The organism is Kluyvera sp. 142486, from assembly GCF_046569695.1.
Taxonomy (GTDB): domain Bacteria; phylum Pseudomonadota; class Gammaproteobacteria; order Enterobacterales; family Enterobacteriaceae; genus Kluyvera.
The window spans coordinates 1-109,817 of the sequence record NZ_JBKHUI010000017.1 but is presented as its reverse complement, the minus strand read 5'-3'; the positions used below and the strand labels follow the sequence as shown (position 1 = coordinate 109,817).

Genomic DNA, 109,817 nt, shown 5'->3' with positions numbered 1-109,817 from the left:
ACTACGACCGGAAAACCCAGAGTGTGGTCCGGATAGACTGAAAAGTGTTACCTATGTTCCCGGTCTGATCTGTCACCTATGTATCCGGTCATACACTGCGCTTATCGGGCCTACGGGTGCGGTGCAATGGTAGGCCGGGTAAGCATCGCGCCACCCGGCAAAAAAGCGACACCCGAGCCCTACTATTTTTAGGGAAAGATCCTAAAATGTAGCGCCGAAATTATGCCATACATTTAATTAATGCTACATATCACTTTATAGAAATTAAAATAATCACCTGTTTTTATCCCACACACAATAGTCATTGTTTTATTTCAAATAATCACTTAGCCTATAAATATATCATATATTTTATATCTCTCGTTTATCACCAAATAAGGTGACGGGCGTTCTATTTTTAATAAAAAAGCCTTAAGGCAAATTGGCAGAATAATGTTATCTGCTCTATTTTTATATAAGGAATCAATGCTTCATACGTCATTGTTTTACTAGGGAAAAAGAATACCTATGTAGAGGTCAATACTATGAACACGTCTTTTAAGTTCATGTTTCTCGTTCCGATGTCCATATTTTTTATGCCATCGGCCTATGCCGTACTGGATACATCTATAACCAGTACCTTTCAGGTTCAGATAACGATAACCAAAACGTGCACCATGACCTCAGGTTCGCCGGTTTCCTTTGGCTCTGTCGTCGCGAACGTCGTCCCTGCAAAAGCCACCGCTAACCTGAGCGTAAACTGTTCTAAAGACACGCCCTTTACTATTGGTCTGCAGCCTTCTAATGGCAACAAGTCTGGTGCAGGCAGCATGTCCGGCACAGGAACCAACCCGGACAAAGTGGCTTACCAGCTCTACACCGACGCCAGCGGCTCAACGGTTTGGGGAAACAATACGACCACTGGCCCTAACCTTTTAGCGGGTTCCGGGCAGGGGGCTCCTCAGGCCGTGCCCGTGTACGCCGGTATTACCAATACGAACGTTACGCCAGATAACTATTCCGACACCGTGACGGTGACCTTTACCTATTAATTCAAGGAAGGCCTATGCTCCGACACTCGTCAGCGCTTGCCTGCCTGACCGCGCTCGCGCTTTTCAGCGGCGATATCGCCGCTAGCGGTCTGCAGGTCTCTCCTATCAGCTTAACGCTGCAGCAAAACCAACGCGCCGAGGGCCTTTGGTTGAGCAACTCAGGTGACAGCCCGGTTAACGCCCAGGTCCGCGTTTTCCACTGGAGCCAGAGTGGTTACAGCGACCAGCTTTCATCTTCGCAAGGCCTGGTCATCAGCCCACCCATGCTGAACATCCCACCCGGTGGCAAGCAGTTGATCCGCGTGATTCGCACCGGCCCACCGACGAAGGTAGAAGATGCCTATCGACTGTCGATTAACGAACTGCCGCCTTCTACAACGACTACAACGAAAAAAAACAGCCTGCAGTTTGTTATGCACTATTCCGTTCCGGTGTTTATCCAGCCGCCGGGGGCAACAGAAACGTTCGCCAGGCTGCAATGGCAGGTGGCGCAAAGCGACGGTCGAACCTGGCTACAGGTGAATAACCAGGGCGACGGCCATGCCCAGCTCGCAGAGGTCACATTGATTACGGCATCAGGCAGCCGAAAAAATATTACGCCTGGACTTTTGGGCTATGTACTGCCCGGTTCGACGATGCGCTGGCCTCTTCCTGCCAGCGCCGGTCAGGGAGAAAAGCTTGAAGTAACGGTCAATGGTCAAAAAACGGTACAAACGCTATAGCGGGCTAAGCCGTCTATTAATTATTTTATTATTCAACGTGTTATTCATAGCAAGGAGCACGTCTGCGGAAATGAAAAGCATGGATGGGGTCATTGCCGATAGCACACCGCTGGTCGGGACGGAGCTCTATCTCGACGTCACCCTGAATCAGAATCCCATTGGCCTGGCGCGATTTGGCTACGATCACGATAAGCTTTATGCCAGCGCCGATAGCCTGCGTAAAATCGGCCTGCGGATACCCGCAAACACGCCCGATCCGGTCTGTCTGAACGACCTCCCTCAGCTGCGCGTGCAGTACGACGCAAATCAGCAAACGCTGGCGCTGATGGCGCCGCTACAACAGCTGGATATGGCCACCACCCAGGTGAACCCGGACGACACGCCGAATCCCGATGCTGCCGCCTCGCGCGGGCTGCTACTCAACTACGATCTCTATGCCTCTCAGGGGCAAGCAGGGCAGAACAACGCCAGCGCCTTTAGTGAGCTTCGCGCCTTCAGCAGCGTGGGCGTGCTGAGCTCCACGCAGATATCACGTTACACCGGCAATAGCGATAACGTTAGCCAGAACAACGGTATGGTCCGTCTGGACACCAGCTGGCGCACCTCGTTTCCCAGACAGGCCATCGCGCTCAACCTGGGGGACATGCTCACCAGCGCCGTCAACTGGTCGCGCCCCACGCGCATCGCCGGGATACAGATAGGCACCGATTACAGCCTTCAGCCCTATACCCCCACCACGCCGCTGCCCTCGTTTTTCGGCTCCGCCACGCTACCTTCCAGCGTCGAGCTGTATATGAACGGCGTGAAGTACTACAACGGCGAAGTCCCGGCGGGTAATTTCGAACTGAATACGCTGCCCAATATCAACGGCGCAGGCGAGGCGCAGGTCACCATGACCGATGCGTTGGGTAAAACCACGGTGCAGAGCTTCTCGTTTTATAACGACCAGTCGCTACTGCGTCAGGGGTTGTCAGAATGGTCAGCGGAAGTCGGCGTGGTGCGTAATAACTACGGTTATGAATCCTTTGATTACGCCAGTACGCCCGCCTTTAGCGGCACCTGGCGACACGGCCTCAGCAACAGCCTCACCGCAGGCGGGCACGCCGAGGCCACCGAGAGTCTGATTAACGCCGGGTTCAGCAGCGACTGGATCCCCGGCAGCAACAGCGGAACCATTTCCACCGCGCTGGCAGCCAGCGCCGACGCAGGTAAAAACGGTTTCCTCTACAGCGTCGGCTATCGTTGGAACAACAGTCGCTTTAACTTCAGCACCACGACGATTGCCACGGCCGGGGACTACCATGACGTCGCCACCCGCTACGGAAGCCCACCGCCATCGCTTAATCAGAGTACCGTAGTCGGCTATAACACCGAGTCCTTCGGTAGCTTCAGCGTTGGCTATTTACAGTACCGCTCTCCCGGTCAGCCCACCCAGCGCTACACCAACGCCAACTGGTACCAGTCGGTGTCCAATCGCGTGTACCTCACCGCCGGGTTAAATCAGAACGTTGATCGCAGCCGCGACCGCAGCATATTTCTGGTCGTCAACGTCTCGTTTGATAACAACATCAATACCAGCACCACCGTACAGCGCAGCAATAATGATCAGATGAGCTACTCGTTCAACGCCAGCAAAACCCAGCCGTCTGATGGCGGCCTGGGCTGGAACATGGTGCTCAACCAGCAGGACAACCAGCAAGGCGGTCAGGGCGAGCTGGGCTATCTCGGCCGTTACGGCAAAGTGTACGGTGGTTACAGCAATATGTCGGGCAATCAGTCCGGTTACGCCGGAGCCAACGGCGCGCTCGTGCTGATGGGCGGCGGCCTGTTTGCATCGCAGACCATCAACAACGGCTTTGCGGTGGTCTCCACCGGCGGTATGCCTAACGTACCGGTGCTGCTGCAAAACAACCCGATTGGCACCAGCAACGACAGCGGCCTGCTGCTGGTCACGCCGCTCAACAGCTACCAGAAAAACGAGATCAGCATTAACCCGATGGACCTCCCGGCCAATATGCGGATCGATCCGGTGAACACCGTGGCGATCCCTGCCGATCGCTCCGGCACAATGGTCAACTTTACGGTAAAAACCGTACGTTCTGCGCTGATCGTGCTGAAAAATGCGCAGGGAGAGGTGATACCGGAAGGGTCATCCGCCACGCTGAACGGCGTGCAGAGTCAGAGCGCCGTGGTCGGCTTTGACGGCATGGTCTATTTCGACACCCTGGACGCGCATAACACCCTCAACGTGGTCACCAGCGCGGGTCGCTGTACGGCACAGTTCGATTACCCAGAAAAAACACGAGATATTCCACAAATTGGGCCATTAACGTGCCAATAAGGAGCAGCGATCATGTGGTTAAGAGTGATGATTTTACTGGTAGGGCTGTGCTTTTTCCCGCTAAAAAGCTTTGCTGTGAGCTGTACCGTTTCCCCCGTCCCCAATGTCGCCTTCACCAGCGCCGTATCCCCATTCAACAACACAAGTGATACGGTTATTAGTGTAAACGTTAACTACACCTGCACGGGGGCTGTACTCTCACTGCTGGGCGCCACCATCTGTTTCAACTTTGGCCCGTCGGCAAACGGATCCACTTTTCCCCGGCAGATGACCTCAGGCACGGCAAAAATTAACTATCAACTCTATCAGGACAGCGGGCATACCATCGTATTGGGCAATCAGGACAGCAACGCAAGCTTTAGCCCCAAGAGGGTTGCCTGGCGTATGCTGACTCTCAATGATTTAACCGGCTCCTTTACCGTCTATGCCGTCATACCTAAAGGGCAAAGTACGGCAGTCCCTGGAAACTATACGGACAACTTTCTCGCCATTAACGCCTCGATTACATCAATAATTAACCCGCTCAACCTGGGCGCAGCGTGTGGCAGCACGGTCGTCGGTAACTTTGCTTTTGGCGTCACCGCCACCGTCAGTAAACAGTGCCAGATAACCGCCACCAACACGCTTTCACTGGGTTCAGTTGCCTACACCCAAACCAATATTACCAGCAACAGCAACTTCACCATGGCATGCACAAACGGTACGGCCTACACCATCGGGCTCACCCCCTCAAACGGTAACACTACCGGGAGTGGCGTCATGAAAAGCACCGCGACGACCTCAACCAACCCGGACCTGGTTCCCTATCAGTTGAAATCAACGGCAGGAGTTTCCGGTCTCACATGGGGTAACGCATCTCCCAACCTGGTCGCAGATACCGGTACAGGATCCTCCGTCAACAAAACGGTCTACGCCCTGGTTCCCAACGCCAACTATCGCGCAGACAGCTACGCCGACACCGTCACCATCACCGTGACCTACTAAAGAAAATCTTTATCGTTCGCGTATACTGAGGCCATCATCCCCCAAGAGGAATCCGTATGCGCTCACTAAACCGCCTCAAATGGCTGCACGCCTTTGAAGCCACCGCTCGCCACGGCAGTTTTACCGGCGCGGCGCAGGAGCTGGGCGTGACGCCCGCCGCCGTGGGGCAACTGGTCAGGGCGCTGGAAGATTGGGTCGGGCACCCGCTGCTGCATCGCACGCGCTCGGGTAAAGAGCGGCTCACACTGGTGAGCGAAGCGCAGGAAGCGTTGCAGGACATCACCCAGGGGCTGGATAAACTCGAGTCCGGGCTGAACAAGCTGCGCGGCCGCCGGGCGCGTTCGGTGGTGGTGGTAACCGCCTCGCAGGTGCTGATGATGAACTGGCTGATGGAGCGGCTGAACCGCTTCTCTGAAGCGCATGATGCGATCGACCTGCGCCTGAACGTCACCGAAAAACTGATGGATGTCTCCCACGGCGAGGCCGACGTCGGCATCCGTTGCGGGCAGGGCGATTGGCCGGGGGTGGATAAAACCTGGCTGATGAATGAAGAAGCGGTGCTGGTCTGTAGCCCACGGTTGGTGCCGCCGGAGAAAACCGCCTGCGGCGTCTGGCTCTCGCAGCAAAAACTGATTCACGACGATACCCCGCACCCCGGCGCCAATTTTCCCGGCTGGGATGAGGTGCTCAGCACGCTAAACGCCCCAGCGGCAAAAGAGAGCGGGCTGCATATCAACTCCACTTCGGCGGTGATCCTCGCGGCGTTAAGCGGGCGCGGCGTGGCGATTGTGCGCCACGCGCTGGTGAAGGCGTTGATTAGCACCGGCCAACTGACGCAACTGCACCCCGACCATCGCTGGCCGCTCACCTGGTCCTATTATCTGGTCACGCCGCAGCATGCGGTTATGCGCCCGGAAGTGCGTATTTTCCACGACTGGCTGACAACGGACATCGCGGCGGAAAATGACGTCGCATAGAAAAACTATCCTGCACCGCAAGAAGATCTGATTTGTGGCAGTGGCCATGACTTCTGATAATTCAGGCAACCCAACTGCCACTATGAATACAGGAGAACATCATGGCCTGGTTGCAAATCACCCTCGATATCAGCCCCGAAAACCGTCCCGCCGCGGCGGGTGTTTATCAGCAGTACAAAGCGCCGTTCCTCAATACCATCGCCGGAGCAACGGCCAAAGAGCTGCTGATCCGCGAGGAAGACGTGCAGGTACTGCACGGCTTTAACACCCGCGAACAGGCGCAGGCTTACCTCAGCAGCGACCTGTTCACTCAGGACGTGGTCAAAGCACTGAAGCCGTATCTGAACAGTGCACCAGACGTGCGTATTTACGATGTAGCTTAAGGGAATTACCCCTCACCCCGGCCCTCTCCCCAAAGGGGCGAGGGAGAAAACCGTCGGTCCCCTCTCCCCTTTGGGGAGAGGGTTAGGGGGAAGCACCCATCACTCCGCCGTCGGATAATCCAGATACCCCGCCTTCCCACCGCCAAAGAACTGCTCCTTCACCGGTACGTTCAGCGGTAAATCATGCTCCAGACGGTACGGCAGATCCGGGTTAGCGATAAACGGACGGCCAAAACCAATCAGATCCGCCCAGCCTTTTGCCAGCGCCTCTTCGGCACGGGCTTTGGTGTATTTACCGGAGTAAATCAGCGTGCCGTGGAAGATAATCCGCAGCGCTTCTTTAAACGCGGCGGGCATCACCGGCGCATCATCCCAGTCGGCTTCGGCGATGTGAATATAGGCAATACCCATCTCGCTCAGCACGCTGGCCGCTGCCAGATAGGTCGCTTCCGGGGTATCGTCGCGTGAACCCATCAGCGTGGTCAGCGGCGCGAGACGAATACCCACGCGCTCTTTACCAATCGCCTCAGACACCGCAGCGACCACCTCTTTCATAAAGCGCAGACGGTTTTGCAGCGAGCCACCGTATTCGTCGTCGCGCAGGTTAGCCTGCGAATCAATAAACTGGTTAATCAGGTAGCCGTTCGCCCCATGCAGTTCAATACCGTCAAAACCGGCCGCAATGGCGTTACGCGCCGCCTGGGCATAGTCGTTGACGATAGCCGGGATCTCATCAGTACGCAGCGCGCGCGGCATATCGTGCTGCACCATCGCGCCGACGCCGCTTTCCGGGCCACGGCCTTCCACGTCGACAAACACCTTCACGCCTTCGGCCTGAATCGCCGAAGAGGAGACCGGCTGCGCGCCGTTCGGCTGCAGGACGTTGTGAGAAACGCGGCCCACGTGCCACAGCTGGGCGAAGATTTTACCACCCGCCTGATGCACGGCGCTGGTCACTTTTTTCCAGCCGGCAATCTGCGCGTCAGAGTACATACCCGGCGTCCAGGCATAGCCCTGGCCCTGCTGGCTGATTTGTGTGCCTTCGCTGATGATAAGCCCGGCGCTGGCACGCTGCGCGTAGTAGTCGGCCATCATGTCGGTCGCCACATCACCGGTTCCAGCGCGGGAACGGGTCATCGGCGGCATCACAATGCGGTTAGCCAGCGGCAGGTCGTTCAGAGAATAGTGATTGAATAACATGCTGTTTTCCCCCGCTTATTTGTACAGCTCAGCGCTCATGGTCACGGTGTTGCCCATGCGTGCGCTGGTGATTTTATAGTCGGAGGCGTTCATCTCTTTGGCTTTCTGCGCAATCGCCGCTTCAGCGGAGTCCAGCGTAGTGGCGGTCGCCGTGACGCTTTGCGCAGAGGCGCTAAAGGCAGCGGCAGAGAGAAGGGAAGCAGCAAAAATCGCGGTAAGGGTTTTCATGGTCGTATCCTGTTCGGTAAGGGACGTTACGCTCGGTAACGTGATGCGAAGAAGGATACGACCGCGGACTGATTACATAAATGGTATAAATCGCAATAGACTATTATCAATATCGCAATAGTATAAGGGTTACAGGCCCGCCCACCACAGGCGCATTTTCATGCCCCAGTAGCTCGTCCAGCCGGTCGTCACGCTAACCGGTTTGCCTTTGTCGATAACCACCAGCGTTGGCGTCACCTCGACCTGCCAGCGCTGGGCCAGCTCACCGCGCGCGTCGTTCACCACCGGCATGGTCAGCTGTTTTTTCTGCATCCACGTCGCCAGCCGCGCATCATCGCCAGAGCGCAGGGCGATGCTCACCACGTTGCCGCCCTGCTTCTTCAGCTTTTCAACCGACGGCGAGGTAAAGCGGCAGATGCTGCACCAGGTCGCCCAGACATAAACCAGCAGCGGGCGGGTCTCGCTCATCGCGGCGAAATCCAGCTGCTGGCCGTCTATTGTCTGCATGGTGGTGCCGGAGAAGGTGTCGGGCAGCGTCGGGCTGCGGAAGCGGTCAACGCCCCACATCAGCACCGCGGCTAACAGCAACAGCACGATAATTTCGCGCAGCCAGCGGTATACGCGGCGGCGCTGGAAAAATTCGCTCATCATGACCTCGTCAAAGTACGAGGCGTATCTTAGCGAGCCCGCTCAAACGGTGCTGTAAAGAAGTGTCTTGCGCCTGCGTCTATGCCTGAAGCAAGGCGCGAAAACAGTGATCAAGCGCGCGGAAAACGAAGCGGCAACCAGCGAAGATGGCTCCCCCGGTCTTTTTGCCAACGATGGCGATAACGTCATTTGCTGCCACAGCGCAGCTTTATTTCAGGAGATTCAATGACCACTTACGCGTTTCCGAACCACTTCTTCTGGGGCGCTGCTGCCTCTGGCCCACAAACCGAAGGCGCAGAGGGCAAGCCTCATCGCTCCATCTGGGACAGCTGGCACGCCGCACAGCCGGAACGCTTTTTCCAGGGAATAGGACCGGAGACGGTCTGTAACACGCTGCATCGCTACAAAGAAGATGTGGCGCTGATGAAGCACATCGGCTTCAACTCATTCCGCACCTCAATTCAGTGGTCACGGCTAATAGACGATCTCGAAACCGGCGAACCGAACGCCGACGCCGTCCGTTTCTATAACGACTATTTCGACGAAATGATCGCTAACGGCATCGAACCGATGGTCAACCTCTACCATTTTGATATGCCGGAAGCGTTGCAAAACCGCTACGGCGGCTTCGAGTCAAAGCACGTCACCGACCTGTTCGCCCGCTTTGCCGCCACCGCATTTCGCCTGTTTGGCCATAAAATCAAATACTGGATCACCTTCAACGAACCGATTGTGCCGGTAGAAGGTGGCTACCTGTACGACTTCCACTATCCGTGTAAAAAAGACGGCAAACTGGCCGCACAGGTGGCGTTTAATATCATGCTGGCGCACGCCAAAGCGGTCGAATGCTACCGCCAACAGCAGCTGCCGGGCGAGATTGGCGTGGTGTTAAACCTAACGCCGTCCTATACCCGCAACGACTCGCCGGAAGATAAAAAAGCGGCGTGGTATGCCGACCTGTTATTTAACCGCAGCTTCCTCGACCCGCTGGTGAAGCACCAGTTCCCGAAAGAGCTGTGCGAGCTACTGGCGCTGCATAACTGCTTGCCGGAAACCACCAAACAGGAAGTGTCGTTGATTACCGATTCAAGGATCGATTTCCTCGGCGTGAACTACTACGTGCCGCGTCGCGTCCAGGCGCGTGAGACCCCGTACACCCTCGACTATTTCTCACCGGAGTACTACTTCGAAAACTACGTCGACCCGAACGGCCGCTTTAATCCGTACCGCGATAACAATGAAATTCATCCGCAGGCTATCTACGATATTGCCGTCAATATTCGCGACAATTACGGCAATATTAAGTGGTATCTCGCCGAAATTGGCATCGCCATGGATTTGCAATCCGAAGGCCCGGTACAGGCAGATGGAGTGATTGAAGATGGCTTCCGCATCGGTCTGATGGAAGAACATCTGGTGCAGCTCCACCGCGCCATCGCCGACGGCGCGAATTGCTTCGGCGTGCACCAGTGGACGTTTATCGACAACTGGTCGTGGCTCAACTCGTTTAAGCGCCGCTACGGTTTTTACCGTCTCGATCTTGAAACGGGTGAGCGGCAGATTAAGCGCAACGGGCTGTGGTTTAAGGCGTTAGCGGAGAGTAACCAGTTTAGCCGGTAGGCCGGATAAGGCGTTCAACGCCGCCATCCGGCAATGTGCCGCATCGTGCCCGATGGCGCTACGCTTATCGGGCCGACATTGGGCCAATCCCCTGCTGGATCACCGCCAGTACGTTGTTGGTGATGACCTCCGGCGTCAGCATCGCCAGCCGCTCGTCGTTACGCATGCGGGAAAACGGCACCAGCACCAGGCTTAACAGCGTAGTGAACAGCAGCTCCGCGCTCAGGTGCGGGTTGATTTTTCCCTCATCCTGCCAGCGTTTCACCATCGCCAGCGTGGCGTGATATTTATCGTCGCCAAAGCGAGCGTGCAGATGCTGGCGCAGCACCGGCATTTCGCCAATCACCTCCTGCATCCACAGCGGGGCAAACCACTCGTGCTCGGCGGCAATCGCCGACAGGGTTTTCACCATCGCCGTCAGCGCTTTAACCGGCTCGTCGGGATAATCGCCAAACACGCCGCTTATTTTCGCGCGCAGCGGCAGAAAACGCTCTTCGATCATCACGTCGAGCAATTGCTCCCGTGAATTGAAATAGTAATGCAGCATGGCAGGCGTCACCCCGGCTTCGCGGGCAATGGCGTTCAGCGAGGTGCGTGCAATGCCCTGCCGGGAAAACAGCTGCAGGGCAATGTCTATCAGCTGTTCACGCTTTGCCGCATCCGGCTTGCTGCCGCGCGGGCGACCGGGTTTACGCGGCTCGAAATGGTCTTTTTGTGCTGGCATAGAAACGGGATCTCTTGACCTCTGGGTGATCTTCAATAAATATTAATTATACATTTAATTAATTTCAAGTGAGAACATGATGGCATCCGAAACGACGACGAACGCACAGCCGCCTCAACAGGCGGGTGTCACCTCAGTCCGTCTGCTGTTCAGCGCGCTCCTGCTGGTGATGCTGCTCTCCGCGCTCGACCAGACGATAGTCTCCACCGCGCTGCCGACCATTGTCGGCGAGCTGGGCGGCCTCGACAAGCTTTCCTGGGTGGTGACGGCCTATATCCTCACCTCCACCATCGTGGTGCCGCTGTACGGTAAGTTCGGCGATCTATTTGGCCGCAAGCGGGTGCTGCAAATTTCGATTCTGCTGTTCCTCGCCGGCTCAGCGCTATGCGGGCTGGCGCAGAACATGACGCAGCTGGTGCTGATGCGCGCCCTTCAGGGGCTTGGCGGCGGCGGGTTGATGGTGATCAGCATGGCGGCGGTAGCCGACGTGATCCCGCCTGCCGAACGCGGGCGCTATCAGGGGCTGTTCGGCGGCGTGTTTGGTCTGGCGACGGTTATCGGGCCGCTTATCGGTGGCTTTATCGTGCAACACGCCTCCTGGCGCTGGATTTTCTATATCAACCTGCCGCTGGGGCTGTTCGCGCTGTTTGTGATTGGCGCGGTATTCCACTCCAGCAACAAACGCAGCCAGCATCAGATTGACTGGCTGGGGGCGATTTACCTGACCATGGCGTTGGTGTGCATCATCCTGTTCACCACCGAAGGCGGCACGGTGCGCGAGTGGAGCGACCCGCAGCTGTGGTGCATTCTGGCCTTTGGCCTGATTGGTATCGCTGGGTTTATCTATGAAGAGCGGCTGGCGTTTGAGCCGATTATTCCGCTCTCGCTGTTCCGTAACCGCAGCTTCCTGCTGTGCAGCCTGATTGGCTTTATCATCGGTATGTCGCTGTTCGGCTCGGTGACCTTCCTGCCGCTCTATCTGCAGGTGGTGAAAAACGCCACGCCGACGGAAGCCGGGCTGCAGCTGATCCCGCTGATGGGCGGGCTGCTGCTGACTTCGATTATCAGCGGGCGGGCCATTAGCCGCACCGGGAAATACCGGATTTACCCCATCGTCGGGACGCTGATGGGCTTTATCGGGATGGTGCTGCTGACGCGCATTACCATTACCTCGCCGACCTGGCAGCTGTATCTGTTTACCGGCGTGCTGGGGATGGGCCTGGGGATGGTGATGCAGGTGCTGGTGCTGGCGGTGCAAAACACCGTGGCGGCGAACCTTTATGGCGTGGCAACCTCGGGGGTGACGCTGTTCCGCTCGATTGGTGGCTCTATCGGCGTGGCGCTGTTTGGCGCGGTGTTTACCTCAGTGCTGCAATCGCGGCTGACCAGCCTGTTACCTGAAGGCGCGGCGATTCCACCGGGGATGAACCCGGTGGCGATCCACCAGTTGCCCGACGCCATTCGCAGCGATTATCTCAGCGCCTTTGGCTCGGCGATTCACGCAGCGTTTATTATGGCGGCCTGCATTATGGTGGTGGCGTTCCTGCTATCGTGGTGGCTGAAAGAGGCACCGTTGAAAACCCGGCACGCGTAAAACAGCGCCGGATGGCGGCTACGCCTTATCCGGCCTACTCCAATCTGTAGGCCGGATAAGCGCAGCGCCATCCGCGGCAACCCTCACAATGCCTTGGTCAGATAGTGCCGCGCCATCCCCGCCAGCGGGAAATCTTCCAGCGTTTTCGCCAGTTCATACCCCTGCTTTTGATAAAACGGCAGCGCCTGGAAGCTGATGGTGTCCACCAGCGCATGGCGGCACCCTTTCTCCCGCGCCAGCGCCTCCGCGCGCTTGATAAGCTCGCTGCCGACCCCGTCGCCGCGCACCGTTTCGCACACCCACAGATAGTCGATACTGAGCCAGTCGCCTTTACGCTGACCAATCAGGCCGCCGCGCATCACGTCCTGTTCGTCGCGCAGGTAAACGCAGATATCGCACCAGTCCGTGGTGTCCACAAACTGGCGGTTATAGGCGCGAAGCCCAGTGAGTAATTCGTCTTTATCTTCCTGCGTAATAATTTCTTTAATAACAAAAGGCATATTTTCTCCATTATTTTTATTGGCCGTCCTTAGTAATTTCACAAAAAATTCTTTCTTTCTCCATTATTTTCTGAGCAAAGAAAAAAATAAAAAATCAGTATCAGAAAATGCTTTTCATCACGCTTTCGCTACGTATAATGAACACAAAATGAGAACGATCGTTCTCATCGTTTCAAAACGGTGGAGACCCGCAATGAGCAGCAAACTGGAGGCCCGGCAAAAAGCCCGGCAGGACGACATCATTACCGCCGCGCGGCGCTGTTTCCGCCAGAGCGGTTTTCATGCCGCCAGCATGTCGCAGATTGCCGCCGAGGCGAAGCTCAGCGTCGGGCAAATCTACCGTTATTTCAGCAACAAAGACGCTATTATCGAAGAGATGATCCGTCGGATTATCGACCATCGCATCGCCGAGATGGAGGGTAAAACCCAAACCCATCTGATGCCGCACATGCTGGCATGGCGCGAAACGCTGAGCGAAGATGACGATGCGCTGATGCTGGAGATGTCCGCCGAAGCCACCCGCAATCCACAGGTCGCCGCCTGGCTGAAAGCCGCAGATGAACGCATGTTCGCCAACGCCTGCGAGCATCTGCGTAAAACCTATCCCGAGTTAAGTGAAAGCCGAATCCGCTGCTGCGTAGAAGTGATGGCGGTGATGGTCGAAGGCACGATTTATCGTCGTCAGATCCCCCAACAGGTAGCGTCTGACGAGATGGAAAAAATCTATCAGGAAATTATTAATATGCTCGTATCCGCAAAATAATTAATTCCATTTAGATACCAGGGGATATTTTTATCCCCCTTTTGTCGTTTCCGGCCCTCCGGAGACGCAGGCTTTTTTACACCTGAAATCCTCACCCCTATTCGGCGAGGAGGGTGTCGTTCACCCTGAGAAAAATATGAAATACATAACAACCACCATCGCGGCATTATTTCTCCTGAGCGGATGCGATAATGCGCCAACCGCCTCTCCTGAGCGTCCCGCTCAGGAAGTGGGTATCGTCACATTACAAAGCCAACCCGTTTCCGTGGTCAGTGACCTGACCGGGCGCACCACCGCCGCACTGAGCGCTGAGGTGCGCCCGCAGGTCTCCGGCATCATCCAGAAACGGCTTTTTAATGAAGGCGATAACGTCAAAGCGGGCCAGCCGCTGTACCAGATTGACCCGTCCAGCTTCCGCGCCACCTATAACGAAGCCGCCGCCGCGCTGAAGCAGGCGCAGGCACTGGTCGTCGCCGACTGCCAGAAAGCGCAGCGTTACGCGCTGTTGGTGAAAGATAACGGCGTCTCGCGGCAGGATGCCGACGATGCGCAGTCCACCTGTGCGCAGGACAAAGCCAGCGTCGAGTCGAAAAAAGCGGCGCTTGAGAGCGCGCGCATTAACCTCGACTGGACCACCGTCACCGCGCCGATTACCGGGCGCATCGGCATCTCTTCCGTCACGCCAGGGGCGCTGGTCACCGCCGAACAGACCACTGCGCTAGCTACCATTCGCGGCCTCGACACCATCTACGTTGACCTCACCCGCTCCAGCGTCGACCTGCTGCGCCTGCGCAAGCAGTCGCTGGCGACCAACAGCGATACCCTGAGCGTGACGCTGACCCTGGAAGACGGCAGCACCTACAGCGAAAAAGGCCGCCTGGCGCTCACCGAAGTGGCGGTGGATGAGTCCACCGGTTCGGTTACGCTGCGCGCCGTGTTCCCGAACCCGCAGCACCAGTTGCTACCGGGCATGTTCGTGCGCGCCCGCATTGACGAAGGGGTGATGAGCGAGGCGATTCTTGCCCCGCAGCAGGGTATTACCCGCGACGTGAAGGGCAACGCCACCGCGTTAGTGGTGGATGCCAATAACAAGGTTGAGCAGCGCACGCTGGAAACCGACGGCACCTACGGCGACAAGTGGCTGGTACAAAGCGGCCTGAAAAACGGCGACCAGCTGATTGTGGAAGGCACCGATAAAGTGACGGTTGGGCAGACGGTGAAACCCGTTGCCGTGCAAAGCAACGGAGGCAAAGCCTGATGTTCTCTCGCTTCTTCGTGCGTCGCCCGGTCTTCGCCTGGGTTATCGCTATTCTGATCATGCTCGCCGGGATGCTGGCTATCCAGACGCTGCCGGTGGCGCAGTACCCGGACGTGGCCCCGCCAACCATCCAGATTTCCGCCTCCTACACCGGGGCCTCCGCCGACACGCTGGAAAACAGCGTCACCCAGGTGATTGAGCAGCAGCTTACCGGCCTCGATAACCTGCTCTACTTCTCCTCCACCAGCAGCTCGGACGGCACGGTCAGCATCAACGTCACCTTCGAGCAGGGTACTGACCCGGATACCGCGCAGGTTCAGGTGCAGAACAAGGTGCAGCAGGCGGAATCCCGTCTGCCGAGCGAAGTTCAGCAGGCGGGCGTAACGGTGGTGAAATCCCAGAGCAGCTTCCTGCTGATCATGGCGGTTTACGACACCACCGACAAAGCCACCAGCTCGGATATCGCCGACTGGCTGGTCAGCAACATGCAGGACCCGATGGCGCGTATTGAAGGCGTCGGCAGCCTGCAGGTGTTCGGCGCGGAATACGCTATGCGCATCTGGATGGACCCGGCAAAACTGGCCTCTTATTCGCTGATGCCGTCCGACGTCGAAACGGCAATTGAAGCACAGAACGTGCAGGTCTCTGCCGGTAAAATCGGCGCGCTGCCGTCACCAGCTACCCAACAGCTTACCGCCACCGTGCGCGTGCAGTCGCGCCTGCAAACGGTCGAGCAGTTCAAAGATATCATCGTGAAAAGCCAGTCCAACGGCTCGGTGGTGCGCATTGGCGACGTCGCCCGCGTTGAGATGGGCAGCGAAGACTACACCGCCACCGCCAAGCTGAACGGCCACCCGGCCGCCGGGGTGGCGGTGATGCTGGCGCCGGGCGCCAACGCGCTAGATACCGCCACCCGCGTGAAGGACAAAATCGCCGAGTTCCAGCGTAATATGCCGCAGGGCTACGAGGTCGCCTTCCCGAAAGACAGCACCAAATTCATCAAGATCTCCGTTGAAGACGTGGTGAAAACGCTGTTTGAGGCCATCGCTCTGGTGGTCTGCGTGATGTACCTGTTCCTGCAAAACATCCGCGCGACGCTGATCCCGGCGCTGGCGGTACCGGTGGTGCTGCTCGGCACCTTCGGCGTGCTGGCGCTGTTCGGCTACTCCATCAACACCCTGACGTTGTTTGCCATGGTGCTGGCGATAGGCCTGTTGGTGGATGATGCCATCGTGGTGGTGGAAAACGTCGAGCGTATTATGCGCGACGAAGGGCTGCCCGCCCGCGAAGCCACCGAAAAATCGATGGGCGAAATCTCCGGCGCGCTGATTGCCATCGCGCTGGTGCTGTCGGCGGTGTTCCTGCCGATGGCCTTCTTCGGTGGCTCCACCGGGGTGATATACCGTCAGTTCTCGGTCACTATTATCTCCGCCATGATGCTGTCGGTGGTGGTCGCCTTGACCCTGACGCCCGCACTGTGCGGCTCCATTCTTCACCACACGCCGCCGCATAAAAAGGGCTTCTTCGGCAAGTTTAATCGCTTCTACAGCGCCACCGAGCACGGCTACAAACACCGGGTGATGAACGTCCTGCGCCGCTCCGGCGTGGTGATGGTGGTGTATCTCGCCATCTGCGGCGGCATGGCGCTGGCGATGTGGAAACTGCCGGGCAGCTTCCTGCCGGTAGAAGATCAGGGCGATGTGATGGTGCAGTACACCCTGCCCGCAGGTGCCACGGCTTCCCGTACCGCCGAGGTGCGCCAGCAGGTGATCGACTGGTTCCTGACCAAAGAGAAAGCCAACACCAACGTCATTTTCACCGTCGATGGCTTCAGCTTTAGCGGCAGCGGGCAGAACGCCGGGATGGCCTTCGTAGCGCTGAAAAACTGGTCGCTGCGTCCGGGCGAAGAGAACAGCGCGCAGGCTATTGCGCTGCGCGCTACCAAAGAGCTCAGCAGTATTCGTGACGCCACGCTGTTCGCCATGACCCCACCCGCCGTTGATGGCCTGGGGCAGAGCAACGGTTTCACCTTCGAGCTGATGGCCAACGGCGCGACCGACCGCGATACGCTGCTGAAAATGCGCAACCAGCTGATTCAGGCCGCCAACCAGGACCCATCGCTGCACGCCGTACGCGCCAACGATTTGCCGCAGATGCCGCAGCTTCAGGTGGATATCGACAACAACAAGGCCGTCTCGCTGGGCCTGTCGCTGAGCGATGTCACCGCGACGCTCTCCAGCGCCTGGGGCGGCACCTACGTGAATGACTTTATCGACCGCGGGCGCGTGAAAAAGGTCTATATCCAGGGCGATAGCGACGCGCGCGCCGTGCCGTCGGATCTCGGGAAATGGTTCGTGCGCGGCAGCGATGACAGCATGACGCCATTCTCCGCCTTCGCCACCACCCGCTGGGAATACGGCCCGGAAAGCCTGGTGCGCTACAACGGCTCCGCCGCCTATGAAATTCAGGGCGAAAACGCCGACGGCTTTAGCTCCGGCGTGGCGATGGCGAAGATGGAAGCGCTGGCCAACAGCCTGCCTGCCGGCACCACCTGGGCATGGAGCGGCCTGTCGCTACAGGAAAAACTGGCGAGCGGTCAGGCGATGAGCCTGTACGCCATCTCGATTCTGGTGGTGTTCCTCTGTCTGGCAGCGCTGTATGAGAGCTGGTCGGTGCCGTTCTCGGTCATCATGGTTATCCCGCTCGGCCTGCTTGGTGCGGCGCTGGCGGCGTGGATGCGCGGGCTCAGCAACGACGTTTACTTCCAGGTAGCGCTGTTGACCACCATCGGGCTGTCGTCGAAAAACGCCATTCTGATCGTCGAGTTCGCCGAAGCCTCCGTGGCACAGGGCTACTCGCTGACCCGCGCGGCCATGCGAGCGGCACAAACCCGTCTGCGTCCGATCATCATGACCTCACTGGCGTTTATCGCCGGGGTAATGCCGCTGGCGATCGCCACCGGGGCGGGCGCGAATAGCCGCGTCGCCATCGGTACCGGGATTATCGGCGGTACGCTGACGGCTACCCTGCTGGCGATTTTCTTTGTTCCTCTGTTCTTTGTGCTGGTGAAACGTCTGTTCGCCGGTAAACGCGGTCGTCAGGAGTAAGTTATGTTTCGTTTGTCTTTGTTATTTATTGCGTTCCTGAGCGTTGGCTGCGTGTCGATGGACCCCAACTATCAGCGCCCGGACGCGCCTATCCCGGCGAGCCTGCCGGGCAGCCACGGCGAAGCCACCGCGGTTGTCGGTAACTGGCAGCAGGTGGTGAACGATATGCGCCTGCAAAAGCTGGTGAGCCAGGCGCTTAACAGCAACCGCGATGTGCAAAAAGCGATTGCTGACATTGACGCCGCCCGCGCGCAATACGGCGAAACCCGCGCGTCGCTGATGCCAACCGTCAACGCCGAGCTCAGCAACACCCGCAGCCGTACGTTGGCTAACGGGGTGAGCACCACTACGCAGGCCGACGGCGCGGTCTCCAGCTTCGAGCTGGATCTGTTTGGCCGTAATCAGAGCCTGTCCCGCGCGGCGCGAGAAACCTGGCTTGCCAGCAAATTCACCGCGCAGAACACTCGTCTGACGATGATTGCCGAGCTGACCAGCGCGTGGGTGACGCTGGCGGCGGATAACAGCAATCTGGCGCTGGCGCAGCAAACCATGGCCAGCGCCGCGGACTCGCTGAAAATCGTCCAGCGCCAGCAGCAGGTTGGCACCGCGGCGGCCACCGACGTCAGCGAGGCGATGAGCGTCTATCAGCAGGCCCGCGCCAGCGTCGCCAGCTATCAGACGCTGGTAATGCAGGATAAAAACGCCATTAACCTACTGGCAGGCGAAACGGTACCGGACTCCCTGCTGCCCGGCACGCTGGAGAGCCTGGCCGCCAACACCATCTCACTGGTCCCGGCGGGCGTCTCGTCCTCCGTACTGCTGACGCGCCCGGATATTCAGGAAGCGGAGCACAATCTGAAGAGCGCCAACGCCAATATCGGCGCGGCGCGCGCCAACTTCTTCCCAACCATTTCCCTCACCGCCAGCGCCGGAGTGGGCAGCGATGCGCTATCGTCACTGTTTAGCCACGGCATGAGCGTCTGGTCATTTGCGCCGTCCATTTCACTGCCGCTGTTTACCGGCGGCAGCAATCTGGCGCAGCTGCGCTACGCCGAGGCGGAGAAAAAGGGGCTGATTGCCACCTACGAGAAGACGATTCAGAGCGCGTTTAAAGACGTGGCGGATGCGCTGGCGCGTCGCCAGACGCTGAGCGAGCAGTTGGATGCCCAGCGCCAGTATGTGGCGGCGGAACAGCAGACGCTGGACGTGGCGATGAAGCGCTATCAGGCGGGCGTCGGGGATTACCTGACCGCGCTGACGGCGCAGCGTACGTTATGGTCGGCGCAGCAGACGCTGGTTGCGCTACAGGAGACGGATCTGGCGAACCGGATTACGCTGTGGCAGTCGCTGGGGGGCGGAGCGAGCTGATGTGTTGGTGCGGGGGTTTCCCCTCACCCTAACCCTCTCCCCGAAGGGGCGAGGGGACCGTTCAATATCGTAAGTTAATCACGGCGCGGGTTTTCTCCCCCCAAGGGGTGAAGGGACCGTTCGATGTCGTAAGTTAATCACGGCGCGGGTTTTCTCCCCCCCAATGGGCGAAGGGACCGTTCGGTGTCGTAAGTTACTTACGGCGCGGGTTTTCACCCCCCCAAGGGGCGAAGGGACCGTTCGGTGTCGTAAGTTACTTACGGCGCGGGTTTTCTCCCCCCCCCCAATGGGCGAAGGGACCGTTCGGTGTCGTAAGTTAATTACGGCGCGGGTTTTCTCCCTCTCCCTTCCAGGGAGAGGGCCGGGGTGAGGGTGCAACAAGCACCATCCCCCACATTGATGATGAAAAATAAAAAAGGAGCTTTCATGTCGCGTATTTCCCTTTCCTGGGTCGTGGTGCTGGGCCTGCTTTGCGCCATCGGCCCACTGTGCACCGACTTTTACCTACCGGCGCTGCCGGAAATCACCGATCAACTGAGCGCCACCGGCACCCAAACCCAACTGTCGCTCACCGCCGCGCTTATCGGCCTGGGTCTCGGCCAGCTATTTTTCGGCCCGCTCAGCGACCGCATTGGCCGCCGCAAGCCGCTGGCACTCTCTCTGCTGCTGTTTATCTTCTCCTCAGCGATGTGCGCCGTTACCCACGATATCCATATGCTGATCGCCTGGCGCTTCCTGCAGGGCTTCGCGGGTGCAGGCGGTTCCGTGCTGTCACGATCGATCGCCCGCGACCGTTATCAGGGCACACAGCTGACGCAGTTTTTCGCCCTGCTGATGACCGTCAACGGCATCGCCCCGGTGCTTTCACCGGTGCTGGGCGGCTATATCATCACCGCCTTCGACTGGCGCATTCTGTTCTGGACGATGGCGGGGATCGGCGCAGTGCTGCTGGCCTTAAGTCTCGTGGTGCTGCACGAAACGCTGCCGCCAAAAAGCGCGAATACCACGCAGCAGGCTAAAGGTACGCCGGTACTGAAAAACCGCCGCTTTATGCGCTACTGCCTGATTCAGGCCTTTATGATGGCCGGGCTGTTCTCCTACATCGGTTCGTCGTCGTTTGTCATTCAAAGTGAATACGGCATGAGCGCCATGCAGTTCAGCCTGCTGTTTGGCCTGAACGGCATCGGGCTGATTATTGCCGCGCTGATTTTCTCCCGCCTGGCCCACCACACTCCCGCAGAAACCTTGCTGCGACGCGGCCTGTTGCTGGCGGTATTCTGCGCGCTGGTGACGCTACTGCTCGCCTGGCAACAGCACGCCGTGCTGGCGCTGGTGGGGCTGTTCTTCACCGTGTCGTTTATGAGCGGCATCAGCACCGTCTCTGGAGCCGAAGCGATGAACGCGGTGGATAGCGCGCAGTCAGGCACCGCCTCCGCGCTGATGGGCACGCTGATGTTCGTCTGCGGCGGCATCGCCGCACCGCTTGCGGGCCTTGGCGGCGAAACGATGCTTAAGATGAGCCTCGCCATGGTCATTTCCTACGGTCTGGCGCTGTTCTTCGGTCTGCTGAAGCCTCGTGTAGCGCAATAATCCCTTTCGCGGTAATAAAATATTCCAATGTTATTACCGCGAATTTCCTGACATCATCGAAATTACCGCGTACCCCCAACGTGCTAATCGTGATACTCTTCACATGATTGGAATAATTAATTCCTTATACTGCCTGCCACTGAGAATGATGAGGTTTCCTGATGAGTATCGACCTGAGCAAACTGCTGACCGAACGCCGCAACGCCAACAGCGCTAACATTGACACCCTCTCCACTGAAGCGATGCTGACGGTGATTAACAACGAAGATCAGCTGGTTGCCCATGCGATCACCCCCTACATTCCGCAGATTGCCCAGCTCGTTGATGCCGTGGCAGAGGCATTTCGCCACGGCGGGCGCCTGATTTATATCGGCGCGGGCACCTCCGGGCGTTTAGGCATTCTCGATGCCAGCGAATGCCCGCCGACTTTTGGCACCCGCCCGGAACAGGTTGTTGGCCTGATTGCCGGTGGCCATACCGCCATTCTGAAAGCCGTAGAAAACGTGGAAGACAACGCGGCGCGCGGCCCAGAAGATTTACAGGCGCTGGGCTTTAACGAACGCGATGTGCTGGTCGGCATCGCCGCCAGTGGGCGCACCCCGTACGTGCTCGGCGCAATGGAATATGCCCACCAGCAAAACGCGCTGGTCGCCATTGTGAGCTGCAACCCGCACGGCGAAATGGCGCAGCGCGCAGATATCGCCATCACCCCGGTCGTCGGCCCGGAAGTGGTCACCGGCTCTACCCGCCTGAAGGCTGGCACCGCGCAGAAGCTGGTGCTGAACATGATTACCACCGGCGCGATGATCCGCAGCGGCAAGGTCTACAGCAACCTGATGGTGGATGTGGAAGCCACCAACGCCAAGCTGATTGAACGTCAGGTCTCCATCGTAATGGAAGCCACCGAATGCGACCGCGACACCGCGCAGGCGGCGCTTGACGCCTGCGGACGTCACTGCAAAACCGCCATCGTGATGGTGCTGGCAAACCTGAGCGCCGAAGAAGCCAAACAGCTGCTGGCGGATAACAACGGCTTTATTCGTAAAGCGTTAAATCACTGATTCGACTGACTGGGGATACCGTGGAATGGCCAAAATAAATAAAGCGATGATAGCTCGCCTCCTCGACCTGGTTGGCGGTGCGCCGAACGTAGTCCAGGCGGGTAACTGCATGACCCGTCTGCGTTTAACCTTACGCAGCGACGTCCACGCCGACGTGGCGGCCATCCGCCAGGTCGAAGGCGTGCTGGGCGTGGTCGTCAGCGAGGAGCAGTTTCAGATAATCCTCGGGCCGGGCAAAGCGCAAAGCGCCGCCGAGCTGATGAACGAACTGCTGGAAAACGAACCTGCCGCGCAGCAAACACCCGCCAGCGGCGAGTCACTCGCCGATATCGCCAGCGCCAAAAAACAGGAGCTAAAGGGCAAACAGACCGGCGGCGTGCAGAAGTTTCTGGCGAAGTTTGCCACCATCTTTACCCCGCTGATTCCAGGCTTTATCGCCGTCGGGCTGCTGTTGGGCTTTGCCACGCTCGCCGAGCAGCTTTTCGTGCTGGAGAACGCGCACCCCAACGCCACGCTGGTGGGTATCATCAGCTACATGAAAATCTTCAGCAAAGGGATGTTCACCTTCCTGAGCATTCTCATTGGCTATAACGCGCAGAAAGCCTTTGGCGGCTCCGGCGTCAACGGCGCCATCATCGCCGCGCTGTTTATCCTCGGCTATGACCCAAAAGCCACCGTCGGCTTCTACTCCGGTATCACCGATTTCTTCGGTCACGGTATTGATCCGCGCGGCAATATTATCGGCGTGCTGATCGCCTCGATTATCGGCGCGTGGGTAGAAAAACGGGTGCGCCGCATCATGCCGGCTAACCTGGATATGATCCTCACCTCGGCGGTGACGCTGCTGATCATGGGCGCAGTCACCTTCGTGGTGATTATGCCTATCGGCGGCTACCTGTTTACCGGAATGTCCTGGCTGTTCCTGCACCTCAACGGCAACCCGTTCGGCTCTGCGGTGCTGGCCGGTCTGTTCCTGCTGGCAGTGATGTTCGGCGTGCATCAGGGCTTTGTGCCGGTCTATTTTGCGCTGATGGAAGCGCAGGGCTTCAACTCGCTGTTCACCATTCTGGCAATGGCCGGTGCGGGCCAGGTGGGAGCAGCGCTGGCGCTCTACGTCCGCGCGAAGCAGGATTCCCTGCTGCGTACGCAGATTAAAGGCGCCATCATTCCCGGCCTGCTCGGCGTGGGCGAACCGTTGATTTACGGCGTCACGTTGCCGCGCATGAAGCCGTTTGTCACCGCCTGTCTCGGCGGCGCCTGCGGGGGCTTCTTTATCGGTCTGGTGGCCTGGCTCGGGCTGCCGGTTGGCCTCAACACCGTCTTTGGCCCGTCCGGCCTGGTGGCGCTGCCGCTGATGACCTCGCACAGCGGCATCTACGCCGGGATGGCGGTCTACGCGGCGGGCCTGCTGGTGGCCTACTTCTTTGGCTTCCTGCTGACCTGGCTTTTCGGCAGCAAAAACGTCGACCTCAGCTAACCCTTTTGCCCCCGGCGCACCGCTGGGGGCAAGCCTCTGCCCATGCTATGATGCCCGCCAGAATAAAATCATATGACAGGGTTGAGGAAAAATGGGTGCCACCAGAAAAGGGATGCTGAACGTCTTAGTTGCAGCGATATTGTGGGGAAGTTCAGGCGTTTGTGCGCAGTACATCATGGAACACAGCCAGATGCCGTCGCCGTTTCTGACGATGATTCGCCTGCTCTCCGGTGGCTTTATCCTGCTGACGTTCTCCTTCCTGCACGGCGACGGCATTTTCCGCATCCTGAAAGACCGCAAAGACATTCTCAGCCTGCTGCTGTTCTCCCTTGTCGGCGCGATGACCGTACAGCTCACCTTCCTGCTGGCGATTGAAAAATCCAACGCCGCCACTGCGACGATTTTGCAGTTCCTGTCGCCGACCATTATCGTTGCCTGGTTCGCCATCGTGCGCAAAGCCCGCCCAGGGCGCTTCGTCTTTGCCGCCATCGCCACCTCGCTTATCGGCACGTTCTTGCTGGTCACCCACGGCGACCCAACGTCGCTCTCAATCTCCGGCGCGGCGCTGTTCTGGGGGATCGCTTCGGCCTTCGCTGCGGCGTTCTACACCACCTACCCGTCCACGCTGATTGCCCGCTACGGCACGCTGCCGATCGTCGGCTGGAGCATGCTGCTCGGCGGCGCGATGCTGCTGCCGTTTTACGCGGGAGATGGCGCCAACGTGGTGATTACCGGCAACCTGCTGCTGGCGTTCTTCTACCTGGTGGTGATTGGCACCTCCCTCACCTTTAGCCTGTATCTTAAAGGCGCGCAGATGATCGGTGGACCTAAGGCCAGTATTCTCAGCTGCGCCGAACCGCTGAGCAGCGCACTACTCTCGCTGCTGCTGTTGGGCATCAGTTTTACCCTGCCGGACTGGCTGGGCACGCTGCTGATCCTCTCCTCGGTGGTGCTGATTTCTCTGGATTCACGCCGCAGAACCAGGACCGCATAGCACCGTACTGCCCGATAGCACCAGGCTATCGGGCCCGGTTTTAGTGCTGCAACGACGCCAGTTCATCAGCTGAAAGCCCGGTTATCAGCTGAACCAGGGCGCTATCTATGCCGTTTTCGAGCATGGTACGGGCAATACGCTGAGCCTCTTGCTGGATACCCTGTTGCAGCCCCTGCTGAACCCCCACCTGCAATCCCGCCAGATGCCCCTCTTCCCGCAGCCTCTCCGCAATCGTCATCATCTTCTCCTTCTGTTCAGGTAAACGTGCTACCGCCGCCTGGAGAAATTCGTGAAAGCGAACCGCATCTCCCGACCGCAGTAAATAATTAAACAGCGCTTCCATCTGGCTGTCATTAGCACATCCCGTAACCAGCAGCAGAGCCAGCCTATCTACCAGACCCAGAAGGTCGCGCTGGCGGATATGCTTTTGCACCAGTTCCAGCAGCGCCATGCGCCGGTGCTGCATAATCTCGTCGTCCGGCACCACCGTGATATCGACCAGCGGGAACGCATCGGCATAGAGCGCCCTCGCCGCCGCCGGATTAGCAAACTCATCCAGCCAGCACAGCGAGAAGGGATAGGGACTTTGCGTACCGTGATAAAAAAGCATGGGGATCACCAACGGTAGCGTCGGGTGGCCTGCATCCAGATGGCGCTGCATCGCCGACAGCGCATAGCGCAACAGCCGAAATGCCATATGCGGGTCGGGTGAGCTTTGGTGCTCAATCACCACGTAGATATAGCCTTCCCCTTCCGTCGTCTGTAGCGACCACAGCACATCGGAATAGCGGGCGCGGAGACCGGGCTCAATAAAACTGCTGGATTCCAGTTTTAGCGTTTGCAGATTGCACAGTGCTCGCAAGGTTTCCGGCAGGTGAATAGCCAAAAAGTCCCGCGCCGTTTCCGGGTGACATAAAAACTGTTTAAAGACCGCATCATGCGGCGTGGAAGTGGTCATGGCGTTCCGTCACCCAAAGAGCTAATGGTAGGACTCTACGCACAAGATGCCGAGAAAGCAGGCGTGATTTACCGTTTCTACGAGCCGCTACGGAAGGTTTTAGCGTACCAATGCAACACCTTCATTTTACGGGAAAGCGCCACGCAAAATGACGTACTGGGGAATGCGTCTATAGTTAACTAAGCGCATGAACATAAGGATATTCGCAATGAAGAAAGTCAGTATTGTTGTTTCACTCGCCGCCTCCCTGTTACTGCCCGCCGTGGCGTTAGCTTCACCGCTGGAAGGACTTAAGTTTGAGCAGCAAAAACAGCAGGTGGTGAAGGACGTGAAGCAGAACTGCCCGGCCAGCAGTGGGCTGAGCGATACGCAGTTTGCCAACCGTATTCTGGATTCAGCAGAGAACAAAACGGCGGTGCAGAGCGCCACGCGGGCGTTGGATAAGAACGATCGTCCTGCCTATGAGAAGGCGATTAACAGCATTCAGTGCCCGACTAAATAACGTTGTCATGGCTGATGGCGCTGGGGTTTCCCGGCGTCACTTCGTTCGGCCGGGCTACGAATAGTCATGCCAACCCGGGCGAGCGCAGCGGCCTCGGGTAGAACAGCGTTCCCCTCCCCAACTCGTTTCGTTTTCTCATAGACACTTCGTATGCAATGCATGCCCACTCCCCCCAAACGACAATTTTCTGTGAGCCAGGACGAAATAATTTGTCTCATAAGCATGAGAAATTGATGGATGTCACACTTCTTGATTTTATGAATAGAAACCGGTTTCAGTTTCATATCAAATCACAATCGCAATAACTTTTTACATTTAGAGGATGGGCATCAATGAACAAAAATATGCTCTGCCGCTGATTTATTCAGCGCGCGAAAAAGATGTTTAAATGAACTCTCGTTATCATTCGTGGTTTCGCGAACCATTATTCATGGACGCTAAACTCGGTGATCACGTGCGTTATTTATATGCTGACCTCTGCGGCCATGTATTGACTATTGCTGTACCCTGAAATTCGTTTATTAATGAAAAACAAAGTGCAGACGTTAAAATCAACTGCGCCATAACCTGGAACCGTTAGTTAAGTCAGATAAATTTAACAGTAAGCATTGATATATTATTTCCGACCTCTTTTTATCATAACTTTAAATAGTTAGAGGATATTATTATGGTTAGGTTAGAGGACGCGGTAATGGAAATAATCATTAACGCGGGCCAGTCCAGATCGCTGTGCTTTGAGGCGCTACACGCCGCACGCCAGGGTGAAATGGAGGAAGCCAGAAATCTCCTGCGGGAAGCCGATGGCTATGCCCGCCAGGCGCACCATATGCAAACCAGGCTTATTGAGCAGGATGCAGGTGACGCGCGTCAGCCCATGACCCTAATTATGGTACACGCGCAGGATCATTTGATGAATTCGTTACTTGCTCGTGAACTTTCGGAAGAAATTATTCATCTTTATCAACGTTAATATTAAATTTCATTTAACTTCGGAGACATTAATTACGCTAACGATTTAACGGTACCCTACGAGAAAATAAATAAAATCAGCTTGTTTAGGTGGCAATGATAGTTATCCACCCGGACGGGATGGTTATTGTCTGAAAATATAATTAATTAATTTGAGATAACCATGAAAACTGTAAAAAAACTTCCATTAGCTATGGCGGTTATTGCCGCCCTTTGCCCGCTTTCCTCTGCAATGGCACAAGAGTTTACTCAGGAACAAATTGACGCCATTGTGGCCAAGGCCGTCGATAAAGCCCTGGCAGACCGCCAGGCTAAGATGGACGCTGCCCAGGCCAAAAAGGTGGATCTGGAAACCAACCCGCAAAGCGCCGCACAAACGCCAGATATGGCAGTGCCGTTCGGCCTGAAGTTCAGCGGCTATGCGCGCTACGGCGCACACTTCCAGGCCGGTGACCAGAAATACGTTGGCGTGGACGGTTCCTATAACGGTGCCTCAGCGATTGGTCGTCTGGGTAACGAAGGGAACGGTGGTGAATTCCAGTTAACTAAAGCCTTTAAGAGCAGCAAAGGTGCTATCTGGGATATCAACGTCATGTTCGACCACTGGAGTGACGAAGTTAACCTGAAAAAAGCCTACGTTGGCGTCACCAACGTACTGGAATCTAACCCTAACGCCTATATCTGGGCGGGCCGCGACTTCCACCAGCGTCCACAACAGGGTATCAACGACTACTTCTGGATGAACCACGACGGCCAGGGCGCAGGGGTGAAAAACTTTGACGTGGGCGGCGTACAGTTTGACGTAGCCACCGTGTCGCAGGTGAAATCCTGTAGCCCGGAAGTGATGGCCGATGAGTCCAACCCATCGCGCATCACCTGTACCGGTAGCTCCGATACCGGTGACGACGGCCACTACGCGCTAACCACCAAAACCCACAACATCAAAGCGGGCCCGATTGACGTTGAGGTTTACGCTAACTACGGCTTCGACTCTAAAGCGGTGGATAACGACAAGCAGCTGGATGCCTGGCAGGGCGGCCTGCTGTTCAGCCACACCAACAGCGATGACAGCGGCGTGAACAAGGTTATCCTGCGCTACTCCGATAACTCGGATAACAGCGTATTCAACAAAACCGACGGGCTGACCGCTATCTACGCCAGCTTCGAAGGTAACTACAAGTTCACCCAGCAGGCGCAGGTGGAATACCTGTTGGCCTTCCACGACTACGACAACAGCAAAGACAACACCGACAACCGTAAAAACTACGGCGCGATCGTGCGTCCAATGTACTTCTGGAACGACGTGCACTCCACCTGGCTGGAAGCGGGTTACCAGCGCGTAGATTACGATCAGGGCGGTGATAACCACGGCTGGAAGCTGACTCTGTCGCAGAACATCGCGATTGGCATGGGCCCGGAATTCCGCCCAATGCTGCGCTTCTACGTGACCGGCGGCCAGGTTGATAACAAGCGTACCGCGAAGGTGAACGGAACGCAGGACGAGCAGCTGGATTCACTGAACTTCGGCGGGATGTTTGAAGCCTGGTTCTAAGTTAGCGTGAAAAACCCTCTCTCCCCTTTTACGGGGAGGGTGGGGGTGAGGGTTTGACTTTCGGGCCAACATACGCCCCTCACTCTCACCTTCTCCCTAAAGGGGGAGAGGGGGACCGTTTTTAGTTATGTGCCCTCTTTTCCCCTCACCCTAACCCTCTCCCCAAATGGGTGAGGGGACCGTTGAGTGCGGTGCTTTACTTCACAATACTTCAGCGGCACCGATATGCTCCCTCTCCCTTTTTAAGGGGGAGGTTTTTTATTTCTGCCCCAACCGCTTCGCCACGCGCTCCAGCTTCATCATCAACAGCAGCGTTATCGCCACCAGCACGATAGTCAGCGCCGCGCCATCGGCGATATTGCCGCGATCGGTCAGGCTAAAGATAGCCACCGGCAGCGTCGTCCAGCCCGGCGGGTAGATCATCATCGTCGCACCTAGCTCTCCCATCGATAGCGAAAGGCTCAGCGCCAACGCCGATACCATCCACGGCATCAGCAGCGGCAGCGTCACGTGGCGCAGGCGGTACCACGGCGAAGCACCGAGGCTTGAAGCGACATTTTCAATATCGGCAGACACCCGCGCCAGCCCGGTGGAAACGTTGCTGAAGGTGAACGCGGAGATCAGCACGAAGTGCGCCGCCAGCACAATCCACAGCGTGCCGTTCATCTGCAGCGGCCCCTGGCTGAAGGCCACCAGAATACCAAGCCCGACGGAAACCGAAGGGATCGCACTCGGCAAATAGAACAGCATACTCAGCCCCTTTTGCACCTTGCCGCTGTATTGGCGCAGCGCCAGTGCCGCCCAGACGCCGCACAGCAGCGCAAACAGGCTGGCGCAAAAGCCGATGATCAGGCTGGCGATCAGCGCATCCCACGCCGCGCCGCGAAAGGCATTCACAAAGTGGTTCAGCGTGAAGCCGCTCGGCAGAATGCCGTTCCACTGCTGGCTCAGGCTGGACATTAAAATCACCGCCAGCGGCAGGAAAAAGAAGACGCTGGCAAGCGCGGTGGCTACCGCGCCCGCTGCGACGCGCCCTTTGCGCGACCAAATCAACATGGTTAGCTCCTTACGCCCGTGCGCGTCGCCGCCAGGCGGTAGAGCGAGAACAGCCCCAGCGACAGCACAATGTTAATCAACGCAATCATGCAGGCGACGCTGTAGTCGGACTCCAGAATCGCTTTGCTGTAGACCATCATCGGCAGGGTATTGACGCCTTTCGCGCCAATAAACAACACGATGCCGAATTCGTTGGTGGTCAGCAGCAGACACAGGCTGCCGCCCGCCATCAGCGCGGGTAGCGCCGCCGGGAAGATCACCTGCGCAATCACCCGCAGCGGATGCGCGCCGAGAATACTGGCCGCCTCGAGCTGGCTTTTATCAATCTGGCGCAGCGCCGCCATCAGCGGGCGCATCACCAGCGGCGTGAAGACGGTGATCTCCGCCAGAATCACCCCCTGCATCGAATAGAGAAAATCCACTGGCGGTAACTCGAAGGCGAACAGTTGCATCAGCGTGCCGTTAAGCAGCCCCGCCGAGCCATAAATAAAGGTGAAGGCCAGGGTTATCAGGAAGGTGGGCAGCGCGATAAAGGTATCCACCACCCGGCCAATCAGTTCGCTGCCGGGAAACGGGATAAACACCAGAATTAACGACAGCACGCTGCCCAGCAGCAGGCAGCCTGCGGTGGCGGTCAGCGCAATTTGCAGGGTGTTCATCAGCGCGCTGACAAAGCGCCGGGATTCAACCACCTGCCAGAAGGTGTCCAGCCCGACGTTGCCGTTGGCGTCGCGTAGCGCCTGCTCAACAATCAGCGACAGCGGCCAGAAAAACAGTGTGGTCAGCACCAGCAGCGGCAACAGCAGCCACAGCAACGGGCGCAGATTGGGCAGCGGTTTGGTCTGAGTCAGAGAGAGCGACATCGTTATACCTCAATCAAAACCGCATCATCGGGCTCGAACCACAGCGTCAGCTTGTCGCCGGGCTTCGGTAGCGGGTCGACGTGCGTCAGCACAATACGCACTGCCTCACCGGCTACATCGCACAGCAGATGGGTGAGATCCCCCTGCCAGTGCACCGATTGCAGCGTGGCGTTAAAGCGGTTGCTGGCGGCAGAGCGCGGCGCCAGGCTCAGGTGCTGCGGGCGAATGCACAGCAGCTTGTTGTAACCGTGATGGCTACCCTGGCTAAAGGCGCGAACCACCGTGCCGCCGCAGCTCACGTCCACCAGCCCCGGCGCATTATTCATGCCCAGCGCGGTGGCGGAAAGAATATTGGCGCGCCCTAAAAACTCGGCGGCAAAGCGGTTCGGCGGATGACGGTACAGCGCACGGGTTTCGCCGTGGGCGATCATCGAGCCGTCTTTCATGATGCCGATTTTGTCCGCCAGAGTGAGCGCTTCGGTCTGGTCGTGGGTAACGTAGAGAATGGTCAGTTCCGGCAGTTCGCGGTGCAGGCGAGCTATCTCTTCCACCATGTTATGGCGAATCTGCGCATCCAGCGCCGAAAGCGGTTCATCCAGCAGCAGCACCCGTGGGCGCACGGCAATGGCGCGGGCAATGGCCACGCGCTGCTGCTGGCCGCCGGAGAGCTGGTGCGGATAACGGGTGGCATAGTCGCTCATGCCCACCGTTTTCAGCGCCTGAGTCACGCGCTCCTTAATCAGCGCCTTTGGCTGTTTTTGTGCCCGCAGGCCAAAGGCGACGTTATCTTCCACCTTCATATGTGGGAACAGCGCGTAGTTCTGCACCACCATCGCCAGCCCGCGTTTATAAGGCGGTAGCTGGGTCACATCCGTATCGCCGATGAGAATGCGACCGCCCGCAGGCTGGACAAAGCCCGCCACCGCGCGCAGCACCGTGGTTTTTCCGGAGCCGGAAGGGCCAATCAGCGCCAGCACTTCGCCGGGTTCAATCGTCAAAGAGAGCGGTTTAAGCACCACGTTGCCGTGATACGCCACCCGCAGCGAGTCGAGGACAATCCCCGAGGTCCCCTGCATTGCAGAGGCAGGAACGGCGGTCGTTTTCATCAGCATCAGGCTTACTCGCTATCGGTCACTTTATGCCAGCGGGAGATGTCGGCCGACAGCGAGACGGCCACGTCATCCCAGTTTGGCTGCCAGCTCTGCACACCCGCCATCGCCGCGGTTGCCGCTTTATAGTGTTCGTCACTCGGCGTCACGTCACTACGCACCGGCATCCCCCAGGAGAGCGCGCTGACGCTGGTTTGCGCCTCTTTGCTTAGCAGGAAGTTAATCAGCTTTTTGCCGTTTTCACTCTCCGGCGCGCCCTGGACTAAGCCAATCACGTACGGGATAGCCAGCGCGCTGCGCTCGCCTTTGTCGTTGGCCGGCCAGAAGATTTTCACGTTCGGGTTACGTTCCATCTGCGCGAGGTTCATCTGCAGGTCGCCGTTCGCCACATACAATTCGCCCTTATTGACCAGCGCGGTCAGCTTTCCGGTGGAGGCGGATGGCCCGACGTTGTTGGCCTGCAGCTTACCGAGGTAATCAAAACCGGCCTCTTTGCTGCCGAAACTGTGGAAGGCTTGCAGCATCACCGCCGTGCCATCAGCGGCCTGGCCTGGGGTGGAATACTGCAATTTGTTTTTGAACTGGCCGTCGAGCAGGCTCTGCCAGGTGGCCGGGGCGGTTTTCAGCACCTTACCGTTGTAGATAAAGCTCAGGTAGTTCTTCACCAGCGGCGAGTAGAAGTCGTTGGCATCCGGAATCGCGGTGGCGGCGTCGGTTTTAAAGCTCGCCAGCAGTTTTTCAGATGCGGCGCGCTGAATGAACGGCGGCGCGGTCACCAGCACGTCGGCCTGCGGGTTGGTGCGCTCTTTCGCCAGGCGCTCTACCACCACGCCGCCGCCGCCTTCAACGTAGCGTACGGTAATGCCGGTCGCTTTGGTGAACGCGTCGAACTGCGACTGATACCAGCTGTTGTCGCCGTCGTGCAGCCCGTCAATGGAGTAAACCGTGACCACCGATTCCGCCCATGACGGGGCGCTGGCGAGAGCAAAAACAGACAGCAGAGCAAGTCGGGAAAGTTTCATCGTTATAGCCTCATAGCGTGCGTTTTGTGTTTCTGGCCTATACCAGATTTGCTTTTTACGCTAAACGGCTTTTGTGACAATACGATGAAGGATTTGTTGAATGCCGGATGGCGCTGCGCTTATCCGGCCTACAGGACGGTGCAATTTGTAGGGGTGGTGCGGTTTGTAGGCCAGATAAGCACAGCGACGCCATCCGGCAAACGACGATTAGTGGGTATCCACCTCAATACGCAGGCTATCGTGACGCCAGTATTCGATATCCAGATCGAGCACGCGGCCGTGCTGATCGTAGTTAAGACGGCGCAGCAGCAGCGCCGGGCGCCCTTCCATCACTCCCAGCGCCTGCGCGGCCTGCGCCGGCATGGCGGTCGGGTAGAACGACAGATGCATGCTGGTATAGACAAGGTTGTAATGGGACTCGTACACCTCGGTCAGGCTGCCGTTGAGATCGTACTGCAACAGCTCCGGTACGCGGGCGGGCAGACAGTGGTTTTCGCTGTAGCACACCGCGCGACCGTCAGCGTAACGCAGACGGGTCAGCAGGTAGATCTGATCAAACGGCTGGAGCTGCAACGGCTCCATCGCCTCCACCGGCACGGTGGTCAGCACGCCGCTCAGCAGCGCGGTTTTCGGTTCGCGACCCTGCTCGCGGCACAGCTTGTGGAAGTTGGTGTTCTGGGTCGGGTCCAGCCACAGGCGTTCCGGCGTGACAAACCAGCCGCGACGGTCGGCGCGCCAGATAAGCCCGCTGGCCTCCAGCTGCGCCAGGCTTTCGCGAATGGTGATGCGCGTGGTGTTGAAGATCGCGCACAGTTCGCGTTCAGACGGCAGCTTATCGCCGCTTTTCAACGCACCGCTCTGGATGCGCGCCTGCAGCTGCGCCTTGATCAACAGGTACTGTGGGACATCGCCCGGAATCGCTTTCATAGTCACTCGCTGTCACGTTTCTCTGCCGCCATTATACAGACACAGATGAATTTTTTGTTGCAGAGCCATTTTCCCTTTGACCCTTTGCCGAAAAGATCGTCATGATAAATGCAAATCTGGTATAGACCAAAGGTAAATAACATGACTTCGCGTAACTATCTGCTGCTGACCCCCGGCCCACTGACCACCTCACGCACCGTGAAAGAAGCGATGCTGTTCGATAGCTGCACCTGGGACGATGATTACAATATCGGCGTGGTGGAATCTATCCGCCAGCAGCTGACCGCGCTGGCAACGGCTTCTGACGGCTACACCTCTGTGCTCCTGCAGGGCAGCGGCAGCTACGCCGTGGAAGCGGTGCTGGGCAGCGTGCTCAGCAAGCAGGATAAGGTGCTGATTGTCAGCAACGGTGCCTACGGCGCTCGCATGGTCGAAATGGCGGGAATGATGGATATCGCCCATCACGCCTACGACTGTGGCGAAGTGTCCCGCCCGAACGTGCAGGCGATCGAGCAGATCCTCAAGGACGACCCGGCGATCACCCATATCGCTATGGTGCATAGCGAAACCACCACCGGGATGCTCAACCCGATTGACGAGGTCGGCGTGCTGGCCCGTCAGTACGGTAAAAGCTACATTGTGGACGCGATGAGCAGCTTCGGCGGTATTCCGATGGATATTGCCGAGTTGAATATCGATTTCCTGATCAGCTCCGCCAACAAATGCATTCAGGGTGTGCCGGGCTTTGCCTTCGTGATTGCCCGCACAGATAAACTTGCCCCGTGCAAAGGCCGTTCCCGCTCGCTGTCGCTGGATCTCTACGCCCAGTGGCGCTGCATGGAAGATAACCACGGCAAATGGCGCTTCACCTCGCCAACCCATACCGTGCTGGCGTTTGCTCAGGCGCTGAAGGAGCTGGCGGAAGAAGGCGGCGTGGCGGCGCGTTATCAGCGCTATCAGCAAAACCAGCGCAGCCTGGTCGCCGGTATGCGCGAACTGGGCTTTACCACCCTGCTGGACGACGCGCTGCATTCGCCGATCATCACCGCGTTTTATTCTCCAGAAGACCCGCAGTACCGCTTTAAAGAATTTTATAGCCGCCTGAAAGATCAGGGGTTTGTTATCTATCCGGGCAAGGTGTCAAAGAGCGACTGCTTCCGAATCGGCAACATCGGCGAGGTGTACGACACCGATATCGCCGCCCTGCTGACCGCCGTTCGCCATGCCATGTACTGGACGAAATAAGGAGCCATCATGAACCGTATTAACGCCGTTATTCTCGATTGGGCGGGCACTACCGTCGATTTTGGCTCCTTCGCGCCGACGCAGATTTTTGTCGAGGCTTTTCGTCGCGCATTTGGCGTGGAGATAACCCTCGCCGAAGCACGCGTGCCGATGGGGCTTGGCAAGTGGCAGCATATTGAAGCGCTGGGCAAACTGCCGTCCGTGGATGCCCGCTGGAAGGCGAAGTTTGGCCGCGCCATGAACGCGGCGGATATCGATGAGATTTACGCCACCTTTATGCCGCTGCAAATTGCCAAAGTTGTCGATTTTTCCGCGCCGATCGCCGGGGTTATCGACACGATGACGGCCCTGCGTAACGCGGGAATTAAGATAGGCTCCTGCTCCGGCTACCCGCGTGCGGTGATGGAACGCCTGGTGCCTGCCGCCGCCGAACATGGCTACGCGCCGGATTGCTGGGTCGCCACCGACGATCTCGCCGCGGGCGGGCGTCCGGGGCCGTGGATGGCGCTGCAAAACGTGATTACGCTCGGTATCGATGCGGTCAGCCACTGCGTGAAGGTGGACGATGCCGCGCCGGGCATTACCGAAGGGCTGAATGCCGGGATGTGGACCGTGGGGCTGGCGGTGTCGGGCAATGAGTTCGGGGCGACGTGGGAGGAGTATCAGGCGATGAGCGTTACAGAGATTGCCACCCGCCGCGAGCACGCCGCCAGCAAACTGTTTGCCGCCGGGGCGCACTATGTGGTGGATTCGCTGGCGGATTTACCGGGGGTGATTGCCGAGCTTAATGCGCGTCTGGCGAAGGGCGAGCGTCCGTAACAGGTAACATCGGCGCCGTTCCCGGCGGCGCTTCGCTTGGCCGGGCTACACGGATATCCGACAACGGATTAATCCCGTATCCCGGACGAGACATTTATGCCGACCCCGGGGAGGCTCCCGTGCCATTCCCCAGTGGCGCTTCGCTTGGCCGGGCTACAAGATTATTCAACAGATTCGTAGGCCGGATAAGGCGTTTACGCCGCCATCCGGCAACAACGCTATCGAATCCGCACCTTCGCCGTCACCAGCAGCGCAGTCAGTAGCATCAACGCCCCGGAGAGCATCAGCGGCGACGTCAGCCCCAGACGGTCCAGCGCTAAACCGCCAATGGCCGCACCGCAGGTATTCGCCAACTGGATAACCGCCACCTGAATCGAACCGGCCTTCTCCGCCTGGTCGGCCAGCGAGCGGGTGATCCACGTTGACCAGCCCACCGGCACCAGCGCGAACGCCAGCCCCCAGATAATGGCAATACCTGCCGCTACGGTCTTTTCGCTTCCCCACAGCGCCAGCACCAGCGCGCTTATCGCCAGAATCAGCGGCGCACCGGCCAGCGCCAGTTTGACCGAACGCTTCAGAATCACCGCCGAGAATGAGGTGCCGACAAAGCTGGCAATGCCGAAGCTCAGCAGCACCAGCGTCAGGCCGTCGACGTCAAAGCCCGCCAGGTTCATATAGATTGGGCGAATATAAGTGAAGAAGGCGAACTGCCCGGCAAAGGACATAAAGATGGCAATCATCCCCGCCATCACCCCGGGACGCTTCAGCAGGCTAAACATATTCTGCTTGTGGTGCGCCGGTTCCCCCGGCAGTGACGGCAGCGCTTTCACCACCCAAAAGATGCACAGCACGCCCATTACCGCCGCCGCGTTAAACACGTTGCGCCAGCCAATAATACCGCCCAGGAAGCTGCCCAGCGGCGCAGCAATCACCAGCGCGATAGAGACCGCGCCAAAGATAACCGACAGCGCTTTCGGCACCGTCCGCGCCGGTACCAGGCGCATTGTCAGCGAGGCCGACATCGCCCAGAAGCCGCCCAGCGCCAGCCCCAGACAGGCGCGGCCCATCAGCAGCAGAGTAAACGAGTTGGCAAACGACACCAGCAGGCAGGAGAGCGTTAGCAAAATAGAGAACAAAATCACCACGTAGCGGCGATCGAGGCTACCGATAATCTGGGTAACAAACAGGCTGGAGAACATGGCGACAAACGCCGTTACGGTGACCGACTGACCGGCGACACCTTCTGAAATGCCCAGATCTTCCGCCATCGGGGTCAGCAGGCTGACCGGTAAAAATTCCACGGTAATCAGGCAAGCCACACAAAACGCCACGGCAAAAACCGCCGACCAGTTCGGCCGCAGAACGCCCTCTGTGCGGGGCTTCTCTTCACTATGCTCACTCATTTCTTGTTACCTGCGCGGTGTTTTTGCTGAAAGGGTGCGCAGTGTAACATTTTAAGTGTGATGGATTTAACGTTTTGGCAACGGTTAAAGATGAAACGCGATCTTCTTTCCCGTTGGCAGCGTGACATCAATGCTTATCTCACCGCCGAGTGCCGCGACGTAACGCCTTAGCGTCGACAAGCGTGGATCGTTCTCCGCCTGCTCCATCTTCGCAACGGTGGGTTGTTTTACGCCCATTGCGGCAGCCAACTCCGTCTGCGAAAGATTGAGCTCTTCGCGCAACATGCTTAACGTGACGGTCTGGCGTAACGCTTCGACTTTCTCAGCGATTCGCGCCTGACTTTCCGGGCTCTGTTTAGCCATTAACTCTTTAAGGGTCGCCATCATCATTCCTTACTTGTTCAGGTGCTTACGATACTCATCATCAGCAAGTTTGATCATCTCTTCATAAAACCGTCTTTCGTTTAATCCTGTTTTATCTCCTGCGCATAACACGATGGCGCGGCGAGAAGGATCAAACGCAAAAAAGGCGCGAATGGGATTTCCCTGATGCTGTACACGAAGCTCCTTCATATTAGAAAAAGCGGAGCCATTAACCGTATCCGCAAAGGGGCGCGACAGCTGCGGCCCGTACTCGGATAAAATCACCATCGCAGCAAGCACATCTTCCCTCAACGCTTCGGTCTGTTCCTCAAACCAACTGTCGAAAACATCCGTTGTTTCCACCGACCACATCTGCGATCCCTCATAGCTAATAAGCTATCAACAAATTATAGCTTATTGGCTATATAAGCAAGGAATTCCCTTCCCAGCAACAACATCGTTGCATAACATTTTGCGAAGCGACTTGAGCATTGAGAAATATCGCTTTGTTCCCGCGTACAAAAATATCGGCTCACACATAGCATTGCACCAAGTGCTATACTTTCAATGACAGGACGTCATACCGATGCGAATCTTCAAAACCAAATGGTTCAATAGGGAAGCAAAATCCCACGCGATAAAAGACGATGAGCGAAGCGATTAAAGCCGTGCTTCTGGGAAAAGCGGATAATCTCGGCGGCGGAGTTTATAAAAAACGTCTCAATCAGAATCGGGATCGTGCAATCGTTCTGGCGAAAGGCGGAGAACACTGGTTTTACACATTCCTGTACGCCAAGCAGGATATGGCAAATATCAGCTATCGAGAATTGGCGGGGTTTCGTGAGTTGGCAAAACACTACGCTTGCCTCACCGCCCCTCAAATAACCGCATTAATTCACAGCAAAGAACTGATCGAGGTACTCCATGACGGCAAAAACTAAATTCAAAAGCCCTGCCTTCGAAGCCATTCATAGCGCAGCCTCTGGGTTATTTAGTGTGGATGCCATCCCTCAGGAAACCATGCGCAGCTTTGATACGGCCTGCTTGAGCTGCGTAAAAGACCTGCAACCGCTTGAAATAAAAGCATTGCGGGAAGAACTTAACGTCAGCCAACCCGTTTTCGCCCATTACCTGAATACCAGTGTTTCCACCGTGCAAAAGTGGGAAACCGGCGCTAAGCGCCCGAGCGGGATGTCGCTGAAGCTGCTGAGCGTTGTGCAAAAACACGGTTTGAAAGTCTTGATGTAATGAGTGTGCCGGATGGCGGCTTCGCCTTATCCGGCCTACGGTCGGCAGTTTTTGTAGGCCGGATAAGCGTAGCGCCATCCGGCGGCCACAAACTCACTCCCCGCGCGCCGATCTCACCAGCCCGGTGATCCACTCCTGATGGCCGTTAATCATTGGGTTCGGTACGGTGCGCGCCAGTTCCTGCGCCGGGACGCCGATCTGCGATTCCTGGGTCAGGATGCGCACGCGGTTGCCGGGCAGGTCTTCGAACAGCCAGGCGTGGATAACATCCAGACGGGTCGTCGCATCGCCTTCCGCCCAGCCGTGCCAGGCAACACGTGCGGCTTCGCCGTCGACCGGTGGGACGTATTCGGTAATCTGCGCTTCAATCGGGAAGCCGAAGGTCGAGAAACGGAAGCGGGCGTTGGCGCTGAGCATCGGGCCGCTGCCGTCGTGGAAATGAATATCCGCTACGTTGCTGTAGTAGGTTGGCCACAGCGTAGTGTCGTCAAGCTGCGCCCAAATCTGTTTGGCGGTCAGGCCGCTGACGATGATTTCGTTAGAGGCGAAGTTGTCGGTGGTACCCGGCAGATAGCCTTCCGGCCAGACGATTGCGCTTTGCTGCATAGACTGTTTCATGATGAACCTCGTGAGTAATGGTGTTGACGAGGTAAATCATGCGCTCGGGAGTGATATAAATATAATCATCAATATTGATAAATAACATCACCAAGCGTGATATCAATGCAGCCAGTGCACGCCGTTTTCATCATGGAACAGCGCGTTATAGCGGTACTGGAAGGCATTCAGTTCGCTGATTTCCGGCTCCAGCTCACGCAGGAAGCTCAGCGCCAGACGAATCTGCGCGTCGGTAATCGGCGCCGCCAGGCGCGCTTTTTGCAGCCGTCGGTGCCAGTTCAGCATGTTCACTTCACTGCCGTCGACAATGCACACCTGCCAGATCAGCAGCATCTGCGCCGCGTTCTGTAAATGCGCTTCGTTCGGCCGCTCCAGATAGCGTAAATACGCTTCGCCCTGCGCTTTCCCTAGCTGGTCTACCATCGACTCTACCGGCTCCGGCGTAATGCCGAGCCGTTCACTAAGACGGCGAATCGCCCGTCGGGAACTTGAGGTCAGGATCCGAAATCCTACAACAAACACCACCACCAGAGTGGCCAGAATCAACCAGATCATGCACGCTCTCACCTTAGCTAAACCCCGACATGATAATGGGATTTTGCGCCCTGTCGATAATCGAACATGCCATAATGTGCGTTACCTCCCTGAAGGAAGCCGCCGATGAAACCGGATCTCAGAACCCTCGACCTCAACCTGCTGAAAACGCTGGATGCGCTGCTCGATGAACGCAGCGTGACGCGAGCGGCCGCGCGGCTGTCGCTGACCCAGCCCGCCGTCAGCGGCATGTTGACCCGGCTGCGTGACAATTTTGGCGATCCGCTGTTTATCCGCGCTCCGCACGGTATGGTACCGACGCTGCGCGCCCAGCAGTTGGCGCCGGTGGTCAAACAGATCCTGAACGATATCAACACCCTGCTACAACCCGCACAGTTCGACCCGCTCACCGCCGACTTCACCTTCACCCTCGCCGCCACCGACTATGCGCTGAAAGCGGTGGTGGTGCCGTTTATCGCCGCGCTGAAGGTGCGTGCGCCGACGATTCGCGTCCGGGTGATCCCCGTTGAGCCGGAGCGGCTCACCGCGCAGTTCGAGCAGGGAAAAATCGACCTCGCGCTACTGACTCCCAGTACCACGCCGGGCGACCTGCACAGCCGCACGCTGTACGAGGAGCGCTACGTCTGCATGCTGCGCGCCGACCATCCCGATGCCCGCACGCCGCTGAGCCTCGACCGCTTCTGCGCGCTGGAGCATATTCTGGTCTCTTACGAGGGCGAAAGTTTCTGGGGAGTGACCGATGATGCGCTGGCAAAAGTGGGCCGTAAACGTCGGGTCGGGCTATCGGTGAGCAGCTTCCTGGTACTGCCGGAAGTGCTGGCCGTCAGCGACATGATTGCCGTGGTGCCGAGCCGCCTTGCCAGCGCTCACGCGTCAATCTGCGTGCAGGAGCCGCCGGTGGCGATTCACGGTTTTACCAAAAGTATGGCCTGGCACGAGCGTAATCATCGCGATCCAGCGCAGCAGTGGCTGCGCGAGTTGCTGCATGAGACCAGCCAACAGGCCTAAAGAACGTGTTCCGTCGTAGGCCGGATAAGCGAAGCGCCATCCGGCAGATTGCCGCATATTGCCGGATGGCGCTTCGCTTATCCGGCCTACCGTTCTCCAGACCACAGGTATAAAAAAGCCCGGTGCAGAACCGGGCAAAGAAGTTACCAAACACACTTACGCCATTTTTAACTGCTGAATCTTTTTCTCACGGCGAATTTTACGTTCTTCAAACACGGCGACGATAGCCATCAGGCAGATACAGCCGATAGCGGCGGTATCCAGCGCGGCAAAGGTGCCTGCCCAGCCGGTGAGGCCGAAGATTGGCGTGCCGTCGGCAATCATCCCCAGGCCCAGCTTGGCAAAGCTGTCGCCAATCAGGTAAGCGAAGGTGCCTTTAATCCCATCGGCGGCGCCGATGGCTTTTTTCGGTACGAAGCCAACCGCTGCCACGCCAATCAACAGCTGTGGGCCGAAGACCAGGAAGCCGAGGGCGAACAGCGAGGCCAGATAAACGTACTGGTTACTGGCATGCTGATAAACGCCCAGCGTCGCAATGATTAAGGCCAGCGCCACGCACGCCACCAGCGCACGACGGCCGTTGGCGAGGTCGGAGAGCCAGCCCCACAGCAGGGTGCCCACCAGCGCGCCAACTTCAAACAGGGTAAAGCCCTGAATCGCCACCTCTTTAGAGAGCTTCAGCTCCTGGAAAGCGTAGACCGTAGACCACTGGTCGATACCGATACGCACCACGTACAGGAAGATGTTGGAAAAGCACAGCAGCCAGATAACTTTGTTTTTCAGCACGTACTCAACAAAGATCTGCCACTTGGTCATGTCGTTGTCTTCGGTCTCTTTGTCCTCTTCACTGATCTCTTCACCGAACAGCTCTTCCGCTTTGCCGAGGCCATAAGATTCCGGGGAGTCGCTACCAAAACGCAGGCCGATAAAGCCCACAATCAGCGCGATGATCGACGGGAAGATAAACATACCGATAACGTGACCGTCGAACAGGACGTTAGCCCCGAACAGCGCTACGCCTGCGGCACCCGCACCGCCGAGGTTATGAGAGATATTCCACATGCCGAGGTAGGAACCGCGCTTGCGGCGAGGCGTCCACTTGGTGATGGTCGAATAGCTGCACGAGCCGCCGGTACTCTGGAAGAAGCCGCTCAGGCCGTAGAAGGCGATCATCAGGAACAGGCTGGTTGAGCCCGGCCCCATGCTGGCGCTGAAGCCGAGCATACAGATAGCGGAGAGGATCAGCATCAGCGGCAGGAACTGCTTGGTGTTCTTGCCGTCGGCATAGTAGGAGACCAGCGTTTTACCCACGCCGTAGGTGATGGAGAAGCCGAGGCCAATCATCCCGAGCTGGGTCATGCTCAGCCCGTAGGTGGAGATCATGTCGTTCTGCGCGATGTTAAAGTTCTTACGAATCAGATACATCGTCAGGTAGCCGATAAAGACCACCAGATAAGACTGCATGAACGGTTTGAACCACATTTTGCGCCGCACGTCGAGCGGCAGATCCAGGGTCGGCTTGCGCACCTGGTTTAAGAAGGCCAGCATGGGTATCTCCTGATTTTTATACCTGCGTGATAGCCGGTATTGTAAAAATCAGCGGCGCATCTGGCCTGAGACAGCGTCCAGGTGAAACCGGGAAAATTTCTTAGTTTTAGGGCATTCGTCTTAGAAAGGTGAAGCGGGTCACGCTTCTCGCGGCGCCTGGGCGTTTAAGAACGGCAGCAGCAGCAGCGCCGAGATGCCCGCCGCGATGGCAATCACCACGAAAAAGCCCGTCCAGTGCCACACTTCCATCACCTTCGCCAGCGGCCAGCCGGAGAGCGACGCGCCGAGGTAAGCAAACAGCCCGACGAAGCCGGTGGCCGCGCCCGCCGCCTCTTTGTGCGAGCACTCCGCCGCCGCCATGCCGATGAGCATCTGCGGGCCGAAGACGAAGAACCCGGTGGTGAAGAAGCACGCCGCCTGCATCACGTAGCTGGCGAACGGCATCAGCCACAGCGAGCCGACCGAGAGTAAAATCCCGGCGGCGAAAATCAGGTTCATCGGCCCACGGTTGCCGTTAAACAGCTTGTCCGAGCCCCAGCCCGCCACCAGCGCGCCGATAAACCCGCCCAGCTCAAACATGGTTACCGCCGTGTTCGCCGTCACCAGATCGACGCCCAGCGTCTCGGACATGTACAGGTTGCCCCAGTCGTTGATTGCCGCGCGAACCACGTACACCAGCACATAGCACAGCGACAGCAGCCAGATGTACGGGTTGAGCAGCACGTAGCGGGTGAAGATCGCTTTGCGCGTCAGCCCGGCGCCTTCCTGCTGTTGGGCAATCTCCAGCTCGTCGTGCCGCCAGTCGCCAATCGGCGGCAGACCAATCGCCTGCGGCCTGTCGCGCAGCCGCCAGAAGAGGAACAGGCCGACCACAATCGCCATGGTTCCAGCGATGGTCATCCCCGCGCGCCAGCCGTAATGCAGCGCTGCCGCTCCCATCACGATAGGGATCAGCGCACCACCGACGTTGTGCGCGGTATTCCAGATGGCCCACCAGCCGCCGCGCTCGTTGCGCGAGTACCAGGCGGTGAGCAAGCGGGCGCAGACCGGCGCGCCCCAGCCCTGGAAGAAGGCGTTCAGCGCCCACAGCAGAGCAAAGGCCCACAGCGAGGTGGAGAAACCGAACAGGATATTGACCACCCCGGTGGCAATCAGCCCGATGCCCATAAAATAGCGGGCGTTGGAGCGGTCGCTGACGATGCCGGAGATAAACTTCGACAGCCCATAGGTGATGTAAAACAGCGTCGCCAGCAGGCCGATATCGCTACGGGTCAGCACGCCGGTGGTGAGAATTTCCGGCACCGCGGCGTTGAAGCTTTTGCGGGTAAAGTAAAACAGCGCGTAGCCAAGCCAGATGGTCAGCAGGATATGCCGCCGCCAGTAGCGGTATTGCGCATCCACCTCCTGCTTGTCGGTGATGCGCGGGGCGTTATCTGGGGCCTTGAGAAATTGAAACATCGCCGTTCCTTACACGTAGCGCAGAGGCAAAGAGACGCTGACCCGCGTGCCGTGCATGCAGGAGATAGTGAGCGAACCGCCGAGCGCGGCCACACGCTCGCGCATGCCGGTGAGGCCAAAGCCCTGTTGATTCGAGCCCGGCGGCAGGCCGCTGCCGTCATCTTCCATCACCAGCATCAGCCGTTCATCCTGTTGCCAGCCCTGTAGCGTCACCGCGCTGGCGTTGGCGTGCTTCACAATGTTGTTGAGCCCTTCCTGGCAGACGCGGAACAGCGTCACTCGCTGGCTTTCACTCAGCGTTGACTCATCAATTCTCCAGTCGAGGTGGCTGACGATGCCACGGCTTTCCAGCTCCATTTCGCGCATCAGCGAACGGATGGCCTGCTCCAGCGAGAGGTCATCCAAATGGCGCGGACGCAGCCGCCCCAGCAGGCGGCGCACGGCATCGTAAACGCCCAGCGAAAGCTGCTCGATGTGCGCCCCGCTCTGCTTCACGCCCGCGTTCTCCGGGGCCAGACGTTGTACGATCCCGGCCTGAGTGCGGATGGCGGTGATGGTCTGGCCGATGTCGTCATGCAGCTCGCGCGCCACGTCGCGGCGCACGCTCTCTTCGGTCTCCAGCAGGCGCTCCGCCAGCCGGTGGTTGCGCGCCAGTTCGTTTTGCAGCGACTGGTTAAGCTCACGCAGCCGCTGAATGCCCGCACCAAGCAGCAGCCCGGTCAGGCTTTGCGCCAGCAGCGAGAGCAGTAAATCAACGGGGTGATCGTGCCAGGTCTGGCTGGCAATAAGGGCGATGGCGTTCATCAGGGTCGCAATCAGCGCCCCCTGCCAGCCGTAGTGCCAGGCCAGCGCGATAATTGGTAATGCGAGGCAGAACGGGGTAAAGCGCGACAGTTCTGCGGGCAAGCCGAGCTGTAGCCATAGACTGACGGTAAACAGCAGCAGATACCAGACCAGATGCCGCCCGCGCCAGTTTACCGGCTGCGACACCAGCGCCGGGCCGAGCGGCAGCCAGGTGGTGCTGGTGAGGTAGTGCCAGAACACGAGGCAGATAGGGGCCAGCGTCAGCCCGCCGGTTAAGGTCAGCAGTAAGGCATTAAGCGCCGCCTCCCCCTGCCACAGCCAGGGTAAAGATTGCAGCAGCGCCGCCGCGGTGAGCGCCGCGCCCTGGAGCAGCAACGTGCGCCAGTCGCGCTGATGGCGATAGCGGGAGATCAGCGCCACCGGCAGCAGCGTCAGTGCGCTTCCGGTCATCAATAATAACGCGTGGTCCAGCGCCACTTCCTGCGCCAGCCAGTAAATTAGCAGCCACTCTGCGCCTATCAGCACCGGCCAGTAGCCGCGCGGGCATTGCAGCATTAGCCCCAGACGCAGACCGAACGGGAACAGCAGCACCGCCAGCTCCGGGCGCTCCACAAGGTGCAGGCTGATACTCCACAGGCAGAACCACGCGGCGGAGAAGATAAAGAAACAGGCGACAACGGTAATGCACCGCGAAAAGAGGGTATTCATCACCAGCCGTCAAACATGCGGCGCGCCAGCTCTACGTCGTTGCTGACGCCCAGCTTTTCCATCAGGTTAGCGCGGTGAACGTGTACCGTTTTCGGCGACAGCCCCAGCTCGGCGGCAATCTCTTTTACCGCCATCCCCTGCGCCAGCTTTTCCGCCACCTGGCGTTCGCGTTTGGTCAACGGGTCCTGACGGCCTGCCGCCAGCTTGACGGCGATATCCGGCGTTAAATAGCAGCCGCCGGTCGCCACGGTGTGTACCGCGGCAATCAGTTCGTCTGGGCTACAGCGTTTGGAGAGAAACCCGCGCGCGCCCGCGTTCAGCGCTTGTTCGACCAGCGCCGGGCTGTCGTGGACGGAGAGCATGATAATCGCCATGCCTTTCGGCAGCTGGCTCAGCAGTTCAAGGCCGGAGATGTCCGGCATCGAGATATCGCAAATGCAGACCTGCGCCCCGCGCCCCGGTAGCCCCGCTAGCGCCTCGCGACCGGAACCAAACTCGGCGACCACCTGCAAATCTGGCTCAAGGCCGAGCAGTTGGGCAAAGCCAGAGCGAACGATAGTGTGGTCGTCGATAAGGGCTACGGTGATCATGGGTTTGTCCTGGAGCTGGGAAACGCCTGATGGCGCTGCGCTTATCAGGCCTACAAGAAGGTAGGCCGGATAAGGCGTTTACGCCGCCATCCGGCAAAGGCGCTTACCTTAACGATAAGCGCCCTGGTGTTCAAGTCTTGAGCGGACTACTCGAAGAAGACGCTTATCTTGTTGAACATCGACGGGTCGGACTGGTTGCGGGTCACTTTTACCACATCTTCCAGCTTGTCTATCTGGCTTATCATCTGCTCTAGTCGCTGATCGTCGTTGACCAATAGCCAGATGCGACTCTTATCGCTGTCATGAATCGGTAGACAGAGAATGCCTTCCACGTTGAATGCGCGACGGGCAAAAAGCCCGCAGACGTGGGTCATTACGCCCGGGTGGTTGCGCACGGTGAGTTCCAGAATAACGTTGTCATGAGTCTGTTGTTGCATGGCTTATTCCCCCACCATTTCGGTATTTGCCGCACCCGGCGGCACCATCGGATACACTTTTTCTTCTGCGTCGATACGCACGTGAATCAACGCCGGGCCCGGACGATTGATAATCGCCTGCAGCGCCGCCTGCGGGTCTGCTTCACTGTTTAAATCGCAGGTATCGAGGCCGAAGCCGGCGGCAATCTGCATAAAGTTAATCATGCCAGGATAGGTGGCAGCAAATACGCCCTGTTTGTAGAACAGGCTCTGCTGCTGGTGCACCAGCCCCAGCGCTTCGTTGTTCATCAGGATGATTTTCACGTCCAGCTGGTTTTCCGCCGCCGTCGCCATCTCCTGAATATTCATCATCAGGCTGCCGTCGCCGGAGAAGCACAGAATTTTTTTGTCCGGGTTCGCCAGCGCCGCGCCGATAGCCGCAGGCAGGCCAAAGCCCATGGTGCCGAGGCCGCCGGAGGTCAGCCACTGGCGAGGACGGTTCAGCGGGTAAGCCTGCGCCGTCCACATCTGATGCTGACCAACGTCGGTAGTGATAATGGCATTGTCGTCTACGCAGGCGGCAACGGCGTTGATCAGGCCGTAATGGCTGAGCGGGTCGCCCGCTTCAGGGATGGCGCCTGGGAACTCTTGTTGCAGCTCGGCCACTTTGCCGCGCCATTCGTCGCGCGGCTGGGCGTCAATTTGCGGCAGCAGCTGGGCCAGCACGTCGTCTACGTCCGCCTGAATCGCCACGTGAGCCTGTTTGATTTTACCCAGTTCGGCGCGGTCGATATCGACGTGGATAATCTTCGCATTCGGGCAGAACTCCGCCACTTTACCGGTCGCCCGGTCATCAAAACGTGCCCCTAAAACCACCAGTAAATCAGACTGTTGCAAGATGAAGTTGGTGCTGCGCGCGCCGTGCATCCCCAGCATGCCTAACGACAGCGGGTGCGCTTTTGGCAGCATGCCCAGCGCCATCAGGGTCATGGTGGTTGGCAGGTTGGCTTTTTCCGCCAACTCGCGTACGCGCTCCGGGGCATTGATCACGCCGCCGCCCAGATAGAGCACCGGGCGCTGCGCGGCGTTGATCATCGCTGCCGCCTCGCTCACGCTCTCCGCGCTGAATTCCGGCGTTGCCGCGCGACCGCCGGGTTCCGGCAGTTCGCTGATCTCGATTTCCGCAGTCTGAACGTCCTTAGGAATGTCTATCCACACCGGGCCTGGGCGGCCTGACTGGGCAATCCGGAAAGCATCAGCAATAACCTGAGGTAATTCATTGATGTTGCGGACTAAATAGTTGTGTTTAGTGATGGGGATAGAGATACCGTAGGTGTCGACTTCCTGGAACGCGTCGGTGCCGATTAACGACGAGGCCACCTGGCCGGTGATACACACCAGCGGAATAGAGTCGAGGCGCGCGTCGGCAATGGCGGTCACCAGGTTGGTCGCGCCCGGCCCGCTACAGGCCATGCACACCGCCGGTTTGCCGTGGGTTCGCGCCATGCCCTGAGCGATAAAGCCTGCGCCCTGCTCGTGTCGCGCCAGAATATGGCGGATTTGCGTGCTCTGGCTTAAGGCGTCGTACAGCGGAAGCACCGTGCCGCCGGGGATGCCGGTCACCATGGTGATACCCTGACGTTCCAGTAAATGAACGATTAATTGCGCGCCGGTAAAACGCGTGGTCTGTGATGTTGTGCCCGAAATTGCCATGCTCCAGTCCTTTCAACTAGGCCGACTATCCGGAGGGGGCTAGAAACTAAAAACCCCGCCCGGTTTGCGCCGGCGGGGTTTGGAATCGTGTGTGTTCCTGACCCTACGGCGCATTGCCGACGACCACCACCACACGCACGACGACCACCGCGGCTGGTAGCGCGGTTTTTAGTAGGGTCGAAGTCAGCATTGATGGGGTCATTAAGGGTCTTCTCTCAATTCGTTTAGTGAATTTATACAAACACAGCTTTTTTCTGCTGACAATGGAAATATTTTCATCTGCGCAAAAATGCGTCAAAGATCACGTTTCCGCGCAAAGGGGATTCTGCCGATCTGTCCTGTTTTCGCCCTATTTCTGGCCTTGGTCGCCGTCGGTCAGTTGTGTTAAATTTTGGTGAAATAACCCCAGGCAACGTATTCTCATGACGCTTTCTGTTTTCTGCATTTTGCTGTTTGCCGCCCTTTTACACGCCAGCTGGAACGCCATCGTTAAGGCGGGAAACGATAAACTCTATTCGGCTATCGGCGTCACTGGCTCCGCCGCGCTTATCGCGCTACTGCTGTTGCCCTTTGCGCCCGCTCCCTCGGCTGCCAGCGTGCCGTTTATGGTAGCTTCCACCGTATTGCAGGTGATCTACACCGTACTGGTAGCGAAGACCTATCAGATTTCTGATATGAGCCAGACTTACCCGCTGATGCGCGGTACCGCACCGCTGCTGGTCGCCATCATTAGCGTGCTGTTTCTGGGCGATCATCTTTCAACGCTGGCCTGGGGTGGCATTGCGGTCATCTGTACGGCGATCCTGGGAATGGCGTTCAATGGCCGAGGGGGTTCGCAGCGCGGTGTGATGTTAGCGCTGCTGAACGCCTGGATTATTGCCGGTTATACCCTGATCGACGGTACCGGCGTGCGCCTTTCTGACACCGCGCTGGGATATACGCTGTGGTCGTTTTTCCTCAACGGTTCCAGCCTGCTGTGCTGGGCGATGATCGCCCGCCGTCGCGAAGCATCGCGCTATCTGATGCAGCACTGGAAAAAAGGCCTGATGGGCGGCATGGGGACGATGGGCTCCTACGGCCTGGCGCTGTGGGCGATGACCCAGGCCCCGCTGGCGGTGGTGGCCGCACTGCGTGAAAGCTCGATTCTGTTCGGCGCGCTGATCGCCTGGCTGCTGCTCAAAGAACGGGTCGCCGGGCTGCGCCTGGTAGCTGCTGGCGGTATCGCTGCGGGTGCCATTTTGCTACGCCTCTCCTGACGAAACTGGCAACTATTGTTGCCGTTTACGTGTATAAATCCTGCCTGCATCACACATTTCATTTACATGACATGTGATTAAATCGCCACCTCATTGTGGTAGATTCCTCTCGCTTTTAGCGCAATTCCTGGACATTTATTCTTATAAACCCAATTTTTATAAAGTTATCAGCGAAATGAAAAGAGATAGAAACGTCAATATCCTGGTGATGCTGGTGTTGCTCGTCGCCGTCGGTCAGATGGCGCAAACCATTTATATTCCTGCAATTGCGCAGATGGCGAACGACCTCAACGTTCGCGAAGGGGCGGTGCAAAGCGTGATGGCGGCCTATCTGCTGACCTATGGCGTTTCGCAGCTGTTCTACGGCCCGCTTTCCGACCGCGTAGGCCGTCGCCCGGTGATCCTCGTCGGGATGTCGATTTTTATGCTGGCGACGCTGGTGGCCATCACCACGCACAGCCTGACAGTGCTCATTGCCGCCAGCGCGATGCAGGGGATGGGGACCGGCGTAGGCGGCGTGATGGCGCGAACCTTGCCGCGTGATCTGTATGAGGGCAGCCAGCTTCGACATGCCAACAGTCTGTTAAACATGGGGATTCTTGTCAGCCCGCTGCTGGCGCCGCTGATTGGCGGCGTGCTGGAGACGCTCATCAACTGGCGTGCCTGTTACGGTTTCCTGCTGGTGCTTTGCGCTGGCGTCACCTTCAGCATGGCCCGCTGGATGCCGGAAACGCGCCCGACCGGCGCACCGAAAACCCGGCTTATCAGCAACTACAAAACGCTGTTCGGCAACAGTGGCTTTAACTGCTACCTGCTGATGTTGATTGGCGGCCTGGCCGGTATCGCGGTGTTTGAAGCCAGCTCCGGCGTGCTGATGGGCGGCGTGCTGGGCTTAAGCAGCATGACGGTCAGTATCCTGTTTATTCTGCCGATTCCGGCGGCGTTCTTTGGCGCCTGGTTTGCCGGGCGGCCAAAAAAACGTTTCCCGACGCTAATGTGGCAGTCGGTGGTGTGCTGTCTGGCGGCAGGCGTGATGATGTGGATACCTGGCCTGTTCGGCGTCATGAATATCTGGACGCTGCTGGTGCCTGCGGCGCTGTTCTTCTTCGGCGCGGGGATGCTGTTCCCGCTGGCGACCAGCGGCGCGATGGAGCCCTTCCCGTTCCTCGCCGGTACCGCTGGGGCGCTGGTTGGCGGCCTGCAGAACATTGGTTCCGGCGTGCTCGCCTGGCTGTCGGCAATGATGCCGCAAACCGGGCAGGCCAGCATCGGGCTATTGATGACACTGATGGGGCTGCTGATTTTCCTCTGCTGGCTGCCGCTGGCGTCGCGCTTCGCGCATCAGAGTCAGGCGGTGTAATCAGGACCGGTTTTCTCGCTCTCCCCTATGGGGAAAGGGGACCATTCGCGGTCGTTTTTATATTTGCCGCCTGGTTAACCTGCTCCTGAAGCCAACCAATAAACGCCTCAATTTTCGGCCACTGCCTGCCGGGCAGCGTGGTGACGTAATAATGCTGATGACATTTCAGCGCCTTATCACCAAAGGGAGCCACCAGCTCCCCGCTGTCGAGGCGTTTTTGCACCAGCCGCTTTCGTCCCATCGCTACGCCGATATGGTTCATCGCCGCAATCACCGCTAAATCAGAACGATCGAAGCCAATGCCAGACGATGTCGGCAAGTTCACCGCATACTGCTGCGCCCAACTGTGCCACTCATCGGTTCCCGAATCGTTACTCCACGCCTGCCTGTCGTGCAGCAACGTACAGTGCGGCAGGTTCACCAGTGAGCCGGTCAGATCGTAGCGGCGAGCGTACTCCGGGCTGCATACCGGCAGAATCTCTTCATCCATCAGGAAATGGTGCGTGAGCTGCGCGGACGGCGCATCGTCAAAATAGAGCGCCAGATCGACCCCGGCACGCTGTAAATTGACGTTGTCGTTGCCGGTCAGGATGGTCAGGGAAATGGACGGGTAGCGGCGGGTAAAGTCACCGAGTGCTGGAACCAGCCAGCACTGGGCGATAGAAGGCCGCGAGTAGACGGTGAGCGTCCCCGAAAGCTCCTGATTCTTGATATCAAGAATCTCCTGGTTGAGCGTATCCAGCGACGATTTCAGCGCCCAGAACACCCGTTTGCCTTCGTGAGTAAGCTCCACTTTGCGGTGCGAACGGACAAACAGCTGAATGCCTAACTCCTCTTCCAGCTGATTAATCCGGTGGCTAACGGCGCTGGGGCTTAATGACAGCTCGTCCGCCGCCAGCGCAAATGACTGATGCCGGGCCGCCACTTCAAAGGTATACAGCTTCGACAGCTGCCAGCCGTTAAGCAGCCGATTTCTGACCTCGCGTAGGGGATCCATACTCACCTCTTTCATCCTGATTTCTCTTCGCCAGAGTGTAAAAAAACCCGCGCTAAAAATCAGCACAAAGGTGATGCAGAGTGAATCATATCGCATAAAAGCAGCGTAAGTAGACACAAATCACCCATTTGATTCAATCTGGCTCATGTGAGTGGGGATTTATATCGTTTGTCAGACCCTGCCCTGTTTTTGTCCAATAACCCCAGGTTAATCACAGGGCAAGGTGAGTTATGCACTCTCAAATCTGGGTTGTGAGCACGCTGCTGATAAGCATCGTGTTGATCGTTTTGACCATCGTGAAGTTTAAATTCCACCCGTTTCTGGCGCTGCTGTTAGCCAGCTTCTTCGTGGGGACGATGATGGGCATGGGGCCGCTGGATATGGTCAATGCCATTGAGAACGGCATCGGCGGCACGCTCGGCTTCCTTGCCGCCGTTATCGGCCTCGGGACCATTCTGGGCAAAATGATGGAAGTGTCCGGCGCGGCCGAACGCATCGGCCTGACGCTACAGCGCTGCCGCTGGCTTTCCGTCGACGTCATTATGGTGCTGGTTGGGCTGATTTGCGGGATCACGCTGTTTGTGGAAGTGGGCGTGGTGCTATTGATTCCGCTGGCATTCTCTATCGCCAAAAAGACCCATACTTCACTGCTGAAGCTGGCTATCCCGCTGTGTACGGCGCTGATGGCGGTGCACTGCGTGGTGCCACCGCATCCGGCGGCGCTGTTTGTGGCCAACAAACTGGGCGCGGACATTGGCACCGTGATTGTCTACGGTTTACTGGTGGGCTTAATGGCATCGCTTATCGGCGGGCCGCTGTACCTGAAACTCCTCGGTAACCGTCTGCCGTTTAAGCCAGTACCGGCTGAGTTTTCCGACCTGAAAGTGCGTGATGAAAGTACGCTACCGTCGCTGGGCGCCACGCTGTTTACCATACTGCTGCCGATTGGCCTGATGCTGGTGAAAACCGTCGCGGAGCTGAACATGGCGAAAGGCAGCACGGTGTATACGCTGCTGGAGTTTATCGGTAACCCAATCACCGCGATGTTTATCGCCGTTTTCGTGGCCTATTACATTCTCGGCCTGCGTCAGCACATCGGCATGGGTGCGCTGTTGACCCACACCGAAAACGGTTTTGGCTCCATTGCGAACATTTTGCTGATTATCGGCGCAGGTGGCGCGTTCAACGCTATCCTCAAGAGCAGCGGGCTGGCGGATACGCTCGCGCTAATCCTCTCGAACATGCATATGCACCCGATTCTGCTGGCCTGGCTGGTGGCGTTAATCCTGCATGCCGCAGTGGGCTCCGCGACGGTGGCAATGATGGGCGCGACGGCAATCGTGGCACCGATGCTGCCGCTCTACCCTAACGTTAGCCCGGAGATCATCGCTATTGCCATCGGTTCTGGTGCTATTGGCTGCACGATCGTCACCGATTCCCTCTTCTGGCTGGTCAAGCAATACTGCGGCGCCACCCTGAATGAGACGTTCAAATACTATACAACCGCGACATTTATCGCCTCGGTTATTGCACTGGCGTGCACATTCCTGCTTTCCTTTATTATCTAAGCGCAAAGAGACTGACTATGGAAAACATTCAAACACTTATCGCCCAGCATCCTGTAGTGGAAGAGTTGGTCGCTCTCAAGGAAACGGCCTGGTTTAACCCTGGCACCACCTCTCTTGCGGAAGGTTTACCTTATGTTGGCCTGACCGAGCACGATGTCCAGGACGCCCACGCTCGTCTGACGCGCTTCGCGCCGTATCTGGCGCAGGCCTTCCCGGAAACCGCCGCCACCGGCGGGATTATCGAATCTGAGCTGGTCGCTATTCCCGCGATGCAAAAGCGGTTAGAAAAAGAGTACGGGCAGCCTATCAGCGGCGAACTGCTACTGAAAAAAGACAGCCATCTGCCGATTTCCGGTTCAATTAAAGCGCGTGGCGGCATTTATGAAGTGCTGACCCATGCGGAAAAACTGGCGCTGGAAGCCGGCCTGTTGACCACCAAAGACGACTACCGCGTGCTGCTTTCGCCCGAGTTCAAACAGTTCTTCAGCCAATACAGCATCGCCGTCGGCTCCACCGGCAACCTCGGAATGTCGATTGGCATCATGAGCGCCCGTATCGGCTTTAACGTCACGGTGCACATGTCCGCTGATGCCCGTGCGTGGAAAAAAGCCAAACTGCGCAGCCACGGCGTGACGGTGGTCGAGTACGAGGAAGATTACGGCGTGGCGGTTGAACAGGGGCGCAAGGCGGCGGAGTCCGATCCAAACTGCTTCTTTATCGACGATGAAAACTCCCGCACGCTGTTCCTCGGATATGCGGTGGCCGGGCAGCGCCTGAAGGCGCAGTTTGCCCAGCAGGGGCGCGTGGTGGATGCCGATCATCCGCTGTTTGTCTACCTGCCGTGCGGCGTCGGCGGCGGCCCTGGCGGCGTGGCGTTTGGCCTGAAGCTGGCATTTGGCGATAACGTCCACTGCTTCTTCGCCGAGCCAACCCATTCACCGTGCATGCTGCTGGGGATCTATACCGGGCTGCACGACACCATTTCCGTGCAGGATATCGGCATCGACAACCTGACGGCGGCAGATGGGCTGGCGGTGGGTCGCGCTTCGGGCTTTGTTGGCCGGGCGATGGAACGTCTGCTCGACGGTCTGTACACGCTGGAAGACCAGACCATGTACGACATGCTGGGCTGGCTGGCGCAGGAGGAAGGCATTCGTCTTGAGCCGTCGGCGCTGGCAGGCATGGCAGGCCCTCAGCACGTTTGCGCCTCCACGGATTACCAGCAGATGCACGGCTTCAGCGCCGAGCAGCTCAATCACGCCACCCATCTGGTGTGGGCGACCGGCGGCGGTATGGTGCCGGAAGCTGAAATGGCGCAGTACCTGGCAAAAGGACGTTAAACCGGACTGAACTCAAGCAGCATCGCCGCCGTTGCGCGATGCTGCTTTATCACAATCGTGCCACTTCTCCTGGCATTGTGGCATCTCAGGTCAAAGCGTATTGCCGCACGTCACACTCCGCTCTCCTGCCGCCAACGTTAAGAAGCGGCGTCGATATACTCCAGGCTATCTCGTATCCCTACGATAAACCGGAGAACACAATGCAACAGGCTGAAAAATCGGTCGGCCGCGGCGGTTTTACCCTGCTCATCTGGGTACTGCTTCTGCTCCTCGGCTGCGTGCTGTTTTTCTTTTCGCTCGACCGGCAAATAGTTTCCATCCTCAAAACCACGCTGATGCAGGAGTTGGGGCTGGATAACAGCGATTACTCGGTGCTGATCAGCGCCTTTATGATCCCCTACACCTTCATGTATTTCTTCGTCGGCGGCATCGTCGACCGCTTCGGCAGCCGCTACGTGCTGTGCGCGCTGATGGTATTGATGTCGATTGCCACGCTGATCACCGGCCTGTCGCATTCGATGACCGGGCTTATCGTCGGGCGCGTCATGCTGGGGCTGGCGGAGTCCGGGATTGTGCCGGCGCTAACGCTGGCGGTCTTTACCTGGTTTCGCGCCGAACAGCGCGCCTTTGCCTTCCAGCTCACCAATATTATTCAGTCGTTGGGGCTTATCCTGGCACCGCCGTTTGTGGCCTGGGTGACCCTTTCTACCGGCTGGCGCTGGGCATTCTTTATCCCAGCAATGGCGGGCGTGGTGGTCGGGGTGATGTGGTATCTCTCCAGCCGCAAAACGCCGCCTGCCGCCGACGATACGGCGCAGGTGAGCGCCGTCAGCGTGCCGCTGGTTGAGCGCTACAAGATGGTGTTGACCTCAAAACCTATCTGGGCGCTGCTGATTGCTCGCCTGCTCACCGACCCGTTCTGGTTCTTCTATCAGTACTGGCAGGTCGGCTTTATGCAGGAAAAAATCGGCCTGACGCTGGCGGAAGTCGGCAAGCTGATGTGGCTGCCGCCGCTGGTTGCCGTCTTTGGCGTGCTGGCGGTGTGCTGGGCCTCTGACCGTCTGGTGGCGCGCGGCATGGATGCCACCCGCGCCCGCCTAACCATCATCTGGTCCGTCACCTGTCTGGCGCCGCTGGTGTTCCTGCTGCCGTCCATCAGCAACGCCTACGCGGCGGTGGCGATCATGACGGTGATTAACTTTATGTGCACCGCCTGGCTCAGTATGGCCACCATTATGATGGGCGGGCTGGCACCGCGCGTGGCCATCGCCACCGCTATCGGCGTGATGAGCGCGCTGGGCGGCGTGACCTCCATTATCTTTAACGGCTTTGTCGGCACCATCATCGACCACTTCGGTTACTCGATGCCGATATACGCTGGCGCAACGCTGCATCCGATCGGCGCGCTGGTGCTGGCCGCCTTCTTCTTACGTCGTAAAAAATCTTTTGTTGCTCGTCCGGAGACCGTCTGATGACCGATATCGTTGTTGCGCCCGTGGCAGACGCCTGCGCAGATTTCACCGTGCTTTACTGTCTGATGAATCATGGCAATCACCAGTTCGCCGCCTGGTATGACGCGGAGCACCGCATTACCGTGGGCCAGCGCGAGCTGCCCGACGGCCCGTGGCAAACCTTTCAGCCGCAGGGGCTCTGGCTACCGGAGCGCGAACGCTACTCGCATATCACCGAGTTTGATTCGCACAATTACCTGACGATGGCGGTAGATAGCGCCGGATATCTGCATCTTTCAGGCAATATGCACGTCGACCCGCTTATTTATTTCCGCAGCCGCGCGCCGCTGGATGTGACCACGCTTGAGTGCGAGCCCGCGATGACCGGCGAGCGCGAAACTCGCGCCACCTATCCGGTGTTCTTCAAAGACATGCAGGGCCACCTGCTGTTCCGCTATCGCGACGGCTGCAGCGGTAACGGTGATGATCTGTACAACATTTTCGACGCCGAGCGTCAGCAGTGGTCACGCCTGCTGGAGACGCCGCTGCTAAACGGTGAAGGGGCGCGAAACGGCTACGCGCGCCAGCCGCTGCTGGGGCCGGATGGCTACTGGCACATGGTGTGGATGTGGCGTGAGACGCCGCACTGCGAAACCAATAACAATCTCTCCTATGTGCGCAGCCGCGACCTCCAGCACTGGGAAAAATCGGACGGCACGCCGCTTGCGCTGCCTATCGCCCGCCATCAGGGCGAGATTGTCGACGATGCGGGCATTGGCGGCGGGCTGATTAATATGGTGCAGGAGGTGGGCTTTGATAATCAGGCGCGCCCGGTGCTGATTTACCATCGTTATGATGACCGGGGGCAGTCACAGGCCTTTCTGGCCCGCCCGGATGGCAAAGGCCACTGGCAAAAAACACAGATAAGCCAATGGGATTTTCGCTGGGACTTTAACGGCGGCGGGTCGATTCCCCCGGACGTGACGCTCAGCGCGCCGCGCGCTATCGGCAACGGTCAACTTGAGGTGGAGTGGACCTCAACCTGGGCCGGAAGCGGAGTGTGGATTATTGATGACCGGGAGCTTAGGGTTGTGGGTTCACTGCCGCTGGTTTCGCCGCTTCCTGATACGCTGCGGCTGCCAAGGCAGGGCATTGCGCCGCAGGCGGAAGTGCAGTTGATCCCGGCGCAAAACAGCGATTATCGCCCGCAGAGCCGCTATTGGCTGCGTTGGGAGGCGCTGCCGATATTCCGCGATATTCCACACGAGGCCAAAACAGGGTCCACGCAGCTGGAAGTTGTGGAGGTTGTGTCGTAGGCCGGATAAGGCGGTTACGCCGCCATCCGGCAACGGTGCTATGTGATGCCGGATGGCGCTACGCTTATCCGGCCTACGGGATTAGCGGCACTGATTCGGTGATACACCAAACTGGCGACGAAAAGCACGAGAAAAGTAGCTAACATCGCCAAATCCACAACGAACCGCAATGTCATTTACCGAATCGTCGGTAAAGCGCAGCTGATAGTGGGACTGTAATAGCCGCACGCGGGCAAGATACTGCTGGGGCGAGACGCCGGTGTAGTCGCTAAACCCGCGCTGTAGCGTGCGCCGGGAGAGACCAAACTCGTGGCACAGCGCGTCAAGGTCGAGCGGCTGCTGCCACTGGCCGTTGAGGCGAATCAACACCTGGCTGATGCGGTCCTCGCTGGAGTGAAAATCCTGGGTTTTATAGCGCCACAGATTCAGCGTATGCAGCACTTCGAGAAAAATCATCTCTTTATGGCTTTCCGCCAGCAGTTTGTCGCTGAACTCCGCTTCGTTGTGGCTGGCGAGGCGGTCAAACACTCGCTGCATGATGCCAACATCCACCTGCCAGACGTTGCTTTCACCTTCCTGCGGCAAGAGATAGTCGATCTGTTTGATAAAGTTAAAGTTATCGCGCCCCAGATAGAGCAAATTGACCTGCTGCAAATCCTTCATCTCTTCAAACAGGTGGTAATCCTGCCGGTTCAGGTAGCAGAGCGTCCCGCTGCTCAGCAGCCAGGGCTTTTCATTGATGACGTGGATGCCGCTACCGTGCCCGACCAGGAATAGCTCGCAGTATTCATGGGTATGTTCATGGCTGATATTTTTTTCCGGCTGCCAAAAATGGAACACCACGCTTTCCAGCGGATGGTGAAAGTGGGTTTCCCGGGGTAGCACGAGCGGCATAGACACTCCAGATGCGTCATCACAGTGAAGAGATAGTGATACCAGAATCCGCAGCGGAGACCTTGAGTTGTTTGCCATCCGGCAGACCCGTCTGGCAAACAGAGAAAGCTTATTCAGCCTGACTTAACATCGCCATTAATTCGCGCGGCGAGCGGTGCTGTTTAAGGAGATCGCGCAGCGCTTTCATGTACGGCGCGCTGTAGGTAAAGAAGTGACGATAGCCCGCGCAGAGGGCATTTTTTCCGTCAGCCAACCGGCATTGTGGGACGCCTTCGTGGCAGAATCGCAGCACCGGACATTCGCGGCACGCGTTGTTAACATCATCCAGATTGCAGGTGAAACCGCGCCATATAGCCAGCGTAGACTCAAAAAGATGAAGCTGGATTTTATCGATATCTTGCCGCACCCAAAGGTCAAATACGGCACAGAGAAAAGCGCCCCACTCATCCGGCTGCACCGACGCGGCGCTGAGATTTCCCGCCTCGTCCGTATCTACCTGCGGGATAATCTGCACGCGTGAAGCCCCACTGCGACGCAAATCCCGATACCAACGCTGCGGCTGTTGGCACAGCTGGCGGTTCACGATGACGCGAGTCGCATCGTCTGATAGGGGGAAACCATTGTGATAGCGCCCCGTGAGAGCTGCTTCGGCCTGACGTCCTGTCATGCAAAATCCTTTATAAAAATAATAAGCTGACGAATATGAGTTACAGCAAACAACAATGCGAGTGATAACACCGCGAGGGAGATCAAAAATTTATCACGTACCGCGCGCGGCTGAATAAAATCACTTTGCGTGATGTCCATAACGTTTCGATTGCGAGTGTACTGCCAAAGGATGATGGCAACGATCGCGAGTACGACAATCGATAGCCAAAACAGCCCTCCGGTCTGGTGCCAGTTATGCTTTAACGCTAGCGCCATCAGCGCGCCATAACCAAGCAGCGTGCGAAACCAGGCAAGAGATGTACGTTCCGGCTGCAGGCCAGGATCGGCCTGACGACGGGCTTTACGGCTATCCGGCATAGAACACCAGAATCATCACCACCGCAGCAACCAGCGACAGTATCAGGCTTATCACCAGCAGGCTGCGGGTGTAGGGCAAATCCTCTTTTAACCGCATGGCTTTCTCATTGCGCAGCCAGCGTAGATAGCCGTAAATCGCCAGCACACCGGCAAACAGACAGAGCATCAGCGCCAGCGCCTCGCGGATCACCGGCGTCGCAAAATCTGGAGCCAGCTGATCGAGCCCAACGCCTGCCGCCAGGAAACCCAGCGAGGTACGAATCCATGCCAGAAAGGTACGTTCGTTGGCCAGAGAGAAGCGGTAGTCTGGCGCTTCTCCCACGCGGGAAATTTTCATGACGGCTCCTTATGCCCAGCTAATGTGAGTAAGTTACCGCAATAGCTTACGTGCTCTCGCTGCTTTTTACATCAGTATGCACCGTCTCACATCCCAACACCTGAAAACAAAAATGCCCACAGAACAACGTTCTGTGGGCAGGACTCGCTCAATAGGTGCTTAGTTTAACGATGGCCAGTAGTCTTTATTGGCCTCAATCAAATCATCCAGAATCGCTTTTGCCACGGAAGCACTCGGCACCGTTTTCGACAGCGTAATCGCCTGCCACAGCTTGTGGTATGAACGATGCTCCCAGGCATCGACGACCAGTTTTTCCACCGCCACCTGCTGGCTCATCATCCCTTTCTGGAAGTTTGGAATATCACCCACCGTCAGCGGTTCCGGGCCGTTGTGGCCGACGAGGCAGGGAATCTCAACCATCGCATCAGCGTCGAAGTTATGGATGGCGCCGTTGTTCGGCACAATGAGCAGCATTCTTTCCTGAGTGTTAAAGGCAATTGCGGTCGCAAGATCGACGATGTAGGAAGCATGTTCGTCAATTTCCAGATCTCCCGCCGAGGATTTACCCGCCGCGATAATCGCCCGGCATGCGCTGAACACATTCTTTTCACGATGATCCATCACTTCGTTGGCGCGGGTACGTTCCGGATTTGAGTGCGCCACCACGTAGTCTGGGAACAGATAATATTTCAGGTAGGTGTTCGGCATGGTATCCGGGTCCAGCGCCTGTACATCTTTCGCTTTGGCGAAAGTATCATTCCAACTGGCTTCCGTGTGTGGATCGTTAGATGGCGGCACATAGCCGTACTTCGCGACATGTTCGCGTAATTTAGGCATCAAATCGTTACCCTGAAGGTCTTCGATAGATGTCCACCAGCCAAAGTGGTTCAGCCCATAGTAGCGAACGCGCATCTGCTTACGGTCTTTCAGACCGACAATCTGCGCCATCCGTCCTTCAATACCGATAGGCATATCGCAGATATTGAGGATTTTGGCATCCGGACGCAGGCGACGGGTCGCTTCCGCCACAATCGCCGCCGGGTTGGAGTAGTTGAGCATCCAGGCATTCGGCGAGTATTTTTGCATGTAATCCACCAGCTCCAGCACGCCGCCAATGGAGCGCATACCGTACGCAATGCCGCCTGGGCCACAGGTTTCCTGACCCAGTACACCGTGGCGCAGCGGGATCTTCTCATCCTTTTCACGCATCGGGTATTTCCCTACGCGAATATGCGCCATCACGAAATCGACGTCGGTAAAAGCGGCCTGTGGATCGGTGGTGTAGCTAAATTCAATCTCCGGCGCCTGCTCTTTAAGAATCACCTTACAGGCTTCTGCAATCGTCTCCTGACGCGCACCGTCGTTGTCGTAAAATTTCAGCGCTCGCAGTGGAAAACGATCCTGATTTGCCAGCAGCATCAAGACGATACCTGGGGTAAAAGTACTGCCGCCGCCTGCGATAACAACTGAGAATTTTTTCATGATACTGCCTCCGTCATGGTGGTTTGTTCGGTCTGTAGAGAATCTTTCATCAGGCTTTCAAGCTGGTCGCGGACCTGTGGAACATGCAGGCCAACGATGACCTGAATACCGTTTCCGCGGCGCACCACACCGTGCGCGCCCAGCGCTTTGAATACGTCATCACTTTGCGTTTTAGCCATATCGGTTAGCGCAATACGTAATCGGGTCGCACAGTTGTTGATGCTTTCAATATTGGCGGCTCCGCCCAGCGCCTGGAGGATGCCTGCCGCCTGGCCTGATTTGGTGTCATTCGCGCCAGCCGCTGAGGTTTTGCCACGCGCGGCCTGGTAGTCTGCTTTGCTGTAGAGCTTGATTTCACTGTCTTCACGGCCCGGCGTTTTCAGATTGAAGCGCAGAATTAAGGCCCGGAAGACGATGAAGTAGAGGGCGGTAAAGCACACGCCGATGCCTATCTGGGTAAACATCACCGACGCATGGTTATGGAACATCGGGATCCAGTTTTGTGGGATAAACTGGTCAAGAAGGCCGCCGCCAAAATTCCCCACCACGCCACACATATACATCACCGTCGACATAGTGGCCGCCAGCACGGCGTGAATGGCGAACAGCAGCGGAGAGATAAACAGGAAGGTGAACTCCAGCGGTTCCGTAATCCCCACCAGCATGGCAGTCAGCGTGGCAGGAATCAGCAGCCCCGCGACTTTTATGCGGTTTTCAGGCGCTGCGGTGAAGTAAAGCGCCAGCGCAATCCCGACAGAGCCGAATACTTTTGAGTTACCGTGCAGCGCAAAGCCGCCTTCCGGAAACAGCGTTTTAAGCGACTCGGTGCTTTGGCTGAATTCCTGGAGATGCTGAGCCCAATAAACCTGAATTCCGCCTTCAACCGCCGCCGGGCCAAAAATAAAGGGACCATAGACGAAGTGATGCAGGCCTGTTGGAATAAGAATGCGCTCAAGGAAGGTATAAACCCAGACCCCCAAAGCCCCGGCGCTGCGTAAAAATGCCTGCAGCGATTCAATGCCCATTTGGACTTTTGGCCAACCTAAAAGCGTTAACCACGCACAGGGGATCATGGCGAGGAAAGCCACTATCACAACAAACGAAGAACCCTGGAAAATACCGAGGAACACCGGCAGTGGTTTATCAAAATAGCGGTTATGCAGTGCGGTCACGATACCCGAAATGACAATAGCGCCAATGATACTGGTATCCAGCGTCTTAATCCCGGCGATCATTGTTAGACCGCTTCCCGCAACCGGGTCAGCGGAAAAATCGACGCCAAAGAAGTGCCCCCAGGTCATGCCCATGGCATTGATGAAGTAGTTCCAGGTCAGGAAACTCACCAGCACGGCCAGACAGGCCCGCCCCTGCGCCTGTTTAGCGAGACCAATCGGTAAACCAACGGCAAAAATAAGCGGCATGTTTCTGAATACCGTCCAGCCACCTTCTTCAATAATGTGAACAATCTGAGCAAATAAACTGTCAGGTGCAGTGAGTGCGTCACCCACAAACATTGGATTACGCAACATAATGGCGATACCCACCACAATCCCCGCGAAAGGAAATAATAAAACCGGGGTAAACATGGCGCCGCCAAAGCGTTGTATTTGACTGAGCATTTAGCAATCCTCATTTAACAACTCGTAGGGTAAGTGGCCTTATTAGTGTTAATTTCCGGCCTGCTACGAGAATAGGAATTACCCCGTCAGACAACATGCGGTGAGCGTGCGATTCGTGATCGCTTTCATGGTTTTAATTCACGCTATGTTGTCTAATTTTTAAGATAAACATAGACATGTCAGATAACTGAATTCCGTGCCGTGATGAGGATTCTCATTATTTGCCTGTAATTTGTTACTTTTTAATAAGAAACGCCGGTTCAATAACCCAGGTTTGATTGGAAATAGAGGTCTAGAAGTGATCTATAAATCTATTGCGGACAGGCTACGTCTACGGCTCAACTCATCCGATTTCAACATTGGCAGCCCGATTCCAGGCGAGAAAGCGTTAGCGCAGGAATTTGGCGTTGCGCGGATGACCATTCGCAAAGCGGTCGACCTACTGGTCGAATGGGGTCTGGTAGTTCGCCGGCAGGGTAGCGGCACCTATGTTGCCCATAAAGACATCCACCATGAAACCTCAAACCTGACCGGGCTGGCCGAGATATTACGCAAGCAGGGCAAAGAGGTGACAAGCCACGTTCTGGTTTTCGAGGTGATGCCCGCTCCGCCCGCCATTGCCAGCCAGCTTCGCATTCAAATCAATGAGCGGATCTACTTTTCCCGGCGGGTACGCTACGTTGATGGAAAGCCCTTGATGCTTGAAGACAGCTATATGCCGGTTAAGCTTTTTCGTAACCTGTCGCTGGTGCATCTGGAGGGGTCAAAGTTTGATTACATCGAGAAAGAGTGTGGCATAACGATAAGCGGTAACTATGAGTGCCTGGCCCCGGTGCTGGCTGATAAGCAGTTGGCCCAGTCGATGAACGTACCCGAACAAACACCGCTGCTGCGTATTACCTCCCTTTCCTACAGCGACAGCGGTGAGTTTCTTAACTATTCAGTGATGTTTCGTAACGCCAGCGAATACCAGGTGGATTATCACCTCAGGCGTATCCAGAGCCCTAGCTCATCCCCCAGAACAGCACCGCCAGAAGCTGAGGCGTGATGATACGCAGGAACATCACCAGCGGATAGACGGTCGCGTAGGAGAGCGCCGCCGCGCCGCTGGTCGCATGCAGGTTGTTGGCAAATGCCAGCGCTGGAGGGTCGGTCATCGAACCGGCCAGCATGCCGCACAGGGTCAGATAGTTCATCTTCGCCAGAACCCGAGCCAGTATCCCCACCGTCAGTAGCGGAATACCGGTAATCAGGATGCCGTAGCCAATCCAGCTGAGCCCGTCGCCCTGCACCAGCGTGTCCACAAAATCCCCGCCGGACTTGAGCCCTACCACCGAGAGGAACAGCACAATCCCCAATTCGCGCAGCGCCAGGTTGGCGCTCGGCGGCATAAACCAGTAGAGCTTGCCGATGCTGCCGATACGCCCAAGGATCAGCGCCATAATCAGCGGCCCGCCTGCCAGGCCTAGCTTTAACGCCACCGGGAAGCCGGGGATAAATAGCGGAATAGAGCCGAGCAACACGCCGAGACCAATGCCGATAAACACCGGCAGCATCTGCACCTGCTGCAATTTCTGCTGGGCATTACCCAGATCGGAGGCGACGGCATCAATGGCCGCCGGGCGCCCCACGAGGTTGAGGATATCGCCAAACTGCAGGCTGGCATTGCTGCTGGCGACCAGTTCAACCCCCGCACGGTTTAAGCGGGAGATCACCACGTCATAGCGTTGTTTATAGTGCAGATCGCGGATTTTCTTGCCTAGCACCTTCTCGTTGGTCACCACCACCCTTTCCACTTTCAGGTCCGTACCTCGGGTGGAAAGCGACGTTTCAACCTCTTTGCCGATCACCAGTTGCGCGCTGCGCAGATCTGCAGGTTCACCTACCAGATGCAGCAGATCGCCACTCTCAATAATGGTCGTTGGTGACGGCACCATCAGCGTTTCACCCCGTTTGAGGCGCGAGCAGATAATTTTATCGCTGTTGATAACGGGCACATCCTGAATCGCCATATGGTTCAGGTTAGGATTCTCAACGCGGATATTGATGGTCTGAAGATGAGAATGACTGGAACCCGTCTGCTCATCGAAGCGCTGCGCCTCTTTGTCGACGTTAATACGAAAGAACAGGCGTACCAGCCACATGGTGAGCAGAATGCCACAGATACCAAACGGATAAGCCATCGCGTAGCTCATGCCCATCTGGTCCACGACGCTAAACGGCTCGCCAAGATCGCGCAAAATTTGCTGACCAGCGCCCAGCGCAGGGGTATTGGTCACCGCGCCGGAAAAAATACCCAGCACGACGGGAAGCGGAATCGCGAAGATTTTATGCAGCAGCGTGGTGACCAGGCCGCCAAGAACCACAATCAGAATGGCAAACAGATTCAGCCGCAGGCCAGAAACGCGCAGCGAGGCGAAGAACCCCGGCCCCACCTGAATCCCTATGGTATAGACGAACAGAATCAGGCCGAATTCCTGGATAAAGTGCAGCATAGGGCTGCTTAGCGTGATGCCTGCCTGATCGACAAAGTGGCCGACGATAATCCCACCGAACAGCACGCCACCAATGCCAAAGCCGATTCCGCGAATTTTGACGTTGCCAATCCACAGCCCGACCACCGCCACCAGCGCCAGGATGCTTACCGTCAATGCTATATCACTCATCGTATCTTCCCTGTGAATAACATTATTAACACCAGGGATTATGTCTGAGTTGAAGGGAGTTTGTATGTAGTACGGCGCACATTAATCGACTGATGAAAAATCACTATTCAGGTGCATCTTTACTCTTAGCCGTATTTTCTAACTGCTGAATACTTTTATCAGGGGAAGGGAGTGATTCTGGCATCGTACCGCCAAGATCCTTGATGGTCTGACGCACCTTTTGACCCACTTCGTAATGCGTCTGATTGGCGATTTGCTTTGTGTTGACGTCGTCGCGGCGCAGCTTTTCTTCGGTTTGCGTGGCACGAAATAGATTTGCCGCAAGCTCGGTGGATCACATATGGTCGAGGATTTTCTGGCTTTTTCTCAGCCCCTTGCGTTCATGAATCGCCTTTTGATCAAGGCCGCCTTACAGCCCTTTGTAACCATGATTTTGGAACACAGCGAAATCCAGAGCCGTCGCAACCCCCGCCTGATGGGCGGTTTCGACCAGATGTTTGTTATGTGCTTTAAGCTCATTGCGAAGAAAAAGACGTTTCTCATCCTCTCGCAATGACTTAAAGGCTTTGTCCTCTTCCAGCTCCTGGCGTCGGGTTTGTAATGCAAAGTAGGTCTGCCCTGCTGCAATCACGGGTTTAGAGGGATCGCCGTTTTGTACAACCAGATAGCAGGCATAGCGGGATAACTTCACGTCACCCAGTTCTCGCTGGGACCCGGAACCTATTTTAACCATTGCGAGGATCTCCTCGAAATGGTCCTGAGCCGACTGGCCACTATTGGTGCACGCCTCCCTGGCTCGAGCCAAGACCGGCGTAAAGTGTCGATATTCAGAATATTCAAGTAGCTTAGATAACGCTCGGGCAGACCAGAATTCCATGCCGCTGTTCCCGATTTGTTTTATTGCTTCAAAGGGTTGGTGATCGTTCATAACATGTCCTTTTGTTTTGACTGTGTGTGATCATTTTTTAAACTGAAACACGCGTTGCAGCAAGGGCGACAAACATGCTTTCACTCGCAAAAAAAAGCCCCGATTTCTCGGGGCTAATTGGGCAAATCTATTAACTATTAACTATTAACTATTAACTATTCAACGCAGGTCGCTCGCTAATGGCGATACGCTGCGGTGCGATAGCTTCCGGCTCGTTGCGGGTAAGGTCGATATGCAGCAGGCCGTTGGTAAAGGTCGCACCAGCGACTTCCATATTTTCTGCCAGGGTGAAGCTCAGGCTAAAGGCCTGGGTAACCAGCCCCTGATGTAGCCATTTGGTCTCTTTTTCCTGCGGCTCTGGCGTGCCTTTTACGGTCAGGTGCGTGCCTTCGAGCTGAATATCCAGATCTTCCTGACGGAACCCGGCTAACGCTAAGGTAATGCGGTAGTGGTTATCGTCGCTTTTTTCGATGTTATATGGTGGGAAGGTCTGGCCTTCACTGGTGCTTTGCAGCGCGTTCGCCAGTTTGTCAAAACCGATCCATTGACGCAGCAGTGGGGATAAATCGTAGTTACGCATTGTGTTTCTCCTTCTAAGAAGCGAGTTTCCCCTTCACACTTCACGTTGCAGATGCGTTGGCTACGTTCGTTCACCCCAGTCACGTACTTATGTACGCTCCTGGGGATTCACTCCCTTGCCGCCTTCCTGCAACATGAATTGTTTCGGGCGAAAAAGTACCTTCCGGCTCCCTGACGGCAAGCCGATTGATGATTTAGCTAACAGGGCCGCACGGGCGGCCCGGCAAAATTAATTAATTTCGATACGACGCGGTTTGTCCGCGTCTGGAATCACGCGTTCCAGTTCGATATACAGCAGGCCGTTTACCAGGTTCGCGCCACGCACGTGGATGTGCTCCGCCAACTGGAATTTGCGCTCAAAGTTACGCTCGGCGATGCCTTGATAGAGATAGGTACGTTCTTTTTGCTCTGCGGCATGCGCGCCTTTTACCACCAGCATGTTGTCCTGCGCGGTGATTTCCAGCTCGCTTTCCGCAAAACCGGCCACGGCAATCGCGATGCGATAGTGGTTTTCATCAACCAGTTCAACGTTGTACGGAGGGTAGCCGCCGTTGCTTTGCGTTTGATTGTTTTCTAACAGGTTGAACAGACGATCAAAACCGATGGCAGAACGGTATAACGGGGATAAGTCAAAGTTACGCATAGTTAAATAGCTCCTGAAAATCAGCGAGAAATTAATCACCTTCCATCATGGACAGGTTGTTGAAGCCTAAACACCCCGAAGGCGTGTTCCTCCTGGCTACACCTATAAAATGTGGCGAAAAGAACCATTTTCAAGTCCTCATGTCTTACTTTTTTTGCACTTTCCCCCAGAGCGCTTAGACTGGGGTATGGCACAAATGGTCAAAGTGCGACAACCGCCACAGAGCGGCAAGCTGGTACTTCCTATTTTGGCAATGGGTGGATATAACCCGAGAAGGGCTGTTTTATGCCCGTGACTAGAAGAACTCACTATGAAAAATGTTCTGATTAAAGCCGCGCTGGTTGGGGGGATCTTCTTATCAGGAGGGTGTTCCAGCGTGATGTCACATACTGGCGGCAAAGAGGGGACCTATCCGGGCACCCGAGCGAGCGCCGCGATGCTGGGCGATGAAGACAGCGGCTGGGTCGCCAAATCGCTGGTTGCGATAGATATGCCGTTTACGGCGGTCATGGATACGGTGCTGCTGCCGTGGGATTTCTTCCGTAAGGACAACTCCGTACGCTCTCGCGTGGAAAAGAGCGAACAAGAGACGCTGGCGACCAATTCGGTTATTCCGCCAGCCCCAATGCCCGCTCCTTGATTCAGCGGCGGGTTTCAGTCATCCATAGCTGGCGGAAGCCGGCCACCTCTTCCATCCAGGCAATATGCTGACCGTCAGGCGAGAAGACCACCGCATCCGCCGACGGTGGATTTGCGTGATCTGCCGTTAAAAAGCTCACCGCGCCAGACGCGGCATCGCACATCGTTATACGCCCCTCCAGCACAAACCCCAGCCCGTTTCCCGACGGATGCCAGTTGAACGCCGATTGGATATCCGACGCATTGTGCGTCAACTGGCGCGGCTCGCCGCCTTCTGGCGAAATAAGCCATAGCTGCACTACGCCGCGATCATCGCGCATCAGAAATGCAATCTGTGTCCCCTGCGGGTTACTTCGCACCCAGTGGCGCGGCACGTTCACCAGCCCAGGAAACGCGCGTTGATGGGTAAAGGTCAGCCGCCGCTGATGTACGCCTGCAGGCGGCGCAGGCAGCGTTGTTGCCGTTCCGGATAGCGGCGCACTCCCTGCCTGTTTCCAGCCCGCCTCATCGCGCGGCAACGCCACCAGAAACAGCTCCGGCACTTTTTCACCGGCAGGTGAAACGGTATCGCCGATAAAGGCCAGCGCGGAAGAGCCAACCCACCCCTCTTCGTAGGCACGGTTGATCTCATCGCTGCCGGGCTGCGGTTGCGCTGTCGTCTGGCTCACCAGCACGCACCAATGGCTGCCGCCGTATTCACGCGGATGCTGGCCATTCGGCGTAACTGGGCCGAACGGTGCCGCCACGCCTACGTTGCGCTGATCCAGCGCCGGGTTGTATTCGTGCATGACGTGATCGTTATAGGTAAAGCTAACGTACTGCCCGCACGGGCTGTAGACATGAACATGGCTACCGCCGCGCAGCGCACCGGGGGTAAAGGGAGAGGTGATATCCATCGCATCCAGGTTTTGAGTTTTCCCCTGTGCGGTGACCACGCCGCGACGATGGTGAAAATCGTACTGCCACTGGGCATCCGGGTTTTCCGGGCCGTGGATAAACACGTATCGTTCTTCAGCGGGATGCACCGTGACCACGCCGACGTGCGCGCCTTCACTTGCACGATAAATCACCTCAATATCACCGCTGTGCACGTTCACGCGCTCGATGGTTTCACTGGTAAACGACGCGCCGGACGGGCGCACATCGAAAACCAGCCACTGGCTGTCCGGCGTCCAGGTTCGGGTATTGGTAAGCTGATGATGGCGCGGCGCAAAGGTGAGTTGTTTCATGCAGGAGTCCCGGTAGAAAGATACCGCCCCTTTTTACCACGCGGGGGCGCGAACCCATAAGCCTTTAGCGACGGGGCTGAGCATCCGCCTGCTGCGCGCTGGCCGCCAGGGCAGAAAAATCCTCCGCGGTGTAGTAACGCGCCGGCGGCGGAAGCTGCTTCATAGACGCGCCCGGCCATAGCTGCAGTTGCCCAAGGTCAGCAAGGGTGATGCCCTGCCAGCGATGCGGTAACGTCAGGCGCTGCGGCGCGCTCTGCTCGCCCGGTACGCGAGTTGGCAGACGGTTGTCACCCATCTGGAAGTTGCGATGCAGCACCAGGTATTTTTCCGGCACGCGGCGCTGACTGTTCCACCAGCGGCCGTCCAGCATATCGAAATGGAAGCGGGTCACCGCCGGAGGCTGAGCACCCAGATGCATTAGCGCCTGGGTGAGCGCAGTGCCCATCGCCGCATTGTAAACGCCCTGAGAAACGGTCTGTCCGTCAAGGATCAGCGAGACGGCTAAGCGCGCGCCGAGCAGGTTTGAGTAGAGATCTTCCGGCGAAAAGGCGGAAACTTCCTCCGAAAAGCCGGGAACAGACTCAAAACCGTACCATTGGGCAATCTCGTGCCACTCCGCGACCTGATACGCCAGATGCGCGGCAAGCCAGGCGGCGAGCGTGTAACGTTCAGCGGGAGCGGTGGGAGGAGTAAAAGCAGCAAAGACCATACGACGCTGCGCCAGCTCACTCTCCAGATCGAGCGTAAACGCCTGCCCAAGCCGCGGCAGCAGCTGGCTAAAGATATAGACCGTCATATCCGCCGTATCGCGGACGTGGGCGGTATCAATGAAACCACCGCGAGCGGTGTAGAGAATGCCGTTATTCTCGCTGCTCAAGCCGGTCAGATTCGCGAGACCAGCCAACATTTTATCATTGTACTGATGCTGCCCAAGTTGGCTGGCATAGGCCACGTTATCCAGTTGGTAGAACGGTACCGGCATGCCCAGCAACTCGGCGTGCAGGTTGTAGCCAAAGGCGCAGCACGGTCGCAACCCTTTTGGCAGCGGCTGCGGCGGCATGGCGGGCCAGGCGCTGCTGGCCTGTGAAGTGGCCTGAGCGCCTAAATCCAACGCCACCGGCAGCGCGGCGTAGACCTGCGCCACGGCGCACAGCGCCAGCAGCGATACCATTTTAATCAACGCCTTCAAAATGCCTCTCCTACCTGAAAGTAAAATCCACTGCTGCCTTTGCCGATGCCGTAATCCAGCCGGACGTTCACGCGCGGCTTGAACTCAAAACGATAGCCAACGCCCGCCGAGGGCAGCCAGCGTCCATCGTCCAGCGAGTGGAACGATGGCCCCATAGTCCCCGCCCCCAGCCAACCAACGATACCGTGCCGCCAGTCGAGCTTGCGGCGGTACTCCAGTTGACCGCTGACGGCGTTTTTATCCCGGTAGCGGCCTTCGTAGTAGCCGCGCATCCGCTGATTGCTGCCAAGCAGCGGCATCATCGTCCAGGGAACGTCGCCCTGGGTAAACGCGCCGTCCATCTCCCACGCCAGAACGTTGTTATCGTCCAGCGAGTGATAGCGGCTGTAGTGAAGTTGGTATTCATCGAAGCGGGTATCGCTGCCGACATCCGGGGTAAAGCGGGTATAACGGAGATCGGCGTACTGCCCTTTGCGCGGATTAGGGACAAAGTCGCGGTCGTCCCAGCTGAGATCAACGCTGCTGCCGGAACTCAATACCGACGCGCCCTGCGCGGTTTCGCTAATTTTTGGCGGATCGTTATCGTCTATTTGCGTCGCATGCTGGGCATTCAGCGACCAGCCGATACCCAGATAGACGTTGGGCGCCAGCCGGTGGTACAGCGTCGGGCGCAGGTCAAGATCCTGGGCGGTATACTGCTCTTTCTTACTGTCTTTATCTCCCGCGCTAAAACCCTGTCCCCAGTAGTAGGTTGGGGTGTCGGTCAGCGAGCCATCCAGAAAGAAACGCCAGCGATCGTCGGCGAAAAAGGCATAATTCTGCATCGTCACGCCAAAAGCGCCGGTCGAGCTAAAGTAGCCGCTTAGGGTCAGCGTTGAGTTTTGGCTGACCGTATCATTGGGATCGGGGCGGTACATGCCCACCACCGCCGTACCCACGCCGAGCCCTAGTTCCGGGGTGTAAAATGGCCCCGGCATCACGCCCCAATCAATGCCCTTGCTGGCATCAAAATCATCGCTAGCCCCCAGCGTTTTCAGCCAGCCATCAACCTGGTCGCGAGTCGGCAGCGCCGACTGGACTTGACCGGCAAACAGACAAAAAGGCAGGAGCAGAGCGAGGCGTGTCAAAAGCGATACTCTCCCGCCACAAAGAAGCTGTTGCGGTCAGCAAAACCAATCTCAGTGGTGACGTTAAAGTTGCGGGTGAGTTCATACTGCGCGCCTACCAATACGTTCCACGGCGATGACAGATGCTGTTTTACGTCGAAGCGGCCTTTGCCATCACGGTTCGCCGCATTCACCATTTCCTGCAGCGCCGCAGACGGCATGGTGAGGTCGCTCAGGCTGCCTTTAAATTCCTGCTGCACGTCCTGATACATGGTGCCCACCCACAGGTTTAACTTACCGGAAGGCAGATGCAGGGTATCGATGCCCGGCGTGTTAAAACGGTAGCCAATACGCGGAGAAATAGTGAACGCGTCGATGCTGCCATCCAGAATATCGAACCGTGTCTGGGTGTAGTTGGCGTCGAAGGCGGTAAACCAGTTACCGACGCCGCCGACCAGCGTGGTACCGACTCCGTAGGTGGTACCCTTAAAATCGAGCTGAAAAGCCAGGTTCTGCAAATTACCAGGGTAGCGATATTTTCGCGGCCCTTTTATCCCCACGCCAATCTGCGAAACGGAGTGCCCATCGGTATACCCCACCAGGCCATACACATTCATAAACGGCAGCAGCCAGGCATCCAGCTTTACCGTTTCGGTTTTGCTTCTTTCGCGGGTATTGCCCACGTTGATTTTAAAGGCGTTATCTAGCGAATGGCCTTTCAGAGACAGTCCATTAAAATTGATACTATCTACATCAATATTCTGCCGGATATTCATGTAGTTAATATTCACGCCAAACGGTAATGGCAGCTCATAGCCGCGTTTACGCGCTTCATCACCTAAGAAAGGTAAAACGGAGTGGCCTTCTTCCGGCGCCACGGCCACAGGTTTCGCAGGCAAAGGGGTGGCCTGACTATCATCCTGATAGCCATAAAGCGGTGTCAGCGTCGAGTCAGAATCCGTCGCAGCCCAGGTCTGAAAAACCATACAGGATGACATCATCAGCACCAGACGGATGCGTTTGTTGATCATAAATGAAGCGTATTTACAGGCAGGTATGCCGGGAGATAAAAGAGGGGGAGGAGAGTAATGAAATTACGGACTGATTACGGGGACTTCCGTGCGATTTAACACCTGATAATACAATAACAAGTTTGCAAACAATCTTAAGGTTAGTGCCCGGACGATGCCGGGCAACGGGAACATCAGGACAGGACGTACTTTTCGATCGCCCAGGCAACGCCATCTTCCAGGTTTGATTTAGTGACGAAGTTCGCCGCCTCTTTCACCGCCGGAATCGCGTTATCCATCGCCACGCCAACGCCCGCGTATTCAATCATCGCAATGTCGTTTTCCTGGTCACCGATAGCCATCACCTCTTCGGCCTTGATGCCCAGCACGTCGGCCAGCGATTTCACGCCGGTGCCTTTGTTGACGCGCTTATCGAGGATCTCGAGGAAGTACGGCGAGCTCTTCAGTACGGTGTATTTCTCTTTCACTTCCGGCGGGATACGGGCAATCGCTTTATCCAGAATGGCCGGCTCATCGATCATCATCACCTTGAGGAATTCGGTTGCCGGGTCCATTTTCTCTGCTTCGCAGAACACCAGCGGGATGGTGGCGATAAAGGATTCGTGCACGGTGTAGTAGCTGATGTCGCGGTTCGCGGTGTACAGCGTGTTGCGGTCCAGCGCGTGGAAGTGAGAGCCGACTTTACGCGACAGTTCTTCCAGGAAGCGGTAGTCATCGTAGTTCAGCGCAGTCTGCGCCACGGTGCTGCCATCACCCGCTTTCTGCACCAGCGCACCGTTATAGGTAATGCAGTAATCTCCCGGCTCATTCATTCCCAGCTCTTTCAGGTAGCTGTGCACACCGGCGTACGGACGCCCGGTGGTCAGGACCACGTTAACCCCTTTTGCACGTGCTGCAGCCAGCGCGTTTTTTACCGCTGGAGAAATAGTGTGGTCCGGCAACAGCAATGTTCCGTCCATGTCGATTGCAATAAGTTTAATAGCCATGAGATCCCCAGGTTAGATGAGTCTGTTCTCATGCTAACGCGATTAAGCTCAAAAAACAGTAGCCCGTAGCGCCTAAAACGGGGATACAACGCGAGAAGCGTGCTCCCCTTTTGCCGCATCGCTAACCGAAGAGCTTGCCGCCCTTCAGCAGATCCATGCCCGCCGACAGCAAATTGTTATGCGCCTGCGGGTCCACTTCGCCTTTTGGCGACAGCGCATCGACGATTTTCGGCAGGTATTCCGCCAGCATCGTTGAGGCGGAACTGGCATCGGTGCCCAGCTTTTCGCCCAGATCCGACACGGCGGGCGCGCCGAGCACAGAGACGATCTGATCGCTGCTAATCGATTGATTACTTTGTTGATTGCTTATCCAGGATGAAACGATGTCACCGAGCCCGCCGCTTTGCAGCTTCTCCAGCAGCGCCTGAATACCGCCCTGCTCGTTTACCCAGTTCAGGATAGCCTGATATTTACCCGCATCGCCGCTGAGCAGCGAACCTACGACATCATCAAAAAGCCCCATTTTTCCACCTCGGAATGACGGTTAATAGAAGACGTAGAGAAGTATAGTTCGTGGGCGACAGGCATAAAAAAACGCCTGAAAAATTCAGGCGTTTTTAATCTGTAGGCCTGATAAGCGTAGCGCCATCAGGCTCAATGCAGGACATTGCCGGATGGCGGCGTAAACGCCTTATCCGGCCTACAGCGTTAGATATCGATGTTCGCGGCTTTCAGGGCGTTCTCTTCGATAAAGGCACGACGCGGCTCAACGGCATCACCCATCAGGGTGGTGAACAGCTGGTCAGCGGCAATCGCATCTTTCACGGTTACGCGCAGCATACGGCGGCTGTCCGGGTCCATAGTGGTTTCCCACAGCTGATCCGGGTTCATCTCACCCAGACCTTTATAACGCTGGATAGCCAGACCACGACGGGACTCTTTCACCAGCCAATCCAGCGCCTGCTCGAAGCTGGCAACCGGCTGACGGCGTTCGCCACGTTCGATGAACGCGTCTTCTTCCACCAGGCCACGCAGTTTCTCACCCAGCGTGAAGATACGACGGTATTCGCCACCGTTAACAAACTCGCTGTCCAGCACGTAGTCGGTATCCACGCCGTGGGTACGAACGCGAATAATCGGCTCAAAGTGCTGCTGTTCAACGTTGTGCTGAATATCAAACTTCCACTGGCTGCCGTGCTGTTCTTTTTCGTTCAGCTCGGTAACCAGCGCGTTCACCCAACGCGTCACTTTCTGTTCGTCGGACAGGTCAGCTTCCACCAGCGTTGGCTGATAGATAAGCTCTTTCAGCAGCGCTTTCGGGAAGCGACGTTCCATACGGTTGATCATTTTCTGAGTCGCGTTGAACTCGGCAACCAGTTTTTCCAGCGGCTCACCCGCTAACGCTGGCGCGCTGGCGTTGGTGTGCAGGGTTGCGCCATCAAGCGCGATGGAGATCTGATACTGATCCATCGCTTCATCGTCTTTAATGTACTGTTCCTGCTTGCCTTTCTTCACTTTGTACAGCGGTGGCTGTGCAATGTAGACGTGGCCGCGTTCAACAATTTCCGGCATCTGGCGATAGAAGAAGGTCAACAGCAACGTACGAATGTGCGAGCCGTCGACGTCCGCATCGGTCATGATGATGATGCTGTGATAACGCAGTTTGTCCGGGTTGTACTCGTCGCGACCGATGCCGCAGCCCAGCGCGGTGATAAGCGTGGCCACTTCCTGAGAGGAGAGCATCTTGTCGAAGCGCGCTTTCTCAACGTTGAGGATTTTACCCTTCAGCGGCAGAATCGCCTGGTTCTTACGGTTACGCCCCTGCTTCGCAGAGCCGCCCGCGGAGTCCCCTTCCACGAGGTACAGTTCAGACAGCGCCGGGTCGCGTTCCTGACAGTCAGCCAGTTTGCCCGGCAGGCCTGCTAAGTCCAGCGCGCCTTTACGACGGGTCATTTCACGGGCTTTACGCGCCGCTTCACGCGCACGTGCCGCGTCGATAATTTTGCCTACTACGATTTTCGCGTCAGACGGGTTTTCCAGCAGGTATTCGCTCAGCAGTTCGTTCATCTGCTGTTCTACTGCCGTTTTCACCTCGGAGGAGACCAGTTTGTCTTTGGTCTGAGAGGAGAATTTCGGGTCCGGTACCTTCACGGAAACCACCGCAATCAGGCCTTCACGGGCATCGTCACCGGTGGCGCTGACTTTCGCTTTTTTGCTGTAGCCTTCTTTATCCATGTAGGCGTTCAGGGTACGGGTCATCGCCGCACGGAAGCCTGCAAGGTGAGTACCGCCATCACGCTGTGGAATGTTGTTGGTGAAGCAGTAGATGTTTTCCTGGAAACCATCGTTCCACTGCAGCGCAACTTCGACGCCGATACCGTCTTTTTCGGTGGAGAAATAGAAGATATTCGGGTGAATTGGCGTTTTGTTCTTGTTGAGATACTCAACGAACGCCTTGATGCCGCCTTCATAGTGGAAATGGTCTTCTTTACCGTCACGCTTATCGCGCAGGCGAATAGAGACGCCGGAGTTCAGGAACGACAGTTCGCGCAGACGTTTTGCCAGGATGTCGTATTCGAACTCGGTGACGTTGGTGAAGGTTTCGTAGCTCGGCCAGAAACGCACCATGGTACCGGTTTTTTCGGTATCGCCGGTCACGGCCAGCGGTGCCTGTGGCACGCCGTGCGCGTAAATCTGACGGTGAATTTTGTTATCGCGCTGGATAACCAGTTCCAGCTTCTGGGACAGGGCGTTAACTACGGAAACACCCACGCCGTGCAGACCGCCGGAGACTTTATAGGAGTTATCGTCGAACTTACCGCCTGCGTGCAGAACGGTCATGATGACTTCCGCAGCAGAAACGCCCTCTTCCGGGTGAATACCGGTTGGGATACCACGGCCGTCATCCTGTACGGAAACGGAGTTATCGCTGTGAATAGTAACAACGATATCTTTGCAGTAACCAGCGAGCGCTTCGTCGATAGCGTTATCCACAACCTCAAATACCATGTGGTGCAGACCGGTGCCGTCATCCGTGTCGCCGATATACATACCCGGGCGCTTACGCACCGCATCCAGCCCTTTCAGGACTTTGATACTGGAGGAGTCATAAGAATTCGACATCAACGTTTCTCGCTCATTTAAACTTGGGTTAATCCGTTATTTTACCCTTTTCCACGTTAAACATCTTCGAATTTTCGTCCGACATGTCCAGAACGTGTTCAGCGCTGATCGCGCTGACGAAAACCTGAGACTGTGTAGCTTTTAAACGGCTGGCCAGCAGGCCACGCCGCGCATCATCAAGTTCCGAGGCAAAATCATCTATCAGGTACAGGCAGCGTCTCCCGCTTTCGCGAGTTAAAAACTCGCCCTGTGCCAGGCGTAACGCGCACATCAGCAGCTTAAGCTGCCCGCGCGATAAGGTGTCTTCCACCGGCGCGCCGTCGGCGCGAATGCGGAAGTCCGCCTTGTGCGGGCCGTGTGCCGTGTAGGTCAGCATACGGTCGCGTTCGAAGTTTCTCTCCAGCACTTCGGCATAGTCAGTTTCTTTTTCCCAGCCGCGCTGGAAGGAGAAGGTCAGAGAGAACTCCGGGAGAAATTGTTTGCAGGTATCCGCCATATCTTCGGCGATACCGGCGCTGTATTCCGCGCGCCAGCGGCTGATTTGCTCGGCCAGTGGAATAAGTTCCATATCCCACGGGCGTAACTGCGCGTAGCGGCTCACCTGGCGCAGCGCGGCGTTGCGCTGCTTGAGCAACCGTTTCAGGTTACTCCAGGCGTTGAAGAATCCGGCTTCGTTGTGGAAGCATCCCCAATCAAGGAACGCTCTTCTATATTTGGGGCCGCCGTTGAGTAAAGTAAACCCCTCAGGCGTAATCAGCTGCATCGGCATCAGCAGCGCCAGTTCGGCCACTTTATGGCCGTCGGTGCCGTCGATACGCACCTTGCTGTCGCCCTGCTTGTCTTTGGTCAGGCCGATAGACGTTTCACGCTCCGCGCCCTGTAGGCGACCGTGCAGGACAAATGATTCCTGCTCGTGGCGGATAACGCGGCCAATCTGCAAACTGCGAAACGCCCGGCCATGGCCGAGCGTATAGATGGCTTCCAGCACGCTGGTTTTGCCGCTGCCGTTGGCGCCAACCAGGAAGTTAAAGCCGGGGGATAACGCGAGATCCGCGTTTTCGATATTGCGAAAATCGCGGATCAACAGGCGGGAGAGCGACATTACAGTCTCATTGGCATTACAACATAGGCAGCCGACTGTGATGCGGCATCTTCAATCTGTACGCTCGATACGGAATCGGTCAGCAGAATGCGCACGTTCTCGCACTTCAGCGCGTTCAGAACGTCCAGCACGTAGCTGACGTTGAAGCCGATTTCCAGCTCGGTGCCCGGGTAGGAGACATCCAGAATTTCTTCCGCTTCTTCCTGCTCTGGGTTGTTGGCGGTGATTTTCAGCTGGTTTTCGCTGACAAACAGACGCACGCCGCGGAATTTCTCGTTAGAGAGAATCGCCGCACGGGCAAAGGCCTGCTTGAGGATATCGCAGCCGGCTTCCAGATGTTTGTCCGGATTCTTCGGCAATACGCGGCGATAATCCGGGAAACGGCCATCAACCAGCTTGGAAGTGAAGATGAAATCACCGACGTGCGCGCGGATGTTGTTGCTGCCGATCTGCACGCGCAGCGGCGTATCGCCACCGTCGAGCATACGCATCAGCTCAATCACCCCTTTACGCGGCACGATCACCGAATGGCTCGGCAGCGATTGCCCGATAGGCATGGAGCAGACCGCCAGACGGTGGCCGTCGGTTGCCACGGTACGCAGCTCTTCACCTTCGGTTTCGAACAGCATGCCGTTTAAGTAATAACGAACGTCCTGATGCGCCATCGAGAACTGCGTGGCTTCAATCAGGCGCTTCATGGTCGCCTGCGGCAGAGTAAATTCGACTTCGCTCTGCCAATCGTCCAGGTTCGGGAAGTCGGCGGCAGGCAGCGTAGAAAGCGAGAAGCGGCTACGGCCAGAGCGCACCAACATACGGTCGCCTTCCAGCTGTACGGCAATCTCAGCACCTTCCGGCAAGCCACGGCAAATATCAAAGAATTTACGCGCCGGGACGGTAGTCGCGCCCGGTTCATGTGCCTGCAGCAGCGCCACGCGCGCTACCATTTCCATTTCTAAATCGGTACCGGTCAGCGACAGCGTGCCGTCCGCGACCTGCAGCAGCAGGTTACCCAGAATCGGCAATGTCGGACGCCCGCCTAACGGGCCACTCACCTGTTGTAACGGTTTTAATAAATGTTCACGTTCTACGGTAAATTTCATAGGATCACGACGACAATGTTCTGATTAAATTGGAAAAGTCTTCTTTGATATCGTGGCTTTCTTCACGCAGCTGTTCAATCTTACGGCAGGCGTGCAGCACGGTGGTATGGTCACGGCCACCAAACGCATCGCCAATCTCCGGCAGACTGTGGTTGGTGAGTTCTTTCGCCAACGCCATCGCCATCTGGCGCGGACGCGCTACCGAACGAGAACGTCGTTTGGAGAGCAGATCCGCGACTTTAATTTTGTAGTACTCCGCCACCGTCTTCTGAATATTGTCGATGGTGACCAGCTTTTCCTGCAGCGCTAACAGGTCGCGCAGCGCTTCGCGCACGAAATCGATGGTGATCGCCCGGCCGGTAAAGTTGGCGTTGGCGATAACGCGGTTCAGTGCCCCTTCAAGTTCACGCACGTTAGAGCGTAGACGCTTGGCAATGAAGAACGCCACCTCGCCAGGCAGACGAATATCGTTTTCGTCGGCTTTTTTCATCAGGATAGCGACGCGGGTCTCAAGCTCAGGCGGCTCAATGGCCACCGTCAGACCCCAGCCGAAGCGGGACTTCAGACGATCTTCTACACCGTTGATCTCTTTCGGATAGCGATCCGACGTGAGGATGATCTGCTGATTACCTTCCAGCAGGGCGTTAAAGGTGTGGAAGAACTCTTCCTGAGAGCGCTCTTTGTTGGCGAAGAATTGAATATCATCGATCAGCAGGGCATCCACTGAACGATAGTAGCGTTTAAACTCTTCGATCGCGTTGTTTTGCAGGGCTTTTACCATGTCCTGGACAAAGCGCTCGGAGTGCATATACACCACTTTCGCGTTCGGTTTGCGGGCGATAATACCGTTGCCTACCGCGTGCAGCAGGTGCGTTTTCCCCAGACCGGTGCCGCCGTAGAGGAACAGGGGGTTATACGCGCCGCCAGGGTTGTCTGCCACCTGACGCGCCGCCGCGCGGGCCAGTTGGTTCGACTTACCTTCAACGAAGTTATCAAAAGTATGTTTAACGTTGACGTTGGAGCGATAGGAAGGCTCGGCAGGTGCCGGGACGTTGTCCCATCCTGCACGCGGTGCCGGGGCAACGCGCGGGGTATGAACCTGGGCCATCTGGGCCGGAGCGCTGACGTTCGCCGTCTCTCTTAGCGTTTGGGTGACGGGCTTAGTGCCAACCTCAAAGCGCAGCTGCGGGGCATCGGCGCCGCAGAAATCATTCAGCAGGCCGTTGATGTTATTGAGGTATTTATCTCTAACCCAATCAAGTACGAAACGGTTTGGCGCATACAGTGCCAGCGTGTTATCGCTTAGTTCCGCCTGCAATGGGCGGATCCACATGCTGAATTCTGTGGCTGGTAACTCATCCTGCAATCGGGCAAGACATTGCTGCCAAAGCGAAAGTGACACGGCGGACTCCACTCGAAAAAAGTCGATACACATCATCCTCCAGGCAAACCTGCAGGCTACCTCTGACGATCCTGCCGCCAGCAAAACTGAATACTGGCGGGGATTCATTCAGTTGCTGCATAGATGCAGCCCGAACAATGCTGTGTATAAGATTAAAAATTCGTGATTTTTGGCACACGTCGAAAAGACCCGATGCAAGCGGGTGACGCGCGAACCGCTATCTGCGGTTTTCAACCACCTCTTTCAGACACGGTGCTGAAATGGCGCGGTTATTTTCCCCTTTTACGATCCACCGATCGCGATCGGGCCGAGGATCATAGCGTAAACTGCGCCAGAGATCTTCTGTTTCTCACAGTTTCTTCCCGATTTATCCACAGGGTGGATCCGGCAAGCGCTAAGTGTAAACGATCCCGATAAAGAGAAGGCACGATTTCCTTCGCATATTGGAAAAATTAATGACTAGCGACAAATTTCTGCTTAAATGATCTAACAAAGATCCAGGATGATCCTTGCGCTTTAATGGGCAGGCCGTATAATCCCCCACCCGGCATGTTCTGCGCGAATTTTGGTGAAGGACGCTGCTCATTTACCGGGCGAAAAACTGCGGTGATACGTGGTTTTTTACGCGGTAAATAAGGAAAGAGAATTGACTCCGGAGTGTACAATTATTACAATCCGGCCTCTTTAATCACCCATGGCTTCGGTGTCCATCGTTCGATTTTCGTTCGGATATCCAATAAAGCCATTGAATTTATTCAAGTTTAGGTAGAAATCGCCATGAAACGCACTTTTCAACCGTCTGTACTGAAGCGCAACCGTTCTCACGGCTTCCGTGCTCGTATGGCTACTAAAAATGGTCGTCAGGTTCTGGCACGTCGTCGTGCTAAAGGCCGTTCTCGTCTGACCGTTTCTAAGTAATAAAGCTAACCCCTCGAGTGGTTAAGCTAGCATTTCCCAGGGAGTTACGTTTGTTAACTCCCACTCATTTCACATTCGTCTTCCAGCAGCCACAACGGGCTGGCACGCCGCAAATCACCATTCTCGGCCGCCTGAATTCGCTGGGGCATCCCCGTATCGGTCTCACCGTCGCCAAGAAAAACGTCAAACGCGCACATGAACGCAATCGGATTAAACGTCTGACGCGTGAAAGTTTCCGTTTGCGTCAGCATGAACTCCCGCCAATGGATTTCGTGGTGGTGGCAAAGAGAGGGGTTGCCGACCTCGATAACCGTGCTCTCTCGGAAGCGTTGGAAAAATTATGGCGCCGCCATTGTCGCCTGGCTCGCGGGTCCTGATAGGCCTTATCCGGGTCTATCAGCGCCTGATTAGTCCGCTACTCGGGCCACATTGCCGTTTCACGCCAACCTGTTCTCAATACGGAATTGAGGCATTGCGCAGGTTTGGAGTGATAAAAGGCAGTTGGTTGACAGTGAAACGCGTATTAAAATGCCACCCTTTACACCCTGGTGGTGACGACCCCGTCCCGCCTGGACCATTTGATACCAGAGAACACTAACGATGGATTCGCAACGCAATCTCCTTATCATCGCTTTGTTGTTCGTGTCTTTCATGATCTGGCAAGCCTGGGAGCAGGATAACAATCCTCAAGCCCAGCAGCAGACCACGCAGACTACGACCACAGCAGCGGGTAGCGCCGCAGACCAGGGCGTACCGGCCAGTGGCCAAGGGAAACTGATTACGGTTAAAACTGATGTGCTTGAGCTGACTATCAACACTCGCGGTGGTGATATTGAGCAAGCGCTGCTTCCGGCTTACCCGAAAGCACTGAAATCTGACGAACCGTTCCAGTTACTGGAAACCACCCCACAGTTTGTCTATCAGGCACAAAGCGGCTTAACCGGTCGTGATGGCCCGGATAACCCGGCTAACGGCCCGCGTCCGCTGTATAACGTCGATAAAGATGCGTTTGTGATGGCCGATGGCCAGAACGAAATCGTCATTCCGCTGACCTATACCGATAAAGCAGGCAACGTCTTCACCAAAACCTTCACCCTGAAACGCGGTGATTATGCGGTGAACGTGAGCTATGACGTGAAGAACGCCGGCGAGAAACCGCTGGAAGTCTCTACCTTCGGTCAGTTGAAGCAGACGGCAGCACTGCCAACCAGTCGCGATACGCAGTCTGGCGGCCTGTCTACCATGCACACCTTCCGTGGCGCAGCGTACTCAACGTCTGATTCGAAATACGAAAAATATAAATTCGATACTATCGTTGATAACGAGAACCTGAACACCAACACTAAAAACGGTTGGGTTGCCATGCTGCAGCAGTACTTCACTACTGCATGGGTTCCACAGAACAACGGTACCAATAACTTCTACACCGCTAACCTCGGTAACGGCGTAGTGGCTATCGGCTACAAATCTCAGCCAGTTCTGGTACAGCCAGGTCAGGCAGATAAACTGCAGAGCACCCTGTGGGTCGGCCCAGCAATCCAGGACAAAATGGCTGCCGTTGCGCCGCACCTGGATCTGACCGTTGACTACGGCTGGCTGTGGTTCATCTCTCAGCCGCTGTTCAAACTGCTGAAATGGATCCATAGCTTCCTGGGTAACTGGGGCTTCTCCATCATTGTTATCACCTTTATCGTTCGTGGCATCATGTACCCGCTGACTAAAGCGCAGTACACCTCCATGGCGAAGATGCGTATGCTGCAGCCTAAGATTCAGGCCATGCGTGAGCGTCTGGGCGACGACAAACAGCGTCAAAGCCAGGAAATGATGGCCCTGTATAAAGCGGAAAAAGTTAACCCACTGGGTGGCTGCTTCCCGCTGATTATTCAGATGCCAATCTTCCTTGCTCTGTACTACATGCTGAGCGCCTCGGTTGAACTGCGTCATGCGCCGTTTATCCTGTGGATCCACGACCTGTCTGCACAAGACCCGTACTACATCCTGCCGATCATCATGGGCGCGACGATGTTCTTCATTCAGAAGATGTCTCCGACGACCGTGACCGACCCGATGCAGCAGAAGATCATGACCTTTATGCCGGTCATCTTCACGGTGTTCTTCCTGTGGTTCCCATCTGGCCTGGTGGTGTACTACATCGTCAGCAACCTGGTTACCATCATTCAGCAGCAGCTGATTTACCGTGGTCTGGAAAAACGTGGCCTGCATAGCCGCGAGAAGAAAAAATCCTGATTCGGTGTAGGCCGGATAAGGCGAAGCCGCCATCCGGCTATGCGCGCCGCGCTGCCTGATGGCGCTAACGCTTATCAGGCCTACAATCAAAAGGCGGTCATATGACCGCCTTTTTTTATTGCGACACTGTAGAGACAAACCATGAGCCAAAACGACACTATCGTCGCCCAGGCCACCCCACCGGGACGCGGTGGTGTGGGCATTCTGCGCATCTCCGGCCTGAAGGCGAGAGATGTCGCGCAGGCGGTGCTGGGCAAACTGCCTAAACCGCGCTACGCCGATTACCTGCCGTTCAAAGACAGCGACGGCAGCGCGCTGGATCAGGGCATTGCGCTGTGGTTCCCCGGCCCGAATTCGTTCACCGGTGAAGACGTGCTGGAGCTTCAGGGCCACGGCGGCCCGGTGATCCTCGACCTGCTACTAAAACGTATTCTGACGCTGCCGGGTGTACGCATTGCCAATCCCGGTGAATTTTCCGAGCGTGCGTTTTTAAACGATAAGCTCGACCTGGCGCAGGCAGAAGCCATTGCCGACTTGATCGATGCCAGCTCTGAGCAGGCAGCACGCTCCGCGCTGAACTCGCTGCAGGGAGCCTTCTCGGCGCGCGTAAACCATCTTGTGGAAGCACTCACTCACCTGCGCATCTACGTTGAAGCAGCTATCGACTTCCCGGACGAGGAGATAGACTTCCTCTCCGACGGGAAAATCGAAGCGCAGCTGAATACGGTAATGGGCGATCTCGACGCCGTGCGCGCCGAAGCGCGTCAGGGCAGCCTGCTGCGCGAAGGGATGAAGGTGGTGATTGCCGGTCGCCCGAACGCCGGGAAATCGAGCCTGCTGAACGCCCTGGCGGGCCGTGAAGCGGCTATCGTTACCGACATCGCAGGCACCACCCGCGACGTGCTGCGCGAGCATATCCATATCGACGGCATGCCGCTGCATATCATCGATACCGCCGGTCTGCGCGATGCCAACGATGAAGTTGAACGTATCGGCATCGAGCGCGCCTGGCAGGAAATTGAGCAAGCTGACCGCGTGCTGTTTATGGTCGATGGCACGACAACCGACGCCACCGACCCTGCAGACATCTGGCCGGACTTTATCGCCCGTCTGCCGGCAAACTTGCCGATCACCGTGGTGCGCAACAAGGCCGATATCACTGGCGAAACGCTGGGGCTCAGCGAAGTAAATGGCCACTCACTTGTGCGCCTCTCCGCGCGCACCGGCGAAGGCGTCGACGTGCTGCGTAACCATCTCAAACAGAGCATGGGCTTCGAAAACAACATGGAAGGCGGCTTCCTGGCGCGCCGTCGCCACCTGCAGGCGCTTTCCGATGCCGCAGAGCATCTGGAGCAGGGTAAAGCCCAGCTGCTCGGTGCCTGGGCCGGAGAACTGCTGGCAGAAGAGCTGCACCTGGCGCAGCAGAGCCTGAGTGAGATCACCGGGGAATTTACCTCCGACGATCTCCTGGGACGGATTTTCTCTAGTTTCTGTATTGGTAAGTAAGCCATCAAACCCGAATTAACTCACTGTTAATTCGGGTTTTCTTTTCTATCCCCCGCTGCAATTGCTCTCCCTAAGCTAAGCTTGTTAAATGTTTCTATTTCCTGATGAACAGGCTACCGCAATGACGACTGAATACACTCTGATTGAATCCGTTCCTTCCGCCGAAACGTTCTGCCACCTACGCAAAATAGCCGGCCTGTCTGCCCGACCGCTCGCAGCCGCCGAAATCGGCCTGCCGCGGAGCTGCTACGGCGTGCATATTATTTGGCAAGGTTCGCCGGTCGGCATGGGGCGGATCGTCGGTGACGGCGCGCTGAATTTTGAAATTGTCGATATCGCTGTCGACCCTGACCATCAGGGCAAAGGGCTGGGGCGTAAAATCATGGAAGCACTTATGGCCTGGCTAGACGCCCATGCATTTAAAGGCAGCTATGTCTCTCTGGTCGCCGACGTTCCGGAGCTGTACGCTAAATTTGGCTTCGAGTCCGTACGCCCGGAAAGCGAAGGAATGGCGAGAGTCTGGAAGTAAATTTCCTCACAGGAAATCACAGTTGTCCAAATGGCAACTCGTGTCATCACACGCGCCCCATTATGCTGACGCCTCATTTCTCGTGAGGTCGCCATGACACGTTTTCTGGTCTGCTGTTTTGCCCTGGTTTTACTCTATCCCGCCGGTATTGATATGTATCTGGTGGGATTACCGCGTATCGCCGCTGATTTACAGGCCAGCGAAGCGCAGCTACACATCGCGTTTTCGGTCTATCTGGCCGGGATGGCAACCGCCATGCTGTTCGCCGGAAAAGTGGCTGACCAATCGGGCCGCAAGCCGGTAGCGATTGTCGGAGCGCTGATCTACATCGCTGCCTCCGCTATCTGTTCGTTGGCACAGAGCGGCACTCCTTTCCTGGTAGGCCGTTTTATTCAGGGGATCGGGGCTGGCTGTTGCTACGTCGTGGCGTTCGCTATCCTGCGCGATACGCTCGACGATCGCCTGCGGGCCAAGGTACTGTCACTGCTTAATGGGATCACCTGCATCGTTCCGGTACTCGCGCCGGTGATGGGGCACCTGATTATGCTCAAATACCCGTGGCAGAGCCTGTTCTACACGATGATTGGCATGGGCGTGGTGGTCTGCCTGCTGTCGGTGTTTGTGCTGCGAGAATCGCGCCCTGCGACGCGTCCTGCCTCGGCAGGCTATACGCCAGGAGCCGAGTCGTTGGTGAATCGCTTTTTCCTCAGCCGTTTGGCGATCACCACGCTGAGCGTGTCGGTGATCCTCACCTTTGTGAACACCTCGCCGGTGCTGCTGATGGAGGTCATGGGCTTTGACCGCGGCGAATATGCCACGACCATGGCGATGACCGCAGGCGTCAGCATGGCGGTTTCGTTCTCGACGCCGTTTGCCCTGAGCCTGTTTAAACCCCGCACCCTCATGCTGGCATCGCAGGTACTGTTCCTGGCGGCGGGGATTGTGCTAACGCTTTCCGCTACGCACGCGGTTACGCTCTTCGGGCTGACCTTAATCTGCGCAGGCTTCTCAGTAGGCTTTGGCGTTGCCATGAGCCAGGCGCTGGGGCCGTTCTCGCTGCGGGCCGGGGTTGCCAGTTCGGCGCTCGGTATTGCTCAGGTCTGCGGTTCGTCGCTGTGGATATGGCTGTCGGCCATCCTGGGCCTTAATGCGCTGAATATGCTGATCGGTATTCTGATTGCCTGTAGCATAGTGTGCATACTGCTGATTATCTCAGTGGCTCCTAACCGGTCTGCGCCAACACATGAAGAAGCCTCTCTCCAGTCTCGATCTTAATTTACTGCTATGCCTGCAGCTGCTGATGCAGGAGCGCAGCGTCACCAAAACCGCCAAACGGATGAACGTCACGCCGTCGGCGGTCAGTAAGTCGCTGTCGAAGCTGCGAGCCTGGTTTGACGATCCGCTGTTTGTGAATACCCCGCTTGGGCTGACGCCAACGCCGCTGATGGTCAGCATGGAGCAAAACCTGGCCGAGTGGATGCAGATGGGCAATCAGCTGCTGGATAAACCGCATCACGAAACGCCGCGCGGGCTGAAGTTTGATCTGGTTGCCGAGACGCCGCTGGTGATGATCATGTTCAACGAACTCTCCAGCCAGATTTACCAGCGCTACCCGCAGGCGACGATCAAAGTGCGTAACTGGGATTATGATTCACTGGACGCGATTATTCGCGGTGAGGTCGACATCGGCTTCACCGGGCGCGAAAGCCACCCACGCTCACGCGAGCTGCTGAGCCTGCTGCCGCTGTCGATAGACTACGAGGTGCTGTTTACCGACCTGCCTTGGGTATGGCTGCGTGAAGACCATCCAGCGCTTTTGGAAGAGTGGAATCTGGAGACGTTCCTGCGCTACCCGCACATCAGCATCTGCTGGGAACAGAGCGATACCTGGGCGCTGGACGACGTATTGCAGGAGATGGGGCGTGAACGTCATATCGCGCTCAGCCTGCCGGGCTTTGAACAGTCGCTGTTTATGGCCGCTCAGCCGGACCACCAGATGATCGCGACAGCACCGCGCTACTGTCAGCATTATAATCAACTGCACAACCTGCCTTTAGTACCTCGCCCACTACCGTTTGATGCTGTGCAGCGGGAAAAACTGCAGGTGCCATTTACCCTACTCTGGCATAAACGAAATAGTCACAACCCGAAAATTATCTGGCTCCGTGATACCCTAAAAGCCTTATATCTCGCTGTTTCCTGAATCAATATTCGTAAAAATAATACGTTTCAGTTAGGGCAAAGTGTAAAAGTCGCGTAATACCCCTTTTCAATCGCACTTTTAGGCAGTAAAACCTGATCATAACTGGCGTAAATGTTACTCTCGCCATACACACAGTCCATTAATCACGGAGCGAAAAATGGCGACGCACTTTGCAAGAGGGATCCTTAAGGACGGACATCTACTATCGGTCAGGCTCTCATCCACCAGCCATAATATTGCGCGCCAGCTGCCGGCCCATCGACGGACCCGCTACCTGGCTTCCCGCGCTTTGCTGGCGGAATTGCTGTTTATGCTGTATGGCATTAGCGAACTGCCTGAAATCGAGACTCAGCAAGAAGGTAAACCGTACTTTAAGGATAGCCATCTACCTGATTTTTCTATCGCTTATGCCGGTAATATCGTCGGCGTTGCCCTGACCACCGAAGGCCAGTGCGGCCTTGATATGGAGCTGCTGCGCACGCTGCGTAACACTCCGCAGGCCACAATGATGGAAAGCTACCGCTTTACCAGCAATGAGAATCTGTGGATCAACAACCAGAACGATCCACATGAAGCGCGCGCACAACTCATCACGCTGCGTCAGAGCGTCCTCAAACTGTCAGGCGACGTTCATCACGACTCTCCTCAGACGCTCCAGCTACTGCCCGGCTCAGGCCGCCTGCGTTCGGCATTAACCGACCAGCTTGAAGTCATCTGCGATGCCGAAGACGTGCTGGTCTGGTCGCTGGCTGCTTCACCGTCTATCGACAAGCTCAAAGTTTGGGAGTTTGATGGTAAGTGCGGCTGGCGTAGCCTGCCTGATGCTCAGACCCGGGCCAACGAACCCTCGGCACGCCTGATGAGATTCACCAGCCTACCGGCGGAGAAAGCGCTTATACTCAATTGATTCGGCTGGATTTCAGCCGCCATGATGGAAAGGAGTAGTCATGTCTGAAACATTGAACGTTGTGACGTTACTGGGAAGCCTGCGTAAAGGCTCATTCAACGGTATGGTGGCGCGCACCCTGCCTAAAATCGCCCCCGCGGGCATGACCGTTTCCGCACTGCCGTCGATTGGCGATATCCCGCTGTACGACGCGGACCTACAACAGGAAGACGGTTTCCCGCAAAGCGTGGAAGCGCTGGCAGAACAGATTCGCCAGGCCGACGGCGTGGTTATCGTCACGCCAGAGTACAACTATTCCGTGCCGGGTGGCCTGAAGAACGCCATCGACTGGCTCTCTCGTCTGCCGGATCAGCCGCTTTCAGGTAAACCGGTTCTGATTCAGACCAGCTCCATGGGCGCTATAGGCGGCGCGCGCTGCCAGTATCATCTGCGTCAGATTCTGGTGTTCCTGGATGCGATGGTAATGAACAAGCCGGAATTTATGGGCGGCGTGATTCAAAATAAGGTCGACCCGCAGCTGGGTGAAGTGATTGAACAGGGGACGTTGGATCATTTGACCGGTCAGTTGACCGCATTTGGCGAGTACATTCAGCGCGTTAAAGCGTAAGTGCGGGCTGATGCCCTCTCCCTGTGGGAGAGGGTACAAACACTAAAGCCCTTTTCGATGAAAAGGGCTTACTGTTTATTTTGCGTCAATAAACACAATCTTCAGAATAAACAGCAGTGCGACAACGATAACGCACGGGCTGAGGTCGCGGAAACGACCGGTACCAATCTTCATCACGCAGTAAGAGATGAAGCCCAGCGCAATACCTTCGGTGATTGAGAAGCTGAACGGCATCATCACCGCGGTAATAAACGCCGGAACCGCTTCGGTCAGGTCATCCCACTTCACGCGAGACAGGCTGGATGTCATCAGGACACCCACGTAAATCAGCGCGCCCGCTGCCGCATAGCCCGGCACCATACCCGCCAGCGGCGACAGGAAGATAACCAGCAGGAACAGCAGACCAACCACTACAGCCGTCAGACCGGTACGACCGCCCACGGACACGCCGGAGGAGGATTCGATATACGCAGTGACGGAAGAGGTGCCGATAAAGGAGCCGGCAACCGAGGAGACGCTATCGACAAACAGCGCCTGCTTCATGCGTGGGAACTTGCCTTTCGCATCGGCCAGGCCAGCTTTGTCGGTCACGCCAATCAGCGTACCGGAGGAGTCAAACAGGTTTACCAGCATGAAGGAGAAGATAACGCCCGCCAGCCCCAGGTTGAAGGAGCCCGCCAGGTCAACATGACCGACCACGGTGGTAATGCTCGGCGGCGCAGAAACGATGCCGCTGTAGTGCACATCGCCCAGCATCCAGCCCAACAGCGTGGTTACCACGATAGAGACCAGCACCGCTGCGTGAATGTTACGAGAGGCCAGAATCGCAATGATAAAGAAGCCCAGCACGCCCAGCAGTACGCTGTGCGAGGTCAGGTTACCGATAGAGACCAGCGTGTCCTGGTTTGCCACGATAACGCCGGCGTTTTTCAGGCCCATCATACCGATGAACAGACCGATACCGCTGGTGATCCCTACGCGCAGGCTCACCGGGATATTGGCAATCATCCAGTAACGCACGCGGAAAATCGTCAACAGCAGCAGACCAATAGCGCCCCAGAAGATAGCGCCCATCCCGACCTGCCACGGCAGGCCCATCGCCTGCACCACCACGAACGCGAAGAATGCATTCAGGCCCATCGCCGGAGCCAGTGCCACCGGCAGGTTGGCAAAAATGCCCATCAGAATACTGCCCAGCGCCGCGATCAGGCAGGTAGTAACAAACACTGCGCTGGTGTCCATGCCAGCTACGCCAAGAATTTGCGGGTTAACGAAAACGATGTAGACCATCGTCAGGAAGGTCGTGAAACCGGCGATCACTTCGGTACGTGCCGTCGTGCCGTGCTCGCGCAGTTTAAACACGCGCTCCAGAATCCCCTGACCGGAAGCCGGGGTGGTGTGTTGTTGACTCATTATTAATTTCCGCAGACATGGAAGGAAAATTCGTCGCTATCCTATACCAAAATGCGACAATAGGCGCGGTTGCGAGATACTTTTTTTCATTGATTTTGCTTATACGGCAACGATTGCGTCTCTCAATTCGGCATTACGTAAACGTTAAACTTGTTAAAAAGGAAATGACATGTCCGGAGTTGAAGCGGTTTTTTTCGACTGTGACGGTACGCTGGTAGACAGCGAAGTGATCTGTTCACGGGCCTACGTCCATATGTTCAAAACATTTGGCATCACGCTCGATCTGGAAGAGATTTTTAAACGTTTCAAGGGCGTAAAGCTCTACGAGATCATCGACATCATCAACGATGAACACGGCACTCAGTTGGAAAAAGCGGAGTTAGAACCGGTTTACCGCGCCGAGGTCGCACGCCTGTTCGACACCGAGCTGGAGGTGATTGCTGGGGCGAACGCGCTGCTCGACGCAGTTAGTGTGCCAATGTGCGTCGTGTCGAACGGCCCGGTCAGCAAAATGCAGCATTCGCTCGGCAAGCTGGATATGTTGCACCATTTCCCGGATAAGCTGTTCAGCGGCTACGATATCCAGCGCTGGAAGCCAGACCCGGCGCTGATGCACCATGCCGCAAAGGCAATGAACGTGGATGTGGAGAAGTGCATTCTGGTGGATGACTCCTCCGCTGGCGCGCAGTCAGGGATTGATGCGGGCATGGAGGTGTTCTACTTCTGCGCCGACCCGCACAATAAACCGATCGTTCACCCGAAGGTGACGACGTTTACCGATCTGGCGGAGCTCCCGGCGCTGTGGAAAGCACGCGGCTGGGATATTACGCGATAACGGTACCGTGATGATTGTCCGATAGTGGGCGTGAGCCGGATAAGGCGCAAAGCGCCTCCATCCGGCATCTCCGCAGAATCAGGCGAGCGCCGACGCAGCGGCTTTATCCGCAATCACCGTTAATGACGGATGAAGCTGCAGCACCGAAGCGGGAACCGTTTCACTTACTGGACCTTCAAGTACCTGTTTAAGCGCCTGCGCTTTTCCCTCACCGCTGACAATCAGGATCAGGTTTTTCGCCGCCATAATGCTTTTCGGCCCCATCGTGACGTAGCTATCCGGCACCAGCGAGTAATCTCCGCCTAACTCACCGTGCACGACAATGTCGACCATCGCACCTTCAATCGGCACCTCGGTCGTGAGCTCGTGAAAACGGGTGGTACCCGGAAGGTTGCCACAGAAATGTCCATCGGCTCCAAGCCCCATGAGCACCAAATCCAGACCGCCTTCGGCCGCAATTCGGGCATCATGCTCGCGGAAATTATCGAGGGTTAGCTTTCGGATATTCGCCTCATCAATGCCTGCAGGCGTGAAAAACAGCTTCCGCAGATTTGTCACGGTGACGCCATCACCCGGTTTATGGCGAAACGGGATCTCATCAAAGTTATAAAAATAGCAGTGTTGATACCACGGCTTACCCTTCACGGCTTCGGTAACATGTTCATACATCCCCTTTGGCGTGTTACCCGCCGTAATCGCCAGGTTAACCTGATGAGGCTGAGACATATAACCCAGCAGGTGCTGCGCGGCAACCCGACTCATCTCGGTATAGTCTTCCGTAATGATTAACTTCATCTCTTGCTCCTTGAGGTGTGATGCCCGGCGTCAGCGTTCTGACGTCGGGGCGTAACAATTACTGCTTGAAGATCTTCTGCACAAATTCGGCGTAAGCCGGCCGCCAGACGTCCATTTCGTGGTTAAGGCCTGGGTATTCATGATAGTCAAAGTTGATTTTTTGCTTCTCGAGCTCAGCCTTCAACCCGGCAATGTCTTTACCGGTCACCACATCTTTATCACCCACGACCACGGTGAAGTTACGTAGCTGCTGATTGATAGACTGCGGGTCATTCAACCGTGCGCTAACCCCTTCATCAGGCACCGTTGTGGTCGTGACGCCGCTAAAGGTCGCCAACCAGCCAAAACTGTCCAGATGATTCATTCCGGAGACCAGCGCCTGATATCCACCCTGTGACAACCCGGCCAACGCGCGGCCATCAGCATCTTTTCGCACGTTAAAACGCTTGCCGATCAGCGGGATAATATCGTGTATCAGTTCGTTATCCGCCGCTTTCGCGTTGAGTGGATAAAACACTTTACGCCGTTCCTCGGGGACAAAATCTTCCGGAACAATGCCTTTCGCATCGGTTTCGGTATCGGGCACCACCACCAGCATCGGCACTATTTTTCCATCTGCGAGCAGGTTATCCATCATCTGTGCGATACGCCCTTGATCGATAGCCGAACGGCCGGTATCGCCAAACCCGTGATAAAAATAGAGCACCGGCAACGGCTTACCCTGTCCGTTATAGCCAGGTGGCGTCCAGACATACATCTGACGCTCAGATTTCAACGCGTTGGAGTGGTAGGTGACGGCAATCAAATCGCCGTGAGGGACGGACTTCACGTCCAGAATGCTACCGGGAACCAGGATCATGCTGCTGTTCACCTGGCGCTGCGGCTTAGGCATCGCGGTGCCGGTGTCAATGCTGCGGACACCATCGATATTAAAGAAGTATTCATACAAATTGGGCGCCATCACCGGGCTATGCCAGCTCCAGACACCGTTGTTGTCCTTCACCATTGGGTGGATCGCATCAGGAGAAGGCCCTCCGACGACAACAGAAACGCTTTTTGCAGTTGGAGCAAAAAAGCGGTAGGTCACACTGCGATCCGCATTCACCTGTGTGACATAGTGGTTAACCGGAACAGAGGACGCAGGGCTTGCAGGCAAGTCTGCTGCGAAGCTGATCGGGCCAACAAACGTACCGGCAATCAAAATGGATAAATAAGCTACTTTTAATTTCATCACAATCATCCTTTCGCGATTCTTACGTTACCACCAGATTTCTGCCTGAGCGCCAACGGCAAACTGATCCGGCTTATCGTCTTCAAAGGTAAAGCCATCCAGGTCGGTATCTTCCGCTTTAATATAAGTGGCATAAAAACGAATTTCCGGGCGAGACGTCAACATACTGGTATTCACTTTGAAGGTATGGAATAGCGTCGTTTTGTAGCCCGACTCGTTATATTTTTTACCCTTCACATCTTTGTTCTGCTGAGTGAAATAGCCCAATTCAACGCCAGTTTGATTATATTTATCCCAGATATACGCCGGGCGAATTACCGCACGAATCGATTCGAAGTCAGAATGCGCGCCGGTTTCATAGCTGTATACGTCATCACCGAAGGAATAAACCAGTGCATTGGCGACAATGAAACGATCGCCAATATAAGTCTCACCCTGCGACGTTAAACGCACCGCGGTACCGTTGGTATGGTCGCCGTAATATTTACCGTTAAACGTGGTGAATGGACTGGAACCGGCATAGCGCGAGAAGCTACTGGCAATAGAGTTATTCGCCATCAGGAATGAAAACTCGTTAAAGCCCCCATTATCCAATTTCTGCATCAACGTTGTGCCCCACATCCAGGTGTCTTTCCACTCATAGAAACCGTTGTTATCTTCATTATATTTCTCTGAAGAACTCTGATTCGCCGCCACATAACGACCAGACACCATCAGCGTTGCCTTATCCCACAGCGGGATATCTTTATAGCGAACGTCCAGCGTATTGGTATTAATCTGCTGTTTATTCTCCAGTGCCCGATCGTAATCATCGATATCTTCACGTACCAACGCGATATCGAATTTCCCCGGCCCAACCTGCCAGTTTTCAAGACCTACGCCAGCGGCAGCGTCCGTGCGCTGCGTTTTCCAGTCGAGCATCTGTATTTCAATTTTAGGTGCGCCGTGTTTACCAACCCAGAAGTCGGCCTCGGGCGCAAACGGCAAGAACCCTTTGGTATTGACATACAGATCGGAGAATTGCATATAGTTCTCGCCGCCGGCATTGTCGCCAAACCAACCGGTAGAGTATTGCTGACCAACGTTGCCATCCAGCATCACGATGGCATCCACGCGTTTGTTTCCTTCCTGATACACGCGCTGTTTCAACTGCAGATCAAACCAGCCGCTGTATTCGTTCCCTAAGCGCCCCAAAGAACCAATCGCCCAGGATTTTGGTGACCCGTGAGATGCTGTTCCCCAGCCAGAGCGGTAGTAGCCGTTGTAGCTAAAGCCAATTTCATCCTTCACGAACTGACTAAAGTCTTTCATCGTCATCGAAGAATAAATATCACTGCCACCGGTTCCATTGCCATTGTCAGTTTTTACCAGCACCGCATCAGGTTTTGTTTTTGATGTCGCCACATCCTCTTTACGCACCTGATTAGCCACTATCGAAATATTTCTTTGACGCTCTTCATCTTTATATTTTTTTAATTCGGTTTGCGTTTCTCTTAATGCCTGTTCAAGAAGCTCAAGCCGTTGCTCAATGGTTAATGGCTTGGCAAAAGAGCAGGGCGAAAAAGAGAGTGGAGCCATTAACAGAATGGCAGAGGCAATCAGTTTTTTTCTAAACATAATATCCCTATATAATTAACAGTAAAATATAACGAACTGCCAGACATCATCCATCTAAACAACCACAACGATGGAAATATCCATCCTGGTTTTATGTTATTGAATAATAGTAAGTAACGGCTCCTGAATATTAACAGCATCGGCCTCCATAATAAGAACATCGGTATAATCATCACTATTACTGACTAATACCGGTGTGGTTAAATCAAAACCCGCGGCGGCAATCGCGGTAAGGTCGAAGGTGAGCAGAAGATCCCCCGCTTTGACTTCATCGCCAATATTGATATGGGCAGTAAAATATTGCCCCGCCAGTTTGACCGTATCGATACCCACATGAATCAGAATTTCGCTACCCCCATTGGATTCAATACCAATGGCGTGAAGCGTGGCGAAAAGCGAGCCGATACGCCCATCGACCGGCGATCGAACTTCACCTAGCGTCGGCACAATGGCGACGCCTTTACCCAGCATCCCACTGGCAAAGGTCGCATCGCTTACCGTTGCCAGTTCGACAACGTTTCCACTGAGGGGAGAAATGAGAACTTCCGGGCGGGGAAGCGCTTCCGTTGGGGCCTCAGTCGTCACCGATTTGTCTTTCACCGTCAGATTGAAGATGACAGTTCCGGCGAACGCACCGACTGCCGCAATGGCGGCACCAATTACGCTCGCCCAAACGGTGAAATCGACGCCGGTGGCTGGGATGGTTTGCATGAAGGTGAAGATGCTGGGAATACCGAACGAATACGCTTTTGTTTGTGCAAAACCGATGACCCCAGCGCCAATCGCGCCGCTCACGCAGGCAATAATGAACGGATATTTTCGCGGCAGGTTAACGCCATATACCGCAGGCTCGGTGATCCCAAATAGCCCGGTAATCGCCGCAGAGCCCGCAACGATTTTTTTCTGCCCGTCCCGCTCACCCATAAAGATAGCCAGCGCTGCCCCCACCTGCGCCATGATCGCTGGCATCAGTAACGGCAGCATCGTGTCATAACCCAGAACGGTAAAGTTATTGATGCATAGCGGCACTAATCCCCAGTGCAGGCCAAACATCACAAAGATTTGCCACAGTCCCCCCATCACCGCACCAGCAAACCAGGGCGCAGCATGGTAGAGATAGAGATAACCCGCTGCAATCAGTTCACTCACCCAGGTCGACAGCGGGCCAATCACCAGGAAGGTGACCGGAATAATCACCGCCATGCACAGCAGTGGAGTGAAGAAGTTCTTAATTGCCGAGGGGAGCCAGGCATTAAGCCTTTTCTCCATCAGGCTGCAAAGCCAGGCGGAGAAAATAATCGGGATCACCGATGAGGTGTAATTGATAAAGGTGATCGGCAGACCGAGAAAGTGCAACGCAGTCGGATCCGGCGCCTGTGCGCTCTCAAAAGCACGCAGAACCAGCGGGTGGACCAGCGCGCCGCCAACCACCATGGTCAGGAACGGGTTCCCCCCAAATCGTTTCCCGGCGGTATAGCCAAGAATGATGGGGAAAAAATAGAACAGAGAATCGCTCGCGCTGAACAAGAGCAGGTAGGTACCGCTTTGTTCGCTGGTCCACTGGCACACCAGTGCCACCGCCAACAACCCTTTGAGGATCCCGGTGGCGGCCAGTAAGCCGATTAATGGGGTAAAAATGCCCGAAATGATATAAACAAAACGGCTTAACAGGCCATCTTTACTCTCATCGTCCTGTGCTGCATGTTCAGTAACGCCGAGGCCGATCAGCGCATTCACCGCCGCAAAAACATCGGCAACATGATTACCAATCACCACCTGAAACTGTCCACCACTTTCCACCACCATTATAATTCCAGCGGTGTTTTTTAGCGCTTCAGCCTGCGCCAGGCTGTAGTTTTTTAACTTAAAACGTAAACGCGTGGCACAATGCATCAGGCTGATGATGTTATCCTTGCCCCCAACGCCAGCAACAATCTTTTTGGCTAATTCCTTCATGTGTGATCCTCAACCGCGATGCGGCAATCAAAAAAACCTGAAGAAAATAACCCCCGTGCGGAGATCATCTTCTTCAGGTTTTGCCCGCGATGCGGTAACAATGCTGAAGTTAAAACAGCGATGTATTATTAATGTTCTTTGCGAACCCGTTCGATATTAATTGCGAGAAACATAATTTCTTCAGAGGTTGTTTCTCGCTGATACTGATGTCGAATAAAAACAGCAATGCGTTCAGCGCATATCCATGCTTCAAAATAGTTCTGCTTTATTGTCTGTTGTAATGCCAGATCGTCATCGCCAATTGAGGCATGCTCAAATATACGGTAGGCGAAGAACTTCAGATGCGTTACCAGACGTTGATAACTTAAGCTCTTTTCCTGATACGTAATTCCAAACTGGAATTTAATCAGCTGTAGCAGCTCTCGCATAAGTTGAGTGATTTCTTTGACATCCTCCATATTTCCACTCATCTGGGCGCTCACCAGATGCATCGCAATAAACCCCACTTCATCCTTCGGGAGTTGAACCCCCAGACGCTGATGAATCACCGCCAGCGCCTGCTCCCCCAGCCAAAACTCTTTCGGATAAAGGCGCTGGATATCCCACAACAGGGCATTTGGCAGCACAATGCCCTGTTGTGCACGCGCAATGGCGAACTGGCAGTGATCGGTTAGCGAAATGTAGATACTGTCCTGCAGGTTTCCCAGTTTTTCCCTGGACAGTGCAATGATGACATCACATGTCGCCATCACCTCCGGTGGAATACGGCTTAACAATTCACTTAAATGGCTATTCAGTTCATGGCTGCTTAATGAATATGCTTTCTCAATGCCCGAAGCACTAACATATTCACCGACCCGCTTCTGAAAACCAATACCTCGGCCCATGACCACTTTTTCGCGCTGGTTTTCATCGACAACAACCAGAACGTTATTATTCAAAACTCTGGCGATCTGCATAATCATCTGTATGACCTTTTTTAAAAACAAAAAAAACCCGACATTATCAGTAAAAACTGACGCAATCAGGTTTTGCCTGCATAAGCAGTAACAATCCAGTCATTAATACAGCATTTGAATCTATTTTTATAAATATTAATCGAAATGGATTTTTGTTCTTTCCATATTAAAATGCAACGCCGAGAGTAAGGAAGTGTGATTAACATCCCCGATATCGTATTTGAGATTATTTTAGGAATATATAAATATTTAGATGAGGAATATAAGGATGGGTATTCATTAATATTCCCTCTCTTCAGGTGAAGAGAGGGACGGAAAAAATAGCATTACTCTTTCGGGTCTTTCCCCGCCAGCAGCTTATCCAGCTCATCGCCGCCCACGTGACGGAAGTCTTGCCCCTTCACGAAGTAGAAGATGTATTCGCAGATATTCTGGCAGCGGTCGCCAATACGCTCGATAGAGCGTGCACAGAACAGCGCGGTCAACACGCTTGGAATGGTGCGCGAGTCTTCCATCATGTAGGTCATCAGCTGACGCACGATGCCTTCATATTCCTGGTCAACTTTCTTATCTTCACGATAGATACGCACCGCTTCGTCAAGATCCATGCGCGCGAACGCGTCCAGCACGTCATGCAGCATCTGCACGGTGTGGCGGCCCAGCGATTCCAGGCTCACCAGCAGCGGCTGGTGCTGCTGGGAAAATTTCTCCAGCGCGGTACGGCAGATTTTATCCGCCACGTCACCAATACGTTCCAGCTCGGCGATAGTTTTAATAATCGCCATCACCAGACGCAGATCGCTCGCCGTTGGCTGGCGCTTGGCGATGATGCGCACGCAGGCTTCATCAATCGCCACTTCCATCATGTTGACGTGCTTGTCGCCGTCGATGACGCGCTTCGCCAGTTCGCTATCCTGGTTGTGCATGGCGGTAATCGCATCAGAAAGCTGCTGCTCTACCATGCCACCCATGGTCATCACCTGGGTGCGGATGCTTTCCAGTTCTGCGTTGAACTGGCCGGAAATATGTTTATTGAGGTTTAAATTATCCACAGTTCTCTCCCGATCAACCGTAGCGGCCAGTAATGTAGTCTTCAGTTTGTTTCTTCGCAGGCTTGGTGAACAGATCGTCCGTGTTACTGAACTCAATCAACTCGCCCAGATACATAAATGCCGTGTGGTCGGAGCAACGTGCAGCCTGCTGCATGTTGTGGGTCACGATCACCACGGTGTAATCCTCTTTCAGCTCGGTGATAAGCTCCTCGATACGCCCGGTGGAGATCGGGTCAAGGGCTGAACACGGCTCATCCAGCAGCAGAACTTCCGGGCGAATCGCGATGCCGCGCGCGATGCACAGACGCTGCTGCTGACCACCAGAGAGAGAGTACCCGCTCTGGTGCAGTTTATCTTTGGTTTCATTCCATAATGCGGCCTTGGTCAACGCCCACTGCACGCGTTCGTCCATATCGGTGCGGGAGAGCTTTTCAAACAGGCGCACGCCGAAGGCGATATTGTCATAAATCGACATTGGGAACGGCGTTGGCTTCTGGAACACCATACCCACTTTGGCACGCAGCAGGGCGATATCCTGGGTATTGGTGAGAATATTATCGCCATCCAGCAGAATTTCGCCTTCTGCACGCTGCTCCGGGTACAGTTCAAACATCTTGTTGAAGGTACGCAGCAGCGTCGATTTACCGCAGCCTGACGGGCCGATAAACGCCGTCACCTGGTTTTTGGCGATATCCAGGTTGATGTTCTTCAGGGCATGGAATTTGCCGTAGTAGAAGTTCAGGTCACGTACTGAAATTTTACCCGGGGTAGTGTTCACCATACTCATCTCAATCTCTTCCTCATCCAGCGCCGCATCCGCCACGCCGTAAAATGATGCCTGATGGCGCTACGCTTATCAGGCCTACAAATGTGTTCAACCGTAGGCCGGATAAGGCGTTTACGCCGCCATCCGGCAATTCTTCTTAGCCGTGTTTCTTCTTCGCGAAAATAACGCGCGCCAGAATGTTCAGCAGCAGTACGCACAGAGTGATAATCAGCACCCCAGCCCAGGCCAGTTGCTGCCACTCAGCAAACGGGCTCATCGCAAATTTAAAGATGGTCACCGGCAGGTTGGCGATAGGCTGCATCATATCGGTGCTCCAGAACTGGTTGGAGAGCGCAGTAAACAGCAGCGGAGCCGTTTCACCGGCGATACGCGCAATAGCCAGCAGGATGCCGGTCATAATCCCGGAGATAGACGCTTTCAGCGTAATCGCGGAGATCATTCGCCATTTCGGCGTACCCAGCGCGTAGGCTGCTTCACGCAAGCTATCCGGCACCAGTTTCAGCATGTTCTCGGTGGTACGAATAACGATAGGTACCTGCAGCAGCGCCAGCGCAATCACGCCCGCCCAGCCGGAGAAGTGCTGCATCTGCGCCACCACGATGGTGTAGACGAACAGGCCGACTACGATGGATGGTGCGGAGAGCAGAATGTCGTTAATGAAGCGAATCACTTCAGCAAGCCAGGATTTACGCCCGTACTCCGCCAGGTAGATGCCCGCCATAATGCCCAGTGGGGTACCGATAACGGTCGACCACAGGATCAGCAGGCCGCTGCCCGCCAGGGCGTTAGCCAGACCACCGCCCGCCGTGTTTGGCGGCGGCGTCATTTCAGTAAACAGCGCCAGCGACATACCGTCGATGCCGCGGGTCACGGTAGACATCAGGATCCACACCAGCCAAAACAGGCCGAAGATCATGGTGGCCATCGACAGCGTCAGCGCGATGCGGTTCTTCATGCGGCGACGCGCCTGCATTTTGCGGCGAGACTCCGCCAGCGCTGCGGTGTTTTGCATTTCCAGCGTCGTCATTAGCGTGCCCCCTCGTTTTTCGCCAGGCGCATAATCATAAACTTCGATGCCGCCAGCACGATAAAGGTAATCGCAAACAGGATCAGACCCAGTTCCATCAGCGCAGATACATGCAGACCCGATTCCGCTTCAGCGAATTCATTCGCCAGGGCGGAGGTAATGCTGTTGCCCGGCATATACAGCGATGCGCTGTCGAGCTGGTAGGTGTTACCGATGATAAAGGTCACCGCCATCGTTTCACCCAGCGCGCGGCCCAGGCCGAGCATGACGCCGCCTATGACCCCGTTTTTGGTGAACGGCAGCACGATACGCCAGATAACTTCCCAGGTGGTGCAGCCGATGCCGTAGGCCGACTCTTTCATCATCACCGGGGTTTGTTCGAACACATCACGCATAACGGCGGAGATATACGGGATGATCATGATGGCGAGGATACCCCCTGCCGCCAGGATACCGATACCAAACGCCGGGCCGGAGAACAGCGCACCGACAAACGGAATGTTAGAAAGGATATTGCCGACTGGCTCCTGGAAGTAGGTCGCGAACAGCGGAGCAAAGATAAACAGGCCCCACATGCCGTAAACGATGCTGGGAATGGCCGCCAGCAGTTCAATCGCGATACCTAACGGGCGTTTCAGCCAGTTGGGTGCCAGTTCAGTCAGGAAGAGTGCGATACCGAAGCTCACCGGTACGGCGATCAGCAGCGCGATAAAGGAGGTCACGAGCGTACCGTAAATCGGTACCAGCGCACCGTAGATGTCGTTAGGCGCATCCCACTCTTTGGTCCACAGGAAGGCGAAGCCGAACTTCTCCATACTTGGCCAAGAAGAGATGATCAGGGAGACGATAATCCCGCCCAACATCAATAGCACAATCAGCGCAGCCAGTCTTACCAGCGCGCTGAATATCATGTCACCCTTTTTACCCGGTGGGTTAAAAGCAGGCTTAGTTGCAGCCATAAATCACTCTTTCCAGTTTAAAATCCGCCACGACGCTTACACGTTGCCCGGCGTTTCCGCCGGGCGACAGTAATCAGTACAGCGCTTTACCGCTGCTGTCTTTCACGTTGGTTTTCCATGCAGCACGAACCTGCTCAACCACGCTCTCTGGCAGAGTGGCGTAATCAAGCTCGTTCGCCTGTTTGCCGCCGTTTTTATACGCCCAGTCAAAGAACTTCAGCACTTCAGCACCTTGCTCAGGTTTCTTCTGCTCTTTGTGTACCAGGATGAAGGTGGTGGAGGTAATCGGCCACGCGTTGTCACCTTTCTGGTTAGTCAGGTCCTGCGCGAAGGATTTGCTCCAGTCAACGCCTTTAGCGGCGTTAGCAAAGTTGTCTTCAGTCGGGCTAACCGGCTTGCCATCGGCAGAAACCAGTTTGGTGTAAGCCAGGTTGTTCTGCTTAGCATAAGCATATTCAACGTAGCCGATGGAGCCTGGCAGACGCTGTACGAATGCCGCGATACCGTCGTTACCTTTACCGCCCAAACCGGTCGGCCAGTTTACGGTAGAGCCCGCACCGATTTTGGATTTCCACTCTTCGTTCACTTTAGACAGGTAGCTGGTGAACACGAAAGAGGTACCGGAACCATCAGCACGACGCACAACGGCGATGTTCTGAGAAGGCAGCTTAACGCCCGGGTTCAGTTTGGTGATGGCTTCGTCATCCCACTTCTTGATTTTACCCAGGTAGATGTCACCCAGGGTTTTACCGTCAAGCACCAGCTCGCCGGATTTCAGGCCAGGGATGTTAACAGCCAGAACGACACCGCCGATAACGGTCGGGAACTGGAACAGGCCTTCCTGAGCCAGTTTGTCGTCAGATAGCGGAGCATCAGATGCGCCGAAATCAACGGTGTTAGCGGTAATTTGTTTTACGCCACCGGAGGAGCCGATACCCTGGTAGTTTACTTTGCTACCGGTCTCTTTCTGATAGGTATCTGCCCATTTGGCATACACTGGCGCCGGGAAGGTTGCACCAGCACCCGTCAGGCTTGCTGCAGCTCCAGCTGCGAAAGCGCTCATCGATAAGGTCGCGGCGACAACAGTTGCGACAGTGGTACGCATAACTTTCATAATGTCTCCTGCAAGAATCCGTAAATGATTGTTTAGTGGCTACGAGGAGCAAAATAGGACAAACAGGTGACAGTTATATGTAAGGTTTATTACAGTTTAATGACAACGAAAACCATGCGAAAAACAATATTATTAAACCATTATAAATCAGCTTGTTATAAAAATAATTTACAATGAAATTACAGTAAAATTTTCTTTTTATGACAGCCCAAAAATCACGCTTTATGACAGTTTCTGGTGATAAAAAAAATCCGGCTGTGCCTAAGGCAGAGCCGGATAGTTTTCAGGGTAACGCGATTATTCGACGGTAACCGATTTCGCCAGGTTACGCGGCTGGTCCACATCGGTGCCTTTGATCAGCGCCACGTGGTAAGCCAGCAGCTGCAGCGGCACGGTATAGAAGATAGGCGCAATCACCTCTTCCACATGCGGCATCTCGATGATGTGCATATTGTCGCTATTGCTGAATGCCGCATCTCTGTCGGCAAACACGTACAGCTCACCGCCGCGCGCGCGCACCTCTTCAATGTTGGATTTCAGTTTTTCCAGCAGTTCGTTATTCGGCGCGACCACGATAACCGGCATATCCGCGTCGATAAGCGCCAGCGGGCCGTGTTTCAGCTCGCCCGCGGCATACGCTTCCGCGTGAATGTAGGAGATCTCTTTAAGCTTCAGCGCGCCTTCCAGCGCGATCGGGTACTGATCGCCACGGCCCAGGAACAGCGCGTGATGCTTGTCGGAGAAATCTTCTGCAAGCAGCTCAATACGTTTGTCCTGCGACAGCATCTGCTCAATGCGGCTTGGCAGTGCCTGCAGCGCATGAACAATCTCATGCTCTACGGACGCATCCGCCCCTTTCAGGCGCGCCATCTTCGCCACCAGCATCAGCAGTACCGTTAGCTGGGTGGTGAATGCCTTGGTGGACGCCACGCCAATTTCCGCCCCGGCGTTGGTCATAAGCGCCAGATCGGACTCACGCACCAGCGAGGAGCCCGCAACGTTACAAACCGCCAGCGAGCCAAGATAACCCAGCTCTTTGGTCAAACGCAGGCCGGCCAGCGTGTCGGCGGTTTCGCCAGACTGCGACAGAGTGATGACCAGACTGTTTGGACGCACGGCCGATTTGCGATAGCGGAATTCAGAGGCAATTTCGACGTCGCACGGCACACCGGCCAGTGATTCAAACCAGTAACGCGCGACCATCCCGGAGTTATAGGAAGTGCCGCAGGCGATAATCTGGATATGCTCAACGCGAGATAGCAGCGCGTCGGCCTGTGGGCCCAGCTCGCTGAGATCCACTTCGCCGTGGCTGATACGCCCGGTTAAGGTGTTTTTGATGGCGTTCGGCTGTTCGTAGATCTCTTTCTGCATGTAGTGGCGATAGATACCTTTATCGCCCGCATCGTATTGCAGATTAGATTCGATCTCCTGACGATTTACGCTGGCACCGGACTTGTCGAAGACCGCGACCGAGCGGCGCGTCACTTCGGCGATATCGCCCTCTTCAAGGAAGATGAAGCGACGGGTCACCGGCAGCAGCGCCAGCTGGTCAGAGGCGATAAAGTTCTCACCCATGCCAAGGCCGATAACCAGTGGGCTACCGGAACGCGCAGCCAGCAGCGTGCTTGGGTCGCGGGAGTCCATAATCACCGTGCCGTAGGCACCGCGAAGCTGCGGGATAGCGCGCATCACCGCTTCACGCAGCGTACCGCCCTGTTCCATCTCCCAGTGCACTAAGTGAGCGATCACCTCGGTGTCGGTCGCTGAAACAAAAACATAGCCACGCGCCTGCAGCATTTCGCGCAGCGGTTCATGGTTTTCGATGATGCCGTTATGCACCACCGCAATGTGGTCAGAAACATGCGGATGCGCGTTGCCTTCCGACGGTTCGCCGTGGGTTGCCCAGCGGGTGTGAGCAATACCGGTTCCGCCCACCAGCGGGTGTTCTTCCGCGGCTTGTGACAGCATCTGGACTTTCCCCAGACGACGCAGGCGGGTCATATGACCTTCTGCGTCTACCACGGCCACACCCGCAGAGTCATAACCACGGTATTCCAGACGACGGAGACCTTCGAGAAGGATTTCAGCTACATCACGTTGCGCGACTGCGCCAACAATTCCACACATAGTTTTCTATTCCGATTTTGGCATTATGCCATGCGTTGTCGGTCAACCTGTTGCCCGTATTCCGGGCGCCCCGAGCCTTGTAGAGAGTGGGGTTATTTTTATAGGTACTGCTTTTTGGGCGGGAGATTATGTTATCTCCTCACCCTTGTCTGCCTGATGGCGGCTACGCCTTATCAGGCCTACATAAAACTACTTCTTCTTCACCGGACGCTGCCAGCCTTGCTTGTGTACCTGCGGTACGCGGCTCAGCACCAGTTCGTTATCAGCAACGTCGCGGGTCACGGTAGTACCGGCCGCGATAGTGACACCTTTGCCAATGGTGACCGGCGCCACCAGCTGGCTGTCGGAACCGACAAAGACGTCATCGCCAATAATCGTTTTAAATTTATTGGCGCCATCGTAGTTGCAGGTAATGGTACCCGCGCCGATATTCACGTTGTCGCCAATTTCCGCATCGCCGAGGTAGGTCAGATGACCGGCTTTTGAGCCTTTACCCAGGCGCGCTTTTTTCATTTCGACGAAGTTACCCACGTGTGCGCCTTCCAGCAGCTCAGCGCCAGGACGCAGACGGGCGAACGGGCCGATGGTGCAGGCCGCTTCCAGATGAGCATCTTCCACCACGCTGTACGGGCTGATTTCACAGTCATCGCCGATGGTGGCGTTTTTAATCACGCAGCCTGCGCCGATTTTGACGCGATGGCCCAGCACCACGTTGCCTTCAAGGATAACGTTAGTATCAATTTCGACATCGCGCCCGTGAGACAAAGTGCCACGCAGGTCAAAACGCGCCGGGTCGCGCAGCATCACGCCTGCCAGCAGCAGTTTTTCGGCCTGTTCGGACTGATAAATACGCTCAAGACGGGCAAGCTGCAGGCGGTTATTCACGCCGTCAGTTTCGCTGATACGCGCCGGATGAACCGCGGCAATTTCGCGGCCTTCGTGGTATGCCATGGCGATAATATCGGTGATATAGAACTCGCCCTGTGCATTGTTGTTGTTCAGTTTCGCCAGCCAGCGCTTCAGGTCCGCGCCGTTAGCAATCAGGATACCAGTGTTGATCTCCTGAATCTGACGCTGTGCGTCGGTGGCATCTTTGTGTTCAACGATGCCGGTCACCTTGCCGTTTTCACGGGTGATGCGGCCATAGCCGGTTGGGTCGTCCAGCACTACCGTCAGCAGGCCAATTCCACCCTGCGGCTTGGCTTCGCGCAGGCGCTGCAGCGTTTCAACGGAAATCAGCGGCACGTCGCCGTAGAGCATCAGAATATCTTCGTCATCCGCGAAGAACGGTGCAGCCTGCTGCATAGCATGACCGGTGCCCAACTGTTCAGCCTGCAGCACCCAGTTCAGGTTGTCATCGGATAAGGCTTGCTTCAGTAAATCACCGCCGTGACCGTACACCAGGTGGACCTGATTCGCGCCAACATGATTCGCGGCATCAATGACATGCTGCACCATCGGCTTGCCGGCCAGGGTGTGCAGCACTTTTGGAAGATCGGAATACATACGCGTGCCTTTGCCTGCGGCAAGGATCACAACGCTCATGGTACGGTTAGACATAGGTATCCTGTCTGTAGATTAAGTATGAAGTAAAGCGGGTTAACGTTGAAAATTCTACATATTTTTCGCCATGAAATGGCCTGCTGATAAAACGCTCAACATTACCTTTCGCCCTGTTTTTCTTCCCTTATTTTCGTCCATATCAAACGCATTTGTCTCGTAAGAAATCAGCCTAATCGCGGGTTAGCGCGCTATCTCTCTGCTTATATTGTTTTTTTGACACCTGAATAAAGGGCACACCATATTTAAAACACTGTTTTATTTACTCGATATTGTGACGAACAAAAAAGAAACAGTGTTTTGATTTGTTGATAATTACAGCGCCAAACCATTCAGGAAGATGATATGAAAAAGAAATTACCTCTGGCTCTGACTCTTTGTAGCGCAGCACTCTCCCTCTCGGCACAGGCCCAGGCGCCCCAGCAATGGAAGGCGATCGCTTTTGGGCAATCCACTGACGTTAACTTCTCCTCTAACGTGTTGCCGGAGAAAGTGGGCGTTAACAACGTGACGATTGACGGTAAGACGCTGGCCCCGCAGCAAGTTGCCTCACTCAGTAAACCCATCACCATTGAAAGCCGCGGCGGTAAAATTGCCAACTCGCACGACGGCCTGACTTTTTTCTACACCACGCTACCGAGCGATGAGAATTTTGTTCTCTCCGCTACGGTTACCGTCGATCAGTTTGGCCCGGAAAATGGCGCCAAACCAGCCGCTCAGGAAGGGGCTGGACTGCTGGTACGCGATATTATCGGCACGCCTCGTCAGGAGCCGTTGAAAGAGGGCTATGAAGAGTTTCCTGCGGCTTCAAACATGGTGATGAACGCCATCATGACCCAGGATAAAAAAGACGATTACCGCGTGAAGCTACAGGCCATCTCGCGCAACGGCATCACCCAACCTTGGGGCAATGCGGGCTCTGAGATTAAAAAGGTGAGCTACAAGGAAGGCGTTGACCTGCGAGAGTCGCCGGCCTTCCGCCTTAAGCTCGAGCGAACCAATGAAGGCTTTATTACCGCCTGGGCGCCGGTCGGCAGCGAAGAGTGGGTTACCCAGCAGGTACCGGATGCCGATATGATTTCGGTGCAGAATAAAAAGCAGTACTACGTGGGCTTCTTTGCTTCCCGTAATGCGAAAATCACCGTCAGCGATGCTTCACTAACGACATCAGCAGCCCAGACCGTTGCCGCTAAGCCGTTCGTGGCAAAATCCTGGCCGGTGGTTATGCAGGTAGCATCAGGCAGCCAGAATTCAGGCCAGAACTATATCTTACAGGCGCGCGCCAACTACGATGGTCAGTTCTCGGTTCGCCAGAACGAAGTGGTGATCGGGGAGAATAAACCGGTGAAAGCCGGTGAGATGTTTACCCTGCCAACGAAGCTCGCCGAGAGCAACAACTTCCAGATTACCTTTACCCCCACCAGCGGGCGCGATCGTTCGCCGGTTGAACAGCAGCTTTCTGTTAGCCAGCACAAAGCCACGGTAAGCAGTACGCTGTACGCCGCCGCCGACGGTAAAGCCGATGCCAAAGGCACGGCCGAAGCCCCAATGGATCTGGCCACCGCCATCGCGCTTGTGCCACCGGGCGGTAAAGTGGTACTGGCGGCTGGTGACTACGCGAAGACCGATATTCCACTCTCCGCGAGCGGCCTTGAAAAGGGTCGTAAAACGCTGGAAGCTGCAGGTAAAGCGGTTATCCACGGCATGCTGCTAGACGGTCACTACTGGACGATTCGCGGCGTGGATATTACCGACAAGAGCCTGCGTATTCAGGGAAGCCACAACCTTATCGAAAACGTCACCGCCTATCACAATGATGACACCGGAATTCAGATCTCTTCCGTCGATAAGATCGGTCGCCCGCTGTGGGCTAGCTATAACCGCGTGGTGAACTCCGAGTCTTACAGCAACGAAGATCCGGGTAAGATCAACGCCGACGGTTTTGCGGTGAAGATGCGCGTGGGTGAAGGTAACCGCCTGGAAGGGTGCTACTCCCATGACAATATCGACGACGGTTTCGATCTGTTCAACAAGATTGAAGATGGTGCGAATGGCGTAGTGGTGATAGAGAACTCCATTGCTCGCAATAATACCAGCAACGGTTTTAAACTTGGCGGCGAAGGCCAGCCGGTGGCCCATGAAATCCGCAATAGCATTGCTATTGGCAACCATCTCGATGGTTTTACCGATAACTTCAACCCAGGCAAACTGGTGGTGGTGAATAACGTTGCCGTGGATAACCAGCGCTTCAACTTTATCTTCCGCCCAAGCCCATACGGCGACGCCGCTACTCAGGGCGTGTTCAGCGACAATATTTCGCTGCGCAGTCAGCCGGGGAAATATGACGATGCGGTGGTGGGGAACGTTGATGCAACTAACTACTTTATCGAGAAGGGAAAAAGCGTTAATACGGAAGGGAAGGAGCTGCGCGCGGAAGATTTCCAGTCGCTGGAGTTACCGCAGCCACTGACCCGTAATGCGGACGGGAGTTTTAATACTGGGAATTTCCTGAATAAGGATTGATGCGTAGTTTAGTGTTGTAGGCCTGATAAGCGCAGCGACATCAGGCAAGCCACAAAGACATTGCCGGATGGCGGCGTAAACGCCTTATCCGGCCTACAAAATACAAAGGTCGCCGTGAGGCGACCTTCTTCGTTTTTGGTTCTGTTTACACCGCATGTGTTGTGGTTTTCGTTAGCGGTACAGCGCTTAACAGAACGGCATCTGACCTACAGGTGAGGCGGCCAGTGCGGTCATCAACCTTACAGGTTGAAAGTACCGAAAGAGATGTTCATAGCGCTGAAAAGAGCGATGATTTTGTTGATCAGTTTCATGATTTTAATCCTGCGATAGTAGTGGTGTTTTCTGTGACTCATGTCACAAAAAGAAGTCTACTCCTCGGACATTTATCGATCAACAGTTTTGTGATTCAAATCACAAAATATTTAAAATGCCTTTTCAGTTTCATTTAAATTAAAACAAGTGACTAGTCCTGATATAGGTTGACAGTTTTCTGTCGATAAAACGCCTGATGAACGTCATCGGGCGTTTTGTACTTCAGGGCCAGATGTGGCC

Annotated in this window: 99 protein-coding genes, 3 pseudogenes and 1 other annotated feature; of the genes and pseudogenes, 45 read left to right on the top strand and 57 right to left on the bottom strand. The window is 56.1% G+C overall.

Going from position 1 to position 109,817, the window contains the following annotated elements; genetic code table 11:
• Positions 1-656: 656 nt before the first annotated feature.
• From ACLGE8_RS18180 to ACLGE8_RS18155, 6 genes are all read left to right on the top strand, one after another.
• The gene (locus ACLGE8_RS18180) at positions 657-1,031 is read left to right on the top strand and encodes a spore coat U domain-containing protein (protein ID WP_411000249.1); all 375 of its coding nucleotides are present in this window, start codon (positions 657-659) and stop codon (positions 1,029-1,031) included.
• Between the two features lie 14 nt (positions 1,032-1,045).
• The gene (locus ACLGE8_RS18175; RefSeq protein WP_411000247.1) at positions 1,046-1,753 is read left to right on the top strand and encodes a molecular chaperone; all 708 of its coding nucleotides are present in this window, start codon (positions 1,046-1,048) and stop codon (positions 1,751-1,753) included.
• A 70-nt stretch (positions 1,754-1,823) separates the two neighbouring features.
• On the top strand, positions 1,824-4,094 hold the full coding sequence (locus ACLGE8_RS18170) for a fimbria/pilus outer membrane usher protein (protein ID WP_411000245.1): 2,271 nt from the start codon (positions 1,824-1,826) through the stop codon (positions 4,092-4,094).
• A gap of 12 nt (positions 4,095-4,106) precedes the next feature.
• The gene (locus ACLGE8_RS18165; RefSeq protein ID WP_411000243.1) at positions 4,107-5,078 is read left to right on the top strand and encodes a spore coat protein U domain-containing protein; all 972 of its coding nucleotides are present in this window, start codon (positions 4,107-4,109) and stop codon (positions 5,076-5,078) included.
• A 56-nt stretch (positions 5,079-5,134) separates the two neighbouring features.
• The gene (locus ACLGE8_RS18160) at positions 5,135-6,055 is read left to right on the top strand and encodes a LysR substrate-binding domain-containing protein (protein WP_411000241.1); all 921 of its coding nucleotides are present in this window, start codon (positions 5,135-5,137) and stop codon (positions 6,053-6,055) included.
• A gap of 101 nt (positions 6,056-6,156) precedes the next feature.
• Positions 6,157-6,438 carry a hypothetical protein gene (locus ACLGE8_RS18155; protein WP_411000239.1) on the top strand — a complete coding sequence of 94 codons (282 nt, stop codon included), beginning with the start codon at positions 6,157-6,159 and terminating at the stop codon, positions 6,436-6,438.
• A gap of 99 nt (positions 6,439-6,537) precedes the next feature.
• Here ACLGE8_RS18155 and ACLGE8_RS18150 read toward each other — a convergent pair whose 3' ends face one another.
• The 3 genes from ACLGE8_RS18150 to ACLGE8_RS18140 all read right to left on the bottom strand — a co-directional run bounded on the left by ACLGE8_RS18150 (position 6,538) and on the right by ACLGE8_RS18140 (position 8,517).
• A complete protein-coding gene (locus tag ACLGE8_RS18150; RefSeq protein ID WP_411000237.1) occupies positions 6,538-7,638 on the bottom strand; it encodes an alkene reductase in 1,101 nt (366 codons plus the stop codon).
• A 15-nt stretch (positions 7,639-7,653) separates the two neighbouring features.
• Complete coding sequence (locus ACLGE8_RS18145; protein WP_411000235.1) at positions 7,654-7,866, bottom strand: DUF1471 domain-containing protein; 213 nt, start codon at positions 7,864-7,866, stop codon at positions 7,654-7,656.
• Positions 7,867-7,995: 129 nt separating this feature from the next.
• Positions 7,996-8,517, bottom strand: coding sequence for a protein disulfide oxidoreductase (locus ACLGE8_RS18140; protein WP_411000233.1), 522 nt, complete (start codon positions 8,515-8,517; stop codon positions 7,996-7,998).
• 222 nt (positions 8,518-8,739) lie between these two features.
• Between ACLGE8_RS18140 and ACLGE8_RS18135 the strand changes: the two genes are divergently transcribed.
• Complete coding sequence (locus ACLGE8_RS18135) at positions 8,740-10,134, top strand: glycoside hydrolase family 1 protein (RefSeq protein WP_411000231.1); 1,395 nt, start codon at positions 8,740-8,742, stop codon at positions 10,132-10,134.
• A 64-nt stretch (positions 10,135-10,198) separates the two neighbouring features.
• Here the strand turns inward: ACLGE8_RS18135 and ACLGE8_RS18130 are convergent, their stop codons facing one another.
• A complete protein-coding gene (locus ACLGE8_RS18130; RefSeq protein WP_411000229.1) occupies positions 10,199-10,858 on the bottom strand; it encodes a TetR/AcrR family transcriptional regulator in 660 nt (219 codons plus the stop codon).
• Positions 10,859-10,937: 79 nt separating this feature from the next.
• On the opposite strand from ACLGE8_RS18130, the gene ACLGE8_RS18125 reads away from it, so the two are divergent.
• Positions 10,938-12,452 (top strand): MDR family MFS transporter, encoded by a 1,515-nt coding sequence (locus ACLGE8_RS18125; protein WP_411000257.1) that lies wholly within the window; start codon positions 10,938-10,940, stop codon positions 12,450-12,452.
• An 83-nt stretch (positions 12,453-12,535) separates the two neighbouring features.
• Here the strand turns inward: ACLGE8_RS18125 and ACLGE8_RS18120 are convergent, their stop codons facing one another.
• Entirely contained in the window at positions 12,536-12,952 is a 417-nt protein-coding gene (locus ACLGE8_RS18120) for a GNAT family N-acetyltransferase (protein ID WP_411000227.1), read from the bottom strand.
• Positions 12,953-13,145: 193 nt separating this feature from the next.
• Here ACLGE8_RS18120 and ACLGE8_RS18115 point away from each other — a divergent pair, with 193 nt between their 5' ends.
• From ACLGE8_RS18115 to ACLGE8_RS18080, 8 genes are all read left to right on the top strand, one after another.
• Positions 13,146-13,715, top strand: coding sequence for a TetR/AcrR family transcriptional regulator (locus ACLGE8_RS18115; protein ID WP_411000225.1), 570 nt, complete (start codon positions 13,146-13,148; stop codon positions 13,713-13,715).
• A 136-nt stretch (positions 13,716-13,851) separates the two neighbouring features.
• The gene (locus tag ACLGE8_RS18110; protein ID WP_411000223.1) at positions 13,852-14,973 is read left to right on the top strand and encodes an efflux RND transporter periplasmic adaptor subunit; all 1,122 of its coding nucleotides are present in this window, start codon (positions 13,852-13,854) and stop codon (positions 14,971-14,973) included.
• Positions 14,973-18,080 (top strand): efflux RND transporter permease subunit, encoded by a 3,108-nt coding sequence (locus ACLGE8_RS18105; protein ID WP_411000221.1) that lies wholly within the window; start codon positions 14,973-14,975, stop codon positions 18,078-18,080. Before ACLGE8_RS18110 ends, ACLGE8_RS18105 begins: the two co-directional genes overlap by 1 nt.
• Before the next feature lie 3 nt (positions 18,081-18,083).
• On the top strand, positions 18,084-19,448 hold the full coding sequence (locus ACLGE8_RS18100) for an efflux transporter outer membrane subunit (protein WP_411000219.1): 1,365 nt from the start codon (positions 18,084-18,086) through the stop codon (positions 19,446-19,448).
• A 426-nt stretch (positions 19,449-19,874) separates the two neighbouring features.
• Complete coding sequence (locus ACLGE8_RS18095) at positions 19,875-21,038, top strand: multidrug effflux MFS transporter (RefSeq protein WP_411000217.1); 1,164 nt, start codon at positions 19,875-19,877, stop codon at positions 21,036-21,038.
• 161 nt (positions 21,039-21,199) lie between these two features.
• The gene (gene murQ, locus ACLGE8_RS18090) at positions 21,200-22,099 is read left to right on the top strand and encodes an N-acetylmuramic acid 6-phosphate etherase (protein ID WP_411000215.1); all 900 of its coding nucleotides are present in this window, start codon (positions 21,200-21,202) and stop codon (positions 22,097-22,099) included.
• A 25-nt stretch (positions 22,100-22,124) separates the two neighbouring features.
• Positions 22,125-23,576 carry a PTS N-acetylmuramic acid transporter subunit IIBC gene (murP, locus tag ACLGE8_RS18085; protein ID WP_411000213.1) on the top strand — a complete coding sequence of 484 codons (1,452 nt, stop codon included), beginning with the start codon at positions 22,125-22,127 and terminating at the stop codon, positions 23,574-23,576.
• Between the two features lie 91 nt (positions 23,577-23,667).
• Positions 23,668-24,570, top strand: a complete 903-nt coding sequence (locus ACLGE8_RS18080; RefSeq protein WP_411000211.1) for an EamA family transporter — start codon at positions 23,668-23,670, stop codon at positions 24,568-24,570.
• A 40-nt stretch (positions 24,571-24,610) separates the two neighbouring features.
• On the opposite strand, the gene ACLGE8_RS18075 is transcribed toward ACLGE8_RS18080, so the two are convergent.
• Positions 24,611-25,528, bottom strand: coding sequence for an Rpn family recombination-promoting nuclease/putative transposase (locus ACLGE8_RS18075; protein ID WP_411000209.1), 918 nt, complete (start codon positions 25,526-25,528; stop codon positions 24,611-24,613).
• A gap of 208 nt (positions 25,529-25,736) precedes the next feature.
• Here ACLGE8_RS18075 and ACLGE8_RS18070 point away from each other — a divergent pair, with 208 nt between their 5' ends.
• The 3 genes from ACLGE8_RS18070 (at position 25,737) to ACLGE8_RS18060 (ending at position 28,551) form a co-directional block, all read left to right on the top strand.
• Positions 25,737-26,030: a YicS family protein gene (locus ACLGE8_RS18070; RefSeq protein WP_411000207.1), complete on the top strand. Its 294-nt coding sequence runs from the start codon at positions 25,737-25,739 to the stop codon at positions 26,028-26,030.
• Positions 26,031-26,697: 667 nt separating this feature from the next.
• The gene (locus ACLGE8_RS18065; RefSeq protein WP_185668108.1) at positions 26,698-27,000 is read left to right on the top strand and encodes a PTS lactose/cellobiose transporter subunit IIA; all 303 of its coding nucleotides are present in this window, start codon (positions 26,698-26,700) and stop codon (positions 26,998-27,000) included.
• 162 nt (positions 27,001-27,162) lie between these two features.
• On the top strand, positions 27,163-28,551 hold the full coding sequence (locus ACLGE8_RS18060) for a carbohydrate porin (protein WP_411000205.1): 1,389 nt from the start codon (positions 27,163-27,165) through the stop codon (positions 28,549-28,551).
• A gap of 258 nt (positions 28,552-28,809) precedes the next feature.
• Here the strand turns inward: ACLGE8_RS18060 and phnV are convergent, their stop codons facing one another.
• From phnV to phnR, 5 genes are all read right to left on the bottom strand, one after another.
• Positions 28,810-29,607, bottom strand: a complete 798-nt coding sequence (phnV, locus tag ACLGE8_RS18055) for a 2-aminoethylphosphonate ABC transport system, membrane component PhnV (protein ID WP_411000203.1) — start codon at positions 29,605-29,607, stop codon at positions 28,810-28,812.
• Positions 29,608-29,609: 2 nt separating this feature from the next.
• Entirely contained in the window at positions 29,610-30,470 is an 861-nt protein-coding gene (gene phnU / locus ACLGE8_RS18050; protein ID WP_411000201.1) for a 2-aminoethylphosphonate ABC transporter permease subunit, read from the bottom strand.
• A gap of 2 nt (positions 30,471-30,472) precedes the next feature.
• A complete protein-coding gene (phnT, locus tag ACLGE8_RS18045; RefSeq protein ID WP_411000199.1) occupies positions 30,473-31,582 on the bottom strand; it encodes a 2-aminoethylphosphonate ABC transport system ATP-binding subunit PhnT in 1,110 nt (369 codons plus the stop codon).
• 5 nt (positions 31,583-31,587) lie between these two features.
• Positions 31,588-32,601 carry a 2-aminoethylphosphonate ABC transporter substrate-binding protein gene (phnS, locus tag ACLGE8_RS18040; protein ID WP_411000197.1) on the bottom strand — a complete coding sequence of 338 codons (1,014 nt, stop codon included), beginning with the start codon at positions 32,599-32,601 and terminating at the stop codon, positions 31,588-31,590.
• A 207-nt stretch (positions 32,602-32,808) separates the two neighbouring features.
• A complete protein-coding gene (gene phnR, locus ACLGE8_RS18035) occupies positions 32,809-33,528 on the bottom strand; it encodes a phosphonate utilization transcriptional regulator PhnR (RefSeq protein ID WP_035895042.1) in 720 nt (239 codons plus the stop codon).
• 141 nt (positions 33,529-33,669) lie between these two features.
• On the opposite strand from phnR, the gene phnW reads away from it, so the two are divergent.
• Both phnW and phnX read left to right on the top strand, forming a co-directional pair.
• Positions 33,670-34,773, top strand: a complete 1,104-nt coding sequence (phnW, locus tag ACLGE8_RS18030; RefSeq protein ID WP_411000195.1) for a 2-aminoethylphosphonate--pyruvate transaminase — start codon at positions 33,670-33,672, stop codon at positions 34,771-34,773.
• A 9-nt stretch (positions 34,774-34,782) separates the two neighbouring features.
• Positions 34,783-35,592, top strand: a complete 810-nt coding sequence (gene phnX, locus ACLGE8_RS18025; protein ID WP_411000193.1) for a phosphonoacetaldehyde hydrolase — start codon at positions 34,783-34,785, stop codon at positions 35,590-35,592.
• A gap of 218 nt (positions 35,593-35,810) precedes the next feature.
• Here phnX and nepI read toward each other — a convergent pair whose 3' ends face one another.
• The 3 genes from nepI to ACLGE8_RS18010 form a co-directional block, all read right to left on the bottom strand.
• Complete coding sequence (nepI, locus tag ACLGE8_RS18020; RefSeq protein ID WP_411000191.1) at positions 35,811-36,995, bottom strand: purine ribonucleoside efflux pump NepI; 1,185 nt, start codon at positions 36,993-36,995, stop codon at positions 35,811-35,813.
• An 84-nt stretch (positions 36,996-37,079) separates the two neighbouring features.
• Positions 37,080-37,379, bottom strand: a complete 300-nt coding sequence (locus ACLGE8_RS18015) for a helix-turn-helix domain-containing protein (RefSeq protein ID WP_411000255.1) — start codon at positions 37,377-37,379, stop codon at positions 37,080-37,082.
• 9 nt (positions 37,380-37,388) lie between these two features.
• Entirely contained in the window at positions 37,389-37,730 is a 342-nt protein-coding gene (locus tag ACLGE8_RS18010) for a type II toxin-antitoxin system RelE/ParE family toxin (RefSeq protein WP_411000189.1), read from the bottom strand.
• Between the two features lie 214 nt (positions 37,731-37,944).
• On the opposite strand from ACLGE8_RS18010, the pseudogene ACLGE8_RS18005 reads away from it, so the two are divergent.
• Together ACLGE8_RS18005 and ACLGE8_RS18000 are read left to right on the top strand one after the other, a co-directional pair.
• Positions 37,945-38,299, top strand: a pseudogene (locus ACLGE8_RS18005) (type II toxin-antitoxin system RelE/ParE family toxin).
• Positions 38,283-38,606: a helix-turn-helix domain-containing protein gene (locus ACLGE8_RS18000; RefSeq protein ID WP_411000187.1), complete on the top strand. Its 324-nt coding sequence runs from the start codon at positions 38,283-38,285 to the stop codon at positions 38,604-38,606. Before ACLGE8_RS18005 ends, ACLGE8_RS18000 begins: the two are co-directional and overlap by 17 nt.
• A gap of 93 nt (positions 38,607-38,699) precedes the next feature.
• On the opposite strand, the gene ACLGE8_RS17995 is transcribed toward ACLGE8_RS18000, so the two are convergent.
• Both ACLGE8_RS17995 and ACLGE8_RS17990 read right to left on the bottom strand, forming a co-directional pair.
• Positions 38,700-39,212 (bottom strand): SRPBCC domain-containing protein, encoded by a 513-nt coding sequence (locus ACLGE8_RS17995; protein ID WP_411000253.1) that lies wholly within the window; start codon positions 39,210-39,212, stop codon positions 38,700-38,702.
• A 114-nt stretch (positions 39,213-39,326) separates the two neighbouring features.
• A complete protein-coding gene (locus ACLGE8_RS17990) occupies positions 39,327-39,779 on the bottom strand; it encodes a DUF1198 family protein (protein WP_411000185.1) in 453 nt (150 codons plus the stop codon).
• A gap of 105 nt (positions 39,780-39,884) precedes the next feature.
• Here ACLGE8_RS17990 and ACLGE8_RS17985 point away from each other — a divergent pair, with 105 nt between their 5' ends.
• Positions 39,885-40,787: a LysR family transcriptional regulator gene (locus tag ACLGE8_RS17985; protein ID WP_411000183.1), complete on the top strand. Its 903-nt coding sequence runs from the start codon at positions 39,885-39,887 to the stop codon at positions 40,785-40,787.
• Between the two features lie 156 nt (positions 40,788-40,943).
• Here ACLGE8_RS17985 and uhpT read toward each other — a convergent pair whose 3' ends face one another.
• From uhpT to ivbL, 7 genes are all read right to left on the bottom strand, one after another.
• Complete coding sequence (gene uhpT / locus ACLGE8_RS17980; RefSeq protein WP_395595776.1) at positions 40,944-42,335, bottom strand: hexose-6-phosphate:phosphate antiporter; 1,392 nt, start codon at positions 42,333-42,335, stop codon at positions 40,944-40,946.
• Between the two features lie 138 nt (positions 42,336-42,473).
• Complete coding sequence (locus ACLGE8_RS17975; RefSeq protein ID WP_411000181.1) at positions 42,474-43,793, bottom strand: MFS transporter; 1,320 nt, start codon at positions 43,791-43,793, stop codon at positions 42,474-42,476.
• Between the two features lie 9 nt (positions 43,794-43,802).
• Positions 43,803-45,305: a signal transduction histidine-protein kinase/phosphatase UhpB gene (gene uhpB, locus ACLGE8_RS17970; RefSeq protein ID WP_411000179.1), complete on the bottom strand. Its 1,503-nt coding sequence runs from the start codon at positions 45,303-45,305 to the stop codon at positions 43,803-43,805.
• Entirely contained in the window at positions 45,305-45,895 is a 591-nt protein-coding gene (gene uhpA, locus ACLGE8_RS17965) for a transcriptional regulator UhpA (protein ID WP_411000177.1), read from the bottom strand. Before uhpA ends, uhpB begins: the two co-directional genes overlap by 1 nt.
• 146 nt (positions 45,896-46,041) lie before the next feature.
• Entirely contained in the window at positions 46,042-46,332 is a 291-nt protein-coding gene (gene ilvN / locus ACLGE8_RS17960; RefSeq protein ID WP_333497970.1) for an acetolactate synthase small subunit, read from the bottom strand.
• Between the two features lie 3 nt (positions 46,333-46,335).
• A complete protein-coding gene (ilvB, locus tag ACLGE8_RS17955) occupies positions 46,336-48,024 on the bottom strand; it encodes an acetolactate synthase large subunit (RefSeq protein ID WP_411000175.1) in 1,689 nt (562 codons plus the stop codon).
• A gap of 103 nt (positions 48,025-48,127) precedes the next feature.
• A complete protein-coding gene (gene ivbL / locus ACLGE8_RS17950) occupies positions 48,128-48,226 on the bottom strand; it encodes an ilvB operon leader peptide IvbL (protein WP_072011409.1) in 99 nt (32 codons plus the stop codon).
• A 220-nt stretch (positions 48,227-48,446) separates the two neighbouring features.
• Between ivbL and ACLGE8_RS17945 the strand changes: the two genes are divergently transcribed.
• Entirely contained in the window at positions 48,447-49,280 is an 834-nt protein-coding gene (locus ACLGE8_RS17945; protein ID WP_411000173.1) for an EamA family transporter, read from the top strand.
• A gap of 175 nt (positions 49,281-49,455) precedes the next feature.
• Complete coding sequence (emrD, locus tag ACLGE8_RS17940; RefSeq protein ID WP_411000171.1) at positions 49,456-50,640, top strand: multidrug efflux MFS transporter EmrD; 1,185 nt, start codon at positions 49,456-49,458, stop codon at positions 50,638-50,640.
• Positions 50,641-50,665: 25 nt separating this feature from the next.
• Here emrD and dsdC read toward each other — a convergent pair whose 3' ends face one another.
• Positions 50,666-51,637: a DNA-binding transcriptional regulator DsdC gene (dsdC, locus tag ACLGE8_RS17935; RefSeq protein ID WP_411000169.1), complete on the bottom strand. Its 972-nt coding sequence runs from the start codon at positions 51,635-51,637 to the stop codon at positions 50,666-50,668.
• Positions 51,638-51,867: 230 nt separating this feature from the next.
• Between dsdC and dsdX the strand changes: the two genes are divergently transcribed.
• From dsdX to ACLGE8_RS17915, 4 genes are all read left to right on the top strand, one after another.
• Positions 51,868-53,205 carry a D-serine transporter DsdX gene (dsdX, locus tag ACLGE8_RS17930; protein WP_411000167.1) on the top strand — a complete coding sequence of 446 codons (1,338 nt, stop codon included), beginning with the start codon at positions 51,868-51,870 and terminating at the stop codon, positions 53,203-53,205.
• 17 nt (positions 53,206-53,222) lie between these two features.
• On the top strand, positions 53,223-54,545 hold the full coding sequence (gene dsdA / locus ACLGE8_RS17925) for a D-serine ammonia-lyase (protein ID WP_411000165.1): 1,323 nt from the start codon (positions 53,223-53,225) through the stop codon (positions 54,543-54,545).
• Positions 54,546-54,745: 200 nt separating this feature from the next.
• Positions 54,746-56,017 carry an MFS transporter gene (locus tag ACLGE8_RS17920; RefSeq protein WP_411000163.1) on the top strand — a complete coding sequence of 424 codons (1,272 nt, stop codon included), beginning with the start codon at positions 54,746-54,748 and terminating at the stop codon, positions 56,015-56,017.
• Positions 56,017-57,312: a BNR repeat-containing protein gene (locus ACLGE8_RS17915; RefSeq protein ID WP_411000161.1), complete on the top strand. Its 1,296-nt coding sequence runs from the start codon at positions 56,017-56,019 to the stop codon at positions 57,310-57,312. Before ACLGE8_RS17920 ends, ACLGE8_RS17915 begins: the two co-directional genes overlap by 1 nt.
• Positions 57,313-57,393: 81 nt before the next feature.
• On the opposite strand, the gene ACLGE8_RS17910 is transcribed toward ACLGE8_RS17915, so the two are convergent.
• The 6 genes from ACLGE8_RS17910 to ACLGE8_RS17885 form a co-directional block, all read right to left on the bottom strand.
• Positions 57,394-58,206: a helix-turn-helix domain-containing protein gene (locus ACLGE8_RS17910; RefSeq protein ID WP_411000159.1), complete on the bottom strand. Its 813-nt coding sequence runs from the start codon at positions 58,204-58,206 to the stop codon at positions 57,394-57,396.
• A 109-nt stretch (positions 58,207-58,315) separates the two neighbouring features.
• Positions 58,316-58,873, bottom strand: a complete 558-nt coding sequence (locus ACLGE8_RS17905; protein WP_411000157.1) for a radical SAM protein — start codon at positions 58,871-58,873, stop codon at positions 58,316-58,318.
• Positions 58,870-59,232 (bottom strand): DUF202 domain-containing protein, encoded by a 363-nt coding sequence (locus ACLGE8_RS17900; RefSeq protein WP_411000155.1) that lies wholly within the window; start codon positions 59,230-59,232, stop codon positions 58,870-58,872. The genes ACLGE8_RS17905 and ACLGE8_RS17900 overlap by 4 nt, the downstream gene beginning before the upstream one ends.
• The gene (locus tag ACLGE8_RS17895; protein WP_411000154.1) at positions 59,222-59,569 is read right to left on the bottom strand and encodes a YidH family protein; all 348 of its coding nucleotides are present in this window, start codon (positions 59,567-59,569) and stop codon (positions 59,222-59,224) included. Before ACLGE8_RS17895 ends, ACLGE8_RS17900 begins: the two co-directional genes overlap by 11 nt.
• A 159-nt stretch (positions 59,570-59,728) precedes the next feature.
• A complete protein-coding gene (locus tag ACLGE8_RS17890) occupies positions 59,729-61,051 on the bottom strand; it encodes a 6-phospho-alpha-glucosidase (protein WP_411000153.1) in 1,323 nt (440 codons plus the stop codon).
• Complete coding sequence (locus ACLGE8_RS17885) at positions 61,048-62,670, bottom strand: alpha-glucoside-specific PTS transporter subunit IIBC (protein WP_411000152.1); 1,623 nt, start codon at positions 62,668-62,670, stop codon at positions 61,048-61,050. Before ACLGE8_RS17885 ends, ACLGE8_RS17890 begins: the two co-directional genes overlap by 4 nt.
• A 298-nt stretch (positions 62,671-62,968) precedes the next feature.
• Here ACLGE8_RS17885 and ACLGE8_RS17880 point away from each other — a divergent pair, with 298 nt between their 5' ends.
• Positions 62,969-63,718: a GntR family transcriptional regulator gene (locus tag ACLGE8_RS17880; protein ID WP_411000151.1), complete on the top strand. Its 750-nt coding sequence runs from the start codon at positions 62,969-62,971 to the stop codon at positions 63,716-63,718.
• Here the strand turns inward: ACLGE8_RS17880 and ACLGE8_RS17875 are convergent.
• The 4 genes and pseudogenes from ACLGE8_RS17875 to ibpA form a co-directional block, all read right to left on the bottom strand.
• Positions 63,675-65,336, bottom strand: a complete 1,662-nt coding sequence (locus ACLGE8_RS17875; protein WP_411000150.1) for a putative transporter — start codon at positions 65,334-65,336, stop codon at positions 63,675-63,677. The two genes, ACLGE8_RS17880 and ACLGE8_RS17875, sit on opposite strands and share 44 nt — an antisense overlap.
• Positions 65,337-65,439: 103 nt before the next feature.
• Positions 65,440-66,264, bottom strand: a pseudogene (dinD, locus tag ACLGE8_RS17870) (DNA damage-inducible protein D).
• A 151-nt stretch (positions 66,265-66,415) separates the two neighbouring features.
• On the bottom strand, positions 66,416-66,844 hold the full coding sequence (ibpB, locus tag ACLGE8_RS17865; protein ID WP_411000149.1) for a small heat shock chaperone IbpB: 429 nt from the start codon (positions 66,842-66,844) through the stop codon (positions 66,416-66,418).
• A gap of 228 nt (positions 66,845-67,072) precedes the next feature.
• Positions 67,073-67,486 (bottom strand): small heat shock chaperone IbpA, encoded by a 414-nt coding sequence (gene ibpA / locus ACLGE8_RS17860; protein ID WP_035896433.1) that lies wholly within the window; start codon positions 67,484-67,486, stop codon positions 67,073-67,075.
• Positions 67,480-67,556 (bottom strand) — a sequence feature (ROSE (Repression Of Heat Shock gene Expression) occurs in the 5'-region of heat shock genes and acts as an RNA thermometer to modulate expression.). (Overlaps the previous gene by 7 nt.)
• 240 nt (positions 67,557-67,796) lie before the next feature.
• Between ibpA and ACLGE8_RS17855 the strand changes: the two genes are divergently transcribed.
• The gene (locus tag ACLGE8_RS17855) at positions 67,797-68,126 is read left to right on the top strand and encodes a YceK/YidQ family lipoprotein (protein ID WP_411000148.1); all 330 of its coding nucleotides are present in this window, start codon (positions 67,797-67,799) and stop codon (positions 68,124-68,126) included.
• 1 nt (position 68,127) lies between these two features.
• Here the strand turns inward: ACLGE8_RS17855 and ACLGE8_RS17850 are convergent, their stop codons facing one another.
• The 10 genes from ACLGE8_RS17850 to dnaA all read right to left on the bottom strand — a co-directional run bounded on the left by ACLGE8_RS17850 (position 68,128) and on the right by dnaA (position 80,393).
• Positions 68,128-69,354 carry a DUF3748 domain-containing protein gene (locus ACLGE8_RS17850; protein ID WP_411000147.1) on the bottom strand — a complete coding sequence of 409 codons (1,227 nt, stop codon included), beginning with the start codon at positions 69,352-69,354 and terminating at the stop codon, positions 68,128-68,130.
• Between the two features lie 64 nt (positions 69,355-69,418).
• Positions 69,419-70,525, bottom strand: a complete 1,107-nt coding sequence (locus ACLGE8_RS17845; RefSeq protein ID WP_411000251.1) for a DUF4056 domain-containing protein — start codon at positions 70,523-70,525, stop codon at positions 69,419-69,421.
• Between the two features lie 14 nt (positions 70,526-70,539).
• A complete protein-coding gene (locus ACLGE8_RS17840) occupies positions 70,540-71,670 on the bottom strand; it encodes a BamA/TamA family outer membrane protein (protein WP_411000146.1) in 1,131 nt (376 codons plus the stop codon).
• Positions 71,667-72,680 (bottom strand): hypothetical protein, encoded by a 1,014-nt coding sequence (locus ACLGE8_RS17835; RefSeq protein ID WP_411000145.1) that lies wholly within the window; start codon positions 72,678-72,680, stop codon positions 71,667-71,669. Before ACLGE8_RS17835 ends, ACLGE8_RS17840 begins: the two co-directional genes overlap by 4 nt.
• Before the next feature lie 173 nt (positions 72,681-72,853).
• Positions 72,854-73,666 carry a sugar-phosphatase gene (gene yidA, locus ACLGE8_RS17830; RefSeq protein WP_185668149.1) on the bottom strand — a complete coding sequence of 271 codons (813 nt, stop codon included), beginning with the start codon at positions 73,664-73,666 and terminating at the stop codon, positions 72,854-72,856.
• 121 nt (positions 73,667-73,787) lie between these two features.
• Positions 73,788-74,189 (bottom strand): YidB family protein, encoded by a 402-nt coding sequence (locus ACLGE8_RS17825; protein ID WP_411000144.1) that lies wholly within the window; start codon positions 74,187-74,189, stop codon positions 73,788-73,790.
• A gap of 185 nt (positions 74,190-74,374) precedes the next feature.
• Positions 74,375-76,789: a DNA topoisomerase (ATP-hydrolyzing) subunit B gene (gene gyrB, locus ACLGE8_RS17820; RefSeq protein WP_411000143.1), complete on the bottom strand. Its 2,415-nt coding sequence runs from the start codon at positions 76,787-76,789 to the stop codon at positions 74,375-74,377.
• 28 nt (positions 76,790-76,817) lie between these two features.
• A complete protein-coding gene (gene recF / locus ACLGE8_RS17815) occupies positions 76,818-77,891 on the bottom strand; it encodes a DNA replication/repair protein RecF (RefSeq protein WP_220440788.1) in 1,074 nt (357 codons plus the stop codon).
• The gene (gene dnaN, locus ACLGE8_RS17810) at positions 77,891-78,991 is read right to left on the bottom strand and encodes a DNA polymerase III subunit beta (protein ID WP_035896448.1); all 1,101 of its coding nucleotides are present in this window, start codon (positions 78,989-78,991) and stop codon (positions 77,891-77,893) included. Before dnaN ends, recF begins: the two co-directional genes overlap by 1 nt.
• Before the next feature lie 4 nt (positions 78,992-78,995).
• A complete protein-coding gene (gene dnaA, locus ACLGE8_RS17805) occupies positions 78,996-80,393 on the bottom strand; it encodes a chromosomal replication initiator protein DnaA (RefSeq protein ID WP_411000142.1) in 1,398 nt (465 codons plus the stop codon).
• 777 nt (positions 80,394-81,170) lie between these two features.
• On the opposite strand from dnaA, the gene rpmH reads away from it, so the two are divergent.
• The 10 genes from rpmH to ACLGE8_RS17755 all read left to right on the top strand — a co-directional run bounded on the left by rpmH (position 81,171) and on the right by ACLGE8_RS17755 (position 89,310).
• On the top strand, positions 81,171-81,311 hold the full coding sequence (gene rpmH / locus ACLGE8_RS17800) for a 50S ribosomal protein L34 (protein WP_003849659.1): 141 nt from the start codon (positions 81,171-81,173) through the stop codon (positions 81,309-81,311).
• A gap of 17 nt (positions 81,312-81,328) precedes the next feature.
• Positions 81,329-81,688, top strand: a complete 360-nt coding sequence (gene rnpA, locus ACLGE8_RS17795) for a ribonuclease P protein component (RefSeq protein ID WP_034881900.1) — start codon at positions 81,329-81,331, stop codon at positions 81,686-81,688.
• Positions 81,652-81,909, top strand: a complete 258-nt coding sequence (gene yidD / locus ACLGE8_RS17790; protein WP_015703903.1) for a membrane protein insertion efficiency factor YidD — start codon at positions 81,652-81,654, stop codon at positions 81,907-81,909. Before rnpA ends, yidD begins: the two co-directional genes overlap by 37 nt.
• Positions 81,910-81,911: 2 nt before the next feature.
• Positions 81,912-83,558, top strand: a complete 1,647-nt coding sequence (yidC, locus tag ACLGE8_RS17785; protein ID WP_411000141.1) for a membrane protein insertase YidC — start codon at positions 81,912-81,914, stop codon at positions 83,556-83,558.
• Between the two features lie 141 nt (positions 83,559-83,699).
• Positions 83,700-85,064, top strand: a complete 1,365-nt coding sequence (mnmE, locus tag ACLGE8_RS17780; RefSeq protein ID WP_411000140.1) for a tRNA uridine-5-carboxymethylaminomethyl(34) synthesis GTPase MnmE — start codon at positions 83,700-83,702, stop codon at positions 85,062-85,064.
• 121 nt (positions 85,065-85,185) lie between these two features.
• Complete coding sequence (locus ACLGE8_RS17775; protein ID WP_411000139.1) at positions 85,186-85,593, top strand: GNAT family N-acetyltransferase; 408 nt, start codon at positions 85,186-85,188, stop codon at positions 85,591-85,593.
• A 93-nt stretch (positions 85,594-85,686) separates the two neighbouring features.
• A complete protein-coding gene (locus tag ACLGE8_RS17770) occupies positions 85,687-86,868 on the top strand; it encodes an MFS transporter (protein ID WP_411000138.1) in 1,182 nt (393 codons plus the stop codon).
• Entirely contained in the window at positions 86,837-87,796 is a 960-nt protein-coding gene (yidZ, locus tag ACLGE8_RS17765) for an HTH-type transcriptional regulator YidZ (protein ID WP_411000137.1), read from the top strand. Before ACLGE8_RS17770 ends, yidZ begins: the two co-directional genes overlap by 32 nt.
• Before the next feature lie 157 nt (positions 87,797-87,953).
• Positions 87,954-88,703 carry a 4'-phosphopantetheinyl transferase family protein gene (locus ACLGE8_RS17760; protein WP_411000136.1) on the top strand — a complete coding sequence of 250 codons (750 nt, stop codon included), beginning with the start codon at positions 87,954-87,956 and terminating at the stop codon, positions 88,701-88,703.
• A gap of 40 nt (positions 88,704-88,743) precedes the next feature.
• Complete coding sequence (locus ACLGE8_RS17755; RefSeq protein ID WP_333011165.1) at positions 88,744-89,310, top strand: NADPH-dependent FMN reductase; 567 nt, start codon at positions 88,744-88,746, stop codon at positions 89,308-89,310.
• Positions 89,311-89,385: 75 nt separating this feature from the next.
• On the opposite strand, the gene adeP is transcribed toward ACLGE8_RS17755, so the two are convergent.
• Positions 89,386-90,723, bottom strand: a complete 1,338-nt coding sequence (adeP, locus tag ACLGE8_RS17750) for an adenine permease AdeP (protein ID WP_185668158.1) — start codon at positions 90,721-90,723, stop codon at positions 89,386-89,388.
• Positions 90,724-90,892: 169 nt separating this feature from the next.
• On the opposite strand from adeP, the gene yieH reads away from it, so the two are divergent.
• Complete coding sequence (gene yieH, locus ACLGE8_RS17745) at positions 90,893-91,558, top strand: 6-phosphogluconate phosphatase (RefSeq protein ID WP_411000135.1); 666 nt, start codon at positions 90,893-90,895, stop codon at positions 91,556-91,558.
• Between the two features lie 78 nt (positions 91,559-91,636).
• Here the strand turns inward: yieH and ACLGE8_RS17740 are convergent, their stop codons facing one another.
• From ACLGE8_RS17740 to pstB, 7 genes are all read right to left on the bottom strand, one after another.
• Entirely contained in the window at positions 91,637-92,353 is a 717-nt protein-coding gene (locus ACLGE8_RS17740; protein WP_411000134.1) for a glucosamine-6-phosphate deaminase, read from the bottom strand.
• A 58-nt stretch (positions 92,354-92,411) separates the two neighbouring features.
• Positions 92,412-93,584 carry an esterase gene (locus ACLGE8_RS17735; RefSeq protein WP_411000133.1) on the bottom strand — a complete coding sequence of 391 codons (1,173 nt, stop codon included), beginning with the start codon at positions 93,582-93,584 and terminating at the stop codon, positions 92,412-92,414.
• 27 nt (positions 93,585-93,611) lie between these two features.
• Positions 93,612-95,201, bottom strand: coding sequence for a carbohydrate porin (locus ACLGE8_RS17730; protein WP_411000132.1), 1,590 nt, complete (start codon positions 95,199-95,201; stop codon positions 93,612-93,614).
• Positions 95,202-95,297: 96 nt separating this feature from the next.
• A complete protein-coding gene (gene bglF / locus ACLGE8_RS17725; RefSeq protein WP_411000131.1) occupies positions 95,298-97,157 on the bottom strand; it encodes a PTS beta-glucoside transporter subunit IIABC in 1,860 nt (619 codons plus the stop codon).
• Between the two features lie 128 nt (positions 97,158-97,285).
• Positions 97,286-98,122, bottom strand: coding sequence for a transcriptional antiterminator BglG (bglG, locus tag ACLGE8_RS17720; RefSeq protein WP_411000130.1), 837 nt, complete (start codon positions 98,120-98,122; stop codon positions 97,286-97,288).
• Positions 98,123-98,442: 320 nt separating this feature from the next.
• Positions 98,443-99,168 (bottom strand): phosphate signaling complex protein PhoU, encoded by a 726-nt coding sequence (gene phoU / locus ACLGE8_RS17715; protein ID WP_012907987.1) that lies wholly within the window; start codon positions 99,166-99,168, stop codon positions 98,443-98,445.
• 13 nt (positions 99,169-99,181) lie between these two features.
• Positions 99,182-99,955 (bottom strand): phosphate ABC transporter ATP-binding protein PstB, encoded by a 774-nt coding sequence (pstB, locus tag ACLGE8_RS17710; RefSeq protein WP_035893601.1) that lies wholly within the window; start codon positions 99,953-99,955, stop codon positions 99,182-99,184.
• A gap of 47 nt (positions 99,956-100,002) precedes the next feature.
• Between pstB and ACLGE8_RS17705 the strand changes: the two are divergent.
• Positions 100,003-100,095 (top strand): annotated as a pseudogene (locus ACLGE8_RS17705) (hypothetical protein); the annotation flags it as partial.
• Here the strand turns inward: ACLGE8_RS17705 and pstA are convergent.
• The 5 genes from pstA to glmU all read right to left on the bottom strand — a co-directional run bounded on the left by pstA (position 100,092) and on the right by glmU (position 106,742).
• On the bottom strand, positions 100,092-100,982 hold the full coding sequence (pstA, locus tag ACLGE8_RS17700) for a phosphate ABC transporter permease PstA (protein ID WP_411000129.1): 891 nt from the start codon (positions 100,980-100,982) through the stop codon (positions 100,092-100,094). The pseudogene ACLGE8_RS17705 and the gene pstA overlap by 4 nt on opposite strands.
• Positions 100,982-101,941 carry a phosphate ABC transporter permease PstC gene (gene pstC, locus ACLGE8_RS17695; RefSeq protein ID WP_411000128.1) on the bottom strand — a complete coding sequence of 320 codons (960 nt, stop codon included), beginning with the start codon at positions 101,939-101,941 and terminating at the stop codon, positions 100,982-100,984. The genes pstA and pstC overlap by 1 nt, the downstream gene beginning before the upstream one ends.
• A gap of 73 nt (positions 101,942-102,014) precedes the next feature.
• The gene (pstS, locus tag ACLGE8_RS17690) at positions 102,015-103,055 is read right to left on the bottom strand and encodes a phosphate ABC transporter substrate-binding protein PstS (RefSeq protein WP_411000127.1); all 1,041 of its coding nucleotides are present in this window, start codon (positions 103,053-103,055) and stop codon (positions 102,015-102,017) included.
• A gap of 297 nt (positions 103,056-103,352) precedes the next feature.
• Positions 103,353-105,182, bottom strand: coding sequence for a glutamine--fructose-6-phosphate transaminase (isomerizing) (gene glmS, locus ACLGE8_RS17685; RefSeq protein WP_411000126.1), 1,830 nt, complete (start codon positions 105,180-105,182; stop codon positions 103,353-103,355).
• 189 nt (positions 105,183-105,371) lie between these two features.
• Positions 105,372-106,742 (bottom strand): bifunctional UDP-N-acetylglucosamine diphosphorylase/glucosamine-1-phosphate N-acetyltransferase GlmU, encoded by a 1,371-nt coding sequence (gene glmU / locus ACLGE8_RS17680; RefSeq protein WP_411000125.1) that lies wholly within the window; start codon positions 106,740-106,742, stop codon positions 105,372-105,374.
• Positions 106,743-107,087: 345 nt separating this feature from the next.
• Between glmU and ACLGE8_RS17675 the strand changes: the two genes are divergently transcribed.
• Positions 107,088-109,265, top strand: coding sequence for a right-handed parallel beta-helix repeat-containing protein (locus ACLGE8_RS17675; RefSeq protein WP_411000124.1), 2,178 nt, complete (start codon positions 107,088-107,090; stop codon positions 109,263-109,265).
• Positions 109,266-109,817: the final 552 nt, after the last annotated feature.

What these genes read in the sequence shown, in the direction of transcription:
- ACLGE8_RS18180 (WP_411000249.1), top strand. Translation starts at nt 657, where the DNA reads ATGACCTCAGGTTCGCCGGTTTCCTTTGGCTCTGTCGTCGCGAACGTC.
- ACLGE8_RS18175 (WP_411000247.1), top strand. Translation starts at nt 1,046, where the DNA reads ATGCTCCGACACTCGTCAGCGCTTGCCTGCCTGACCGCGCTCGCGCTT.
- ACLGE8_RS18170 (WP_411000245.1), top strand. Translation starts at nt 1,824, where the DNA reads ATGAAAAGCATGGATGGGGTCATTGCCGATAGCACACCGCTGGTCGGG.
- ACLGE8_RS18165 (WP_411000243.1), top strand. Translation starts at nt 4,107, where the DNA reads ATGTGGTTAAGAGTGATGATTTTACTGGTAGGGCTGTGCTTTTTCCCG.
- ACLGE8_RS18160 (WP_411000241.1), top strand. Translation starts at nt 5,135, where the DNA reads ATGCGCTCACTAAACCGCCTCAAATGGCTGCACGCCTTTGAAGCCACC.
- ACLGE8_RS18155 (WP_411000239.1), top strand. Translation starts at nt 6,157, where the DNA reads ATGGCCTGGTTGCAAATCACCCTCGATATCAGCCCCGAAAACCGTCCC.
- ACLGE8_RS18150 (WP_411000237.1), bottom strand. Translation starts at nt 7,638, where the DNA reads ATGTTATTCAATCACTATTCTCTGAACGACCTGCCGCTGGCTAACCGC.
- ACLGE8_RS18145 (WP_411000235.1), bottom strand. Translation starts at nt 7,866, where the DNA reads ATGAAAACCCTTACCGCGATTTTTGCTGCTTCCCTTCTCTCTGCCGCT.
- ACLGE8_RS18140 (WP_411000233.1), bottom strand. Translation starts at nt 8,517, where the DNA reads ATGATGAGCGAATTTTTCCAGCGCCGCCGCGTATACCGCTGGCTGCGC.
- ACLGE8_RS18135 (WP_411000231.1), top strand. Translation starts at nt 8,740, where the DNA reads ATGACCACTTACGCGTTTCCGAACCACTTCTTCTGGGGCGCTGCTGCC.
- ACLGE8_RS18130 (WP_411000229.1), bottom strand. Translation starts at nt 10,858, where the DNA reads ATGCCAGCACAAAAAGACCATTTCGAGCCGCGTAAACCCGGTCGCCCG.
- ACLGE8_RS18125 (WP_411000257.1), top strand. Translation starts at nt 10,938, where the DNA reads ATGGCATCCGAAACGACGACGAACGCACAGCCGCCTCAACAGGCGGGT.
- ACLGE8_RS18120 (WP_411000227.1), bottom strand. Translation starts at nt 12,952, where the DNA reads ATGCCTTTTGTTATTAAAGAAATTATTACGCAGGAAGATAAAGACGAA.
- ACLGE8_RS18115 (WP_411000225.1), top strand. Translation starts at nt 13,146, where the DNA reads ATGAGCAGCAAACTGGAGGCCCGGCAAAAAGCCCGGCAGGACGACATC.
- ACLGE8_RS18110 (WP_411000223.1), top strand. Translation starts at nt 13,852, where the DNA reads ATGAAATACATAACAACCACCATCGCGGCATTATTTCTCCTGAGCGGA.
- ACLGE8_RS18105 (WP_411000221.1), top strand. Translation starts at nt 14,973, where the DNA reads ATGTTCTCTCGCTTCTTCGTGCGTCGCCCGGTCTTCGCCTGGGTTATC.
- ACLGE8_RS18100 (WP_411000219.1), top strand. Translation starts at nt 18,084, where the DNA reads ATGTTTCGTTTGTCTTTGTTATTTATTGCGTTCCTGAGCGTTGGCTGC.
- ACLGE8_RS18095 (WP_411000217.1), top strand. Translation starts at nt 19,875, where the DNA reads ATGTCGCGTATTTCCCTTTCCTGGGTCGTGGTGCTGGGCCTGCTTTGC.
- murQ (WP_411000215.1), top strand. Translation starts at nt 21,200, where the DNA reads ATGAGTATCGACCTGAGCAAACTGCTGACCGAACGCCGCAACGCCAAC.
- murP (WP_411000213.1), top strand. Translation starts at nt 22,125, where the DNA reads ATGGCCAAAATAAATAAAGCGATGATAGCTCGCCTCCTCGACCTGGTT.
- ACLGE8_RS18080 (WP_411000211.1), top strand. Translation starts at nt 23,668, where the DNA reads ATGGGTGCCACCAGAAAAGGGATGCTGAACGTCTTAGTTGCAGCGATA.
- ACLGE8_RS18075 (WP_411000209.1), bottom strand. Translation starts at nt 25,528, where the DNA reads ATGACCACTTCCACGCCGCATGATGCGGTCTTTAAACAGTTTTTATGT.
- ACLGE8_RS18070 (WP_411000207.1), top strand. Translation starts at nt 25,737, where the DNA reads ATGAAGAAAGTCAGTATTGTTGTTTCACTCGCCGCCTCCCTGTTACTG.
- ACLGE8_RS18065 (WP_185668108.1), top strand. Translation starts at nt 26,698, where the DNA reads ATGGTTAGGTTAGAGGACGCGGTAATGGAAATAATCATTAACGCGGGC.
- ACLGE8_RS18060 (WP_411000205.1), top strand. Translation starts at nt 27,163, where the DNA reads ATGAAAACTGTAAAAAAACTTCCATTAGCTATGGCGGTTATTGCCGCC.
- phnV (WP_411000203.1), bottom strand. Translation starts at nt 29,607, where the DNA reads ATGTTGATTTGGTCGCGCAAAGGGCGCGTCGCAGCGGGCGCGGTAGCC.
- phnU (WP_411000201.1), bottom strand. Translation starts at nt 30,470, where the DNA reads ATGTCGCTCTCTCTGACTCAGACCAAACCGCTGCCCAATCTGCGCCCG.
- phnT (WP_411000199.1), bottom strand. Translation starts at nt 31,582, where the DNA reads ATGCTGATGAAAACGACCGCCGTTCCTGCCTCTGCAATGCAGGGGACC.
- phnS (WP_411000197.1), bottom strand. Translation starts at nt 32,601, where the DNA reads ATGAAACTTTCCCGACTTGCTCTGCTGTCTGTTTTTGCTCTCGCCAGC.
- phnR (WP_035895042.1), bottom strand. Translation starts at nt 33,528, where the DNA reads ATGAAAGCGATTCCGGGCGATGTCCCACAGTACCTGTTGATCAAGGCG.
- phnW (WP_411000195.1), top strand. Translation starts at nt 33,670, where the DNA reads ATGACTTCGCGTAACTATCTGCTGCTGACCCCCGGCCCACTGACCACC.
- phnX (WP_411000193.1), top strand. Translation starts at nt 34,783, where the DNA reads ATGAACCGTATTAACGCCGTTATTCTCGATTGGGCGGGCACTACCGTC.
- nepI (WP_411000191.1), bottom strand. Translation starts at nt 36,995, where the DNA reads ATGAGTGAGCATAGTGAAGAGAAGCCCCGCACAGAGGGCGTTCTGCGG.
- ACLGE8_RS18015 (WP_411000255.1), bottom strand. Translation starts at nt 37,379, where the DNA reads ATGGCGACCCTTAAAGAGTTAATGGCTAAACAGAGCCCGGAAAGTCAG.
- ACLGE8_RS18010 (WP_411000189.1), bottom strand. Translation starts at nt 37,730, where the DNA reads ATGTGGTCGGTGGAAACAACGGATGTTTTCGACAGTTGGTTTGAGGAA.
- ACLGE8_RS18000 (WP_411000187.1), top strand. Translation starts at nt 38,283, where the DNA reads ATGACGGCAAAAACTAAATTCAAAAGCCCTGCCTTCGAAGCCATTCAT.
- ACLGE8_RS17995 (WP_411000253.1), bottom strand. Translation starts at nt 39,212, where the DNA reads ATGCAGCAAAGCGCAATCGTCTGGCCGGAAGGCTATCTGCCGGGTACC.
- ACLGE8_RS17990 (WP_411000185.1), bottom strand. Translation starts at nt 39,779, where the DNA reads ATGATCTGGTTGATTCTGGCCACTCTGGTGGTGGTGTTTGTTGTAGGA.
- ACLGE8_RS17985 (WP_411000183.1), top strand. Translation starts at nt 39,885, where the DNA reads ATGAAACCGGATCTCAGAACCCTCGACCTCAACCTGCTGAAAACGCTG.
- uhpT (WP_395595776.1), bottom strand. Translation starts at nt 42,335, where the DNA reads ATGCTGGCCTTCTTAAACCAGGTGCGCAAGCCGACCCTGGATCTGCCG.
- ACLGE8_RS17975 (WP_411000181.1), bottom strand. Translation starts at nt 43,793, where the DNA reads ATGTTTCAATTTCTCAAGGCCCCAGATAACGCCCCGCGCATCACCGAC.
- uhpB (WP_411000179.1), bottom strand. Translation starts at nt 45,305, where the DNA reads ATGAATACCCTCTTTTCGCGGTGCATTACCGTTGTCGCCTGTTTCTTT.
- uhpA (WP_411000177.1), bottom strand. Translation starts at nt 45,895, where the DNA reads ATGATCACCGTAGCCCTTATCGACGACCACACTATCGTTCGCTCTGGC.
- ilvN (WP_333497970.1), bottom strand. Translation starts at nt 46,332, where the DNA reads ATGCAACAACAGACTCATGACAACGTTATTCTGGAACTCACCGTGCGC.
- ilvB (WP_411000175.1), bottom strand. Translation starts at nt 48,024, where the DNA reads ATGGCAATTTCGGGCACAACATCACAGACCACGCGTTTTACCGGCGCG.
- ivbL (WP_072011409.1), bottom strand. Translation starts at nt 48,226, where the DNA reads ATGACCCCATCAATGCTGACTTCGACCCTACTAAAAACCGCGCTACCA.
- ACLGE8_RS17945 (WP_411000173.1), top strand. Translation starts at nt 48,447, where the DNA reads ATGACGCTTTCTGTTTTCTGCATTTTGCTGTTTGCCGCCCTTTTACAC.
- emrD (WP_411000171.1), top strand. Translation starts at nt 49,456, where the DNA reads ATGAAAAGAGATAGAAACGTCAATATCCTGGTGATGCTGGTGTTGCTC.
- dsdC (WP_411000169.1), bottom strand. Translation starts at nt 51,637, where the DNA reads ATGGATCCCCTACGCGAGGTCAGAAATCGGCTGCTTAACGGCTGGCAG.
- dsdX (WP_411000167.1), top strand. Translation starts at nt 51,868, where the DNA reads ATGCACTCTCAAATCTGGGTTGTGAGCACGCTGCTGATAAGCATCGTG.
- dsdA (WP_411000165.1), top strand. Translation starts at nt 53,223, where the DNA reads ATGGAAAACATTCAAACACTTATCGCCCAGCATCCTGTAGTGGAAGAG.
- ACLGE8_RS17920 (WP_411000163.1), top strand. Translation starts at nt 54,746, where the DNA reads ATGCAACAGGCTGAAAAATCGGTCGGCCGCGGCGGTTTTACCCTGCTC.
- ACLGE8_RS17915 (WP_411000161.1), top strand. Translation starts at nt 56,017, where the DNA reads ATGACCGATATCGTTGTTGCGCCCGTGGCAGACGCCTGCGCAGATTTC.
- ACLGE8_RS17910 (WP_411000159.1), bottom strand. Translation starts at nt 58,206, where the DNA reads ATGCCGCTCGTGCTACCCCGGGAAACCCACTTTCACCATCCGCTGGAA.
- ACLGE8_RS17905 (WP_411000157.1), bottom strand. Translation starts at nt 58,873, where the DNA reads ATGACAGGACGTCAGGCCGAAGCAGCTCTCACGGGGCGCTATCACAAT.
- ACLGE8_RS17900 (WP_411000155.1), bottom strand. Translation starts at nt 59,232, where the DNA reads ATGCCGGATAGCCGTAAAGCCCGTCGTCAGGCCGATCCTGGCCTGCAG.
- ACLGE8_RS17895 (WP_411000154.1), bottom strand. Translation starts at nt 59,569, where the DNA reads ATGAAAATTTCCCGCGTGGGAGAAGCGCCAGACTACCGCTTCTCTCTG.
- ACLGE8_RS17890 (WP_411000153.1), bottom strand. Translation starts at nt 61,051, where the DNA reads ATGAAAAAATTCTCAGTTGTTATCGCAGGCGGCGGCAGTACTTTTACC.
- ACLGE8_RS17885 (WP_411000152.1), bottom strand. Translation starts at nt 62,670, where the DNA reads ATGCTCAGTCAAATACAACGCTTTGGCGGCGCCATGTTTACCCCGGTT.
- ACLGE8_RS17875 (WP_411000150.1), bottom strand. Translation starts at nt 65,336, where the DNA reads ATGAGTGATATAGCATTGACGGTAAGCATCCTGGCGCTGGTGGCGGTG.
- ibpB (WP_411000149.1), bottom strand. Translation starts at nt 66,844, where the DNA reads ATGCGTAACTACGATTTATCCCCACTGCTGCGTCAATGGATCGGTTTT.
- ibpA (WP_035896433.1), bottom strand. Translation starts at nt 67,486, where the DNA reads ATGCGTAACTTTGACTTATCCCCGTTATACCGTTCTGCCATCGGTTTT.
- ACLGE8_RS17855 (WP_411000148.1), top strand. Translation starts at nt 67,797, where the DNA reads ATGAAAAATGTTCTGATTAAAGCCGCGCTGGTTGGGGGGATCTTCTTA.
- ACLGE8_RS17850 (WP_411000147.1), bottom strand. Translation starts at nt 69,354, where the DNA reads ATGAAACAACTCACCTTTGCGCCGCGCCATCATCAGCTTACCAATACC.
- ACLGE8_RS17845 (WP_411000251.1), bottom strand. Translation starts at nt 70,525, where the DNA reads ATGGTATCGCTGCTGGCGCTGTGCGCCGTGGCGCAGGTCTACGCCGCG.
- ACLGE8_RS17835 (WP_411000145.1), bottom strand. Translation starts at nt 72,680, where the DNA reads ATGATCAACAAACGCATCCGTCTGGTGCTGATGATGTCATCCTGTATG.
- yidA (WP_185668149.1), bottom strand. Translation starts at nt 73,666, where the DNA reads ATGGCTATTAAACTTATTGCAATCGACATGGACGGAACATTGCTGTTG.
- ACLGE8_RS17825 (WP_411000144.1), bottom strand. Translation starts at nt 74,189, where the DNA reads ATGGGGCTTTTTGATGATGTCGTAGGTTCGCTGCTCAGCGGCGATGCG.
- gyrB (WP_411000143.1), bottom strand. Translation starts at nt 76,789, where the DNA reads ATGTCGAATTCTTATGACTCCTCCAGTATCAAAGTCCTGAAAGGGCTG.
- recF (WP_220440788.1), bottom strand. Translation starts at nt 77,891, where the DNA reads ATGTCGCTCTCCCGCCTGTTGATCCGCGATTTTCGCAATATCGAAAAC.
- dnaN (WP_035896448.1), bottom strand. Translation starts at nt 78,991, where the DNA reads ATGAAATTTACCGTAGAACGTGAACATTTATTAAAACCGTTACAACAG.
- rpmH (WP_003849659.1), top strand. Translation starts at nt 81,171, where the DNA reads ATGAAACGCACTTTTCAACCGTCTGTACTGAAGCGCAACCGTTCTCAC.
- yidD (WP_015703903.1), top strand. Translation starts at nt 81,652, where the DNA reads ATGGCGCCGCCATTGTCGCCTGGCTCGCGGGTCCTGATAGGCCTTATC.
- yidC (WP_411000141.1), top strand. Translation starts at nt 81,912, where the DNA reads ATGGATTCGCAACGCAATCTCCTTATCATCGCTTTGTTGTTCGTGTCT.
- mnmE (WP_411000140.1), top strand. Translation starts at nt 83,700, where the DNA reads ATGAGCCAAAACGACACTATCGTCGCCCAGGCCACCCCACCGGGACGC.
- ACLGE8_RS17775 (WP_411000139.1), top strand. Translation starts at nt 85,186, where the DNA reads ATGACGACTGAATACACTCTGATTGAATCCGTTCCTTCCGCCGAAACG.
- ACLGE8_RS17770 (WP_411000138.1), top strand. Translation starts at nt 85,687, where the DNA reads ATGACACGTTTTCTGGTCTGCTGTTTTGCCCTGGTTTTACTCTATCCC.
- yidZ (WP_411000137.1), top strand. Translation starts at nt 86,837, where the DNA reads ATGAAGAAGCCTCTCTCCAGTCTCGATCTTAATTTACTGCTATGCCTG.
- ACLGE8_RS17760 (WP_411000136.1), top strand. Translation starts at nt 87,954, where the DNA reads ATGGCGACGCACTTTGCAAGAGGGATCCTTAAGGACGGACATCTACTA.
- ACLGE8_RS17755 (WP_333011165.1), top strand. Translation starts at nt 88,744, where the DNA reads ATGTCTGAAACATTGAACGTTGTGACGTTACTGGGAAGCCTGCGTAAA.
- adeP (WP_185668158.1), bottom strand. Translation starts at nt 90,723, where the DNA reads ATGAGTCAACAACACACCACCCCGGCTTCCGGTCAGGGGATTCTGGAG.
- yieH (WP_411000135.1), top strand. Translation starts at nt 90,893, where the DNA reads ATGTCCGGAGTTGAAGCGGTTTTTTTCGACTGTGACGGTACGCTGGTA.
- ACLGE8_RS17740 (WP_411000134.1), bottom strand. Translation starts at nt 92,353, where the DNA reads ATGAAGTTAATCATTACGGAAGACTATACCGAGATGAGTCGGGTTGCC.
- ACLGE8_RS17735 (WP_411000133.1), bottom strand. Translation starts at nt 93,584, where the DNA reads ATGAAATTAAAAGTAGCTTATTTATCCATTTTGATTGCCGGTACGTTT.
- ACLGE8_RS17730 (WP_411000132.1), bottom strand. Translation starts at nt 95,201, where the DNA reads ATGTTTAGAAAAAAACTGATTGCCTCTGCCATTCTGTTAATGGCTCCA.
- bglF (WP_411000131.1), bottom strand. Translation starts at nt 97,157, where the DNA reads ATGAAGGAATTAGCCAAAAAGATTGTTGCTGGCGTTGGGGGCAAGGAT.
- bglG (WP_411000130.1), bottom strand. Translation starts at nt 98,122, where the DNA reads ATGATTATGCAGATCGCCAGAGTTTTGAATAATAACGTTCTGGTTGTT.
- pstB (WP_035893601.1), bottom strand. Translation starts at nt 99,955, where the DNA reads ATGAGTATGGTGAACACTACCCCGGGTAAAATTTCAGTACGTGACCTG.
- pstA (WP_411000129.1), bottom strand. Translation starts at nt 100,982, where the DNA reads ATGACGACGCTGGAAATGCAAAACACCGCAGCGCTGGCGGAGTCTCGC.
- pstC (WP_411000128.1), bottom strand. Translation starts at nt 101,941, where the DNA reads ATGGCTGCAACTAAGCCTGCTTTTAACCCACCGGGTAAAAAGGGTGAC.
- pstS (WP_411000127.1), bottom strand. Translation starts at nt 103,055, where the DNA reads ATGAAAGTTATGCGTACCACTGTCGCAACTGTTGTCGCCGCGACCTTA.
- glmS (WP_411000126.1), bottom strand. Translation starts at nt 105,182, where the DNA reads ATGTGTGGAATTGTTGGCGCAGTCGCGCAACGTGATGTAGCTGAAATC.
- glmU (WP_411000125.1), bottom strand. Translation starts at nt 106,742, where the DNA reads ATGTCTAACCGTACCATGAGCGTTGTGATCCTTGCCGCAGGCAAAGGC.
- ACLGE8_RS17675 (WP_411000124.1), top strand. Translation starts at nt 107,088, where the DNA reads ATGAAAAAGAAATTACCTCTGGCTCTGACTCTTTGTAGCGCAGCACTC.